This is a genomic window from Streptomyces sp. Ru73 (assembly GCF_002920575.1).
Taxonomy (GTDB): Bacteria; Actinomycetota; Actinomycetes; order Streptomycetales; family Streptomycetaceae; genus Streptomyces.
Genome location: NZ_PQSQ01000013.1, coordinates 1 through 113,586 on the forward strand (window position 1 = coordinate 1; position 113,586 = coordinate 113,586).

A 113,586-nucleotide genomic window follows, 5' to 3' on the forward strand; every position below is an offset into this window, starting at 1 on the left:
CGCCGGTCGCGGGGCCGGGGGGCGCGCAGCGGCCCTCGGGGAAGGCGGTGGGCGCTTTCCGGGCGGCCGGGGGAGGGGCGGAAGAGGCGGGGCGGCGCGTCGCCGTCGCTCCGGGGCTGTGCGGGGCGTCCGCGCGGCCCTTCGGGGTGCGGCCGGCGTGGCCCCTTCGTATGGCGTCCCGGTGGTCGCCGTCCTCGTGCTGTGCGTCCGTCCGCCCCGGAAGGGACGAGTGGTCGCGGGCGTGCGGAGCGGGGGAAGCGGCCGGCCTGCTGTCGTTCTGCCGGGCGGTGCCCGGACGGGACGACGCGGCCTCGAGGGCCGGTACGGCCAGCGCGACCGCGAGGGCGGCGGTGGTGAGCAGCGCGGACGGTATCTGCCTCATGTGCTCACCCTGGGGCGGGGGGCGGCCGCCTGCCCGCCGGGTTACGTCATCCGGTGACGGCAGCGGTGTTCCTGCAGCCTGGGCTTGTGAGGCAGGTCACAAAGGTGGCGGGAAATAACCGGGGACTCGGTCCCCGTTACACCTGGCGTCCGTGCGAAACGGGGAGCCGCTCCCCGCTTTCACGCTTCACGGGCCTGCACACCGCGCAGTACTCGTACGACGCCGAACGCCGCACCCGGAAGGAGTGAGCCGACATGACCAGCACCCGCACCGCCGCCACGGAGTCCCGGCCCCGTATGCGGGCCGACGCGCAGCGCAACCGGGAGCGCATCGTGGCGGCCGCTCGCGAGATCATGGTCGAGCACGGGGCCGACGTCCCGCTCGACGAGGTCGCCCGCCGGGCCGGCGTCGGCAACGCCACCCTCTACCGGCACTTCCCGGACCGTACCGACCTGATCCACCACGTCACGCTCTCCGTCATGGACCGCACGGCGGACCGTGCCGAGCGCGCGCTGGAGGCGGAGGACGACGCGTTCCGGGCGCTGCGGGTCTTCGTGGGCGCAGCCGTCGAGGAGCGCATCGGCGCGCTCTGTTCGCTCCTCTCCGACACCGTCGACAAGGACCACCCCGACCTGCTCGCCGCGCGGGACCGCCTGGACCGGGCCATCGAGGCCCTCATGGGCGCCGCGCGCGAGAGCGGCCAGCTGCGCACCGACATCGCCGTCGGTGACCTGATGGTCGCGATCACCCAGCTCACGCGGCCACTGCCCGGATGGGAGTGCTCCGGCGCCCGGTCCGGAGGCCGCTGCCCCGACTTCGACACCTTCGTGCACCGCCACCTCCAGCTCTTCCTGGACGGCCTGATGGCTCCCGCCCGGTCCGAACTGCCGGGCGCGGCGGTCACGCTGGACGACCTCCGCCAACGATGACGCCGGCCGTCCCCGCCCGGCCGGGCCGGCCGGCGCCGGTCCGCGACCGGTAGCAGTCCCCTTCCCGCAACCGCCGCAGCCGCCGTCCCTGACGGCCGGCGCGGCTCCGACTTCGCACTGCCCGCACCACGCAACGCCCTTACTCAGCAAAGCCGTTACTCAGCAACGTCTTCACGCGTCGTCGCACGTCCCATTCGCTCTTTTTCGCACCCTAGGTGGACCCACCCATGTCCGAAACCGTCCAGAACGTGGACCCCAGGCGCTGGAAAGCGCTCATCTTCATAGCCCTCGCCCAGCTCATGGTCGTGCTCGACGCGACGATCGTGAACATCGCGCTGCCCTCCGCCCAGGCGGACCTCGGGATCTCCGACGGCAACCGGCAGTGGGTCATCACCGCGTACGCCCTCGCCTTCGGCGGACTCCTGCTCTTCGGCGGCCGCGTCGCCGACCTGTGGGGCCGCCGGCGCACCTTCGTGACCGGACTGGCCGGCTTCGCCCTCGCCTCCGCGCTCGGCGGCGCGGCGGGCAGTACCGGCATGCTGCTCGGCGCCCGCGCGCTGCAGGGCGTCTTCGGCGCGCTGCTGGCACCGGCCGCGCTGTCGCTGCTCGCGGTGACCTTCACCGAGGCGCGCGAGCGGGCCAAGGCGTTCGGCATCTTCGGTGCCATCGCGGGCGGTGGCGGCGCCGTCGGGCTGATCCTCGGCGGCGTGCTGACCGAGTACATGGACTGGCGCTGGACCTTCTTCGTGAACATCCCCTTCGCCGTGATCGCGGCGACCGGCGCGCTGCTGGTCATCCGCGAGCCCGCCGAGGGCCGCAACCGCTCCCGGCTCGACGTCCCCGGTGTCCTCCTGGCCACGGCCGGGCTGGTCTCGCTGGTCTACGGGTTCACCCGGGCCGAGTCCGACGGCTGGAGCGCGGGCGCGACCATCGGCCTCTTCGTGGCGGCCGGCGTGCTGCTGGTGACCTTCGTGGCCGTGGAGTCCCGGGTCAAGGCGCCGCTGCTGCCGCTGCGGGTGGTCACCGACCGCAACCGCGGAGGCGTCTACGCCTCGCTCGGCCTCGCCGTGATCGGCATGTTCGGTCTGTTCCTCTTCCTGACCTACTACTTGCAGATCGTGAAGGGGTACACGCCGGTCACGACCGGTCTGGCCTTCCTCCCGATGATCGCGGGCATGATCACCGGCTCGACGCAGATCGGCGCCCGGCTGATGACCCGGGTCCGGCCGCGGCTGCTGATGGCGCCCGGCTTCCTGCTCGCGGGCGTCGCCATGCTGTCGCTCACCCGGATCGGCCTGGACAGCTCCTACCCGGCGCTGATCCTGCCCTCGTTCCTGCTGCTGGGCCTCGGTATGGGCACGGCCTTCATGCCGGCCATGTCGCTCGCCACGCACGGCGTGCAGCCGCGGGACGCCGGTGTGGCCTCCGCGATGGTCAACACCTCGCAGCAGGTGGGCGGCGCGATCGGCACGGCCCTGCTGAACACGATCGCGGCCGGCGCGACCACGGCGTACGCGACGGCGCACGCGGCCGGTGCGCGCTCTGCCGACGTCCTGAAGCTGCAGTCGATGGTGCACGGCTACACGACCGCCATCTGGTGGGCGGCGGGCATCCTGTTCCTCGCCTCGGCGATCGCCTTCGTCTTCGTCAACACCGGGCGGCCGGGCGCGAGTACGCCCGTCGCGCGCTCGGCGGACGGCGAGGAAGCTGCCGAGGACGTGCCGGTACCGGTGCTGGCCCACTGAGGCGGCCATGACGACGAAGGGGCGCCCCTCGGGGCGCCCCTTTCGCATGCCCACGGGGGCGGTGCGGCGGATTCAGCGCAGCCAGGGCAGGTCGGCGCCCTCGGGCTGGAGCCCGTCCGCCACCGAGCGGCAGATGGTGGCCAGTTGGCGTACCTGCTCCGGGGAGAGCCGGTCGAAGAGCGCGGCCCGTACGGTCGCGACATGGCCGGGAGCGGCCTCCTGGAGGACCTTCAGGCCCTCGTCCGTGAGCACGGCGTTCTGGCCCCGCTTGTCCGAGGGGCAGTCCTCCCGGCGGACCCAGCCGTTCTTCTCCAGGCGCGCGATGGCGTGCGAGAGGCGGGACCGGGTGATCTTGGCGTTCTGGGCCAGTTCGGTCATCCGCAGCCGCCGTCTCGGCGCCTGCGAGAGCTGGACCAGCAGGCCGTAGTAGACGTGCGGCAGGCCGGCGTCACGCTGCAGCTGACGGTCGAGATGATCTTCCAGGAGGGTGGTGGCGTGCAGGTAGGACTGCCAGGCGTACTGCTCCTCGTCGCTGAGCCAGCGCGGCTCGTCGGCCATGTCGTTGCTCATACCATCCACTGTCTCATTGGTCAGCGGGTTCTTGAAGATTTAACTAGGGGATCAGTCCTCCGGGGGAATGAGGCGCACTGCCTGGTCCGCCGCGCGCAGCGCCTCGGGGCGGCCGGTCGCGGCGGCCACGTCGAGCGCGGTGTCGGTCAGCTTGATGGCGTGTTCGTCACCGTGCGCGGCCGCCCGCTCGAAGGCGTCGGCCAGCGCGTCGGCCGAGGGAGCAGCCGGGACGGCCACCTCCCTGTGGCCGTCCGCAGCACCTGGCGCGGCCGGCTGCGGGCGTTCCGGGTGGCGGGGAGCGTAGGCCGCCGTGACCGCCGCGCTCGCGGCCCAGGCGGCGTGCAGGCTCGGCACCCACAGGTGTTCGGGCAGCACGGGCAGCGTCCGCAGGACGGCGTTGGGGGCGGTCGCCGCGTGCACCAGCATGACCGGCTCGGCGGCCGCGTCGACCGCGTACCGGGCCGTGGCCGCCGCCACGACCTCCGCGAGCAGCGCCCGGGCGTCCGCGGGCCCGGCGGCGGGCCGCAGCGCCGCCGCAGCACCCGGCCAGCCCGGTGTCCGCGCCAGCTGGGCCAGCCGCTGCCGGATGCCGCCCTCCTGCTCCGGTACCGGCGGTACGTCCCACAGCGCGGCCTCCGGGCCGTCCTGCCCCGCGGGCGGCGGTACTTCGCCCAGCGGCAGGTGGCGCGCCGCCCAGTACCCCAGCGCGTGCGCCAGCTCCGCCACGCGCGGCTCCTCCTCGCCGTCCTCGGTCAGCGTGCGGACGGCGTGCCCGACCCGGATGACCGGGTGCGTGGCGGCGCCCGCGATGCCCGGGAGCAGCCGCGGCCACCACTCGGCCAGCACCTCGCGCCACGGGCGGTCGGCGAGCTGCCGCGCCATGAAGGCGGTCCAGTCGGTGACCCGGCGCGGGTCGCCGAGCGCCTCCCGCCAGTTCGCCTCCGTGACGGCGGTGTCGGCGGGCGGGCGGTCCTCCAGCTTGGTCTCGTAGTGGTCGAGCCAGCGGTGCACGGAGGCGGCCCGGCCGTGCCGGACCAGCGCCTCGACCGCCATCGGGCCGTGGTTGCTGAGGTAGCCGTGGAACTCCGGGCCGCGTGCGTGCAGCCGCTCCAGGGCCTCGTCGAGAGTGCCGCTCGTGGTGTCCATGGACCGAGGCTAGGGACGCGGGGGAGCGGGCGTATCGGACCACGGACCCGATGCCCCTCGAACGGCCGCCCTACGGCGGTGGGCCTACGGCGGCAGGTCTACGGCGGCGGGCCTACGGCCGTGGCGGATGGTGGTGGCCGGGAGGTCGCGGCCGGTGGTGGCCGCTGGGGCGCGGCCGGGCGCGGCACGAGGAATAGCCGTACGCCCGTCCTTCGTTGGGCAGGCATACGACGTCCTACGGGCCCCGCGCACCGGGGTCCTACAGGGGCCGCACGCCCAGGGCCTACGGGGCGCGCGCAGCCGCGTCCTACCGGGCTCCGCGCCTCGGGCCCCTCATCCACCGCACATCGACGCCCCAGGAGGCGCAGCGATGCCGCTCACCGTGGAAGAACGTGACCAGCTGCTGGCCGGGCCGCACGTCGCCGTGCTGGCCGTGAACGCGGGGGACGACCGCGCTCCGCTGGCCGTCCCCGTCTGGTACAGCTACCGCCCCGGCGGCGACTTCCTGGTCTTCACCGGCCGGGCGTCCCGCAAGGCGCGGCTCATCGAGGCGGCCGGCCGGCTCTCGCTGGCCGTGCAGCGCACCGAGCCCACGTACCGGTACGTGACGGCGGAGGGGCCGGCCCGGCTGACGGCGGTCACGGCCGAGGAGGTCCAGGAGGTGGCCGGGCGGTACGTGGCTCCGGAGGGGGTCGAGGCGTACGTCCGGCAGGCGCTCTCCGAGGGCCCCGAGATGGTCGCCGTACGGATGACTCCGGAACGCTGGTTCGCGGCGGACGCCGGAACGGCCTGAGCCCCCGCCGACCGGCCGGAAAAGGCGACAAGAGGTGTCGTGTATCGGCGTCATGGTGGTGCCATGACGGACACGACGCATGAGGCGCAGCGCGCGCGGCACAAGAAGGCGGTCGGCTGGTCGGCGTTCGCGGCGGCGGAGCCCGCCTTCGCGGCACGGGTGGAGCGGCGGTTCGGCGCGTACGGGCACCACGTGCTCGCGACGCTGCGGGCGGACGGGTCGCCGCGGCTGAGCGGCCTGGAGGCCGACTTCCGCGACGGTGAGCTGTGGCTCGGCATGATGCCGGGCTCCCGGAAGGCGCTGGACCTGCGGCGCGACCCGCGGTTCGCGCTGCACGCCAACCCGGGGCCCGGCACGGACATGCCGGACGGCGACGTGCGGGTCGCGGGCCGGGCCGTGGAGGTCACGGACCCGGAGGTGCTCGGGTGGTACGCGGACGGGGCGGCGACGCCGCTCCCGTTCCACCTGTTCCGGGCGGAGCTGACGGAGGTCGTGCGGACGCACGTCGAGGACCCGCACATCGTGCTGGAGACCTGGCGCCCCGGTGCCGGGCTGCGCACCCTCCGGCGCGGCAACGACGACGCGCCGGCGACCGTCGACTGAGACGCGCCGGATGCCGCTCCCCGGGAGTGCGGCGACCAGCGGCTCCACAGGAGCGGTGGCCGGCGGCTCTACAGGAGCGGCGTCCGAGCGGCTCCCGTAGAAGCGCCTCGCCCCGCCGGTCCGAGGGCCGGCGGGGCGAGGCGTTCAGGAGAGCGGCGGGCTACCGTCGTGCGCCCGGAGCTGGGTGGGTGCGGAAGAGGTAGAGGGAGACCACGAACATGATCGCCCCGAAGAGGGCGCCGTAGCCCGTCGCCTTCAGGGCCGTCGACGTCGCCGCCAGGTTGTACAGGAAGCCCATCGAGGCGCCGAAGAGCGCGCCGTACGCCAGGGCGCGGACCTCGGTGATCATGCGGTCCTGGGCGTGCATCAGGGCGAGCCCAAGCACCACCGTCACCGCCATGGCGATCAGGCCCAGCACGAACGCGTGGATGCTGGAGGACCCCGTGCTGTGGTCGAGCAGTCCGGCGTAGATGCCGTAGGCGATGCCGCCCACGACGGGGACGCCGGTCGAGAGTGCCACGTGGTGACGGCGCGGGACGGCGGCCGTGGTGGCTGTCGTGCGGGTGCGAGCGTGCGTCTGCATGACGGCTCCTTCCTCTCGCCCTCCCTCCAGGCGACACCCAGGCGTGTCAGCCGTCAACTGGATCAGCGGGAGCCGTGCGCGACCGCCCTGCCCCGCACATGCGGCGGGGCGCTCCTCGACGCCCGCCGGGCCGTCGCTCAGCACCCGCCGGGCCGCCCCTCAGCGCCCGCCGAGCTCCTTCTCGTACCAGGCGACGTCCCAGTAGCGGCCGAATTTGCGGCCCACCTCCGCGTACGTGCCGACGTGCCGGAAGCCGAAGCGGGCGTGCAGCGCCACCGAGCCGGGATTGGGCAGCGCGATGCCCGCGTACGCGCGGTGCACGTCCTCGCCCTCCAGCGCCTCGAACAGCGCCTTGTAGAGCAGCGTGCCGACGCCGCGGCCGGTCGCCTCGGGGGCGAGGTAGACCGTGACCTCGACGGAGGTGCGGTAGGCGGGCTTGGGGCGGAAGGGACTGGTGGTCGCGTACCCGAGGAGCCGGCCGTGCGGCGCCGCCGCGGCCTCGCGGGCAACCAGGAGGCGGTGCGGACCGTCTTCAGGGTGGGAGAGCAGCCACGGACGGCGCTCTTCGGGGGTGAACGGCTCGGTGTCGAATGTGATCGCTGTCTCACGGATGTAGTGGTTGTAAAGATCCGTGAGCGCCGTCAGATCGGCCTCCGTGCCCGGTCTGACCTGCACTTCCCCACGCTCTGACATGCCGCGGCCTCCTCACGTGGGCACGCAGGGTACTGCATGATCAGAAAAACGAGGGGTCGTCGTGGGAATTCTGTCCGGTTTCCAGCCGTTGTTTCCATCAGACGGGGGCACCCGGCCCAGCAGACAGCAGGGATCAGGTGTCCCGGCCGCCACCATCCCGCGACCGACTCATCGCTAAGGGAGCACACGCATGGCAACCCGTGCCGTCGCCCGTCGTCAGCCCGCCACCAGTGGCGCTGACGGGGCCAACAGTGTTCGCGCCGTAGGCGGGGAGATCGCCGACCGCGACCTGGTCGGCATGTACCTCGACGAGATCGCGCGCACGCCCCTGCTCGACGCGGCCAAGGAAGTCGAGCTGTCGCAGACCATCGAGGCGGGTGTCTATGCCCGGCAGATCCTGGACGGCGAGGTGACGGACGGCAATGCCGCCGGTGCGACGCCCGAGGAGCTGCAGGCGCTGGTCGACGAGGCCGAGAAGGCGAAGGACATCTTCATCCGTTCCAACCTCCGCCTGGTCGTAGCGGTCGCCCGCCGCTACCCCCGCAGCGGCCTGCCGCTGCTGGACCTGATCCAGGAGGGGAACGCCGGCCTGGTCCGCGCGGTCGAGAAGTTCGACTACGCCAAGGGCTTCAAGTTCTCCACGTATGCCACGTGGTGGATCCGCCAGGCGATCACGCGTTCCATCGCCGACCAGTCCCGCACGATCCGGCTGCCCGTCCATCTGGTCGAGGAGCTGGGCCGGATCCGTCGCGTGCAGCGCGAGTTCAACCGCGAGCACGGCCGCGACCCGGAGCACGCCGAGATCGCCGCCGAGCTGGGCGCCAAGCCCGAGCGGATCAGCGACGTCCTGGACTGGGCCCGCGACCCGGTCAGCCTGAACATGTCCGTGGACGACGAGGGCGAGACGCAGTTCGGCGACCTGCTGGAGGACACCTCGGCCGCGTCGCCCGAGCAGTCCGTGCTCACGCTGCTGCGCAGCGAGGAGCTGGAGGACCTGATCGACCGCCTCGACGGCCGCACCGCCTCGATCATCAAGGCGCGGTACGGCATAGAGGACGGCCGCGAGCGGACCCTGACCGAGGTCGGCAAGCAGCACGGTCTGACCCGTGAGCGGATCCGCCAGATAGAGAAGCACGCGCTGCTGGAGCTGAAGCGCATGGCGCACGACACCGGCTTCGACGCCGCGGCGTAAGCCTTCTCCTCCCCGCGGGACCCCGGAAGGGGCCCGCCCCATCGGGACCCCGTCACGGAGGTCCCCCCGGTACGAGCCCCGGCGCCCTCCCCCGAGCGCCGGGGCTCTTTGCTGTCCGCGCGCCCGGGACCGGAGGGCCGCCGCCAGCTGCGTCATGCCCGTTTGTGTCTGTCTGCTGCCCGAGTCTGTTTACTTCGCGGAAATCCGGGCGTAGCCTGCTGGTGAAACCACACGTTCGGGCATCGTACGGACAGGAACGGAACGGACCCAGGTCGCATGTACGCAGCGGAACGCCAGCAGGAGATCCTGCGCCTCGCCCGGGACAGCGGGCGGGTCGACGTCCTCTCCCTCGCCGAGGAATTCCAGGTCACCGCCGAGACCGTGCGGCGCGACCTGAAGGCGCTGGACCGCGCCGGGCTGGTCCGCCGGGTGCACGGCGGCGCGATACCGGCGGGCCGGCTGGACTTCGAGCCGGACCTCGCCGAGCGGGACACCGTCGCCGCCGACGAGAAGGACCGCATCGCGCGGGCCGCGCTCGCCGAGCTGCCCGACGACGGCAGCGTCATCCTGGACGCGGGTACCACAGCGGCCCGGCTGGCCGGTGAGTTCCCGCTGGAGTCCGACGTCACCGTCGTCACCCACGGCCTGCCCGTCGCCGCCCGCCTGGCCGACCACCCGGGCCTCACGCTGCACCTGGTCGGCGGCCGTATCCGGCACCGTACGCGGGCCGCCGTCGACGACTGGGCGCTGCGCGCCTACCGCGAGATCAACGCCGACGTCCTCTTCCTCGCGACGAACGGCTTCTCGCTGGAAGGCGGCCTGACCACCCCCGACCTCGCCGAGGCCGCCGTCAAGCGCGCGATCATCGCCGCGGCCCGCCGGGTCGTGCTGATCGCCGACTCGTCCAAGTTCGGACAGCAGCACTTCGCCCGCTTCGGCGACCTCTCCGACGTCGACGTCCTGATCACCGACACCGGGCTCAGCCCCGAGAACGCCCTCGCCATCGAGCGCGCGGGCACGGAAGTAGTACGCGCATGATCCTCACCGTCACCCCCAACCCCAGCCTGGACCGTACGTACGAGGTGCCGGCGCTGGAGCGCGGCGCCGTGCTGCGGGCCGGCGCCGACCGGGTCGACCCCGGCGGCAAGGGCGTCAACGTCTCCCGTGCGGTCGCGGCCGCCGGGCACGAGACGCTCGCCGTGCTGCCGGTCGGCGGCCCGGCCGGCCAGGCGCTCGCCGACCTGCTGGTGGCCGAGGGGATAGAGGTCGCGCCGGTGCCGGTCGCCGGGGCCACCCGATCCAACATCGCGGTCGCCGAGCCCGACGGCACCCTCACCAAGATCAACGCGGCCGGCCCCGAGCTGTCGGCGGCCGAGTCCGAAGCGCTGCTGGAGACCGTGCGGGAGCGCTCGGCGGGCGCCGCCTGGATCGCCTGCTGCGGCAGCCTGCCGCGCGGGCTGGCCCCCGAGTGGTACGCCGACCTGGTCGCCCGCGCGCACCGCGCCGGCGCCCGGATCGCGCTGGACACCTCGGGCCCGTCGCTGACCGCCGCCCTGCGCGAGCGCCCCGACGTGGTCAAGCCCAACGCCGAGGAACTGGCCCAGGCCGTCGGCCGCCCGCTCGCCACCATCGGCGACGCGGTCAAGGCGGCGGAGGAGCTGCGCGCGATGGGCGCCGAGGCGGTGCTCGCGTCGCTCGGCGCCGACGGGCAGCTGCTGGTCGACGCCACCGGCGCGTACTACGGCACCGCCCAGGTGGACGTGGTCCGCAGCAACGTCGGTGCCGGGGACGCGTCGCTGGCCGGGTTCCTCGCGGCCGGCGGTACGGGGACGCGTGCGCTGGCCGAGGCGGTGGCGCACGGCGCGGCCGCCGTGCAGCTGCCGGGCAGTGTCATGCCGTCGCCCGGCGACCTGCGGCCGTCGGACGTGACGGTGACCGACGTGGTCCCGCTGGACCGCCCCTTGACGGAGGCCGTGACATGAACGGTTCGCTACGCCGGCATCGCCCGGCAGACGTTCGTCCTCAAGCGCCGGCCGGGCTGGTCGCCCGGACGGGCCGGGAATACAGAGGGAGCCCGCGATGAGTGAGCTGATCACCGCGGACCTGGTCGACCTCGACCTGTCCGCCGACACCAAGGACGCGGCCGCCAGGTCGCTGGCCGAACGGATGGTGGCGGCAGGCCGCGTCACCGACCTGGAAGGGTTCCTCGCGGACGTCGCCGCGCGCGAGGCCCAGATGCCGACCGGGCTGGACGGCGGCATCGGCATTCCGCACTGCCGGAGCGCCCATGTCACCGAGCCGACGCTGGCCTTCGGGCGCAGCGCCGCCGGCATCGACTTCGGCGCGGCGGACGGCCCGGCCGACCTGATCTTCCTGATAGCCGCCCCGGCCGGCGGCGACGCCGACCACCTGTCGATCCTCTCGACGCTGGCCCGGCACCTGATGGACGAGGAGTTCACCGGGGCGCTGCGGTCGGCGGACGACCCGGAGCGGGCCGCCGCGCTGGTACGGGGCGACGCACCGGCGGAGGCGGCCGAAACCTCCGGGTCCTCCGAGCCTTCCGAGGTCGCGGCGGCCGACGAGCCCGCGGCGGCCGCGGAACCCGCGTCCGTACAGCCTGACGAGGCGCCGGCCGAGGCAGCGCAGCCCGCGGCCCCGGCGGACGAGCCCGCAGCGGACGCGGCCCCCTTCCGCATCGTCGCCGTCACCTCCTGTCCCACCGGCATCGCGCACACCTACATGGCCGCCGAGTCGCTGGCGAAGGCGGGCGAGGCGGCCGGCGTGGAGCTGGTCGTCGAGACGCAGGGGTCGGCCGGGTTCACCCGTCTCGACCCGGCGGTGATCGCGGCGGCGGACGGCGTGATCTTCGCGCACGACGTGGAGGTGCGCGACCGGGACCGGTTCGCCGGCAAGCCGGTCGTCGACGTCGGCGTGAAGGCCGGCATCAACCGCCCCGCCGAACTGATCACCGAGGTACGGGAGAAGGCCGCGCGCGGCGAGGTCGGTACGCCGGCCGCGCGCCCCGACGCGCCCATGGACCGCGACGCCGAGGAGCACGACGGCTTCGCCACCCGGCTGCGCAAGTGGCTGATGACCGGCGTCAGTTACATGGTGCCGTTCGTCGCCGCCGGTGGTCTGCTGATGGCCCTCGCGTTCGCCATCGGCGGCTACACGATCAACAAGGCGCCGTCCGTCGCCGAGCACTTCGTCTGGACGGACACCAGCAGCTGGGCCGCGCTGCTCTTCCAGATCGGCAATGTGGCCTTCACCTTCCTCGTGCCGGTGCTGGCCGGGTTCATCGCGTACGGCATGGCCGACCGGCCGGGCCTGGTACCGGGGTTCGTCGGCGGCTCGATCGCGCTGACGATCAACGCGGGCTTCCTCGGCGGCCTGATCGCCGGTCTGCTCGCGGGCGCCGTGGTGATGGCGATCCAGCGGGTGCGGGTGCCGGCGCCGCTGCGCGGCATCATGCCGGTGGTGGTGATCCCGCTGATCTCCTCGGCGGTGGTCGGGTTCCTGATGTTCCTGGTCATCGGCAAGCCGATCGCCGCGCTGCAGAAGGCGCTGACCGACTGGCTGTCCGGCCTGACCGGCGCCAACGCCGTCATCCTGGGCGTCGTCCTCGGCCTGATGATGTGCTTCGACCTGGGCGGCCCGCTGAACAAGGTCGCGTACGCCTTCGCGGTCGGCGGCCTGGCCAACCCCAACGACGGCAGCCTGAAGGTGATGGCGGCGACGATGGCGGCCGGCATGGTCCCGCCGCTGGCCATGGCGCTGGCGACGACCGTGCGCGGCAAGCTGTTCACCAAGGCCGAGCGGGAGAACGGCAAGGCGGCCTGGGTGCTGGGCGTTTCGTTCATCACCGAGGGCGCGATCCCGTTCGCGGCCGGCGACCCGCTGCGCGTCATCCCCGCCTCGATGGCGGGCGGCGCGGTGACCGGCGCGCTGTCCATGGCCTTCGGCTGCACGCTGCGCGCCCCGCACGGCGGTGTCTTCGTGGTCCCGCTGATCGGCCAGCCGCTGCTGTACCTGGTGGCGATCGCCGCCGGCGTGGTCGTCAGCACCGCCCTGGTGGTGGTCCTGAAGGGGATGCGGAAGACCGGTGCCGAGCAGGCGGCCCCGGCCGCCGAGGACGCGGAGCCGTCCGCCGAAGAGAGCCGCAAGGAGCCGGTCGCGGCCTGACCCGGCCGTGACCCCGGGCGGTCCGTCGATCCCGTCGGCGCGTCACCGCCCCCGAAAGCACACCACCCCGCTGCCAGTGCCCGGCAGCGGGGTGGTGGTGTGTCGGGGGGAGCGTCAGGCGGCGCTGCCGGCCTTCCACTGGTCCCACGACATGTTCCAGCCGTTGAGGCCGTTGTCCGGCTTGATCGTCTGGTCCTTGGAGTTCTTCACGACGACCACGTCACCGATGAGCGAGTTGTCGAAGAACCACTTGCCGGGGGTGTCGCCGTTGGCGCCCTTGACGTCCCGCAGGCCGACGCAGCCGTGGCTGGTGCCCGCCTGGCCGAAGATCGAGGGCGAGCCCCAGTAGTTGCCGTGGATGAACGTGCCGGACGCGGACAGCCGCATGGCGTGCGGCACGTCCTTGATGTCGTACTCGCCCTTGCCGTCCTTGCCGGTGAAGCCGACCGTGGAGCCGTCCATCCGGGTCTCCTTGAACTTCTCCGAGATCACCATCTGACCGTTGTAGGTCGGGTGCTCGGGGCTGCCGCCGGAGATCGGGATCTTCTTGAGGGTCTTGCCGTCCCGCACGACCGTCATGGTCTGGGTGTTCATGTCGACGGTGGAGACCTGCGAGCGGCCGACGGTGAAGGTGACGGTCTTGTCCTGGACGCCGGTGACGCCGTTGGCGCCCTCCACGCCGTCCAGGTCGATCTTCATCGTGACCTTGGAGCCGGCCTTCCAGTAGTCCTGCGGGCGGAAGTCCAGGCGCTGGTTGCCGAACCAGTGGCCGACGACCTCCTGGCCGCTGCTGGACGTCACCGTGATGTGCGACTGCACGGCCTTCTGGTTGGTGATGGCCTTGTCGAAGTTGAACGAGACCGGCATGCCCACGCCGACGGTCTTGCCGTTGTCCGGGGTGAAGGTGCCGATGAAGCTGTTCGCGGGCGAGACCGTGGTGAACGTGGAGTTCTCGGTCGCGGCGCGGCCCTCGGAGTCCTTGGCCTTGGCGGCGAGCTGGTACTTCGTACCGCGCTCCAGCTGCGCGTCCGGCTTCCAGCTGGTGCCGTCGGCGGATATGGAACCCGCGATCTTCTCGTTGGTGTCCGTCCGGGTGAGCGTCACCTCGGTCAGCTTGCCGCCGCTGACCTTGACGTTGGTGCCGTTGATGCTGGCACCGTTCGAGCCGTCCTTCGCCGAGACCTTGATCTTGGCGTTCGAGGCGTCCTTGGCGGCCGCGGCGTCGGCCCCGGCCTGGCCGTCCTTGTTCCCGGCACCCGAGGCGTCACCGCCGCAGGCGGTCATGGCCAGTGCGCCGGCCGCGAGCAGTGCGGCCGCCGCGAGGCCGCGCCGCAGCGAGCGCGCCGAGCGCGAATTGCGGGGCTGTGCGGGCGCGGCGTTGTCCGGCGTTGTCACGAGCTGCTCCAGGCAAGAGTATTGGTCCACTGTTTCTTAAACAGCGACTGTGAGCCGATTTGGTTGCAGCTCTCCATATCTTGTGACCGATGTCACACGTGTGGGGGAAGCGGCTGGTCGGACGGGCCGGCCAGCCACTCGCGGAGCTGCGTTCCGTGTTCGTCCAGCCGTGGCGGCGCGACCGGTTCGGCGACCGGCGTACGCGAGAACCGCAGCGGACTGCGCACCTGGGGTACCCGCCCCGCGCCGACCGGAACGACGGGATCCAGCCCCAGCCGTGTCGCGAACTCGATGGCCTCGCCCAGGGTGTTGACGGGCCCGCACGGCACGGATACGGCGCTCAGCCGCTCGGTCCAGCCCCGCGGGGTGTCGGCGGCGAGCCGTGCCTCCAGCTCCTTCACCAGCTCCGTGCGGTGCGTGACGCGGCCGGGGTTGGTCGCGAAGCGTCGGTCGTCGGCCAGTTCGGGCGCGCCGAGCGCCGTGGCCAGCGCCCGGAACTGCCGGTCGTTGCCGACCGCCACCGCCAGCAGCCCGTCGCGGCAGGCCAGCGTCTCGTACGGGGCGATGCTCGGGTGCCGGTTGCCCATCGGGCCCGGGTCGCGGCCGGTGGCCAGATGCCCGGTCGCCTGGTTGACCAGCGAACCCAGCAGCGAGGACAGCAGGTTCACCTCGACGTGCTGGCCCTCGCCCGTACGGTCCCGGTGGCGCAGCGCCGCCAGGATCGCGGTCGTGGCGTCCTTGGCGGTCAGCACGTCGACCAGCGCCACGCCTGCCTTCAGGGGCGGCCCGCCGGGCTCGCCGGTGATGCTCATCAGCCCGCCGACCGCCTGCACCACGAAGTCGTACCCCGGCAGGCGGGCGCCCTCGCCCGAACCGAAGCCGGTGACCGAGCAGTAGACCAGGCCGGGGTTGGCGGCGAGGGAGGACGCCGGGTCCAGGCCGTACTTGGCGAGCGCGCCGGGCCGGAAGTTCTCGATCAGGACGTCCGCCCTGGCCGCCAGCTCGCGCGCGGCCTCCGCGTCGTCCGGCGCCGACAGGTCAAGGGCGAGGCCCTGCTTGGAGCGGTTGGCGGCGTCGAAGTACGCGGCCGTGCCGTCGGCCGCGAACGGCGGGCCCCAGGAGCGGGTGTCGTCCCCGGCGCCGGGCCGTTCCACCTTGACCACCCGTGCGCCCAGGTCGGCCAGGGTCGCGGCGGCCAGCGGCCCCGCCAGCACCCGGCTGAAATCGGCGACGAGCACCCCGTCGAGCGGCTTCGGCTGGTCCGTACACTCCACGCGCACTCCTCCGTCGGGCGGTCCGGTTGTCCGGTGATCACGTTGTCGGGCGGTCCGGTCGTCCGGCGTGCGTACCGGATCGGCCGGTTGTCGTATCGGGTGAGCGGTGCGCCGCCATGCTGGCGGACGATCTTCGCCGGGCGGAACCCGCCGATGCGTCCAACCCGCCCCGCCCGACCGCGCCGTGCAGGAGTGGTGGGGACGTACCGGTGAACGGGGCGGAATGCGGGGCGCCACGCCGCGGGCCGCCGGATTCTTACGGACGCGGCGCGGAACTGTGGCGCGATTCTTGCGGTGCGTCCGGCGTTTCTTGTGGGGCTCGCACCTGATGCGGTGGGATGAGGGATGGTTGCGGCGTGATGCGGGAAGAACCCTGAGTGATGCGGGAAGGTCCGGTAGTGATGGGAGATGCATCACTTCGGGGCCTAAGTCCTATAAAAACCTGTCATAAGTACCGAGGTGTGGTGTTCACTGATCCGCGTCAGCCGCCGGTGCCGACCGCGCCGGCGTCGCGCCACGCCCGTACGCCATGGAGGATCGGATGCTCCCCTCCGTCTCGACCCTGCAGCAGATCGGCCTGGCCGTCCTGCTGCTCGCGACGCTCGCCTGGGTCATCGGGCTGGTCCGCACCGTACGCAGGGACCGCCCCGCACCCCAGCCGCCGGGCGCCGCGCCACGGCTGCTGAAGGCCGTGCCGCGGCAGGTCGTCCCGCCGTCGGAGAGCGTCGAGCTGACCGCGGCCGAGCGCGAGGCGTTCGCCGGACTGGTACGCGAGCTGACCCGCGGTCACTGACCGCGGCGACCTGAAACGCCGTCACCGGGGGGGCCACGCGTCCACGCGGTTCCGCCCCGGTGAGAACCCGTCAGCCGACCGGGCCGAGCTTGAGCAGCGCGAGCGAGGCCAGCATCTGGACCGCCACGGCGGCCACGGCGCGCGGCGTCGGCAGATGGTGCTGGCCCCGGATGAGCAGCACGGCAAGCACGCAGCCGAAGCCCCAGGTCGTCAGCGACACCGCCTGCGCGACGGGATGGTGCTCGGGCAGTACGAACGCCAGCGCCAGCCGCGGCAGATCCGTCACCCAGAACACCACGACGAAGAGACTGACGGTCGGCCGGAGCCGGCCGCTGCCGCCGAGCGTCCGGGCCATGGCGTGCGTCACCAGCCCCAGCCCGAGGCTCGCCACCAGGGCGCCGCCCTCGGTCATCCCGGCGATCTGCCACGCCACCTCGCGCGGCCCGGTCTCCCACTGGGACCGGAACGCCTTCGACGCCAGCAGCCCGAGCCCGCCGCCCAGGAGCGTCAGCAGCACGGCGGCGCTGCACGCCCCGCGGTCGCGCGCCTCGTCCAGCACCTCCACCGGGCGGTACCACAGCCCGATGATCAGCCGGTGCCACCACAGCCGGCGCCGCGCGGCGGCGGGCTGTGCTGCGGGGGGCGGCTGGACGAGCGTGGGCGGAGGTATGGGCATACGGCCGTTTCTACCACCGGGTTACGCACGGCGGCGCGGCGGGCGCCCGGGCGTCGCGCCCTCGGTTTCTGAGGCGGTATCAGGCCCCTTGCGCGGCCCGGTGCTACGGCTCCGGCGTCCCGTACAGGCCGGTGTACGAGGGGAAGACGCCGCCCGGCCCGGCCACGTCCTCCGCCGCCAGCATCGCCTTCACGACGGCGCGGGTCAGCGCGTCGGCGCCGGCCGCCAGGATCTCGTTGACCGCACCGGCGTCCGCGTGCACGGCGAACGCCGGGTCCGGTTCCGCGCTCTCCGGCGCCGCCGGCCGGTCGCCGGTGGCCAGCGCGAAGACCGTGTCGCCGTCCGAGAGCAGGTGGACCGGGCGCACCGCGCGGGCCAGCCCGTCGTGCGCGGCGCCCGCCAGCTTCTGTGCCTGGGCACGGGTGAGGGCCGCGTCCGTGGCGACGACGGCGAGGGTGGTGTTCAGGGGCGGCCGGACGGACGCGGCCGAGCGGGCCGCCGATTCCGCGCGGGCCGCGGCCAGCCGCCGCACCGCCGCTGAGTGCACCTCGGGCGCCGGCGGCCGCGCCGAGCCCTGGAACAGCCGCCCGTACAGCAGCCCGGTCACCGGATCCACCGGCGAGCCCGCCGCGTTGACCACCGCGAGCACCGCGACCGTCACGCCCGAGGCCAGTACGACGCTGGCCGTGCCGACGCCGCCCTTCAGGCCGCCGGCCACCGCTCCCGTACCGGCGCCCACGTTGCCCTGCGGCACCGCGGCGCCCGGTGCGGTGCGGTCCGCGGCCTCGACGGCGGCCCGGCCGAGCGCCGCGTCGGGGCGGGCCCGCCAGTCGCCGCCCCGCCCCAGGTCGAAGAGGGCGGCGGCCGGCACCACCGGCACCACCTGGGCCGGGTCGGGGCCGACCTGGAAGCCGCGGCCCTGGTCCTCCAGCCAGCCCGCCACGCCGGACGCCGCGTCCAGCCCGAAGGCGCTGCCGCCGGTCAGTACGACGGCGTCCACGCGCTGCACGAGGTTGCGCGGGTCCAGCGCGTCCGTCTCCCGGGTGCCGGGACCGCCGCCCCGGACGTCGACGGCGGCGACCGCGCCGCCCTCGGGAGCGAGGACGACGGTCGTGCCGGTGAGCTGCCCGTCCCCGGTGCGCTGCGCGTGCCCGACCCGGAGGCCGGGCACGTCCGTCAGCGCGTCGAGGGGGCCGTGCGGGGTGAGGGACTGCTCGGTGCGTACGTCGGCCATGCCTCCTGCGTACCACGGGGCGGCGCGCGGTGGGGGGACGTACGGAGCGGTCTCAGTGGCCCGACGGGCCCATCACGATGACCGGGTGCTTGGCCGGGTCCAGGGTGCGCAGCAGCGTGCGCATCACGTCGGCCTTGAGGCTGACGCAGCCCTGGGTCGGGCCGTCGTGGTCGACGTGCAGCCAGACGCCGCCGCCCTTGGCCGCGCCCTCGGGACGCCGCGGGTCCAGCGGCGAGGAGCCCGGTACGCGGTTGTAGTCGATCGCGATGACGTAGTCGAAGGCGCCGGCCAGCGGCTCGCCCTCCACGCCCGATCCGTTGGCCACGAAGGAGGAGTTGTGGTCGTACGGCAGCTTGGTGCCGCGCGGCGCGGCGAACTTGCCGCCCGCGGCGCTCAGCGTGAAGACGCCCTCGGGGGAGCGCAGGTCGCCGTAGCGGTGGTCCTTCGTCCAGCCCTTGGCGGCGTTGTGCGCGGGCCACGCCTTGCCCGCGTGCCACTTCTCGGAGTCCTTGGCGCGGGTGTAGAGCGTGACGGTGGAGTCGTGGGAGTCGACGCCCTCGCCCGTGACCACCAGGACCTGCCGGGACTTGGCCGGAATGCGGTCCCGCGTCGCCGCGTCGAGCCCCGGGATGTTGCCCGGCTCGGAACGGACGGGGGAACCCTGCCGCAGGCCGGTGGGCCGCTGCTTCGACGACGCGGCGGTGGGGCTGTCCTGTGCCGTGACGGCGGTGCCGCCGGAGCGGTGGTCGTCCCCGGAGGCGGGCCAGGCGCACAGCGCGGCGCCCACCAGCACCACCACGGCCGCACCCCCTGTGACCTTGCCGCGTCGGGACAGGCGTATTCGCTCACTGGGCTGGGCGTGCCGGCCTGCCATGGTGTGACAACTCCTCGCGCGACGGCGCTTCGTGGGCATAAAAGGGGGCAATACCTACCCTACCCTCCGCGGGGTGCGTTCAGTCCCCCCGGGCCCTGCTTGCGCTCCTTCCGCACATCATGCCGTGCGGCGAACGGTGCCCCTGCGGAACAGCCGTCTCCCCGGCGTGCGGTGGACAGTTGGCGCGCGTACTGTACGGCGGCCGCGGCGGCCGGTGCCGCCCGGACACCGGTGGATGGCCGGATCCGGCTCCCGGCCCGCGCCCGATTCCGGCGGCGGGTGAGCTTCGGGCGGGCTGGGGCACCATGGAGTGGGGGCAGTGCGCGGAGGAGCAGCAGGAGCGAGGGTCATGCCCGAGGAGCAGAAGGAAGCAGCGCGGCCGGCGGGCCGTGCCCCGGCGGCGCGCGCGGACAGAGCGGGCCGCCGGGACATAGGAGGCCGCCCCGACCTCGACCGGCTGCTGCGCCGCTTCTACACCGAGGCCTTCGCCGACCCGCTGATCGGCCCGTTCTTCACCGACATCGCGGGCACCGACCTGGACGCCCACCTGCCCGCGATCACCGACTTCTGGGAGCGGGCACTCTTCCGCACCGCCGACTACGGCCGCGACGCCTTCGCCGTGCACGCCGGGCTGCACCGCGCCCGCCCGCTGACCGCCGCGCACTTCGGCCGCTGGGTCCAGCTCTGGCGGGCCACCGTGGACGGGCTGCACGCCGGACCGCGTGCCGAGCGCGCCAAGAACCAGGGCGAGCGGGTGGCGGTATCGATGCTGCGCCGCCTGTACGGGCGGACCGCGGACACCGGCGGCGGCCCCGGCGGCTTCATACCGCTGGCCGCCCTCCGGCTGCACGCCTCCGGCCGGGGCGTACCGGAGGCCGCCGCTCCGTGACGGCGGCGGCGTGTGCCCCGTTGAGCTCCCCTGGCCGGACGCCCCTGCCCGGTAGCGCTCCCGCGGCCGGCCGCGCCTGCCGCTAGCCCGCCCCGCCCGCGCCCCGCGGCGTCGTCCGCTCCGCCGGGACCGACTCCACGATCGAGGGGAAGGCGGGCGTCGACAGCACCCGGGTCAGCCGGAAGTCGGCGGCCGAGAGCAGCGTGGCGTACTCCTCCGCCGTCCGCTCCCTGCCCTCGGTGACCGCCATCATCGCCACGTCCATCGCCTTGCCGTAGTGCGGCGCGTTGCCCGGCGGCAGCACGGCGTCCACGAGCAGCAGCCGCCCGTGCGCCGGCACCGCGTCCCGCACCCGCCGCAGGATGTCCACGCAGGCGGCGTCCGGCCAGTCGTGCAGCACGTGCTTGAGCACGTACACATCCCCGCCCGCCGGCACGGACGTGAAGAAGTCGCCCGCCTCGGCACGCCAGCGGCCCGTCAGCCCCGGCACGTCCAGCAGGTGCCGGGCGATGGCCGGCTCCTGGTCGTACAGCACGCCGGTGAGCGAGGGGTGCAGCTCCAGCACGGCGCGCAGCAGCCCGCCGCGGCCGCCGCCGACGTCGACCACCGTGCTGCCCTCGGGGAACGGATAGCTCTCCGCGACCAGACCGTCCACCGGCCCGGACAGCGACGCCATCCCCGTGTCGAACAGCTCGCGCGTCCCGGGATCGGCGGCCAGCACCTCGAAGAGCGGCGCCCCGAAGATCCGGTCGAACGACGGCCCCGCGGTCCGCACGGTCTCCGCCAGCGCCGCCGAGGACCGCCGGAACGTCTCGTCGGTCAGCATCAGCACCGCGTCCCGCAGCGAGTGCGGCTCGTCGGAGCAGAGCGGCCGCGCGCCCGGCGTCAGCTGGAAGGTCCCGGTCGCGTCCTCGCGGAAGATGTCCCGGGTGGCGAGATAGCGCAGCAGGCGCCGCAGGTGGGGTGCGTGCGTGCCGGTGGCCTCGGCGAGCTGCTCGGCCGTACGCGGCCCCGCGGCGAGGTGGTCGGCGATGCGGTACTCCACCGCGGTGCGCAGCGCGGCGGAGAACAGGTGCCCCAGCGCGTGCTCCACCAGAAAGGCGACCGGGTCCTCCGGCCCCCGGCCGTCGGCGGGCCGGTGCGCCGGGCGGCCGGCGAGGGGGGCCGCGGGCGGGATCGTGGGCCGCTCCGTGGACCGGCCGGCTGATGAGGTGGTCAACGTCCGCCTCCCGTCACTCACATGAACCGGACTGAGTCGTCCCGTACCGAGGGTCCACCGTGGCAGCGCCCGGCCCGCCTGTCACCGGCGCACCCCGGACACCCGCGAACTCCGGCCACCACAACGGCAATGCCGCCCTTCCCCGGCGGCCCCGGCCGGCCGTCGGCGGACGTGCCGCGTCCTCTGTGCCGGTACGGGCCTTCCGTGATCGAATACGGCACATGAGCGATCGCGCGCGAGAGATGGTCCTGGCCCCGCTCGACGCCCGCATGGCGGACCTCGAAGCCCTCTACGAAGACCTCCACCGGCACCCCGAACTGTCCTTCCAGGAGACCCGCACCGCCGCCGAGGTCGCGCGGCGTCTGGAGGCCGACGGCTTCGACGTGCTCACCGGCATCGGCCGCACCGGCGTGGTGGGCGTGCTGCGCAACGGCGAAGGACCGACCGTCCTGCTCCGCGCCGACATGGACGCGCTGCCCGTCACCGAGCAGTCGGGTCTGCCGTACGCCTCCGCCAGCCCCGGCGTCATGCACGCCTGCGGCCACGACGTCCACGTGACCTGCCTGATCGGCGCCGCGGGACTGCTCGCCGCCGGGCGGGACCACTGGTCCGGCACCCTCGTCGCGCTCTTCCAGCCCGCCGAGGAGGACGGCGGCGGCGCCCAGAAGATGATCGACGACGGCCTCTACACCAAGGTCCCGGTGCCGGACGTGGTCTACGCCCAGCACGTCGCGCCGCTCGGCGCCGGCCTGATCGCGTACCACGACGGCGCCTGCATGGCCGCCGCCGACAGCCTGCGCATCACCTTCCACGGCACCGGCGGCCACGGCTCCCGGCCCGAGACCACCGTCGACCCGATCGTGATGGCCGCCTCCTTCGTGCAGCGCGTGCAGTCCGTCGTCGCCCGCGAGACCGCGCCCAAGGACCAGGCCGTCGTCACCATCGGCTCGTTCCACGCGGGCGACGCCCCGAACGTCATCCCCGACCACGCCACCGTCCAGCTGAGCATCCGCACCTTCGACGAGGAGGTGCGCGCCCGGGTGCTGGCCGCCGTCGACCGCATCGCCCGCGCCGAGGCCGCCGCGTCCGGCGCGGCACGCGCCCCCGAGACGGAGACCCTCGCCACCTTCCCCGTCACCCGCAACGACTCCGCCGCGCTGCGCGAGGTCAACGCCGCGTTCGCCGGGCTCTTCGGCGACCAGGCACTGTTCCCGTACGACCCGGCCTCCGGCAGCGAGGACGCGGGCCTGCTCGCGACCGCGGCGGGTGCCCCGCTGTACTACTGGTGGCTCGGCGGCTGGGACCCGGCCGCCTTCCGTACGGCACTGGAGGCCGGCCGGATCTCCCAGGACATCCCCTCCAACCACTCCGCGCGCTTCGCGCCCGTCCAGCAGCCGACCCTGACGATGGGCACGCGCGCGCTGGTCGCGGCGGCCCTCACCCGGCTCGGGAAGGACGGGGCGGGAGCCTGAGGCCGGGCCCCGCCGGAGCCCGGGCCGGAGTTTCGGCGGCGGCGTTGACCTTGTCCTCGGGGCAAGCCCCAGCCTCGGTCGTGGAAGGCGGCCGCGGCGCGGTCCGGCTCTGCTGAGCCGGACGGCCGTGGGCCGGCGGGCGCGGTGTACCGGGAGGTGAGGACGGGTGGGGGAGAACGGTCTGCTGACGATCGGTGCCTTCGCCCGTGCCTCCCGGCTGTCCCCGAAGGCACTGCGGCTCTACGACGAACTGGGCCTGCTGCGCCCGGCCCGCGTCGACCCGCGGAGCGGCTACCGCTTCTACGCCAGGGACCAGCTCGAACGGGCCCGGCTCGTCGCCTGGCTGCGCCGCCTGGGCATGCCCCTGGCCCGCATCCGGACGGTGTGCGACCTGGCCCCCGCCGAGGCCGCCGCGGAGATCGCGGCGTACTGGGCGGGCGTCGAGGCGGACACCGCGGCCCGCCGGGACCTGGCCGCCTTCCTCATCGACCAGCTGCGAGGAGAGGACCCGGCCATGACCCACGAAACGATCAGCGGCATCCGCTACGCCGCCCTGTCGGACACCGGCCTGGTGCGCGAGGGCAACCAGGACACCGCGTACGCGGACAGCCGGCTGCTCGCCGTCGCCGACGGCTTCGGCGCGGACGGTGCCGCGGCCGGCAGCGCCGCGATAGAGGCGCTGCGCGCCCTGGAACAGACCCCCGCCCCGCTGCCCGGCGACATCCTCAACACCCTGAGCGAGGCCGTCGGGCGCGCCAACCGCGCCGTCGCGGAACGCGGCGCGGGCGAGGACAGCGGCACCACCCTCACCGCGATGCTGTGGACCGGCTCCCGGCTGGCGCTGGTGCACGTCGGCGACTCCCGCGCGTATCTGCTCCGCGACGGCGGCTTCTTCCGCATCACCCACGACCACACCCTCGTGCAGTCCCTCGTCGACGAGGGCCGCATCACCCCCGAGGAGGCGTCGGCGCACCCGCAGCGGGCACTGCTGCTGCGGGCGCTGGACGGCCGCGACGGCGAGGGCTCGGTGCCGGACCTGACGCTCCACGACGCCCGGCCCGGCGACCGCTACCTGCTCTGCTCCGACGGCCTGTACGGCGTGGTCCGGGACGCGGACCTGCGCCGCGTCCTGACCACCGGCAGCACCCCCGAACAGGCCGTACGCGAGCTGATCGCCCTCGCCCACGAGGCCGGCGCCCCGGACAACGTCAGCTGCGTCGTCGCGGACACGGTCCCGGCCGCCCGGCCGGACTCACCGGCGGGCGCGGTCCGGCCGGGGCGGTGAGCCGAGGCGGGGCCCGCCCGAGGGGACGGTCGGGCCGGCCCGTGCGGTGGGCTCCCGGGTGCGGCCGGGCCGGGCCGTGAGCCGGAGCGGACGAGGCCCGTGAACCGCCTCAGGCCAGGCCCTTGAGCATGCCGTGCCAGTAGAACTGCGGGAGCCCGTACCGCTTGAGGAACCACATGTCCGTCCGCTCCTTCGCCGTGTCCACGAAGGGCACCGAAGGAGCGGGCTTCAGCTCGTAGTCGAACTCCGCCAGCAGCATCTTGTGGCGCGCGGTGACCAGCGGGCAGGACGTGTACCCGTCGTACCGGGCCCGTGGCGGCCGGCCGCGCAGCGAGTCCCGGAGGTTGGCGACCAGCACCGGGGCCTGCTTGCGTACCGCCGCGCCGGTCTTGGACGTCGGGAGGTTCGCCACGTCCCCGAGCGCGAATATCTCCGGATGGTCCGGGTGCTGGAGCGTCGCCGGGTCGGCCTTCACATAGCCGAAGGGCGAGTCCGGGTCGGCCAGCGGCCCGCCGGCTATCCACTCGGGGGCCGCCTGCGGGGGCACGGCGTGCAGCAGGTCGTAGGAGAGCGTCTCCTTGTCGCCGGTCGCGTGGTTCACGATCACCGCCTCGCGGTTCGCGCCGTCCACGGAGACCATCTCCGACCGCAGTCGCACCTCGATGCCGTACCGCAGTGCCACGTCCTCCAGGACCCGGCCGAACTCCGGCACCTTGAACATGGCCGTCTCGGGCAGCACGAGGACGACCCGTATGCGGTCCAGCACGCCACGCTTGCGCCAGTGGTCGGCGGCCAGGTACGCGATCTTCTGCGGCGCGCCCCCGCACTTCACCGGCCCCGCCGGCATCGTGAACAGCGCCGTGCCGCTCTTCATGCCGCGGATCAGCTCCCAGGTCAGCGGCGCCAGCTCGGGCAGGTAGTTGCTGGTCACGCCGTTGTGGCCGAGGGCCTGCGCGAGGCCGGGCACGCCGTCGGGGTCCAGCCGCAGCCCGGGCGCGAGCACCAGCCGGTCGTACGAGACGGTCCGGCCCGACGCGGTACCGACCGTGCGGCCGGCCGGGTCGACGGACACCGCGGCCTCCCGCAGCCAGTGCACGCCGGCCGGCATCACCTCGGCCTCGGTGCGTAACGAGGCCCGCAGCGGGGCCTGGCCGCCGCCGACCAGCGTCCACAGCGGCTGGTACCAGTGCGTGCCGGAGGGCTCCAGCACCGCCACGTCCGGCGCCCCGGCCCGCCGCAGCCGCGCGGCCACGGTGATCCCGGCGGTACCGCCCCCGACGATGACGATGCCGTGATGCTCCCGAGCCCGGTCCCCGGACGACGCCACCGGCCGCCCGCCCGGGCCGGGACTCCCTGCCGAGGCGGGCTTGTCGGTCGGTGAGGGCTTCCCGGCCGGGGCAGGGTTGTCGGTTGGTGAGGGCCTTCCGGCCGGGGTGGGGCTTCCGGCCGGGGACGGCTTCCCGGATGTGGTCGGGCTCCCGGTCGGGGACGACGGCTTCTCGGACGGGTCGTGGGGTGAGGTGGACATGCGTGCCTCCAGGGGCGAGGGAACGGTGCGTCCGTCGGACCCGGGTCCGGCCCGGCTCCGGCGGGTTGCCCACAGACTTCCAGGACCGGCCCGCCCGGACGAGGCCGCACCAGGCCGACCCGCGACGGTCACGCGGAGGGTGTGGCGAGCCCGGGTCGGGCCGGGGCCCGGGCCGAGGGCGGGGACGGCGCGGCTTCCACGGTCGGCTTGGCGGTCCCGGTCGGCGCTGCCTGCCCGCGCTGCCTGCCCGCGCGCCGCCTGCCCGCCGGAGTGGCATGAGCCCGCTTGCGAGGTCTCCGGGCGACCCGGCTCTGTGCTCGGTGCCCTGGACACGGTCGGCGTAGCGGTTACGGTGTGGGGGCGGGCGAGCGGCCGGCGCCCGGCCGGAGGACCGGAGGACAGCTGCTGAGGGCATCAATCGCGCGTTCAACGAACGTTGATCGGCGAGTTCGATGCTGAGCGCATGTTGCGCCGTGTTCCCTCCGAGCCCGCTGACCCGAGCCTCGTTCCGCACCCGACGCACCCGGCCAAGCCTGCACTGAGCTGGGCCGGAGAGCTGGGCCGCGTCGAGGAGCTGACCCACGATCAGCTGATCGACCGGTCGGCACGGGCAGCCACCGTCCTGGCCCGCTTCGGTATTCGGGCCGGTGACCGGGTGGCCGTCCATCTGCCCCTGGTGCCCGAGTCGGTGATCGCCACGCTCGCCTGCGGCCGTATCGACGCCGTACGCACCACCCTGCCGGTCTCCCTGAGGCCCGCCGAGCTCACCGCCCGGCTGCGGGACTCCGGGGCGAGCGTCGTGATCACCGCCGACGCCGGCTTCTGGGACGGCGCGGTGCGCCCGGTCAAGGCCGCGGTCGACCGGGCCCTGGCCGGCGGCGGCACGGAGGTGCGGACGGTACTCGTCGTGAGCCGCTGCCCCCGCCCGGTCGCCTGGCACCCGGGCCGCGACCACTGGTGGCACGAGTCGCTCGCCGCCGCAGGAGGCGGTCGTACCCTGGAGGGGTGAGTGAGAACGCGGATGCCGCAACCGAGAACGAGGGCCGGCCGAGCCCGGGCGAGAACCGGCCCGGAGCTGCCGCGTTGATCTTCGATGATCCGCTGGACCAGCAGTCGGCCGACGACACGGACCGCGGCTGGGGCGAGCGCCCAGGTCCCGGCAGCAGCAGCGCGGCCGACCTCGCCCGCTTCCTGGACGAAAAGCCGCCCCACCACATCTGACGGCCCCGGCGCCAGCAAGCCCTGCGCTGACAAGCCCTGCGCCGGCAAGCCCGGTGGCCGCGGCACCCCGCTCCGGCGGTCGCCCGACGCCCCGGCTCGACGCCCGTCCGGCGTCCCGCACCGACGGCAGTCCGGCAGTCCGCGCCGACGGGGTCGCGGGGGCCGCGGGGGACCGCTCCCAGGGCGGTCCGTACAGCATCTTTCGCCGCGGCCAGAAGAACCGCTCCCACGGCGGTCCCCGGGACCGCTCCCGCGGTGGTGCTCAGAACCGCTCCCGCGGTGGTCCCGAGCAGCGCGTTCGGCGTGCTCCGGCTTCGGGGAGCCACGCTCGCTGAAGCCCGGGGCACAACGGGTGCGGTGCCCCGGAGAACCGCGGTCGCGGCTGTCCGGGGCACCGCCTTCGCCGCGCGGGGCGGCCGCGTGCGTCAGTCCTGCGACTTCTCCGTGGAGACGGGGGCCGGGATCGTCCCCACGCCGGCGCCCGCGACGGGCTCCTCGCCGGTCCGCTGGCTGACCAGGGCGTCGCGGATCTGCATCAGCAGCTCGACCTCGGTCGGGTCCACCGGACCCTCCTCCACCGGCTTCTTGGCGTCCTGACGCGCCTTCCACTTGTTCATCGGAAGGATCATGAGGAAGTAGACGACCGCTGCGGTGATCAGGAAGGTCAGCGCGGCGCTGAGCACCGAACCCCACAGGATGTAGATCCCGTCGGTGAACTCGCCGGTCTTCTTGTCGACGGGGCAGGTGGTCAGGCAGGTCTTGTAGTGGTCCAGGTTCTGCGACCCGAGCGCACCGACGATCGGGTTGATGACGCCCTTCACCACGGCGTTCACGATGTTGGTGAACGCGGCTCCGACCACGACGGCAACCGCAAGTTCGACCACGTTGCCGCGCATCAGGAATTCCTTGAATCCCTGCAGGACGCCGTTCTTCTCGTCGCTCACCTGACAGCCTCTTTCCACACTTACTACGGACACCGTGCCCGTCCGGGGCAGCGGCGCAACTTACGGCGAGGTGGGGCACAGCTGTCCAAGGGACCGAAAGGGACCGGGGGATGGACGGAGCGTCAGTACGGGTCAGCATGGCGTTACCGCCGTACCGGGTGAAATCGCCACATTGCGACACCGGTGGCTGCCCCACCGTTCGCAACAGTTTCGCGTGCCTCTTGCGTATCGGCCAGTAGAACGGAACGGCCGAAACCGCCCGCGGCGCGTGTTTCACCGGGTGGCGAGGCGATCGCGAGCGCGGCCGCCATGGCCGCCAGGCCAGCGGAAATGGCGTACCAGCGGATCTTCGGCAGGCTTGCGAGCCGGCGTCGCGCGCCGCCGATGCGGAATGGCTCGAAGTGCGGAACTTCACACAACGGGGGTGTCGGCAACGGGAGATTGTTGTATGGGGAGGTAGTCATTTCGGTCACCGCCGGAGAAAGGGGATTTTGCGCCCGGCGTCGGTGCGCCGGGCCGTCGGACGAGACAACCCTGACCGAATCCGGCGGAAGCCGCCGGGGGCTGTGGACAACCGGAGCGGCTACTCGTCGGCTGTGGACATCTCCGTCACCCCTCGGGCGATTCCCGCGGTGCTGTAGGCGGGTAGGCGGTGAGGGCGGGTGGGCACGCCCCGCCCGCCACCCCGCCCGCGTACGCCGCCCCTGCCCGCCGCACGCCCCGTCCGCCGTAAGCCGCCTCGCTCCCCGCCGCGCGCGAGCGTGTTCGCTACGGCAGCTCGATCCCCAGCTCGCGGTCTCCGAGTGCCGCGGCGCAGGCGCAGTCGCGGGCCGTGGTCGCCGGGAGGGCCGCCACCGCGTCGAAGAGGACCTCGCGCAGGCGGCCGATGTTCTCGGCGAAGACCCGCAGCACCTCGTCGTGCGAGACGCCGGCGCCCGCCTCGCTGCCCGCGTCCAGGTCCGTGACCAGGGCCAGCGACGTGTAGCAGAGGCCCAGTTCGCGGGCGAGGACGGCTTCGGGGTGGCCCGTCATGCCGACCACCGACCAGCCCTGCGCGGCGTGCCAGCGGGACTCGGCGCGGGTGGAGAAGCGCGGGCCCTCGACGACCACGAGCGTGCCGCCGTCGACCGGCTCCCAGCCGCGTCCGCGTGCCGCGTCGACGGCGACCCGGCGCCCGGCGGCGCAGTACGGGTCGGCGAAGGCGGTGTGCACCACGGCGGGCATGCTGCCGTCCGGGAGCGGCACCCCGTCGAAGTACGTCTGCGCGCGGGTCTTCGTACGGTCCACGAGCTGGTCCGGTACGAGGAGCGTGCCCGGCCCGTACTCGGGGCGCAGGCCGCCGACCGCGCACGGCCCGAGGACCTGGCGGACGCCGGCCGCGCGCAGCGCCCAGAGGTTGGCGCGGTAGTTGATGCGGTGCGGCGGGAGGTGGTGGCCGCGGCCGTGCCGGGGCAGGAAGGCGACCTGCCGGCCGGCGACCTCCCCGAGGAAGAGCGAGTCGCTGGGCGGTCCGTACGGGGTGTCGACCGTGACCTCGGTCACCGCGTCGAGGAAGGAGTAGAAGCCCGAACCGCCGATTACGCCGATCTCCGCGTCAGCCATGGCGGTCAGATTAGCCCTCGCCCCCGCGCACATGGGGCGCGTCGCGGTGACGAAGTGATGACGGATGACGGGTGACGACGTTCAGGGGGCAGCGGGCGGCCACGGCGCCGGGTGGCGGCGGCCCGGCGAACCGGACGACCTCGGCACCGTTCCCCGCCCGAAACGCACGAGGCCCCGCCGGGCACGGCCGGCGGGGCCTCGTGGAAGTGCGGCTGTCAGGCGGCCGAGCTGCTGCTCGACGCGGTGGTGGAGCTGCTGCTCGACGTGGTCGAGGAGGAGCTCGACGACGTGCTGTCGGAGCCGCTCGACGACGAGGAGGACGAGCTCGACGCGGAGGACGCCGGGCTGCTGCTCGACGAGGAGCCGCGGCTGTCGTTCCGGTAGAAGCCGGAGCCCTTGAAGACGATGCCGACCGCCGAGAAGACCTTCTTCAGGCGCCCCTGGCAGCTGGGGCACTCGGTGAGCGCGTCATCGGTGAACTTCTGCACGGCCTCGAGGCCCTCGCCGCACTCGGTGCACTGGTACTGGTAGGTCGGCACTTGTCTTCCTCCTGGCACTCTCACTCGATGAGTGCTAACGACGATCCATAGTGCAGTATTCCGGCGCGTCAGTCCACTGTGACGGGGGCACGGTGACCGACTCCACGCGCTGCGACCCGTCCGTTGGCCGGCGGAACCAGGCGCCCGCGCAGCGCCGCCAGCACCAGAAAGGCCAGCGCCGTACCGGCCAGCGGCACGAGGAATCCGGCGCTGGGCCCGAAGCGGTCGGCGAGCTGTCCGGCCGTCGTGGCGGCCGCGGCCTGCCCCAGCGCGACGGCGCCGGTCAGCCAGGTGAACGCCTCCGTACGCGCCGAGGCCGGCACCAGGGACTCGACCAGGGTGTAGCCGGTGATCAGGGCCGGGGCGATGCACAGGCCCACCAGGAGGCCGGTCGCGCCCAGCAGGGGCACGGCGGTGAGCGCCCACAGGGGCGTGGTGGCCAGCGCCAGCAGCCCGTAGGCGACCAGCAGCCGGCGGCGCGGACCGGTCTTCCAGGCGATCGCGCCGCACGCGATGCCCGCGGTCATGTTGCCCGCCGCGAAGATCCCGTACAGGACGCCGTTGATGCCCGGCTGCCCGATGGACTCGGTGAACGCCGTCAGCGAGACCTGCATGCCGCCGAAGACCGAACCGATGCCGAGGAACACCGCGATGAGTACCCGGACGCCGGGTACCGAGAGGGCCGAGGCGCGGGTTGTGCCGGCCTGCTTCGTGCGGTGCGCGGTCGGCTGGCTGCGGCGCTGCGCAGCGAAGAGCAGGCCGCCGGCCAGCGTCAGCACGGCCTCGGCGACCAGTCCGGCCGCCGGGTGGACGCCGGTGCACAGGGCCGTGGCCAGCACCGGGCCCACCACGAAGGTGAACTCGTCGGTGACGGACTCGAAGGCCGCGGCGGTGGACATCAGGGGGCTGTCGCTCAGCCGCGCCGCCCACCGGGCGCGCACCATCGGGCCCACCTGGGGCGTCGAGGCGCCCGTGGGCACGGCGACGGCCAGCAGCGCCCACAGGGGCGCGTGCAGCAGGGCCAGGGTGATCAGTGCCGCCACGGAGGCGGCGTGCACGGCCACTCCGGGGAGCAGCACGGCGCGCTGCCCGAAGCGGTCGGCGAGCTTGCCGCTCTGCGGCGCGAACAGCGCCATCGAGACGCCGGTCGCGGCGGAGACGGCGCCCGCGGTGCCGAAAGAGCCGGTGGTGTGCTGGACCAGCAGGACGATGCCGATGGTGAGCATCGCGAAGGGCTGCCGGGCCAGGAAGCCGGGCAGGACGAACGTCCAGGCGCCCGGGGTGCGCAGGAGCTGCCCGTAGCCTGGGCGCCGGCCTGCGGAATTCTTCGCGGAAGCGCTCGTGGCACGCTCCGCCGCGTTCTCGACCGTTTCTGCGTTCTGGACCGTGGGTGCCACGGCCGGGCCTTTCCGCCGCCTGGTGACGCGCCCGTGAGGTCGTCACGGTGAGCGCGCCGAGAGCTGTCCTCTCGCGCTGGACCGAGTGATACCGGGTCCGCACCTGACAGGTGGCTGCGTACGCAGGGGACCGCGGCCGCCGAGCGGTCGCGCCAGCTCTGCATCAGGCAGAGTGGGTGTCGTGCATGTGCTTCTTCATGCTACAGGCGCAAGGGTGTCGCGGCCTGCGATCCGGCCGGTGAGATCTGCGCCACACCTGGGATCGGCAGGGCGCCGTCCGCTCGGAGCCGGCCACCGCCTCCCTCGGGAGGCGACGACTCCGGCACCCGAAGAGGCGCACCCCGTAGCCCCCTGGAGGCGACGACTCCGGCGCCCCGAAGAGGCACCCCCGCAGCTCCGGCGCCCCGGAGAGGCGCGCCCCGCGGCCCCCGGGAGGCGCGCTCACTTCCGGGGTGCCGACGCCCCGCTCGTGCCCAGCCAGCCCGCCAGCTTGCCGCCCTGGGAGACCGCCTGGAGGCGCCGCTCGGCGGCGTCCCGTACCGGGTCGGTGGCGACCACCAGCAGCTCGTCGCCGTGGCGCAGGACGGTCGTGGGGGACGGTACGAAGCTCGTGCCGTCCCGGACGACCAGGGTGACCGCGGCGCCGGCCGGCAGCCGCAGCTCGGCGATCTCCACGCCGTGCATGCGCGACTTGGGACCGATCGCGGTCGACAGCAGGTGGCCGCGCAGCCGCTCCAGGGGTGCCGACTCGATGCCGAGGTCGGCGGCCTCCTCCTTCTCGCCGATCCGCAGCCGCCGGGCGAGCCAGGGCAGCGTGGGGCCCTGCACGAGGGTGTAGACGACCACGAGCACGAAGACGATGTTGAAGACGCGCTCGCTCTCGGGGACCTTGCCCACCATCGGGATCGTCGCCAGCACGATGGGCACGGCGCCGCGCAGCCCCGCCCAGGAGAGCAGCGTCTGCTCGCGCCACGGCATACGGAAGGGCCGCAGGGTGAGCAGTACGGAGAGCGGGCGGGCGATCAGCGTCAGTATCAGGCCGATGACGATCGCCGGGAGGATGTCGTCCCCGAGGTTGTGCGGCGTGACGAGCAGACCGAGCAGGATGAACATGCCGATCTGGCCGAGCCAGCCCAGTCCTTCGGCGAAGCCGCGGGTGGCGGCGGAGTGCGGCAGCTTGGAGTTCCCCAGGACCATCGACGCCAGGTAGACCGCGAGGAAGCCGGAGCCGTGCGCGAGGGCGCCCGCCGCGTACGCGGAGACGGCGATGGCCATGACGGCGATCGGGTACAGGCCGGAGGCCGGGAGGGCCACGTGCCGCATGCCGAAGGCGCCGAGCCAGCCGATGGCCAGGCCGATCACGGCGCCGATGGCCAGCTCGAGGGCTATCTCGCCGACGAGGACGTACCAGTGCTCGACCGGGCCCGCGGTCGAGAAGGCGACGACCAGGATGACCACGGGGGCGTCGTTGAAGCCCGATTCGGCCTCCAGGACGCCCGTGAGGCGGGCCGGCAGCGGCACGCTGCGCAGCACCGAGAAGACCGCCGCGGCGTCGGTGGAGGAGACCACCGCGCCGATGAGGAGCGCCTGCCGCCACTCCAGCCCGACCAGGTAGTGCGCGCCGGCCGCGGTGACCCCCACGCTCACCGCGACTCCGAGGGTGGACAGCAATGCCGCCTGGGGCAAAGCGGGCCGGATCTCTTTCCACTTCGTGCCGAGACCGCCCTCGGCGAGGATCACCACGAGCGCGGCATAGCCGAGGATCTGGGTCAGTTCGGCGTTGTCGAAGCGGACTCCGATCCCGTCGGACCCTATGGCGACGCCGATCCCCAGGTAGACGAGCAGGCTGGGGAGCCCGCTGCGCGAGGAGATCCGTACGGCCGCCACGGCGATGAGCAGTACGAAAGAGCAGACCAGCAGGAGTTCGTTGAGGCGGTCGACAGTCAGGGGCCGGGTCCTTCCTGGCAGATGTCCGGGCGTACGTACCCCGGTGATTTTACTTACTGTATCTAGTTACTGACCCTAACAATTTACCATTGCTTGAATATCGGAGGCGCTGGTGGTGACTCCGCGTAGGGGTCGCCGATCCGGTGCGCCTATGGTTGCTCCAGCACTCCCACCCTGCCCCTCGAAGGACAGAGATGCCCGCCAACAAGTCCGGCCCCGCTCCGAAGAAAAAGGGGCGGCGCGCCCGCCTCGTCGTCATCTTGGTCGTGCTTCTGCTCGTGGCGGGCGTCGGCTACGGGACGTTCTGGGGCGTCAGCACCGTCCGCGCGTCCTACCCGGAGACCACCGGGTCCCTGAAGATGCCGGGCCTGTCCAATCCGGTGGACGTCATGCGGGACGGCAACGGCATCCCGCAGATCTACGCCGACACCGATGAGGACCTCTTCCGCGCCCAGGGCTACGTCCAGGCCCAGGACCGCTTCTGGGAGATGGACGTCCGCCGCCACATGACGGCAGGACGCCTCTCCGAGATGTTCGGCAAGGGCCAGGTGAAGACCGACGCCTTCCTGCGCACCCTCGGATGGCACGAGACGGCGCAGAAGGAGTACGACACCAAGCTGTCGGACAGCACCAAGAAGTACCTCGACGCGTACTCCGCAGGTGTCAACGCCTACCTCAAGGACCACGAGGGCTCGGCGCTGTCCCTGGAGTACGCCGCGCTCGGCCTGCAGAACGACTACAAGCCGGGCAAGTGGACCCCCGCCGACTCGGTGGCCTGGCTCAAGGCCATGGCCTGGGACCTGCGCGGCAACATGCAGGACGAGATCGACCGGTCCCTGATGACGAGCCGCTTCTCCCAGAAGCAGATCGCCGAGCTCTACCCGTCGTACCCGTACGACCGCAACAAGCCCATCGTGCAGGGCGGCGCCGTCGACCCGGCGACCAAGGAGTTCGACCCCGACGGCACCCCGAGCGGCACGCAGGCCGGCAGCGCGGCCGGCGCCGCGCAGTCCCTCCAGAGCCAGCTCTCCTCGCTCTCGGACACCCTCGACAAGGTGCCCGCGCTGCTCGGCCCGAACGGCAACGGCATCGGCTCCAACTCCTGGGTGGTGTCCGGCAAGCACACCACCACCGGCAAGCCGCTGCTGGCCAACGACCCGCACCTGGCGCCCCAGATGCCCTCGCTCTGGTACCAGATGGGCCTGCACTGCCGCACGAAGAGCCCGCAGTGCAACTACGACGTCTCCGGCTTCACCTTCTCCGGGATGCCGGGCGTGGTCATCGGCCACAACCAGGACATCTCCTGGGGCATGACCAACCTCGGGGCCGACGTCACCGACCTGTACCTGGAGAAGGTCAACGAGAACGGCTACCTGTACGACGGCCGTGAGGTGCCCTTCACGACCCGCAAGGAGACCATCAAGGTCGCCGGCGGCTCCAGCCGCACGATCACCGTGCGGTCCACCAACAACGGGCCCGTGGTCTCCGACCGCGACGGCGAGCTGGTCAAGGTCGGCAAGGACGCCCCCGTGGGCAACGCCGCGCCCGACCGCGGCGACGGTTACGCCATCTCCCTGAAGTGGACCGCGCTCAGCCCCGGCCGCTCCATGGATGCCGTGTTCGAGCTGAACCGGGCCTCCGGCTGGGACGAGTTCCGCAAGGCCGCGCGCAACTTCGAGGTGCCGTCGCAGAACCTGATCTACGCCGACACCAAGGGCAACATCGGCTACCAGGCGCCCGGCCGCATCCCCATGCGCGGCAAGGGCGACGGCTCGCTGCCCGCGCCGGGCTGGGACCCCGAGTACCGCTGGACCGGCTACATCCCGCAGTCCGCGCTGCCCTGGGAGCTGAACCCCAAGAGCGGCTACATCGTCACCGCCAACCAGGCCGTGATCGACCAGGACAAGTACCCGTACCTGATCACCAGGGACTGGGGCTACGGCGCGCGCAGCCAGCGGATCGACGACCTGATCAAGTCGAAGATCAAGGACGGCGGCAAGATCTCCATGCACGACATGCAGACCATGCAGCTGGACAACAGCAGCGAGATCGCCGAACTGCTCACGCCCTACCTGCTGAAGCTCGACGTCAAGGACAAGTACGTCCGTGAGGCCCAGCAGCTCCTGGAGGGCTGGAACTACACGCAGGAGTCCGACTCGGCGGCGGCCGCGTACTTCAACGCGGTCTGGCGCAACACGCTCAAGCTCGCGTTCGGCGACAAGATGCCGAAGGAGCTGCGCGTCGAGGGCCAGTGCCTGACGGTCCACCCGGCCGACATGACAGGCCCGGCCGACGACCTGCAGAAGTGGGTCCGTGAGTGCGGCGAGCGCGCCAAGGACTCCGCCCAGCCCGACGGCGGCGACCGCTGGTTCGAGGTCGTGCGGAAGATCCTGAACGACCCGAACAACGACTGGTGGAAGACCGAGGACAAGCCGGGCCGCCCCGGTGACAAGAACCGCGACCAGCTCCTCGCGCACGCCATGCAGGACGCGCGCTACGAGCTGACCGCCAAGCTCGGCAAGAACATCAACACCTGGAGCTGGGGCCGCCTGCACCAGCTGACGCTGAAGAACCAGACGCTCGGCACGGACGGCCCCGGCATGCTCCAGGGCCTGTTCAACCGGGGGCCGTGGAACCTCGGCGGCGGCGAGGCGGCCGTGGACGCCACCGGCTGGAACGCGGCCGGTGGGTACCAGGTCGTCTGGGTGCCGTCGATGCGGATGGTGGTCAACCTCGCGAACCTCGACAAGTCGCGCTGGATCAACCTCACCGGCGCCTCGGGGCACGCGTACAGCGACCACTACGACGACCAGACCGGCAAGTGGGTCAAGGGCGAACTGCTGCCGTGGGCCTTCTCCGACAAGGCCGTCAAGGCCGCGACGAAGGACACGCTGACGCTGTCCCCGTGACGCGCCGCCCGGCCCGATGAGCGGGTACGGACGACGGCCGCCGGGCCGCCCCCGAGAACGCGGGCGGCCCGGCGGCCGTCGTTTCCGGCCGTTTTTCCGCAGGCCGGCGGGCGACGCCCGCTCAGGTCCCGGCGGGCGACGCCGTGAAGCGGTGCACGCCCGACGGAGTGACCGCCGCCTGCACCGGCCGGTCGTGCGCCTCGGCCGGCACCTCCGCCAGCACCTCGTTGTCGTAGAGCAGCACGATCAGCGCGGGCGTGGCACCGGCGCGGTCCAGCCGCGCCAGCACCCGGTCGTAGCTGCCGCCGCCGCGGCCGAGGCGCAGGCCCCGCCGGTCCACCGCCAGGCCCGGCAGGAGGACCGCTCCCGCGCCCGTGACGGCCTCCGGACCGAGCCGGGGCCCCGCGGGCTCCAGCAGCCCCCGTCCGGCCTTCACGAGCCGCTCACGGCCCTCGTACACCGCCCAGTCGAGGTCGTTGTCCGGCAGCAGCACCGGCAGCAGCACGCGGACGCCCGCGGCCCGCAGCCGGTCCAGCAGCGCGCGGGTGGACGGCTCCCGGCCGACGGAGACGTACGCGGCCACCGTTTGGGCGTCCGCCAACTCGCCGAGCTGCAGCGCCCGCTCGGACAGAACCGATCCGGCCGCCGACACGTCATCCAGAGGCAACGTGTTCCTCACCTCGATGAGGTCCTGCCGCAACGCGCGCTTTCTAGCGTCATTCGTGGTCACTGTGCGCCCTTGCTCCACTCTCATGCGCTTTTCACCGGACCATCATGAAGCGTCACAAAGCTCCGGTTATCGTGTGCCGCATGACTGAATCGCGTACTCGGATCCGTAAGGCTGTCATCCCGGCGGCCGGTCTCGGCACCCGCTTCCTGCCCGCCACCAAGGCGACCCCGAAGGAAATGCTGCCGGTCGTCGACAAGCCCGCCATCCAGTACGTGGTGGAGGAGGCCGTCACCGCCGGGCTCTCCGACGTGCTGATGGTCACCGGCCGCAACAAGCGCCCCCTGGAAGACCACTTCGACCGCAACTACGAGCTCGAAGAGGCGCTCAGCCGCAAGGGCGACCGGTCCCGGCTCGCCCGGGTGCAGGAGTCCAGCGACCTGGCGACGATGCACTACGTACGGCAGGGCGACCCCCGCGGCCTGGGCCACGCGGTGCTGTGCGCCGAGCCGCACGTGGGCGACCAGCCCTTCGCCGTCCTCCTGGGCGACGACCTGATCGACCCCCGTGACCCGCTGCTGCAGCGCATGGTGCAGGTCCAGGAGGAGCACGGCGGCTCCGTCATCGCCCTGATGGAGGTCGACCCGGCCCAGATCGGCATGTACGGCTGCGCGGCGGCGACGCCCACCGGCGACGACGACGTCGTGACCGTCTCCGACCTGGTCGAGAAGCCCGACCCGGCCGACGCGCCCAGCAACCTCGCCATCATCGGCCGGTACGTGCTCGACCCCGCCGTCTTCGAGGTGCTGCGCAAGACCGAGCCGGGCCGGGGCAACGAGATCCAGCTGACCGACGCCCTCCAGGTGCTGGCCTCCGACTCCTCGATCGGCGGCCCCGTGCACGGCGTCGTCTTCAAGGGCCGGCGCTATGACACCGGCGACCGTGGCGACTACCTGCGTGCCATTGTCAGACTGGCATGCGAACGTGAGGACCTGGGCCCGGACTTCAGGACCTGGCTGCGCAGTTACGTCACCGAGGAGATGTAGGGCTTTGAGCGGGACCACCGACCGGACCAGCCACCACGACCGCGTCTGGTCGGTGGCCGACCACATCGACGACGTCCTGTCCAAGATCCGCCCGCTGGAGCCGATCGAGCTCCAGCTGCTGGACGCCCAGGGCTGCGTCCTGGTCGAGGACGTCACCGTGCCGGTCGCGCTGCCGCCCTTCGACAACAGCTCCATGGACGGCTACGCCGTGCGCGTCGCCGACGTCGCCGGGGCCACCGAGGAGTACCCGGCGGCGCTCACCGTCATCGGTGACGTCGCGGCCGGCACCGGCGACCTGCCCACCGTCGGGCCCGGCGAGGCGGCCCGCATCATGACCGGCGCCCCGCTGCCCCCGGGGGCCGAGGCCGTCGTCCCCGTGGAGTGGACCGACGGCGGCACCGGAGGCGGCCCCGCCGCCACGATGCGCGCCCACAGCACCGACCCCGCGGGCGCCACCGGCGAGGTCCGCGTGTACCGCCCGGTGGAGGCGCAGGCCCATGTGCGTCTCCGGGGCAGCGACGTCTCGGCCGGCGAGCCCGCGCTCGCCGCCGGCACCGTCCTCGGGCCGCCGCAGATCGCCCTGCTCGCCGCCATCGGCCGCGGCTCCGTCACCGTACGGCCGCGCCCCCGCGTCGTGGTGATGGGCACCGGCAGCGAGCTGGTCCAGCCCGGTGAGCCGCTGGGCCCCGGCCAGATCCATGACTCGAACAGCTTCGCGCTGACCGCCGCCGCCCGGGACGCCGGGGCCATCGCGTACCGGGTCGGCGCGGTCGCCGACGACGCCGACACGCTGCGCGCCGCCATCGAGGACCAGCTCATCCGGGCCGACATCGTCGTCACCAGCGGCGGCGTCAGCGTCGGCGCGTACGACGTGGTCAAGGAGACGCTGTCGGAGCTCTCCGGCGAGGAGGGCAGCGTGGAGTTCCGGCGGCTCGCCATGCAGCCGGGGAAGCCGCAGGGCTTCGGGCTCATCGGGCCCGACCGCACGCCGCTGCTCGCCCTGCCCGGCAACCCCGTCAGCTCCTACGTGTCCTTCGAGCTCTTCGTGCGCCCCGCCATCCGCACCCTGATGGGCCTGCAGGACGTCCACCGCTACACCGAGCGGGTCCGCTGCACGGAGGACATCGCGTCCTCCCCGAAGGGGAAGCGGCAGTTCCTGCGCGGCCGGCACGATCCGGTCTCCGGCACGGTCACCCCGGTCGGCGGCGCCGGCTCGCACCTGATCAAGGCGCTCGCGCACGCCAACTGCCTGATCGCGGTCCCCGAGGACGTCACCGCCGTCGCCGCGGGCGAGGAGGTGGACGTACTGCTGCTCGGGTAGCACCGGCTGCCGGGGTGACGGCCGCCCCCTGCGGGTACGGTGTCGTCGCACAGGCGCGGCACGGTCCGGACCGGGAGAACGATGAGCAGCGGTCAGCAACACCTCACCCACATCGACGCGGCGGGCGCGGCCCGCATGGTCGACGTATCCGAGAAGGACGTCACGGCGCGCACCGCACGCGCCAGCGGCAGGGTCCTCGTCGCACCGCGCGTCATCGAACTGCTGCGCGGCGAGGGCGTCCCCAAGGGTGACGCCCTGGCCACCGCGCGCATCGCCGGGATCATGGGCGCCAAGCGCACCCCCGACCTGATCCCGCTCTGCCACCCGCTGGCCGTCTCCGGCGTGAAGGTGGACCTCTCGGTCGCCGACGACGCCGTCGAGATCCTGGCCACGGTGAAGACCACGGACCGCACGGGCGTGGAGATGGAGGCGCTGACCGCGGTCACGGTCGCCGCGCTGACCGTGATCGACATGGTCAAGGCGGTCGACAAGGGCGCCGTCATCACCGACGTGCGCGTGGAGGAGAAGAGCGGCGGCAAGTCGGGCGACTGGACGCGCGAGGGCGGCGCGGAGACGGGCGCATGAGCGCGCACTCCGTACCGGACGCCCCGGCACGCCCCTACCGCGCCGTGGTCGTGACGGCCTCCAACCGCGCCGCCGCCGGGGTCTACGCCGACAAGGGCGGCCCGCTGATCGCCGAGGCGCTCACCGCGCTGGGCTTCGAGGTCGAGGGGCCGCGCGTGGTCCCGGACGGCGACCCCGTGGAGGCCGCGCTGCGCGAGGCGGTGGCCGGCGGCGCCGACGTGGTGGTCACCACCGGCGGTACGGGCCTCTCGCCGACCGACGCCACCCCCGAGGCCACCCGCCGGGTGCTGGACCACGAGGTGCCGGGCATCGCCGAGGCCATCCGGGCCGAGGGCCTGGCCAAGGTGCCCACGGCGGCCCTCTCGCGGGGCCTGGCGGGCATCGCGGGCCGCACCCTGATCGTGAACCTGCCCGGCTCCACCGGCGGCGTCCGCGACGGCCTCGCCGTACTGGAACGGCTCCTCGTGCACGCCGTCGACCAGTTGCGCGGCGGCGACCACCCGAGACCGGCCGGGAGCACGCACTGAACGCGCCCTGGCCGGTGGAGCTGGCGGACGGCGACACGGCCCTCCGCCCGATAAGGCTGCGTGACCAGCGGGCGTGGCGCGAGGTCAACCGGCGCAACCGCGAGTGGCTCCGCCCGTGGGAGGCCACCATCCCGCCCGCGCCGCCCGGCGCGCCCCCGGTCCAGCGCCCGACCTACCGTCAGATGGTGCGGCACCTGCGCGCCGAGGCGCACGCGGGCCGCATGCTGCCGTTCGTCGTGGAGTACCGGGGCCGGCTCGCGGGGCAGCTGACGGTCGCCGGGATCACCTGGGGATCGATGTGTTCGGGCCATATCGGCTACTGGGTCGACGAGGCCGTCGCGGGGCGCGGCGTCATGCCCACGGCGGTCGCGCTCGCCGTTGACCACTGCTTCCGTACGGTCGGTCTGCACCGCATCGAGGTGTGCATTCGCCCGGAGAACGTGCCCAGCCGCCGGGTGGTGGAAAAGCTCGGCTTTCGCGAGGAGGGGCTGCGGCCGCGCTATCTGCACATCGACGGCGCCTGGCGCGACCACCTGGTTTTCGCGCTGACGGCCGAGGAAGTACCGGGCGGGCTGCTCGCGCGCTGGCACCGGGAGAAGCCGGGCACCTCAGGGACATCCCACAAATAAAAAGTGTGTTCGAATTAATCCATCAATTCGACACATTCGCAGTGCGTTGATCGCAACAATCACAAAAAAAGTTCGAGATATCAGCCAGATCGTGCGACACACCGGCTCAATTGGCGGATGGCCCCGCTCAAACCCCTCTACCGTGTGAGGCGTGAGCAGCAGCGGCCTCATTTACGCAGTCATCGTCGGGGCCTGGGCCGCCTACTTGGTGCCGATGTGGCTCCGTAGGCAGGACGAGCTCAATGAGGCCCGCCCTACGGAGCGCTTCAGCACCGCCATCCGGCTCCTGTCCGGACGGGCGGCGATGGAACGCCGTTACGCCAAGGGGCAGGAAGGGCGCTCGACCGACGATGCGGGCGGAGAACGGGACCCGGACGCACAGGCCGAAGCGGCCGACGTCCGGTCCGCAGGCGTGCCGGCGGACGAGGACCGCCCGCCCGGCGCGCACGCGGCGGACGCCCGCGCCGCCGAGGAGCGCGAGGCTCCGCCCACGGCCGTGCAGCCGCAGGGCCCGGCGCACCCCCGCCCCTCGTCCGCCGAGCGCACCAAGCGGGCCAAGGTGCTCGCGCGCCGCCGCCGCACGATCACGGTGCTCTTCCTCGCCTTCACCCTCGGCGCCGTCGTCGCCGCGGTCGGCGGCATCACGTATCTGTGGGCGCCCGCCGTCCCGGCCGTGCTGCTGAGCGCGTACATCGTGTACCTCCGCGTGCAGGAGCGCCGCCGGTTCGCCTTCACGATGGACCAGCGGCAGGCCGAGGCCGCCGCGCAACGGCTCCGTGAGGGCCGAGCCCGCCCTCGCCGGGCGGGCGCCCATCCGTCCGCGGAGAAGGGGCCCGCCGAGCCGGCCGCCCCCGTGCCTGAGCCGGCGCGCCCCGAGCCCACGCCGAGCGTGGACCGCCGCGTCCGCGCCGAGGGTGCGCGGCAGCACCCCCGGAGCGGCGACGGCGAGGGCTGGGACCCGGTCCCGGTGCCGCTGCCGACGTACGTCACGGCCCCCGTGGCGCCGCGCGCCGCCGGCCATGTCGACCTGGGCGCCGACGACGCCTGGAGCTCGGCCCGCTCCGGCACCGCGGGCGGCACGGCCCCGGCCGCCGGCGCCGGCGCACCGGCCGCTGCCGCCGACGCCGAGCCCCGTCCGGCCACCGGCCGGGACCACCAGGCGGGCGGCCGCCGCGGCCGCACTCCGCTCTTCGACCAGTACGCCGCGCCGGCCGACGAGGGGCTGGACCGGCCGCGGGCGGCGAACGAGTGAGCCGCCATCCCTGACCAGCGCGGGAAGCGATTTCCGAGCACGGCCACAAGGATGCTAGAGTTTCACTCGTCGCAAGGGCCTGTGGCGCAGCTGGTAGCGCACCTCGTTCGCAACGAGGGGGTCAGGGGTTCGAATCCCCTCAGGTCCACCGACACCAGAGCCCCTACCGGGAACACCGGTAGGGGCTCTGGTCGTTCTCGCTCCGATCGTTCAGGAGCTTCGGTCGTTCCCGGAGGGGACCGGCCGGGCCGGAGTGGGACCGGCCCGGGCGGTGGTTCAGGATGCCGCGCGCTGGCGGTGGTTGCCCTTGGTGTTCTGGGCGTGGCGGGCGACGACCGAGGGCGCGGGGGAGAGGTCCAGCTGGCGGACCAGCTGGTGGAAGCAGAGCAGTACGGTCACCGGCGGCAGCCCGGCCACGGTGATGCCGGCCGGCGTCGCCGGGGTGTGGGCGATGCACAGCAGCATGGCGACGGCCGCGAAGAAGATGACGACCAGCCAGGACTGCGCGGTACGGCGGCGGTAGGCGCGGGCCCGGAGGATGGAGAGGGTGGCGGCGATCCAGGGGCCGTAGATGAGCAGCGGCCACAGGTCGGCGATGTGGCGCGGGGCGACGCCGCCGGCCAGCGCGCGGAGCGAGGGGTAGGACGCGAGCGCGCCCAGGATGCTCACTGCGATGACGATCAGGGCGGTCAGCGTCACGGACACCAGGCTCAGCACGCGCTGCCAGGTCCAGGTGGCGACCCAGGTGCGCAGGAGCGAGGTCTTGCGGTGCCGGACCGGCGGCCCGGTCGGCGCTGCCGGTGCGGGCGGCGGGGCCACGACGGGCTGCTCGGCCGTCTCCAGGAGCTGTGCGAGCTCTCCCTCCAGCTCCTCCACGACGGCCGCGTCCCAGCCGTCGGACGTGGTGCCGAGCATCACGTCGTCCCGGAAGAGCGGCATGCCGGTGAGGTCGGGGGCGGAGTCGAGTTCGTCGGTGACCTGGCGCGGCAGCCGGTGCCGGCCGGAGCCGTCCTGGTATCCGGTACCGCTGGGGTAGCCGGTGCCGCCCGGATGTCCGGTACCGCCCTGGTATCCGGTGCCGTCCGGGAACGCGGGGCTGTCCGGGTAGCCGGAACCGCTCGGGTGGGGGACCTGCGGGGTGTCGTACACGTCGGCTCTCGTGAAGTTCGATGGGGACCGGGACCGAGGCGGGGCCGGTGCCGGCCGCGGGGCGGCCGGGGACCGGGAGGCGGGGGCTAGCGTCTGACGCGCCCCGCGCGGTCCAGCGGACCCAGCGCGGCTTCGATCCCGTCCAGGTCCGACAGCAGCATCTCCAGCAGGTCGCCGGTGTGCTCCAGCCGCACGCGCTGCCCGGCGCGCTCCAGGTGCACGTCCGGGCGGCCGGTGCCGGCGGGCCCGGCGACCGCCGCACTCAGGTGCCAGCCACCGAGCTGCCGCATGGGCGGAATGCTTGTCTCAGGCATACTCCGTCAACGAAGAAAAGAGCGCAGGGAAACGTGGCATCCGGGTAATTCGGGTTTTATTTTCCGGCCGTCGGGAATGCCGACAGGCTGATGTTTTTCTGCAATAGAAATCCCTTGAGTAAATATGTTGAGCGGGTCCGTGCGGTGCCGGCGGGGGGCGGGGTGCGGGCCCGGGCCCCCTGTGCGGCCCGGCCAAGCGGCCTCGTCCGGGGCGCCGGCCCGACCTGAGCCGCGCGGGGTGCCGGGCGCGGCCGGTCGTCGCGGGCGGGCCGGCGGAGGTTTCGGCGGACGTTTCGTGAGCGGGTCGAGATGCCCTGGCCAGAGGTTTATGCCGCCGTCCGGTGGCCGCGCCGGCGCGGTGATAAACGGAAAAGCGACGGATGTGCCGGGCCGGGCGGGCCGAAGGGAATTTCCTTTCCGGGTGGCGGTACGGAATGCCGGCGGGCGGCAATCGGCCATCCCGTGCGCACCGGCCCGTTCTCCTTCCACACCCGTCCCGGTGCCGAGGCTCGACCCCTGTCCGTCCCCGGTCTCACCTCATGTGCACGCCGTGCCGGGAGAGGTACCGCAGCGGATTGACATCACTGCCGTACCCGCGTGCCTTGCGCACCTCGAAGTGCAGGTGCGGCCCCGTGGCCCGGCCGGTGGCGCCGCTGGAGCCCAGCCGGGAACCGGCGCCGACCTTGTGGCCCGGCCTCACCCCGATCCGGGAGAGGTGGCCGTACACGACGTAGTGACCGTCCCGCATGCGCACGGTCACCGCCTTCCCGTAGGCGCCGGAGCGGCGCGCCAGCACCACGGTGCCGGGGCCCACCGAGCGCACCCGGGTGCCGGTGGGCACGGCGAAGTCCACGCCCGTGTGGTGGCCGGCGGCCCAGTCGCCGCTGACCCCGTAGGACGAGGAGATGGAGTACGGCGCGGTGATCGGCCGGGCGTACCCGCCGGCGGCTTCGGCTGCCTCGGCCGAGCCGTGAGGGACCGTCAGCACCAGGGCCGAGGCGACGGCGGCGGGCACCGCGCCGAACAGAGTCAGTTCCTTGAGCGCTGTCATAGGGGCGACCCCACCGCTTCTGACGGTCCGTCGCAATGCGGAAACCCGCCGCACGGGTTAATGGCGTGGACCAATCGGTACGGCGGTCCACCGTCCGTACGACGGGCGCGCCGTGCATAACCGGGCTCGCCCACCGGGCAGGGTGGAGGCAGGGCCGTACTCGCCGGGTCTCCCGCACTCCCCACCGGAGCCGCCGCATGCACGACGACCGCAGCATCGTGGAACACCGCCTCCGCCGCGTACTAGAAGAACGCGTCAGGCCCGCTCTCTACAGCGCCGCCGTGCCGCTGACCGTGGGCCGCTGGGACGCGCCGGGCGAGCCGGTGCCGGTCGCGGAGGGGCTGGCGGCGCCGTACGCACCGGCGGCGGCCGGCGACGCCTGGGGGCCGGCGTGGGGCACCAGCTGGTTCCGGCTCACCGGGCGGGTGCCGGAGGAGTGGGCGGGCCGCACCGTGGAGGCCGTACTGGACCTCGGCTTCGACCGGAACATGCCCGGCTTCCAGTGCGAGGGCCTGGCCTACCGCGCGGACGGCGAGGCGGTGAAGGCGCTCAACCCGCGCAACGCCTGGGTGCGGATCGGCGACCGGGTGGCGGGCGGCGAGGAGGTCGAGCTGTACGTCGAGGCCGCCGCCAACCCGGTGCTCAACGTGCAGCGGCCCACCTACGAGGGCGACCGGCTCACCTCGGGCGACACCCCGCTCTACCGGCTGAACCGTCTGGACCTGGCCGTCTTCGAGCCGGCCGTGTGGGAGTTGATCCAGGACCTGGAGGTGCTGGGCGGGCTGATGGAGCAGCTCCCGGTGGACGACGCGCGCCGGCACGAGATCCTGCGCGCCCTCGAACGGGCCATGGACGCCCTCGACATCGACGATGTGGCGGGCACGGCCGGGCAGGCCCGCGCCGAGCTGGCGCCCGCGCTCGCCGCGCCGGCCCACGCCTCGGCACACCGGCTCAGCGCCGTCGGCCACGCCCACATCGACTCCGCCTGGCTGTGGCCGCTGCGCGAGACCGTCCGCAAGGTCGCCCGCACCTGCGCCAACATGACGGCCCTCATGGACGACCACCCCGACTTCGTCTTCGCCATGTCCCAGGCCCAGCAGCTGGCCTGGATCAAGGAACACCGGCCCGAGGTCTTCGCGCGGGTCAAGGAGAAGATCGCGGCCGGGCAGTTCGTGCCGGTCGGCGGGATGTGGGTCGAGTCGGACACCAACATGGTCGGCGGGGAGGCCATGGCCCGGCAGTTCCTCTACGGGAAGCGCTTCTTCCTGGAGGAGTTCGGGATCGAGACCGAGGAGGTCTGGCTGCCGGACTCCTTCGGGTACACCGCGGCCATGCCGCAGCTGGTGAAGCTGGCGGGCGCGAAGTGGTTCCTCACCCAGAAGATCTCCTGGAGCCAGACCAACGCCTTCCCGCACCACACCTTCTGGTGGGAGGGCATCGACGGCACGCGCGTCTTCACCCACTTCCCGCCCGTGGACACCTACAACTCCGACCTGAGCGGCCGGGAGCTGGCGCACGCGGCACGCAACTACCGCGAGAAGGGCCGCGGCACCCGCTCCCTCGTCCCCTTCGGGCACGGCGACGGCGGAGGGGGCGCGACGCGCGAGATGCTGGCGCGCGCGGCCCGCGTGCGCGACCTGGAAGGCTCGCCCCGCGTCGAGATCGAGCGCCCCGCCGCCTTCTTCACCAAGGCGCACGAGGAGTACGCGGACGCCGCGCCCGTATGGGTCGGTGAGCTGTACCTGGAACTGCACCGCGGCACCTACACCTCGCAGGCCAAGACCAAGCAGGGCAACCGCTTCAGCGAGTCGCTGCTGCGGGAGGCGGAGCTGTGGGCGGCGACCGCCGCGGTCCGCGTGCCGGGGTACGCCTATCCGTACGACGCGCTGGAGCGGCTGTGGAAGACGGTCCTGCTCCACCAGTTCCACGACATCCTGCCCGGCTCCTCGATCGCCTGGGTGCACCGCGAGGCGCGGGAGACGTACGCCCGGGTCCACGCCGAGCTGCGGGACATCGCCGACGCCGCGCAGCGGGCGCTGGCCGGGCCGGGCGAGACGGAGATCGTCTTCAACGCGGCGCCGCACGCCCGGCACGGCGTACCGGCCGGCGGCGCGGCCCGCGCGGCCGGCACCGGGGACGCGCCGGTCGCCGTCGCCGAACGGCCCGGCGGCGGCTGGACGCTCACCAACGGCCTGCTGCGCGCCGAGGTCGACGGCCGCGGGCTGCTGGTCTCCGTGTACGACCTGCGGGCCCGCCGCGAGACCCTGGCGCCGGGCGGCGCAGGGAACCTCCTCCAGCTCCACCCCGACCTGCCCAACTTCTGGGACGCCTGGGACCTGGACGCCTTCTACCGGCACCGCGTCACCGACCTGACCGGCGCCGAGGAGCTGCGGCTCACCGCCGACGGGCCGGAAGCGGCCACCGTCGAGGTACGCCGCGCCTTTGGGGACTCCACGGTCGTCCAGACCCTCACCCTCCGGGCCGGTGCCGCCGTCCTGGACCTGACCGCCGACGTCGACTGGCACGAGCGCGAGAAGATCCTGAAGGCGGCCTTCCCGCTGGACGTGAAGGCCGACCGGTCGGCGGCCGAGACCCAGTTCGGCCACGTCCACCGGCCGACCCACACCAACACCTCCTGGGAGGCGGCCAAGTTCGAGATCTGCGCGCACCGCTGGCTCCGGGTCGAGGAGCCCGGCTGGGGCACCGCGCTGGTCAACGACTCCACGTACGGGCACGACGTCACCCGCGACGTGCGCGCCGACGGCGGCCAGACCACGACCGTCCGGCTGTCGCTGCTGCGTGCCCCGCGCTACCCGGACCCCGAGACCGACCAGGGCCGGCACCGGCTGCGGTACGCGCTGGCGCCCGGCGCGGGGACGCTGGACGCGGTGCGCGAGGGGCACTGGATCAACCTTCCGGAGCGCACGGTGACGGGGTCACGGGCGGTCGCGCCGCTGGTCGCCGTGGACGACGACGCGGTGGTCGTCGAGGCGGTCAAGCTCGCCGAGGACCGCAGCGGCGACGTCGTGGTGCGGCTGTACGAAGCGGCCGGCGGGCGGGCCCGTGCCACGCTCGCCGCGGGCTTCCCCGTGACCGCGGCGCACGCCACCGACCTGCTGGAACGGCCGCTCGCCGATGCGCCGTCGTACGCGCTGACGGACGACGGGCGGGTGGCGCTCGCGCTGCGGCCGTTCCAGATCCTCACGCTGCGGCTCGCACGGGACGCCTAGGCTCGGCGGACCCGGCGCAGGCCCACGTACTCCAGCTCCGCGAAGACCGCGACGATCACCGCGCCCGCGCCGAGGAACAGCCGGCCGAACCCGGTCAGCGGGACGAGGTCCGTGCAGGCGAGGACGGCGAACGCGGCGCCGCACACGGCGTTCAGCGCGATCGCCGCGCCCACGAGACGCAGCGGCAGCACCGGCATCCGGGCCAGCAGCCAGAACGCCACGGCGCCGGCCACCATGCCGCAGCCCGAGACCACCGCCAGCGCGCGCGGCAGGCCCAGCGGGGTGGCGGTCAGCGCGCTCTCCACCAGCATCAGCACCGCGAACGCGGCCGTGCTGACGCTGTCGGTCCGCAGCACCGTCCGCAGCAGCCGGGACGCGTCACGGGTGGCGCTGCCGCCCAGGGCGGTGCGGGGCGAGGTCGAGGTGGTCATGCGGGCCTCCTTGGCCTACGGCGGTGCGTACGGGCGGTCCGTACGCACCGCACCGTCGCAAGGCACGAGGAGCACGGGCAATGACCTCCGAGGTCATGGACGCCACGACGGGCCCGGCTAGGCTCACCGGTATGACCGCCCAACTCGCCGACGCCGCAAGCCCGTACGCGTCGGACGGCCCGCCCGCCGACCGGCCTCGCGTCGGCACGATGCTGCGCGACTGGCGGCGCCGCCGCCGGCTCAGCCAGCTCGAACTGGCCCTGCGCGCCGGGAGTTCCGCGCGCCACCTGTCCTGCGTGGAGACCGGCCGGGCCCGCCCCAGCCGCGCCATGGTGCTGCGCCTCGCCGACCACCTCGACGTCCCGCTGCGGGAGCGCAACGGGCTGCTGCTGGCGGCCGGTTACGCGCCCGCCTACCGGGAGAGCGCGCTGGACGAGGAGGGCATGCGGTCCGTGCGCGGCGCCCTGGACATGATGCTGGCCTCCCACCTGCCCTACCCGGCCGTGGTCGTCGACCGCGGCTGGAACGTCGTCGCCGGCAACCCCGCCATGGGCGTCCTGCTCGACGGCGCGCCCCCGGGGCTGCTCGCACCCCCGGCCAACGTGGCCCGCCTCGCGCTGCACCCCGAAGGGCTCGCGGCCCGCTGCACCAACCTGCCCGAGGTGCGCGCCCACTTCCTGGAGCGGCTGCACCGCCAGGCCGAGGCCACCGGTGACCCGGGCCTGCGCGCGCTGTACGAGGAGGTGCGCGCCTACGGCCCTCCGGGGGCGGCGGCCGGGCCCGCCCACGGGGACGGCGAACCGCGGCCCCCGGAGGCCGTCGTCCCGCTGCGCTTCATGAGCCCGCACGGCGAGCTGGCCCTGTTCAGCACGATGGCCGTCATCGGCGCGCCCAACGACGTCACCCTCTCCGAACTCGCCATCGAGCTCTTCTTCCCGCTCGACGACCGGACGGCGGAGGTGCTGCGCTCCCTGGACGCGTCCGCAGCCGCCTCCTAGGGGCGCTCGCCCGGCAGGCCCTCAGCCGAGCGCCGCCGCCCGCGCGGGACCGCCGTCCGCGATCCGTTCCACCGCGCGCACCACACGCGCGGCGCCGTCCTCGGCGGCCAGCCGCCCTGCGGCCTCCCGGGCCCGTCCGCGCAGCCCGGCGTCGCGCACCGCCGTGCCGACGGCGGCCGCCAGCCGGTCCACGGCGTCCGGCCCGGCCAGCCGCGCGAAGGGCACGGGCGCCGTGGCCGCACCGAGGGCGGTGAGCCGGGCGGCCCAGAACGGCTGGTCGGCGGTGACCGGCACGGGCACGGTGGGCACGCCCGCGCGCAGCCCGGCCGCCGTGGTACCGGCCCCGCAGTGGTGGACCACCGCGGCCGTGCGCGGGAAGAGCAGTGCGTGCGGCAGTTCGCCCACGGAGAGGACGTCGTCCGCCGCCCCGTCCGCCACCAGCCCCGCCCAGCCCGCCTGGAGGATGCCGCGCACCCCGGCCCGGCGCAGCGCCCGTACGGTCACCTCGGCCAGCCGGGCGCCCTCCCCGGAGGCCATGCTGCCGAAGCCCACGAAGACCGGCGGCGGCCCTGCCGCGAGGAAGTCCTCGACCGCGGCCGGCAGGCCCTCCTCCGGCGCCCGGTACGGCCACCAGGTGCCGGTCACCTCCAGACCCGCCCGCCAGTCGTCGGGCCGGGGCACCAGCACGGGGGAGACGCCGTACAGCACCGGCCACCCGGCCCGCTCGCCGCGGCGGCGCACCGCGGCGGCGGAGGCGGGCGGCAGGCCGAGCCGGGCGCGGAGGGCGCGGACGGGACCGGCGTAGAGACGGTCGACGACCTTCAGGGCGGCCGCGCCCGCCAGCCGGTTGCCCCACGGGCCCAGCGACCGTCCGCCCCCGAGGGGCGGCGGGAACGCACGGGTGGGGTGCGCCGGCTGGAGGGACACGCCGAGGCTCGGGGTGCCGGCGGCCTCGGCGAGCTGCCGGCCGAGCGGTGCCGTGGTCGCGGAGAGCAGCATCAGGTCGGCGCCGGGGGCCGCGGCGTCCGCGAGGCCGTCCCCCAGCTCTTCGAGGAAGGCCGCCGCGCGGGCCATCAGGGCGCGCTTGCCGGGAGCCGCCCCGGAGTCTCCCCCTGGCACGGCCGTGCGCGGGTCGGAAGGCAGCGGGCGGTGCTCCAGCCCGGCCGCCCGTACGGCGTCCGCGTACGCCTCGTGCGTGGCGAGCGCCACCTCGTGCCCGGCGGCCCGCAGCCGCGCGCCGAGCCCGGTGTACGGGACCACGTCCCCGCGCGAACCCGCCGCCGTGATGAGGATCCGCATCACGCCTCCCCCTCGCCGGCCGGGCCCGCGCCCTGCTCAGCGCCCCGGTGCGCCGCGTTGGCCCGTACGGCGGCCAGCAGGTACCCGGCGAGCCCCGGCCGCTGTTCGGACGGCGGGACGGTGAGCGCGAAGGCACGCGGATCGGCGGCGAAGTCCGCCGCGATCCGGCAGTGCATGTCCGGCGGGCAGGGCGTGAACCAGCGGATGAGGTGCTGCCGGTGCTCCTCGGCGACCGCCACGGCCCGCTCGCCGCCCGGCGGTTCGCCCGCGTCGAAGGCCGCCAGCAGCCGGCCCCGCCACTCGGCCGCCTCGGCCATCAGCCGCGCCCAGTCCTCCTTGCTGTGCGCGGCCGCGCTGGCCATGGCGTGCCGGTGCCCCTCGCTGTCCTGCCACTTCAGGTCGGCCTCGGTGGCGTAGGTGAGGTCGAAGGAGACCTCGCCGAACACCGCGAACCGCTCCTCCGGGGTCAGCCGTACGCCGGTCTCCTGGACCTCCAGAGCCCGTTCGGCGATCCCCGCCAGCCGCCGCAGCTCGGCGATCTGCTCGGTGAGCTGCCGGTGCCGGGCCAGCAGCCGCTCGCGCGCGTGGTCCTCGGGCCCGGCGAGGATCGCGCGGATCTCCTCCAGCGGGAAGCCGAGCTCCCGGTAGAAGAGGATCTGCTGCAGCCGGGCCAGGTCGGCGTCGCCGTAGAGCCGGTAGCCGGCCGGGCTGCGCTCGCTGGGCGAGAGCAGCCCGGTCCGGTCGTAGTGGTGCAGCGTCCGTATGGTCACGCCCGCGAAACCGGACACCTGCCCTACCGAATAGCTCATGAGCCGCCGCCTTCCGTTCCTCGTCCGCCGGCCACAGCCTGGAGCCTGACGTGGCGTGAGGGTCAAGCGGTACCGGGGCAGGCCCTCAGGCGCGGGGGAACCGGCCCTCCAGCACCGCGGCGAACAGCGCCTCCACGTCCTCGCGGTCCAGGCCCGCCGTACGGGCCCGGTCCAGCCAGTCCGCCAGCTCGGCCCGGAGCACCGCGTCGCCCTCGGACTCCGGCCGGGCGAGCGTGCGGCTCACGAACGTGCCCAGGCCGGGCCGGGGTTCGACCAGGCCCTCGCGCTCCAGCTCCCGGTACGCCTTGAGCGTGGTGTTCGGGTTGACCTTCGTGGCGGCGGCCACCTGCGCTGCCGTCGGGAGCCGGTCGCCCTCCACCAGCGTGCCCAGCCGCAGCGCCTGCCGGACCTGCTGGACGATCTGGAGGTAGGTGGCGACGCCGCTGCGCTTGTCGATGCGGAACTCGACCATGGTCAGCGCCTTTCCGCTCGGGGCGCGCGGTGGCCGTTCAGAGCGGCCGCCGGCGTGTCCACAGCACCGTGAAGGCCACGACCAGGGCGGTGAGCACCAGGAGGAGCGCCGAGCCGCGCCACTGCATGCCCGCCATCTGGTCGAGGTCGAAGTACTCGACGATCTTATGCACGACGCCCTTGTCGGCCAGGCACACGGCCTCCTTCTTGGCGTCGACGCAGGTGCCCCAGCCCAGCAGCCGGCCGTCGGAGGTGCCCAGCCACTGGTCGTAGTTGATCGCGGTGTCCGGGATGTGCGGGAAGTCGCGGGTGGCCGGGCCGGTGGCGGTGCGCGGGTCGGTCAGCCGGACCCGGATCCAGTCCCACACGACCGAGGTGCCGAAGGCGCCGACGAACGTGAGCACCATCGCGGGGACCACGCGCCGTACGAGCATGCCCACGGCGATGCCGAGGGCGGTGAGGAACAGCGCCATGGCGACCGGGACCGGGCCCGTGATGTCGAAGATCGTCCCGCCGAGCCAGTCGCCGTAGTTCACGAGCCGGTTCGCCGGCGACCACAGCGCGGTGAAGGCGAGGGAGATGAGGGTGGTGCTGACGAGGACGGCCAGCAGGGGCAGCAGGACGGTCGCGGCGATCCAGCGGGTCCGCGCGACGGACTGCGTGGTGGCCAGCCGTACGGTGCCGTGCTCCTGCTCGCCCGCGATCAGCGGGGCGCCGAGGAAGATGCCGAGGATGCCGGGCAGCCCGGACAGCGCGTAGAGGCGGTCGAACACCGGCTTGTACGCCTCGTCGAACTTCTCGGCGTAGCGGGTGTCGTTGCCGTACCGCGTGACGAAGTCCACCACGCCGGCACGCTGGTAGAGGCAGTAGCCGCACACCACCACGGTGAGCGCGGCCAGCAGCAGGAACGCCGTGCGGTTGCGGCGCCAGACCAGCCAGGGCAGGCCGTGCAGCGGGCCGCCGCGACCGGCCGGAGCGGCGGTGTCCGCGGTCTTGTTCTTACCGGTCAGCGTGGTCATGCCGCCTCCAGGCGGGTCTCGGGCCGGGCGGCGGCGGTGAGCAGGGGCGGGGCCTCGGGGGAGCGGAGGTAGCCGAGCAGGACCTCCTCCAGGCCGGGCGAGGCGGTCTCCCACGGGCCGTCGGGCACTCCGGCGCCCGGCGCGTCCCCGCGGACGAGGGCGGTGAACTGGCGGCCCGTGACGCGGCTCTCCACGACCGTGCAGGCCGCGGCCAGCGCGCGGGGCACGGCGCCGTCCTCCGTCGCGCCCGTGACCAGGGCGTGCGCGGGCAGCAGCGCGTCGGTGTCACCGGCCATCCGGAGCCGGCCGCCGGCCAGCACCAGCAGGAAGTCGCACATGTCCTCCAGCTCGGGGAGGACGTGGGAGGCCATGATCACGGTCGTGCCGTGCTCGGCGGCCTCGGCCATCAGCAGGCCGGACAGCTCGTGCCGGGCGAGCGGGTCGAGGTCGGCCATCGGCTCGTCGAGCAGCAGCAGCCGGGGCCGCTTCCCGAAGGCCAGCGCGAACGCGACCCGGGTGTGCTGGCCGCCGGACAGCGTGCCGACCTTGGCGGTCAGCGGGATGTCGCCGGAGCGCACGATCCGCTCGGCGGCGGCCTGGTCCCAGCCGGGGTTCAGCTCGCGGCCCAGCCGCAGGGTGTCGGCCACCGAGAACCGCTTGTACAGCGGCTTGTCCTGGGCCAGGAAGGCGAACCGGGACAGCACGGCGGGGTCGGTGACCGGCACGCCGAACAGCTCCAGCGTCCCGGCGGACGGCCGGACCAGGCGGGTGGCGGTGCCGAGGAACGTGCTCTTGCCCGCGCCGTTCGGCCCCACCAGCGCGCAGATCCGGCCGGCCGGGACCCGGAAGGAGACGTCCTGCAGTGCCCATCCCCGCCGGTACTTCTTGCCCAGCCCGCGTGCCTCGACCGCCCAGCCACCGGACCCGTCGTCGCCCCGCTCTGTCGGGTCGCTCATCCGCCGGCCCCCCTTCCCTACTTCCACTAGTTCATTAGTGGAATGAGTATGGGAAGCGACCCGGGCCGCTGTCAATCCAGGTCCTGGCGGTGCCGGGTCGCCGCGGGTCAGGGCAGCAGGAGCTTCCCCAGGTGCCGGCTGTCGTCGTAGTGCCGGTACGTCCCGAACTTCTCCACCGGGACGTAGCCGCTGGACGCGTACAGCTCCAGCGCCTCGGGCTGCTCGGTGCCCGTCTCCAGCACCATGCGGGTGCGCCCCGCCGCCCGCGCGTCCTCCTCCAGTGCCGCCAGGATGCGCCGCGCCAGCCCCCGCCGGCGCGCCTCGGCCGTCACGAACATCCGCTTGAGCTCGGCGTCGCCGTCCGCGTACCCCTCGTCGTCGGCGTCCTGGGCGCGCCAGCCGCCGGTGGCCACCGGCCGGCCGTCCTCGTAGGCGAGGAGGTAGATCCCGTTCGGCGGTACGAACATCTCCGGGTCGAGCGGCGTCAGGTCGGGTTCGCCGTAGCGCACCACGTACTCCTGCTGCACGAGCTCGTCGAGTTTCACGGCGTCGGGATGGTCATAACGAACCGGACGAATCTCCATTCCGGGAATCGTACGGGCGTCCGAAGGGTGGGGCGAGCGTGTTTCCCGGGTCGGCTATCGTGCCCGGATGCTCACCGTGACCACAGCAAACGTCAATGGCCTGCGGGCCGCCTCGAAGAAGGGCTTCGTGCCGTGGCTGGCGGAGACCGCCGCCGACGTGATCTGCCTGCAGGAAGTGCGTGCCGAACTCGACCAGCTGCCGGCGGGGGTGCGGGCGCCCGAGGGCTGGTTCGCCACGTACTGCCCGGCCGCTGCCAAGGGGCGGGCCGGGGTGGCGCTGCTGACCCGCCGGGAGCCGGACCGGGTGCAGGTGGGCTTCGGTTCCGAGGAGTTCGACACCAGCGGCCGCTACGTGGAGGCCGACCTGCCGGGCGTCACGGTCGCCAGCCTCTACCTGCCCTCCGGCGAGGTCGGCACGGAGCGGCAGGACGAGAAGGAACGCTTCATGGCGGAGTTCCTGCCGTACCTGGTGGAGCTGAAGGCCAGGGCGGCGGCGGACGGCCGCGAGGTCGTGGTCTGCGGTGACTGGAACATCGCCCACCAGGAGGCCGACCTGAAGAACTGGAAGGCCAACCAGAAGAAGGCCGGCTTCCTCCCCGAGGAGCGCGCCTGGCTCAGCCGCGTCCTGGACGAGGCCGGCTACCGGGACGTCGTCCGCGCCCTGCACCCGGACGTCGCGGGCCCGTACTCCTGGTGGTCCTACCGCGGCAAGGCCTTCGACAACGACGCGGGCTGGCGCATCGACTACCAGATCGCCACGCCGGGGCTCGCGGACCGCGCGCTGAAGGCGTACGTGGAGCGGGCCGCCTCGTACGACCAGCGGTGGTCCGACCACGCTCCGGTCACGGCGGTCTACGACCTCTGAGGCGTCCCGGGCGGCCGTCCCGGAGGGGCCGGCCGGCGTTCACCCGCGTGTCCGAGTGCGGCACTCCAGCGCGCCGTTTCTTTCACCCGGACATGCGTGTTAGTCGGCATATCTCCTGTTTTCATGCTTTGTTGCGTTTTGTCGACATGCATGCCGCGCGCCGGTTCCGGGCGCGGCGATCCAGGAGAGGAAACGCACCATGCCCTACAGGATCAAGGCCGTATCCGGCGCGCTGGCCGGCGCGGCGCTGCTGCTGAGCCAGGCGGGGACCGCGTCGGCTGTCCCCGCCGAGCGGCCGGCGGCTCCGGCGAAGGGAGACTTCCGCATCGCCAGCACGGCGGACGGCCGCTGCCTGGCCCCCCGTGCCGTCAAGGACGTGCTCGACCTGTCGCTCATCACCTGTGGCAGCCAGGGCGCGACCGACGTGTTCGGCCTGCGGCCGCACGCCGAGCGCTTCCAGCTGCGCAGCGAGGCGAAGAAGGGCTGCCTCGGCACCGACCAGGCCCGCAAGCTGATGTTCCCGTCCTGCTCCGCGAAGCACCTGACGGACTGGACGTTCGTCCGGCACGGCGCGGGCTACCAGATCCGCAGAACCGGCATGGACCCCAGTCGCAGCCAGTTGCGCGCCCCGGTCCGGCCCGACTGCCTCACCGAGGTCCTCGACCGTCTGAAGGGCGACCGCGTCACCCTGAAGCCCTGCTCGGACCGGAACGCCCGGCAGGTCTGGAAGCTGAACCCGGTCCGGCAGGCGGCCTCGCCGAAGCCGGACCCGGCGCAGCAGCCGGCCGGCAAGCCCGAGCCCACCAAGCCCGAGGGCACGAAGCCGGACGCGGCCAAGCCGCAGCCGGCGAAGCCCGGGACGGGCCAGCACCAGGCCACCAAGCCGGCCACCGGCCAGCACCAGGCCGCCGACCCGGCCAAGCCGGCCGCCGGCCAGCACCAGACGGCGCCGCAGCAGAACGGCCAGCACCCGGCCGGCCCGCAGCAGAGCGGCCAGCACCAGACGGCCCAGCACCCGTCCGGTCCGCACCAGGCCGTGCAGCCGGCCCGCCCGGCGGGCGCGTGACCCGTCCCGCGGTGAACTGAGCCCGTCTCCGGCAGCGTGCCGGAGGCGGGCTCAGTCGTTCCCGGTGGCCCCGCCGTCCCGGTCGTCGCCGGTGCCGCGGGTGCCGTCAGCGGCGTCGGCGTCCGGCGCGGCCGGTGCCGGGCCGCCCGCCCAGGAGGCCAGCTCGGCGCCGATGGCCCGGTCCATGGCCATGGACAGCTCGGCGTCCACGATGCTCTTGGACAGCGGGCGGAGCTTGTCGATGGTCTGCGCGAGCCTGGCCAGCTCGTCGGGGCCGAGGGTGGCGCCGGACTCCACGCGGGCCAGCACGTCGCCCAGCACGTGCGTGCGGATGACCGTGAGGAACAGCTGGGCGAGCGCGTCGGCGTGCGCGCGCACCTGCCGCCCGGCGTCCAGCACGGCGGCCAGTGGTACGCCCTCGGCGACCAGGTCCGTGGAGGCGTCCAGCAGCCGCCGGCTGATGTGCACGAACTCGTCGCCGTCGACGGCGAGGTAGCCGATGTCCAGCGACGTGGCGAGGTTGTCGGCCGTCACGTGGTCCTGGAAGTGGTCGGCCAGCTCCTCCGGGGTGAGCCGGACGGGGGTCTCCTCCGAGAAGGGCGCGACCAGCGAGGAGCTGTCCAGGCCGAGCAGTTCGCCGACGTCCCGGCCGCTCTCGAAGGCGGTGAGCAGCTGGGCGATGCCGCCGAGGTTGTGGCCGCGCTCCAGCAGGGCCGCGATGGTCCGCAGCCGGGCGAGGTGGTGCTCGTTGTACCAGGCGATCCGGCCCTCGCGGCGGGGCGGCGGGATGAGCTTGCGCTCGCGGTAGAAGCGCAGCGTGCGGACCGTGATGCCGGCTTCCGCCGCCAGTTCGGACATGCGGAACTCGCGTTCCTCGGGGCCGTCCTCGGTGCCTGTGTTCGCTGCCACGGCTTCACCCTATGTCGGGCGCCCGGCCGGGCCGGCAGGTGCAACCGCCGGTAACTTCCTCTCGTTCAACCCCTACCGCTCAGTACGTGCCTGCCCTACTCTCCGACTGTGCCAGTGATTACTGGCGCGGTCGGCGCGGACGACGGTACGGACACAGGAGGCGCGGCATGGCCGAGCGCGAGCACGAGCACGTACGGGTGGCGGTGATCGGATCGGGGTTCGGCGGCCTGGGGGCCGCCGTCCGGCTGCGCCGCCAGGGGATCACCGACTTCGTCGTCCTGGAGCGGGCCGGCTCGGTGGGCGGCACCTGGCGCGACAACAGCTACCCGGGCTGCGCCTGTGACGTGCCCTCCCACCTGTACTCCTTCTCCTTCGCGCCCAACCCCGAGTGGCCGCGGAACTTCTCCGGGCAGCCGCACATCCGGGCGTACCTGGAGCAGGTCACCGACACCTTCGGGCTCCGGCCGCACCTGCGCTTCAACGCCGAGGTGAAGAGCGCGCGGTGGAACACCGGGGAGCTGTACTGGGAGATCGAGACGGCGCAGGGCACGCTCACCGCCGACATGGTCGTGTCGGCCACCGGACCGCTCTCCGACCCGCAGGTCCCCGACGTGCCCGGGCTGGACTCCTTCGAGGGCAAGGTCTTCCACTCGGCGCGCTGGGACCACGACTACGACCTGCGCGGCAAGCGGGTCGCGATGATCGGCACGGGCGCCTCGGCGATCCAGATCGTGCCGGCGATCCAGCCGGCCGTCGACAGGCTCACCGTCTTCCAGCGGACGCCCCCGTGGGTCATGCCGCGCGCCGACCGGAAGATCACCCGCGCCGAGCACTGGCTGCACACCAAGGTGCCCGCCACCCGGGCACTCCGCCGCCAGCTGCTGTGGGGCATCCGCGAGCTCCAGGTCTCCGCCTTCACCAAGCGGCCCAAGGAGTTGGGCCTGGTCCAGGCGCTGGCCAAGGCGCACATGCACCGGGCGGTCAAGGACCCCGTGCTGCGCGCCAAGCTCACCCCCGACTACACCATCGGCTGCAAGCGCATCCTGCTGTCCAACAGCTACTACCCGGCGCTCGCGCAGCCCAATGCGGACGTCGTGGCCTCCGGCCTGAAGGAGGTGCGGGGCAACACCCTGGTCGCCGCCGACGGCACCGAGACCGAGGCCGACGCGATCATCTTCGGCACCGGCTTCCACGTCACCGACATGCCCATCGCCGAGCGGGTGACCGGCGCCAACGGCACGACGCTGGCGGAGGAGTGGAAGGACGGCATGGAGGCGCTGCGCGGCAGCAGCGCGGCCGGCTTCCCCAACTTCCTCATGATCATCGGGCCCAACACCGGGCTCGGCAACAGCTCGATGATCCTCATGATCGAGGCCCAGCTGAACTACATGACCGACTACCTGCGCCAGCTCGACCTGCTCGGCGACCGGGTCGCACTGGACGCCCGCCCGTCCGCTGTGCACGCCTGGTCCGCCGCCATCCAGCAGCGCATGGAGCGCACCGTGTGGAGCACCGGCGGCTGCGACAGCTGGTACCTGGACGCCAACGGCCGCAATACCACGGTCTGGCCCGGTACCACCTCGGAGTTCCGCAAGGTGACCCGCCAGGTCGACCTCGCCGAGTACGAAGTGCTGCGTGCGCCCGTGCGCGAGGGGTCCGAGAACGCCGACAAGACCATGGAGGCCGCCGCATGAGCCGCCCGCCGTACGTCACCACCGGGCGCTACGCGCCGCCCGCGCCCCGCCGCGAGCTGACCGCCACCTCCGCCGACGGCTCCCGGCTGCACGTCGAGGTGCACGGCCCCGAGGACGGACCCGCTGTCGTCCTCGCGCACGGCTGGACCTGTTCCACGGCCTTCTGGGCCCCGGTCGTCCGCGAGCTGGCCACCGACCACAAGGTCGTCGTCTACGACCAGCGCGGCCACGGCCGCAGCCCGGCGGCGGGCCCCGGCGGCTACAGCACCGATGCGCTCGCCGACGACCTCGAAGCGGTGCTGGCCACCGCGCTGGAGCCGACCGAGAGAGCCGTACTCGCCGGGCACTCCATGGGCGGCATGACCGCCATGGCCGCGGCGCGCCGCCTCGGCATGCGCGAGCGCGCCGCCGCCGTCCTGCTGTGCAGCACCGGCGCCGCCGACCTCGCGGCCGAGGCCATGGTCATCCCGCTGCGCTCGCCCGCCGCGCGTCGCTTCGCGCACCGCGCGGTCCTCGGCTCGCGCGCCCCGCTGGGCCCCGTCACGCCGCCGGGAAAGCGGGTCCTGAAGTACGCCACGATGGGCCCGGCCGCCACCCCCGAGCAGGTCGAGGCGTGCGCCCGCATCGTGCACGCCTGCCCGACCGGGGTGCGTGCCCAGTGGGGCAAGGTGCTCGCGGCCCTGGAGCTGACCGGCGAGGTGGCCCGGCTGGAGGTGCCCACCGCGATCATCGCGGGCACCGCCGACCGGCTCACCCCGATCGTGCTCGCCCGCCGGCTGGCCTCCGTACTGCCCCACTGCCTGGGCCTGACCGAGCTGCCGGGCCTGGGCCACATGACGCCCATCGAGGCGCCGGACGCGGTCGCCGACCGCATTCGCGAACTGGTCAGCGACCACCTGACCGCGGCCGCGCCCGAATCGGCCGCGGTCGCCACCCAGCAGAAGGACACGGCGCGGCGCGCCCGGAAGGCGAAGGAGAAGTCGGCATGAGCGGACGCAGGACCCTGGAGGGACAGGTCATCGTCGTCACCGGCGCGGCGCGCGGCGTCGGTGAACTGCTGGCGCGCAAGCTCTCGGCGCGCGGCGCCAAGCTCGCGCTGGTCGGCCTGGAGCCGGACGAGCTGAAGAAGGTCGCCGCCTCCCTGCACGGCGAGGCGGCCCACTGGCACGCCGACGTCACCGACCACGAGGCGCTCGCCCAGGTCGCGCAGGAGGTGAAGGCCCGCTTCGGCAAGGTCGACGCGGTGGTGGCCAACGCGGGCGTCGCCACCGGCGGCCCGTTCGTCGACTCCGACCCGGTCGCCTGGCGCCGGGTCATCGAGGTCAACCTCATCGGCGGCGCCGTCACCGGCCGGGCCTTCCTGCCCGTGCTGATGGAGTCGCGCGGCTACTTCCTGCAGATCGCCTCGCTCGCCGCGATCACCCCGGCGCCGATGATGACCGCGTACTGCGCGTCCAAGTCGGGCGTCGAGGCGTTCGCGCACAGCCTGCGGGCCGAGGTCGGCCACAAGGGCGTACGCGTCGGCGTGGGCTACCTGAGCTGGACCGACACCGACATGGTGCGCGGCGCCGACCAGGACGACGTGATGCGCGAGCTGCGCCAGCGGCTGCCCTGGCCGGCGAACAAGACCTACCCGCTCGGCCCGGCCGTCGACCGGCTGGTGGCGGGCATCGAGCGCCGCTCCCCGCACGTCTACGGCCAGTGGTGGCTCCGCGGCATGCAGGGCATACGCGGCTACCTGCCCGGGATCATCGGGACCATCGGACAGCGCGAGATCAAGCGCTTCGGCGACCGGCTGGAGGGCATGAAGATCGGCCTGGTGGGGGCCGGTGGCGCGGCGGACGAGAGCGCCCGGTCGCAGCGGTAGCGCACGGAGCGTAATGTCCGAAATGACACTTACGTTCCCAATGTGGCACCCTGGGGTGAGTTCAGTCTCACCCCACGGGAGTACACGTCATGGGCCTCATAGACCAGTTCCGGGCCAAGCAGCGGGAGCTCGACGAGCGGGCACGTGCGGCGGGCGAGGAGAAGGCGCCGGAACGGCCTCCTGAGGCGGCGTCCCGGCCGCGCTCCGCAGCCGAGGAGGGCATGGACGCCTGAGAGGAGGCCGCCGTCGCGCGGATGAGGGGCGCACCCGGCGCGGGTGCGCCCTCATCGGCTGCCCTCGTCCACTGTTCCTCTCGCGCTGCCCCTCAGCCGTTGTTCCGCGGCGGCAGCGGGGGCCGCGAGTTGTCGGGGACGTTCGCCAGCCCCGGCGGCTCCGTCGCCGGGTGCCGCTCCAGCAGCTCCAGCGCCGTCCGGACGGCCACGCCCAGCTGCGGATTGCGGCCCTCGGCCCACTGCAGCGGCGAGCGCAGCGCCTGGATGTCGGCCTCCACGCCGTGGTTCTCCACGTTCCAGCCGTACGCGTCGAACCACGCGGCGTTCATCGGGACGGTGATGGTCGTGCCGTCGCCGAGGCGGTGCCGGCCGGTCATCCCGACCACGCCGCCCCACGTGCGCAGGCCGACCACAGGGCCGATGCCCTGGAGCTTGAAGGCCGCGATGATCATGTCGCCGTCGGAGGAGGTCATCTCGTCCGCGACCGCCACGACCGGACCGCGCGGCGCGTTGGACACGTACGTCACCGGCTGCGCGTCCCGGGTCAGGTCCCAGCCCACGATCGTGCGGGTGAGCTTCTCCATGACCAGCTCGGAGATGTTGCCGCCGGCGTTGCCCCGGACGTCCACGATCAGCGCGGGCCGGGACACCTCCATCCGCAGGTCGCGGTTGAACTGCGCCCAGCCGGAGCCGCCCATGTCGGGGATGTGCAGATAACCGCACCTGCCGCCGCTCAGCTCGCGGACCACCTCGCGGCGCTTGGCCACCCAGTCCTGGTACCGCAGCGGCCGCTCGTCGATCAGCGGCACGATGGCCACCCGGCGGGGCCGCCCGTCGTCGTCCGGCGAGGTGAAGGTGAGCTCGACGGTGGTGCCGCCGGCCGCTGCCAGCAGCGGGAACGGCCCGGCGACCGGGTCCACCGGGCGGCCGTCGACGTGCGTGAGCGCCGCGCCCTCGCGGATGCCCGTGCCGGCCAGCGGCGAGCGGGCCTTGGAGTCGGAGGAGTCGCCGGGCAGGATGCGCTTGAGGATCCAGCGGCCCTCCCGGCACACGAAGTTCGCGCCGAGCAGGCCGATGGCGCGCTGGTAGTGCGGCGGGCCCTCGTTGCGCCGGGCGCCGGTGACGTACGCGTGCGAGGTGCCCAGCTCGCCCAGCACCTCGCGCAGCAGGTCGGCGAACTCGTCGGGGGAGGCGACCCGTTCGACCAGCGGGCGGTACTGGTCCAGCACGCCGTCCCAGTCGATGCCGCACATGCCCGGGTCCCAGAAGTAGGCGCGGACGATCCGGCCCGCCTCGTCGAACGCCTGCCGCCACTCCGCCGCCGGGTCCACGTCGTGCAGGATGCGCCGCAGGTCGAGGAAGACCGTGGAGTCGGCGTCCGGGGTCTCCAGCGCGGGCACCGACCGCAGGTCGCCCTCGTCGTTGACGACCAGGCGGGTGCCGTCGCCGCTGAGCGCGTAGCTGTCCAGCGAGCTGGTCAGCTCCGTGCGCTTGGCCTTGACCAGGTCGAAGTGTTCCAGCGTCGGCTGGCCCGAAGTGTTGTCGGGGTTGGCGAAGGTCTCGCCCAGCGCGCCGGAGATCGGCCAGCGCAGCCAGACCAGCCCGCCGCCGGCCACCGGCGCGAGCGAGGAGTACTTCGAGGCCGCGACCGGGAACGGCGTCACCCGGCTGGCCAGCCCCTCCACCTCCACCAGCACCATGCCCTCGGCCGCCGTGTCCACCGGGTCCAGGCCGCCCGCGGCCGGCCGGCCCTCGGGCGAGAGCGCGAAGGGGGAGGGCGTGGCGGAGTTCAGCGGGACCAGGTACGGACGGCAGCCCAGCGGGAAGGACAGGTCGCCGGTGTGCACGTCGTAGACCGGGTCGAAGCCGCGCCAGGACAGGAACGCCAGGTAACGGCCGTCCCGGGTGAAGACCGGCTGCTCGTCCTCGAAGCGCCCGTTGGTGACGTCCACGACCAGCCCGTCGCCCAGCTTGGCGATCTTGATCTTGCGCAGCGACCGGCCGATGCCCGGGTGCGACCAGGTGAGCCACTTGGAGTCCGGCGCGAACGCCAGGTCGCGCACCGGGCCGTTGTCCGAGCGCACCAGCTCGGTGACCTCGCCCTCGCCGTCCTCGGAGGCGTCCACCAGGAGCAGCCGCCCGTCGTTGGCGGCCACCGCCAGCCGCTCGCCGTCCGGGGACGACACCAGCTCGTGCACCCGGCCCAGCTGACCGGCGGCGAGCCGGCGCGGCTCACCGGGCCCGGACGCCTTGGGCAGGTCGGCGATCTCGATGGCGTCCTCGCCCACCACGTCCGTGATGTACGCGATCCGGCCGGTGTCGCCCAGCATCTCCGGCAGCCGGACCCGCACGCCCGGGATGTCGTGGATGGTGCGCGCCGGGCCGTCGCGGTGCGTGAGCCAGTACAGGCTGCCGCGCACCCCGACCGCGCTGGCCCGGCCCGTGGTGTCCACCGCGAGGGAGGTGACGTTGGCGGCGGCGGGCACCTGGTGCGTACGGCGGCCGGTGCGCGGCCCGCCGAGCCGGACCGGCAGCTTGCGCGGCTTCGCGTCCGGGCTCAGGTCGTCCACCAGCCACAGCTCGCCCGCGCACTGGTAGACGATGCGCTCGCCGTCGGTGGCGGCGTGCCGGGCGTAGAAGTCCGCGTGATCGGTGTGGCGGCGCAGGTCGGTGCCGTCGGGGAGGCAGGAGTAGACGTTGCCGACGCCCTCGTGGTCGGAGAGGAAGGCGATGCGGCCGCCGACGAACATCGGCGAGTCCAGATGGCCGTCGATCTCCGGCACCAGCTGCGTGCCGTGCAGCCACAGCCGTCCGGTCGCGCCGCCGCGGTACCGCTTCCACGACGCGGGCTCGTGCGGCGGGGTGCCGCTGAGCAGGAGTGTCTTGTGCTCGCCCGCGAGGTCGGCGACCGCGATGTTCGACACCGGGCCCCAGGGCAGCCGGCCGCCGGGGCTGCCGTCCGTCGGCAGCTTGTACGCCCACGAGTAGTACGAGAAGGGCTGGCCGTGCGAGGACACCGCGAGGATCTCGCCGTCCGGGGTCCAGCCGCACACCCGGGCGTCCACGCTTCCCCAGTACGTCAGCCGGCGGGCCGGGCCCCCCTCGGCCGGCACCAGGTGGACCTCCGGGTCCAGGCTGCGCCACGTCGTGTAGGCGATCTCGCTGCCGTCGGGGGAGAAGCGCGGATGGCTCACGCGGGTGCGGTCCACGGTCAGCCGCCAGGCGCGGGGCGGCTCGGCGTCCTCGGGGACCACCGGGGCCACCCACAGGTCGTCCTCGGCCGCGAAGCACACCTGGTCCCCGTGGATGTGGGGGAAGCGCAGGTAGGAGCCGCCGGTGGAGCCCCCGTCCGGCTTGACCGGCCGCAGCCGGCCACGGGGTCTGGGGGCCGCGGACTGCGTCTCCGAGGCGGGCTCGACGGCCTCCTGGGCCTCCTGTGCGTCGCTCACCCGTACATCGTTTCGGCCCTGCGAGGCCGCGGCAACTCGACTTGCACAACTCACCCCAAGAGGTGAGGCCGTGCCGGGCGCTGCCTCGGGGCCGGTCCCTGCGGTCTGCCGTCGGATGTCCATGGCGCTCACACCGCCGTGCGCTCGCGGGCGGACTCGCCCTCTTCCAGGAGCCGCGCCGCCATGGCGTCCAGCGCCCGGTCCAGGCCGGCCCGGTCCTCGGGGTCGGTCAGGTCCCAGTCCTCCAGGCGGTCGGCCAGCCACTGCCGCCAGGCCGTGCCCAGCCGGTCGATCTCCGCCCGCCCGGCCAGGGTGAGCGCCAGCGCGTCGCCGTCCCGGGTGAGGAGGCCGGCCGCCACCGTGTGGTCGAACACCGGGTCCAGCACGTCCGGCGGCATCCGGTGCGCCGCCGCCACCGCGTCCAGCGAGGCACCGCCGCGCAGCTTCGCGCGCCAGTGCACCTGGCCCAGCGCCCACGCCTGCGCCGGGCTCAGCGTGCTCCCGGACTCGGCGAGCAGCCGCCGGCTGACCGGGCGCTCCTTCGCGGTGCGCATGACCGCGGCCACCGCCCGCTCCAGCTGCCGGTCCCGGTCAGCGGTGTCCGGCGCGGCGAAGCCGTCGCCCAGGTCGCCCGCCGCGGCCCGCGCGCTGTCCCGCAGCGGCACCTCCTTGAGGAACCACGCGACCACGAAGCCGAGCAGCGCGATCGGCACCACCCACTGGAAGACGTAGCCGACGGTCTCGGCGTACGCGTCGATCACCGGGCGGGCCTGCGCGGCGGGCAGCGCGTGCAGGCCCTGCGGGCTCTGCACGGCCTCGGGCGGCACGCCGGGCACCTTGGCCAGCGCCTCCTTCAGGTTCGGCTCCAGCTGCCCGCTGTAGAGCGTCCCGAAGATCGCGGTGCCGAAGGAGGAGCCGAGCGTGCGGAAGAAGGTCACGCCCGAGGTCGCCGAGCCCAGCTCGTGGTACGAGACGGTGTTCTGCACCGCGATGGTCAGCACCTGCATCGCCAGCCCGATGCCGAGGCCGAGCACGAACATGTACAGCGACTCCAGCCACACGCCGGTGTCCCTGCCCATCGTCGACATCAGGTACAGCCCGAGCGCCATCACGCCGGTGCCCGCGACCGGGAAGAGCCGGTACCGCCCGGTCCGGCTGACGACCACGCCGGACAGCATCGAGGTGGCCAGCAGGCCGATCACCATCGGCAGCGTCCGCACGCCGGACATGGTGGCCGAGACCCCGTCCACGTACTGCAGGTACGTCGGCAGGTACGTCATCGCGCCGAGCATCGCGAAGCCGACGATGAAGGAGAGCACCGAGCAGACCGTGAAGACCGGATTGCGGAAGAGGTGCATCGGGAGCATCGGCTCCCTGGCCCGCAGCTCCACGAAGACGAACGCGGCCAGCAGCACCACCGAGCCCGCGAACAGCCCGATGATCGTGCCCGAGCCCCAGGCGTACTCGGTGCCGCCCCACTCCAGGCCCAGCACCAGCCCGGCGGAGCCGAGCGCCACCAGCACGATGCCCGCGTAGTCGATCATCGGCCGGACCGCCGACCGCACGACGGGGACGGTCCTGGCCGCCATCACGACCATCACGACGGCGATCGGGACGTTGACGTAGAAGCACCACCGCCACGACGCGTGGTCGGTGAACAGCCCGCCGAGCGTCGGGCCCACGACGGTGGTGACGCCGAAGACGGCACCCAGCGCGCCCTGGTACTTGCCGCGCTCCCGGAGCGGGATGACGTCGGCGATGAGGGCCATGGCCGTGACCATCAGCCCGCCGCCGCCCACGCCCTGGACGGCGCGGGCCGCCACCAGCATCCCCATGCTGCCCGCGAGCCCGGCCAGCACCGAGCCGCCGACGAACACCACGGCGCTCAGCTGGAACACGATCTTGCGCCCGAAGAGGTCACCGAACTTGCCGACCAGCACCGTGGCGACCGTCTCGGCCAGCAGGTAGGCGGTCACCACCCACGCCATGTGCCCGCCGCCGCCCAGGTCGGCGACGATCGTGGGCAGCGCGGTGGAGACGATCGTCTGGTCCAGCGCGGCGAGCAGCATGCCGAGCACGATCGTGACGAAGACGAGGTTCGTGCGGCGGCGGCTGAGCACGGGCGGCGCGGACCGGGCCTCCGCCGCGGTGGTGGCCGATGTCATACGGCAGACCTCCGGACGAGCGACTGGGAGGGCGCGGGTTCCCCTCAGCTTCACCGATAACCACCGCATTGCCATCTTTTGCACGCGCCCGGGCGGGCGTCCGGCGTACCGGCCGGGCGCCCGCGTCACGGTCCCGCATCATGGGCGCTCTTGCACATCATTTGCAGTACGACCACCATGGGTGGGTTACCGGCCACGAGCGGAGAAATCAGCCATGCATGTCCCCGACGGATTCATCAACGCCCCGGTCTCGGTGGCGACCGGTGTGGTGGCCGCGGCCGCCGTCGCGGTCAGCCTGCGCGGCGCCCGCCGCGAACTGGGCGGTGACGGCCTCGGCGGCGAGCGCACCGCGCCGCTCGCCGGACTGGTCGCCGCGTTCATCTTCGCCGTGCAGATGCTGAACTTCCCCGTCGCCGCCGGCACCAGCGGCCACCTCCTCGGCGGGGCCCTGGCGGCGATACTCGTCGGGCCCTGCACGGCCGTCCTCTGCGTCTCCGTCGTCCTCCTCATGCAGGGCGTCCTCTTCGCCGACGGCGGCCTCACCGCGCTCGGCGTCAACATCACCGACATGGCGGTGACCACCACCGTCGTCGCGTACCTGATCTTCCGCGGCCTGGTGAAGGTGCTGCCGCGCAAGCGCCGCTCCGTCACGATCGCGAGCTTCGTCTCCGCGCTGGTCTCCGTCCCCGCGGCCGCCCTGGTCTTCACCCTGATCTACGCGCTCGGCGGCACCGCCGACGTCTCCACCGGCAAGGTGCTGACCGCCATGGTCGGCGTGCACGTCCTCATCGGCATCGGCGAGGCCGCCATCACCGCCCTCACCGTCGGCGCGGTCATCGCCGTACGGCCCGACCTGGTCCACGGCGCCCGCGGCCTCAGCAAGCCGCTGGAGCTGAAGGTCGCCCCCGTCGCCGCCCCCGCGGCACCCGGCGCGCCGCGCCCCGAGCCGGCCGCCGCCCCCGCCGCCGTGTCCGAGGCCGCCCCCGCGTCCGCCCCCGCCGCCGTGTCCGAGGCCGCCCCCGCGTCCGCCCCCGCCGCCACCGCGGACACGACCGAGCCGCAGGCCCCGGCGCCGGCGCCCGCGCACCGCTCCACCAAGCGCGTCTGGCTCGCCGGCGTCGCCGCGGCCCTGGTCTGCGCCGGCGGCATCAGCTACTACGCCTCCGCCAGCCCCGACGGCCTGGAGAAGGTCGCCCACGACCAGGGCATCGACAAGCAGGAGAAGGACCACGCCGCCAAGGACTCGCCGCTCGCCGACTACAGCGTCAAGGACATCGCGAACGCCCGGCTCTCCGGCGGCCTGGCCGGCGTGATCGGCGTCGGCGCGACCCTGGCCGTCGGCACCGGCGTCTTCGTCGTCGTACGCCGCCGCAACGGCGCGGCGGAGACGGCCCGTACCGACGAGCGCACCGCCGAGCGGGTCTGACATGGGCGCGGGCCACTCCCACAAGCTCTACCGACACGGGCACTCGCCCGTGCACGCGCTCCCCGCGCACTGCAAGATCGCGGCCGTCTTCGCCTTCGTGCTGATCGTCGTGTCCACCCCGCGCGAGGCCGTCTGGGCCTTCGCGCTGTACGCGCTGCTCCTCGCGGCCGTCACGGCGGCGGCCCGCCTGCCGGCCGGGTTCGTCCTCAAGCGCCTGTTCATCGAGGTGCCGTTCGTGGCGTTCGCGCTCCTGATGCCGTTCGTCGCCGAGGGGCCGCGGGTGCACGTCCTCGGCATGTCGCTCAGCGAGTCCGGCCTGTGGGGCGCCTGGAACATCCTCGCCAAGGGCACCCTCGGCGTGGCGGCCTCCGTGATCCTCGCCTCCACCACCGAACTCCGCGCGCTGCTCCTCGGCCTCCAGCGCCTGAAGATGCCGCCGCTGCTGGTCCAGATCGCGTCGTTCATGATCCGCTACGGCGACGTGATCACCGACGAGATGCGCCGGATGCGCATCGCCCGCGTCTCGCGCGGCTTCGAAGCCCGCGGCGTACGCCACTGGGGAGTGCTCGCCAAGTCCGCCGGCGCGCTCTTCATCCGCTCCTACGAGCGCGGCGAGCGGGTGCACCTCGCCATGGTCAGCCGCGGCTACGCCGGTTCCATGCCGGTCACCGACGAGGTGACCGCCGACCGTGCCCAGTGGCGGACCGCCGCCGTACTCCCCTCCGCCGCCCTCCTCGTCTGCCTGCTGGGATGGACGCTATGACCCCGATGGACGCCATGAGCCCGCACGACACCGCCCCCGCCCCCTCGCTGGAGGTCTCCGGCCTCGCGTACGCCTACCCCGACGGCCACCAGGCGCTCTTCGGCGTCGACCTGACCGTGGCACGCGGCGAGCGGGTGGCCCTGCTCGGCCCGAACGGCGCCGGCAAGACCACCCTCGTCCTGCACCTCAACGGCATCCTCGAAGCAGGTGCCGGCTCCGTCTCCGTCGCCGGCCTCCCCGTGGCCAAGCGCAACCTCGCCGAGATCCGCCGCCGCGTCGGCATCGTCTTCCAGGACCCCGACGACCAGCTCTTCATGCCCACCGTCCGGGAGGACGTCGCGTTCGGCCCGGCCGCCGCCGGGCTCCGCGGCGCGGAACTGGACGAACGGGTCACCGAGGCGCTGGACCGCGTCGGCATGGCCGGCTTCGCCGACCGCCCGCCGCACCACCTCTCGTTCGGCCAGCGGCGCCGGGTCGCGGTCGCCACGGTCCTCGCGATGCGCCCGGAGATCCTCGTACTGGACGAGCCGTCCTCCAACCTCGACCCGGCCTCCCGGCGCGAACTCGCCGACGTGCTGCGCTCCCTGGACGTCACCGTCCTGATGGTCACCCACGACCTGCCGTACGCGCTGGAGCTGTGCCCCCGCTCCGTCGTCCTCTCCGGCGGGGTCATCGCCGCCGACGGCCGGACCCAGGACCTGCTCTGCGACGCCGACCTGATGGCGGCCCACCGTCTCGAACTGCCCTTCGGTTTCGACCCCCGTTCGGTGACCGCACCCGTGTGACGGTTCCCGGAATGCGCTGTGACCCTCCCCACGGGCAGCGGGTTCCTGGTCATCAGCACTGATCGGCACGTTGCACCATGGATGGGTCACAAACGCGACGGACAGTGGGAAGCAGGAACCAGTGGTGGACGTCCACGGCACGGTCGAGGCCGGCTACGAGCCGGTCCGCGATGCCTTCGCGGCGAACTTCGCGCGGCGCGGCGAGCGGGGGGCGGCGGTCGCCGCCTACCGGCACGGGCGCAAGGTCGTCGACCTCTGGGCGGGGGTCCGCGACGCGGACTCCGTGACCGACGACGGCAGCCCGGCGGACGCCGGCGCGGCCCGCCCCGCGCCCTGGGAAGAAGGCACCGCGCAGATCGTCCGGTCCGCGACCAAGGGCGTCGCGGCCGTCGTGCCGCTCTTGCTCCACCAGCGCGGCCAGCTCGACCTGGACGCGCCGGTCGGCACGTACTGGCCCGAGTACAAGGCGGCGGGCAAGGAACGCACCCTCGTCCGCCACCTGCTCTCGCACCGCGCGGGAGTACCGGTACTGGACACCCCGCTCACCCCCGCCGAGGCCGTCGACGGCGTCAGCGGCCCGGCCGCGGTGGCCGCGCAGGCACCGGCCTGGGAGCCCGGCACCGACCACGGCTACCACGCCCAGACGTACAGCTGGCTCCTCTCGGAGCTGGTGCTGCGGGTCACCGGCCGCACGATCGGCACGTTCGTCGCCGAGGAGATAGCCGGGCCGCTCGGCCTCGACCTGTGGATCGGCCTCCCCGCGGAGGAGGCGGCCGGCGGCCGGGCCGGACGGCTCGCCGAGATCACCCCGCCGCCGGCCCCCGAGGGCGCCGGCCTGCGCGTCCGGCCCAAGAAGGCGGTGGCCGACGCGTACGACGACCCGGACTCGCTCACCCGCCGGGCCTTCGCGGCGATCACCCCGCACGCCGACGAGAACGACCCGGCCTTCCGCGCTGCCGAGCTGCCCGGCTCCAACGGCATCGCGACGGCCCGCTCGCTGGCCCGCCTCTACGCGGCCCTCATCGGCCCGGTCGACGGCCACCCGCGCCTCTTCGCGCCCGCGACGCTGACGCTGGCCCGCACCGAGGAGTCCGCAGGCCCGGACCGCACGCTCATCGCCGCGTCCCGCTTCGGCCTCGGCTACATGCTGCACGGCCCCACGGCCCCGCTGCTCGCGCCCGGCTCCTTCGGCCACCCCGGCCGCGGCGGCGCCCTCGCCTTCGCCGACCCCGAATCGGGTGTCTCCTTCGGCTACGTCACCAACGGCATGCAGAAGAACGTCACGGCCGACCCGCGCGCCCAGGCCCTGGTACGGGCGCTCCGCTCGGCGCTCTGAGGCCACCGGCCGCCGCCTCGCGTGCGGCGCCGGCTAGCTCGTGTGCAGCATCAGCCCGATGCCGACGACCATCAGCCCGGCCGCCGCGATCCGCGGCGCACCGAAGCGCTCCTTCAGGAAGATCGTGCCGATCGCGGCGCCGACGATGATCGAGGACTCGCGGAGCGCCGCGATGGGCGCGAGCGGCGCGCGGGTCTGGGCCCACAGGACCAGGCCGTACGCGAAGACCGACAGCACGCCGCCCAGCAGCCCGCGCGCGGCGAACGGGCGGAGCTCGGTGAACAGCGCCCGGCGCCGGGTGGCCAGCGCGTACGCCGGGATCGCGAGGCCCTCCAGGAGCATCAGCCAGCCGATGTAGCCCAGCGGCGTGCCGGACGCGCGCACGCCGACCCCGTCGACCGTCGTGTACGAGGCGATGGCCAGGCCCGTGGCGACCGCCGCGATGATCGCGGGCCAGTGCGGCCGGGTGCCGGAGCCGCGGATGCCCCACAGCGCGACGCCGAGCAGCCCGGCGGAGGCCAGGGCGACGCCCGCCAGCGCCCAGGCGTCGGGCAGTTCGCCGACGAAGACCGCGGCGAGGACGGTGACCACGAGCGGCGCCGTGCCGCGCGCGATCGGGTACATCTGCCCGAAGTCGCCGAGCCGGAAGGACCGCATGAGCAGCGCCTGGTAGACGACGTGCAGGAGCGCGGAGGCCAGGAGGAGCGGCCAGGCGCCGGCCGCCGGCAGCGGCGAGACCCCGGCGAGCACCGCGCCGCAGACGGCGCCGCCGGAGCCGACGAGGGTGAAGGCCAGCAGCTGATCCTTGATGCCGTGGGCGATCGCGTTCCAGGCGGCGTGGGTGACGGCGGCGGTCAGGACCGCGGCGACGACGAGCGGCGTCACGGGGTGCGCTCGCGGACGTCCACGACGCGGCCGCCGGCGTACTCGATCAGCGACTTGGGGTCGAGCGGGAAGACGGTGTGCGGGGTGCCCGCAGCGGCCCAGACCGTGCCGTGCGCGAGCAGCCCCCGGTCGGCGAGGACGGTGGTGCGGGTGCGGTGCCCGAAGGGCGGTACGCCGCCGATCGCGTACCCGGTGGTCTCGCGCACGACCGCCGCGTCCGCGCGGCCGACGTGCTGCGCACCCAGCTCGGCCCGTACCTTCTCGACGTCCACCCGCGACGCCCCGTCCATCAGCACGAGGACCGGCACCCCGTCCGCCGCGAAGACCAGCGACTTGACGATCTCGCCGGGCTCGCAGCCGACGGCGGCGGCGGCCTGCGCCGCGGTGCGGGTCGCGTCGGGGAAGCGGCGTACCGGGACGTCGAGGCCCAGTTCGCGCAGCGCCGCGGCGAACAGGGGGTGAGCGTCGGCTGAAGTACTCATGGCCCGCACGCTAGCGAAAGCTGTACGGGCCATGCGACCGGGAAAAGGGGGCGGTCCGGGATGTGGACCGCCCCCTTCCGGGAGGTGCTGCGAGCGGGCCGCCGATCAGCCCTGGTTGAGGATGGCGCGGACGACCGGGCCCGCGTTGTCGCCGCCGTGGCCGCTGGCCGGGACGACGGCGGCGGCCGCGAGGTCGCCGTTGTACGCGGTGAACCAGGCGTTCGGCTTCTTCTGGTTGTCGACCTCGGCCGAGCCGGTCTTGGCGCCGATGTCACCGCTGAGCCCGGACATCGCCTTGGCGCCGGTGCCGGAGGTGGCGGTCAGCTTCATCAGGTACTTCAGCGCGGACGCGGTGTCCGGCTTCATGTTCCGGGAGGCCTTGGCCAGCGACCGGTGGTCGAGGTCGGGGGAGACCAGGTACGGCTGGTGGAAGCTGCCGGACTGGACGGTCGCCGCGATGGAGGCGACGTTCAGCGGGTTCATCCGCACCCCGCCCTGGCCGATGAGCGAGGCGGCCATCTGCGCGTCGCTCTGCACCGGGACGCTGCCGTCGAAGCTGGGGATGCCGGTGCTCCAGGTCTGGCCGAGGCCGAAGACGTCCCGCGCCTGCTTGGTCAGGTCGTCGTCGTGCAGCTTCTCGGCCTGCGAGATGAAGGCGTTGTTGCAGGAGGCGGCGAAGCTCTGCGCGAAGGTGCCGTTCTTGATCTCGGACTTGTTGAGGTTCTGGAACTTCCAGCCGCCGTACGTCACGTACTTCGGGCACGGGTGCTTCTTGTTCGGCGAGGTCAGTCCCTTGTCGATGAGCATCGAGGAGGTGACGACCTTCATCGTCGAACCCGGCGCGAGCGAGCCCTGGGTGGCGACGTTGAAGCCCTTGGCGGGCGAGTTGGCGATGGCCAGGATCTCGCCGGTGCTGGGCTTGACCGCGACCGCAGACGCCTTGCTCTTGGTGGCGACCGCCTTCTGCGCCGCGGCCTGCATCGAGGCGTCCAGCGTGGTCTTCAGCGTCCCGGGGGTGCCCTTGGAGAGCACCTTCAGGGTCTGGTCCGGCTTCTGGGTGGCCTTGTTGCCGCTCTTGGCGCGCTGGATGAAGAACTCCACGCCCGGGGTGCCGCCGGCCTTGTCGCCGTACCGGTCCCGCAGGCTGTCCAGGATGTCGGCCAGCTCCGGGTTGCTCGCCTTGGTGATCTCCTTGCCGTTGCGGTCCACGGCCTTGATCGGCGGGGCCTCGCTCTCGCCGGTGCGCAGCGTGTCGCCCTCGCCCAGCCCGGGGTGGACCACGGTGGGCTTCCAGTCGATCACCGGCTCGCCGGTGCTCCTGTCCCGCTCGACGGTGAGGGAGGTGCTGTAGGAGACGGCGGCGCGCTGTCCCTTGTAACTGATCCGGCCGGAGACCTGGTACGGCACCCGGTCACCCTTGCGGGGACCCGGGGTGAGCTTCACGTTCTCCAGATGGGCCTGGCGGGACACCCCGGTGAGCGCGGTCGCCGCCGCCTTGGTGTCGTCGGTGAGCTTCGCGGCCTTCGCCACGTCGCCCGACTGCCAGGCGTCCAGGAAGCCGGTGGCGGCGGTCTTCACCTCACTCGCCGACAGCGGACCGGTCTTCACCGACGGCTTGCCGTCGCCCGGCTTGCCGTCCGCCGTCATGACCTCCTGCGGGGAGTCGCCATCGGAACTTCCCATCAGGGTGTACCCGCCGACGCCTCCCGCGACGAGGGCGATCGCCCCGCCGATCAGCCCGTACCTCACCTCGCGGCGCATGACTTACCGTTCCCCTCCCGAAGAAGCCTGGACCGTCCTTGGGACACGACACAAGAACGTGCAGCGCACTCTATGGGACACGCGGTATTGGAGTGACCTCCGCACATCTCGTTACCGCATCGGTACGGTGACGCACAGTCGATTCAGCGGTCACGGAAAAGTCACAACCGAACCCCGCGCCTCCGCCCGGCACCCCCGTACCCAGGCACCCTGCGCCGTCCGCCCCCGGCGCGCCCCCCGCGCACTCCAGTAGCCCTGCGTACACGTGCGGCGCCCGGATGACCTCTCTCACACGCACCGGGACACCACCCGGACCCGTTACCCGCGCGGCCCCGTCCGGTACGACGCCCACGGGCCGCCCTCCGCGGCGCCCTCAGGGTGACCGGCCGGGCTCGTACCGCACGGCGAGCAGGGCCACGTCGTCGTCGTTGTCCGGCGGGCGCGCCCGGGCCAGCAGCTGGTCCACGAACGCCTCCAGGGGACGGCGGGCCAGGGAAGCGGCATGCCGGCGCAGCCGCTCCAGGCCGTCGTCCAGGGAGTGGCTCGGGGACTCGACCAGCCCGTCGGTGTAGAGCAGGAGGGTCGCCCCGGGCGGCAGCTCCGCCGTCGCGTCGGGGCGCACCTGATCGTGCTCGACGCCCAGCAGGACCCCGTGTCCTCCGGTCAGGTAGTGGGCCAGGCCCTCGGGGGTGACCACCAGCGGAGGCGGATGGCCCGCGTTGGTCCAGGACACCTCGCACCGGCCGGCGGCGGTGGCCGTCATGCGGGCGAAGACCAGCGTCGCCATGGAGACCTCCGCGATGTCCTGCGTCGCCTGGTCGAGCCATTCCACGACCTTGCTCGGCGGCTTCCGCTGGGACAGCGCGTACGCGCGCAGCATGTTGCGCAGCTGGGCCATGCCGGCCGCCGCGTCCAGGTCGTGGCCGACGACGTCGCCGATGGCGAGCGCCGTGGCCCCGTCCAGCAGCGTGAACGCGTCGTACCAGTCGCCGCCGACCTGGGAGGCGTCCGGCGCGGGCAGGTAGCGGGCGCACAGGCTGCGCCCCGGCGTGCGCGGCAGCGTCGGCAGCAGGTGGCGCTGCATGGTCTCGGCGACCTTGCGCTGGCGCTGGTAGAGGCGGGCGTTCTCCAGGGCGAGGCTGGCCCGGCGGGCGATGTCCTCCAGCAGGGCGGCGTCGGCCGCGGTGAACCGCTCGGGCTGCTTCGCGCGGCCGAGGGTGAGGGCGCCCAGCACGTCGTGCAGGCTGCGCAGCGGGACCATGATCGCCGAGTGCATGCCGGTCGCCTCGAACAGGCGCCGCTGCTCCACCGCGATGCCGGAGTCGGGCGGCCCCTGGTACGTCTCGGGCCCGGCGAAGGACGAGGCGACGCCGCGCAGGGCGCGGGACAGCGGCATCGGGGACTCCTGCGGCACCGGCGGCATGGGCCCCTGGAGGTCCTCCCGGGGCACCACGGTGCCGTCCTGGGCGTGCGCGACGGCGAAGCGCCGCACTTCGTCCCGCTCGCTGATCAGGTCGATGACGGCCCAGTCGGCGAGCCGGGGCACCACCAGGCCGATCAGGCGGCGCAGCGCCTCATGGATGTCCAGGGTGGAGGTGAGCAGGGTGGTCGTCTCGGCGAGCAGCGCGAGCCGTTCCAGCTCGGTCAGGCGCCCGCCGGCCGGGCGCCGCTGGGCGGGCCGCAGGGAGCGCCCGGCCGGGTGGAAGAGGACCAGCGTGGCCGACGGGCGGATGCCGATGTCGCAGGGCGTGACCAGCCAGGACACCGGCAGCAGCGTGCCGTCGCCGCGCTCGAACCACTCACCGTCCCCCTGCTCCGTGTGCCCGCCGAGGATGCTCTCCCGCAGCCGGCACTGGGCCCGCGACACCGGCTCGCCGCAGTAGCTGCGGTGCAGCAGGTCGTGGGCGTCCTGGCCGAGCAGACCGGCGGCGGAACGCGCCAGGAGCTCTTCGCCGCGCGTGTTGACGGCCACGATGGCCCCGCCCTCGTCCGCCAGGTACGCACCGGCGCCGAGGGCCTCCAGAGCCCTGGCCACCGCTTCCCGAGAGCCGTCGGAGCCCGCCATGGTCAGCCTCCCGTCACCGGAGAAATGCCTCGGCCACCCCCGTTTGCTGGATGCCCCCTGACGCCCGCCTGATGCCCCCGCCGGGAAGACGTCAGCCCCTCACCCGCCTACACCCACGTGTCCAGCCACATCCGTCCCTGCCAGGCGCTCTTCGGGATCGGGAGGCCGGTGTAGACGGGGTAGAAGTAGATGAAGTTCCAGACGATGAGGAGGACGAGGATGCCGGCCGTGACGATGCCGGCGGCCCGGCGGCGTTCGCCGGTGAGGAGGGTGCGGGGTTCGGCGGCGGGTTCGGCGGGGCGGCCGATGACGGCACCGAGCATCATGGCCAGGGCCAGGCAGAGGAACGGCACGAAGACCACCGCGTAGAAGAGGAAGATCGTGCGCTCCTGGTAGAGGAACCAGGGGAGGTAGCCGGCGGCGACGCCGCAGGCGATCGCGCCGGCCCGCCAGTCGCGCCTGAACAGCCAGCGGTAGAGGACGTACAGCAGAGCGAAGCAGGCGGCCCACCACAGCAGCGGGGTGCCGAGCGCCAGGACCTCGCGGGCGCAGCCCCCGGCAGCCGTGCAGCCGTCCTGGCCGGCCTTGGGGTCCTCGTAGAAGTAGGAGACCGGACGGCCCAGGACCAGCCAGCTCCAGGGGTTGGACTGGTAGGTGTGGGTGGACGTCAGGTGGGTGTGGAACTCGTACACCTCGTGCTGGTAGTGCCAGAGGCTGCGCAGCCAGTCGGGCAGCCAGGTCCAGCCGCCGGTCCGGCCCTCGGGGCTGGTGGCCCAGTCGCGGTAGTAGCCGCCCTTGGTGGCCAGCCAGCCGGTCCAGGACGCGAGGTAGGCGGCCGCCGCGAGGACGACCGTGGAGAAGAAGGCCGGTACGGCGTCGCGGCGGAGGGCGGAGCGGTACGGGTGCCGGGCACCCGCCGTGCGGCGGGCACCGGCGTCCCAGAGGACCGACATCAGCGCGAAGGCGGCGAGGAAGTACAGGCCGTTCCACTTGGTGGCGCAGGAGAGGCCGAGGCAGAGCCCGGCGGCCAGCCGCCAGGGCCGCCACCCGAGGCCCAGCCGGTCGCCCACCCGGTCGTCGGGGCGCGCCCGCCCGTCCTCGCCGACGGGCAGCGCGGCGGCGAGCCGGGCGCGGGTACGGTCCCGGTCCACGAGGAGGCAGCCGAAGGCGGCCACGACCCAGAACATGACGATGAGGTCGAGCAGCGCGGTGCGGCTCATGACGAAGTGCAGCCCGTCCACAGCGAGGAGCAGCCCGGCCAGGCAGCCGAGGGCCGTGGAACGCAGCAGGCGGCGGCCGATGCGGCAGATCATCAGCACCGAGAGGGTGCCGAGCAGGGCCGTCATGAAGCGCCAGCCGAAGGGGTTCATGCCGAACGCCCACTCGCCCAGCGCGATCATCCACTTCCCCAGCGGCGGATGCACGACGTAGGAGTGCTCGGGGCTGAGCAGGATCCGGGACGGATGGCCGACCAGCGCGTCGTTGGCGTCCTTGGCCCAGGTCCCCTCGTAGCCGTACTGCAGCAGGGACCAGGCGTCCTTCGGGTAGTACGTCTCGTCGAATATCACCTTGTCCGGGCTGCCCAGCCGCCAGAAGCGCAGGACACCGGCGAGCAGCGCGACGAGCAGCGGCAGGCCCCACGCGGCCAGGCGCGCCAGGTGCGGGGCGGCCTGGGGAGCGGGGAAGGGTGCGAGCAGCCGGGTGCGCACGTCCCGCTCCGCGGGCGCGGTGTAGCCGAAGCGGCGCAGCCGCCGCAGCCACGCGGTCGGCGCCGGGGTGCCGCCGCGGTGCGCCCGCACGGCGGCCGCCGGGGCCCCGCGGTGGTCGTCGGCGCGCCGGTCGTTGGTCGCGGTGTCACTCGTCACCGGGCCATCGTAGGGAAGCGGCCTGTGAGAGGCCCGTCTCTCCGGCCGCTCGCCCCGCGCGGCGGGAAGGAGGCCGGCGCGCCTGAAAGGATGGGGCCGTGACTGGAACGCTCGTACTCGCAGGGACCCCCATCGGCGACACCGAGGACGCCCCGCCGCGGCTGGCCGCCGAGCTGCAGGCCGCCGACGTGATCGCGGCCGAGGACACCCGCCGGCTGCGCCGGCTGACGACCGCGCTGGGGGTGCACACCACGGGGCGGGTGGTCTCGTACTTCGAGGGGAACGAGTCGGCGCGCACCCCGGAGCTGGCCGAGGCGCTCGAAGGCGGTGCGCGGGTGCTGCTGGTCACCGACGCGGGCATGCCCTCCGTCTCCGACCCCGGCTACCGGCTGGTGGCGGCGGCCGTCGAGCGCGGCGTGAAGGTGACGGCCGTGCCGGGCCCGTCGGCCGTGCTCACCGCGCTCGCGGTGTCCGGGCTGCCGGTGGACCGCTTCTGCTTCGAGGGCTTCCTGCCGCGGAAGGCGGGGGAGCGGACCGGCCGGCTGAAGGAGGTCGCCGCCGAGCGCCGCACACTCGTGTACTTCGAGGCGCCGCACCGGCTGGCCGACGCGCTCGCCGCCATGGCGGAGGTCTTCGGCCCCGAGCGCCGCGGCGCCGTCTGCCGCGAGCTGACCAAGACCTACGAAGAGGTGCGCCGCGGGCCGCTCGGCGAGCTGGCGGAGTGGGCCGCCGACGGCGTGCGCGGCGAGATCACCATCGTTGTCGAGGGAGCACCCGAGCCGGGGCCGGGCGATCTGGGGCCGGAGGAGCTGGTGCGCCGGGTGCGGGTCCGTGAGGAGGCCGGCGAGCGGCGCAAGGAGGCCATCGCGGGCGTCGCGGCCGAGGCGGGAGTACCCAAGAGGGACGTCTTCGACGCGGTCGTGGCGGCAAAGAACGCGGCGCGTAATGATTCTCGTACGAGTAAATGACAACCCGGAAAGGTAAAGCCGAGGTCGGCTCGGTGTGGGCTTTTGTCTTGGCCCGCTCAAATCTGGGCCAATAGGGAGAACCTTTGCTGCATCGCAGCTCGGAAAGGCGTCCACTGGGAGGTGGGACGTTCGTCCCCGAGAGCTTGTCCGGCGGACAAGAGGAGCTGCGATGACTGAATCTGTGGGAACCACGAACGGGACTCCGCACACGACCGGTACCGGACCTGCCGCACACGAGGCCTACTCCTTCGCCTGCATGAAGTGCGGGCACGGCTGGGAGCAGTCCTACGACATCGAGCACCACGTGGACGTGTCCGGTGAGCCCCGCGTCGTGTACTACGCCGACGGCGTGCGCGTCCCGTCACCACTGACCAGGCCCACCTGCCTCCAGTGCGGCGGACACATAGTCCGCATCATGCGGGCCGGTCAGGTTTCCATGGTCTCGGCCGCCGCCGAGCGGCTCTACTCACCGCGCAGGCCGCAGCCGACGACCGGCCCGGCCGGCGACGCCGGCGACTCCGGCGGCCGGGCCGACGGCGCGCCGCACCGCAGCGGCCACCACTGGCACCTGTCGGACCTGCTGCACCCCTTCCAGCACCACCGCAGGTGAACGAGCGGGCGGCCGTCGCGGGGCGCCCGTCAGAGGGCGTGCGCCGCCTCCCTCGTAGGATCGCGGCATGAGCTCCAAGGACGCACCGCCGCCGCTGCCCGAACCGCTCGGGGTCTCCGTGGCGGACTCGCACACCCACCTGGACATGCAGTCGGGCACGGTCGAGGAGGCACTGACCAAGGCCGCGTCCGTCGGCGTGACGACGGTGGTACAGGTGGGCTGCGACGTGAACGGCTCGCGCTGGGCCGCGGAGACCGCCGCCGCGTACGACGCGGTGCACGCAGCGGTGGCGCTGCATCCGAACGAGGCGCCCCGCATCGTCCTCGGCGACCCCGACGGCTGGAGCCGTCAGGGAGCGCGGGAGCCCGGCGGCGACGCGGCGCTGGACGAGGCGCTCGCGGAGATCGACGCGCTCGCCGCGCTGCCGCACGTCCGCGGCGTCGGCGAGACCGGCCTGGACCACTTCCGCACCGGCCCGGAGGGCATGGCCGCGCAGGAGCGGTCCTTCCGCGCGCACATCGAGATCGCCAAGCGGCACGGCAAGGCGCTGGTCATCCACGACCGCGAGGCCCACGACGACGTGCTGCGGGTGCTGCGCGAGGAGGGCGCGCCCGAGCGGACCGTCTTCCACTGCTACTCCGGCGACGCGGAGATGGCGAAGGTGTGCGCCGAGGCGGGCTACTTCATGTCCTTCGCCGGCAACGTCACCTTCAAGAACGCCCAGCCGCTGCGGGACGCGCTCGCCGTCGCCCCGCCGGAGCTGGTGCTGGTGGAGACCGACGCGCCGTTCCTCACGCCCGCGCCGTACCGCGGTCGGCCTAACGCGCCGTACCTCATTCCGGTCACGCTCCGGGCCATGGCCGAGGTGAAGGGCATGGACGTGGACGCGCTGGCCACGGCCGTCGCGGCCAACACGGCGCGGGCTTTCGACTACTGACCCCTTTTCCGCGGTCACGTACCGTATCCGTACGACTTTGGTGAGTGATCGGCTCTCCGCTACATTCCGGCCCGTCAACCGGTCCTGGGCACGTGGAGCGTCGTGAGTCATTCGCAGCGATACGGATACGCCCCGGCGTACGCGCCTCCGCAGGCGTACGGCCGGCCGGAGGAGCCCGCGACCCAGGAGTACGGGCCGTACGGGCCCCTCGAAGAGGCGCAGGTGTACGACACGTACGCCGCGGCCCGCGCGGCCCGGTCGTACGACGGCTACGACGCCTACGGGGCCCACGACGCGTACGAGGCCCACCCGCCGCAGTCGCACATCCCGCAGGCGTACGTCCCGCAGCCGTACGCACCGGACCCGTACCCGCCGCAGCCCCGCGTCCCCGAGCCGCCGGAGCCGGTGCTGAGCGAGCCGCCGGCGTACGAGGCGGAGCCGGCGGACCCCGGCCCGGGCTCGGCCGGCCGCCGGCAGGACAGCAGGGCCGGAGGACGGGCCGCCGCCCGGCGCGCGGCCCGCCGCAAGCGGTTCGTCGAGCGCCCCGAAGGGCTGCGCAAGCTGGTCCCGCAGGCGCTGGTCGTGGCGTTCCTCGCGGGCGGCACCACCGCCTTCGTCGCACACGACAAGGCGGTCCGGCTCACCGTGGACGGCGACCCGCGGCTGCTGCACACCTTCGCCGGGGACGTCGGCGACCTGCTCGCGGCCGAGGGCGTGCCGGTCGGCCCGCACGACATCGTCGCGCCCGGCGAGGACGCCGCGCTGGCCAGCGGCGACGAGGTCGCCGTGCGCTACGGGCGGCCCGTCGTCCTCACCCTGGACGGGCACCGCCGCACCGTGTGGACCACCGCCCGCACCGTCGAGGGCGCGCTGCGCCAGCTGGGCGTGCGGGCCGAGGGCGCCTACCTCTCCGCCTCGCGCTCGCTGCCCATCGCCCGGCACGGCATCGAGCTGGCCGTCCGCACCGAGCGCACGGTGACCTTCATGGCCGACGGGCACGCCCGCACCGTCCGCACCAACGCCGCCACCGTGCGCGCCGCGCTCGACCGGGCCGGCATCGCGCTGCGCGGCCAGGACACCACCTCCGTACCGCTGGACAGCTTCCCGCGCGAGGGCCAGACCGTCTCCGTGCTGCGCGTCACCGGCACCCGCGAGGTCCGCGACGAGCCGATCGCCTACGAGACGCGGCGCATCGCCGATCCCACGCTCATGAAGGGCACCGAGTCGGTGGTCCAGCCCGGCCGGCCGGGCATGCGCCGGGTCACCTACCAGCTGCGCACCGTCAACGGCGTACGGCAGCGGCCGCGGCTGCTGCGCCAGGAGGTGCTGCGCGTCTCGCGCCCCGAGGTGGTGCACGTGGGCACCGCTCCCGTGCCCGCCGGCGTGGCCGGCGCCGACCACCTGAACTGGCGGGGCCTCGCCCAGTGCGAGACGGGCGGCCGGGCCGACGCGGTCGATCCCACGGGCACGTACGGCGGGCTGTACCAGTTCGACCGGGCCACCTGGCACTCGCTCGGCGGGTCCGGCGCCCCGCAGGACGCGCCCCCCGAGGAGCAGACCTACCGGGCCAAGAAGCTGTACGTCAGCCGGGGGGCGAGCCCGTGGCCGGTGTGCGGCCGTAAGCTTCACCAGTGACCAACAGCAGCACCGATGAGCCCGGCCCGCTCCTGGGCCCCGCCGACATCCGCGAACTGGCCGCGACGCTGGGCGTCCGCCCGACCAAGCAGAAGGGCCAGAACTTCGTCATCGACGCCAACACCGTCCGCCGGATCGTGCGGACGGCGGAAGTGCGCCCCGACGACGTGGTCGTCGAGGTCGGGCCCGGCCTCGGCTCACTGACCCTGGCGCTGCTGGAGACCGCGGACCGGGTCACCGCCGTGGAGATCGACGACCTGCTGGCCGCCGCGCTGCCCGCGACGGTCGAGGCCCGGCTGCCGGAGCGCGCCGGCCGCTTCGCGCTGGTCCACTCCGACGCGATGAAGGTCACCGAGCTGCCGGGCCCGCCGCCCACCGCGCTCGTCGCCAACCTCCCGTACAACGTCGCGGTCCCTGTCCTCCTGCACATGCTGGCCACGTTCCCGACCATCGAGCGCACCCTCGTCATGGTCCAGGCCGAGGTCGCCGACCGGCTCGCGGCCCGCCCCGGCAACAAGGTCTACGGCGTCCCGTCGGTCAAGGCGAACTGGTACGCCGAGGTCAAGCGGGCCGGCGCCATCGGCCGCAACGTCTTCTGGCCCGCGCCCAACGTCGACTCCGGACTGGTCTCCCTCGTCCGCCGCGACAAGCCGCTGGAGACCACCGCCAGCCGGGACGAGGTCTTCGCCGCCGTGGACGCGGCCTTCGCGCAGCGCCGTAAGACGCTGCGCTCCGCGCTCGCCGGCTGGGCCGGTTCGGCCGCCGCGGCCGAGGCCGCGCTGGTCGCCGCCGGCGTCTCGCCGCAGGCCCGCGGCGAGTCCCTGACCGTCGAAGAGTTCGCCCGCATCGCCGAGCACAAGGAAGCCGCAGCCCAGTGACCGCGCCCCGCACCGCCACCGACACCGCCGCCGTCACCGTCCGCGTCCCCGCCAAGGTCAACGTCCAGCTGGCCGTCGGCGCCGCGCGCCCCGACGGCTTCCACGACCTGGCCAACGTCTTCCTCGCGGTCGGCCTGTACGACGAGGTCACCGCGGCCCCCGCCGACACCCTGACGCTCACCTGCGAGGGGCCGGACGCGGACCAGGTGCCGCTGGACCGCACCAACCTCGCCGCGCGCGCCGCCGAGCTGCTGGCCGCCCGGCACGGCATCGAGCCCCGCGTCCATCTGCACATCGCCAAGGACATCCCGGTCGCCGGCGGCATGGCGGGCGGCAGCGCGGACGGCGCGGGCGCGCTGCTCGCCTGCGACGCCCTGTGGGGGACCGGCGCGAGCCGCGAAGAGCTGCTGGAGATCTGCGCCGAGCTGGGCAGCGACGTGCCGTTCAGCCTGGTCGGCGGGGCCGCGCTGGGCACCGGACGGGGCGAGCAGCTGACGCCGCTGGAGACCGGCGGCACCTTCCACTGGGTCTTCGCCGCCGCGGACGGCGGGCTGTCCACGCCCGCGGTCTACCGCGAGTTCGACCGGCTCACCGAGGGCACCGGCGTACCGGCGCCCGAGGCGTCGCCCGCCCTGCTGGACGCGCTGCGCACGGGCGACACGGCCGCGCTGGCCAAGTCCGTCGCCAACGACCTGCAGCCGGCGGCCCTCTCGCTCTTCCCCTCGCTCGCCACGACCCTGGAGGCGGGCACCCGGGCCGGCGCGCTGGCCGCCCTGGTCTCCGGCTCCGGGCCGACCACGGCCTTCCTCGCCGCTGACCGGGCGGGCGCCGACCGGGTCGCCGAAGCCCTGCTGGCCTCCGGCACCTGCCGCTCGGCCCGGGTCGCGGCCGGCCCGGCACCGGGCGCCACGGTCATCGGCTGAGCGCGTACGGCGGGCCGGAAGCGGACGTCCGGCCCGCCGCTAGGCGGTACCGGCAGGCCCGGTCAGCCCGCCGCGCGGGCGAGGAGCTCGGCGGTGCCGCGGCCGGCCCGGAGCACGTCCTCGTCGGCGGTGCCGACGCAGCGGTTCCGCGCGGGGTCGTACGCGGTCATGATCACCCCGGCGTGGTCGGCGGCGGACTCGGCGAGCGTCACCGGCAGCTCCCGCGCACGCAGCGCGTCCGCCAGGTCGCGGGAGTGCTGCGCGGGCACCACGGGGTCCGTGCTGCCGTGCGCCAGGAGGACGGGAGCGGCCGGTACCGCGCCCGCCGCGATCCGCTCCAGCGCGGGGGCCCCGCCGAACCGGTCCGGTATGTCGAACCGGCCCGCGATGCCGACCACGGCCGACGGCCGCCACCCGCCGACGGCGTCCGGGTCCAGCACGGCGCCCACCGCGGACGTCGCGCCGGTCGACCAGCCGGCCAGCACCGTCCGCTCCGGGTCGGCGCCGTGCCGGGCCGCCTGCTCCCGGACGTACGCCAGGGACTCCAGCAGGTGCGCACGGCCCCGGTCCTCGGCGTCCGGGCGCCAGTCCGGGACGAACACCACGGCACCCAGCGCGGCGGCCGCGCGGGCCAGCGGCGCCAGCACGTCCCGCTCGTCCGGGCCGATGCCGTGCCAGAGCAGGACGGCCGGGGGCGGCACGGCCGCTGCGGCCGGCCGGTACACGTCCAGGAGTTTGCCGCCCGGCCCGTAGGGCAGCCCGGCTTCGACGTCCACTTCGAGATCGACTGTCATGGCGGCGACGCTAGCAAGGCCGCAGGCCGCGGCCCCCGGGCGGTCAGGAGCCGGCGCCGGCCGGTGCGCCGCGGACCGCCCGGCGGCGGGCACATGCGTACGGCCGCTCAGACCGTCGGGTGCCGTCGTGCGGTACCACCGCGGACGTGATGCGGGTGTGACCGGCGTGCCGGACTAGGCTGGAAGGCCGACCGATGCGAAGCGCAGGAGTGAGATGGCCGCGAACCTCGTCAATCTGGAAGCCGTCAGCAAGGCGTACGCGCTGCGCACGCTGCTGGACGGCATCTCCCTCGGCGTCAACGAGGGCGACCGGATCGGCGTCGTCGGCCGCAACGGTGACGGCAAGACGACCCTGATCCGCATCCTCGCCAAGCTGGAGCCCGCGGACGGCGGCCGGGTCACGCACGCCGGCGACCTGCGCCTGGGCGTGCTCACCCAGCACGACTCGCTCGACCCCGAGGCGACCGTCCGGCACGAGGTGATCGGCGACCTCGCCGACCACGAGTGGGCCGGCAACGCCAAGATCCGCGACGTGCTGACCGGCCTCTTCGGCGGCCTGGACCTGCCGGGCTTCCCGCAGGGCCTGGACACCGTCATCGGCCCGCTCTCCGGCGGCGAGCGGCGCCGCATCGCGCTCGCGAAGCTGCTGATCGCCGAGCAGGACCTGATCGTCCTCGACGAGCCCACCAACCACCTGGACGTGGAGGGCATCTCCTGGCTGGCCCGGCACCTGCGGGAGCGGCGCTCGGCCCTCGTCGTCGTCACCCACGACCGGTGGTTCCTGGACCAGGTCTGCACCCGCATGTGGGACGTGCAGCGCGGCGACGTGCACGAGTACGAGGGCGGCTACAGCGACTACGTGTTCGCGCGCGCCGAGCGGGAGCGCATCGCCGCCTCCGAGGAGGCCAAGCGGCAGAACCTCATGCGGAAGGAGCTGGCCTGGCTGCGGCGCGGCGCCCCGGCCCGGACGAGCAAGCCGCGCTTCCGCATCGAGGCCGCCAACGAGCTGATCGCTGACGTGCCGCCGCCCCGCGACAACGCCGAGCTGATGAAGTTCGCCAGCTCCCGGCTGGGCAAGACGGTCTTCGACCTGGAGGACGTGACCGTACAGGCCGGGCCGAAGGTGCTGCTGAAGCACCTCACCTGGCAGCTCGGCCCCGGCGACCGGATCGGCCTGGTCGGCGTCAACGGCGCGGGCAAGACCTCGCTGCTGCGGGCGCTGGCCGACGCGGCGCGCACCCAGGGCGAGGCACAGCCCGAGGCCGGGAAGATCGTCGTCGGGAAGACCGTGAAGCTGGCCTATCTCTCCCAGGAGGTCGCCGAACTGGACCCGACGTGGCGGGTGCTGGAGGCCGTGCAGCGGGTGCGCGAGCGGGTGGACCTCGGCAAGGGCCGGGAGATGACCGCGGGCCAGCTGTGCGAGAAGTTCGGCTTCACGAAGGAGAAGCAGTGGACGCCGGTCGGCGACCTCTCCGGCGGTGAGCGGCGGCGGCTGCAGATCCTGCGGCTGCTGATGGACGAGCCGAACGTGCTCTTCCTGGACGAGCCCACCAACGACCTGGACATCGAGACGCTGACGCAGCTGGAGGACCTGCTCGACGGCTGGCCCGGCTCGCTCATCGTGATCAGCCACGACCGGTACTTCATCGAGCGGACCACCGACCGGGTCTTCGCGCTGCTGGGCGATGGGGCGCTGCGGATGCTGCCGCGCGGCGTGGACGAGTACATCGAGCGGCGCGAGCGGATGGCGCAGGCCGCTGCCCCGGCGCCGGCGGCCGCCGCGCCCAAGCAGAAGTCCGCCGCCGTGGACCGGGCGACGCAGAAGGAGCTGCAGAAGATCGAGCGGCAGCTGGACAAGATCGGTACGAAGGAGGCGAAGCTGCACGCGCAGATCGCCGAGAACGCCACCGACTTCGCCAAGGTCGCCGAACTGGACGCGCAGTTGCGGGAGCTGACGGGCGAGAAGGACGAGCTGGAGATGCGCTGGCTGGAGCTGGCCGAGGACGCCTGACCGCGACCGGCCTCCGCGCGGCCCCCGTACGGCGTGCGGAGACCGCGTAACGGCCGCGTCGCAGGTGTGTCCCGGGCCGGTCTCGCCCTTGTGGAGGGCGTGCACCGGCCCGGTGTGATGTGGGTGCCGAGTGATAAAAAGAACCCCCGCTCACATACCGTTGATTGCTGAGACTCATGTCCGATTCGCTCCTTCCCGGGGGGATGTACCGCCCGGGATCGCGGGGGAGGCCGGTCGGGCGCATGAGCCAGTGTGAAGAGGGATCTTCCCGATGACGCAGCCGCCGCAGCCGCCACCACCGCCCGGTCAGCCGCCGTCCGGCGGTTTCGGCGCACCCCAGAACCCGTCGTACGGCTACCCGCAGCAGCCCGGCCAGCAGCAGCCGCCGCAGCCGCCGAACCAGCCGCCGCAGCCCCCGGCCCAGCCGCCCCAGGCCCCGCCGCAGCCGCCGCAGGCTCCGGGGCAGCCGCCGCAGGCTCCGCCCCAGGCACCGCCGCAAGCACCGGGACAGCCGCCCCAGGCGCCCCCGCCCGGTCCGTACGGCGCGCAGCCCGGATACGGCTACCCGGCCCAGGGCCCCGGCTACGGCTACCCGCAGCAGCCCGGTCAGCCCGGCCAGCCCGGCGCCCCCGGCCCGTACGGCAACGCCTACGCGCCCACCACGCAGTACCCCGGCCCCGGCATGCCCCCGCAGGGCGGCGGCGACCAGAAGCGCACCCGCATGATGATCATCGTGGCGGCCGTGGTCGCGGTCGCGCTGATCATCGGCGGCGGCGTGTGGTTCGCCAGCAGCGGCGGTGACGAGCCCGGCCCCGACGGCAAGGGCTCCAGCCAGGGCGGCACCGGCGGCAAGGGCACGGACGGCCCGGTCGCGCTCAAGGGCGGCAAGGTCGCGCTGAACCCGGAGACCAAGCCCGCCAGCTCCACCGGCAAGCTGCTCTTCAACGTCCCGTTGCCCTCCCCGGAGAAGTCCGTGGTGGGCCTCAACGGCGCCTGGGCGACGGCCACGACGTACGCCAAGGTCAGCAAGGCCGAGATCGTCGGCTACGACCTGGACGCGAAGAAGCCGAAGTACAAGCTCCCGATGGACGGCATCATCTGCGGCGCCTCGCAGTACGCCACCGAGGAGGGCAAGGCCGCCGTCGTCTTCGAGGCCGGTCCGCGCAAGGGCGAGAACGAGCGGGAGCCCTGCAGCCGGATCGCGCTGCTGGACATCGATTCCGGCAAGTTCGACTGGCAGAAGACGATGCCCGGCGGCTCGCAGGCCTCCAGCCTCGGCATGGGCGTCACCTTCAGCCAGGGCGCGGTCGTCGCCTCCTGGCCGGGCAACGGCGAGGCCGCGTACGACATCTCCGGCAAGGAGCTGTGGCACAAGCGCGACAACGGCAACGACGCCTCGATGCAGTGCCTGGACCGGGGTATCGGCGGCGGCAAGAAGCTGGTCGCGATCCTGCGCTGCGGTGAGTACGGCTCGCAGACCACGCAGGTCCAGGAGATCGACCCGGCCACCGGCAAGCCGAAGTGGACGTACGACGCGCCCAAGGGTGTGCAGAGCGCCGAGGTGGTCTCCACCAACGGCCCGGTCGTCATCGGCATCGCCGCGGGCGAGGCCAGTATCACGGACATGGTCGTCATCGACGACTCCGGCAAGCAGCAGGCACAGATCTCGCTGCAGGACGACAAGTACAAGCCCAACTGCGGCATCAGCGGCGGCGTGGAGCGGTGCTTCACCGCGACCGCGGACGACAAGTACCTCTACATGCCGTCCAAGTCGCACGACGCGGTCGGCGGCGACTCCTTCTCCGAGCAGAACGAGATCGTGGCCTTCGACCTGAAGACCGGCTCCGCCACCTGGAAGGCGTCCTCGGAGGTCGACCAGGAGATCGTGCCGATCCGCATGGCCGGCGACAAGCTCATCGCCTACCAGGACGGTTACAGCGAGAAGGGCGGCCAGGTCGTCAGCATCGACCCGGCCGCGCAGGGCAAGAAGACGGTCTTCCTCAACCTCCCGAAGGAGACCGCCGACGCGGCCCGCAGCCTGCGCCCGGGCATGACCCGTGCGGTGTACGAGCACGGCCGGCTGTTCCTGAACCAGGACATCATGTCCGGCACGAAGTACGGCCTGGACGACGACAAGTACCTGGGCCTGGCGTTCGGCAGCTGAGGAACCCGCAGGCCCAGCGGCCCGGTCCGGCGGCCCCGTCCTACGAACCGTAGGGCGGGGCCGCCGTCGTACCGGGGGTAGCGGGGGGCACCGGCGCACGACGGCGGACGGTCCGTCGGGTGGCCGTCACGGGACCGGCAGCCACCGGAAGGAAATGATCGGCGACGGGCGGCATGTGGCCCAGAATGGCCGGGATTTCAGCATTCCGACGGGCTTCTGCCCGGTAGGGGGCGCACGATGTCGAACAAGCGTGTAGCTTCCGGATGCAAAGGGGCCCGGCGAAGGGCCGGGGGGCTGGGATCGCCGGGGAATGGGGGGTGGCTGAATGGGCGTGCGGCTCATGGTGGTCGACGACCACCGCCTGCTCGCCGAGGCACTCGCCTCGGCACTGAAGTTGCGCGGGCACAGGGTGCTCGCGGCGGCCGCGCCGAGTGCCGGGGCGGCGGATCTGGTGGTGAGCAGAGCGCCGGAGGTGTGCCTCCTGGGGACGGCCGCGCCCGCCGAGCCGGGGGTCTTCGACCCGGTGGTACGGATCAAGAAGGAGCGGCCCCAGGTGGCCGTCGTGGTGCTCGGCCCGGTGCCCAACCCGCGCGGCATCGCCGCCGCCTTCGCGGCCGGCGCTTCCGGCTACGTCCGCCACGACGAGCGGATCGAGGGCGTGGAACGCGCGATGATGAAGGCGAGGGCGGGGGAGGCGGCGATCGCGCCGGCGCTGCTCCAGCAGTCCTTCGAGGAGCTGCTGCATCCAGCGGCGCAGCCCGACGACGAGGGCGCCCGGCTGCTGCAGATGCTGACCCCGCGCGAGGTGGAGGTCCTGGTCCGGGTCGCCGAGGGCGAGGACACCCGGCTGATCGCGGCCGGCATGGGCATCGCGCCGAGCACGGCACGTACGCACGTGCAGCGGGTGCTGATGAAGCTGGGGGTCGGATCGCGGCTGGAGGCGGCGGCGCTGGCGGCCCGTACGGGGCTGCTGGACCGGGCCGCGGTCAGCAACGCGAACGCGGCGGGGCCCCAGCAGGCCCCGCCGCAGTGACCGCGCGGTGCGTCAGTCCTTGGTGCCGTCGGTGCCGTCGGACGGGGCGCCGGTCTCCTCGGGGGCCGGTGCCTCGGCGGGGCGCAGCTTCATCCACAGCAGGAAGAGCAGGCCGAGGACCAGCATGCCGAGGCCGGTCCAGAGGTTGATGTTGATGTCCTGGGCCTTCTTCAGGTCCGCGTCGGACGCGGTGAAGCCGGCGATCGTGACGATCACGCCGTAGACGACGAACAGTCCGCCGATGATGCGGCGCACGTCGAAGAGCCGGGCCGCCGTCGCGGACCTGCGCTCCAGCTCCTCGACCTCGTTCTGGTAGTCACTCATGGTCTGTGCTCCTTGGGGCCTCAGAAGGAGAAGGGGATGTAGCAGAGCGCGGCGAGGACGACCGCGCCCCAGCCCAGCAGGGCGGGCTTGCGGTACCAGGCGTCGTCGCCCTCGGCGGGCAGCTCCTCCATGCCGGGCGAGCGGGTGCCGTAGACCAGGCCGGCCAGCGACTCGGCGGGCTTGGGCTTGGTGACCAGGGTGATCACGAACATCACGGCCGCGCCGACGACGAACGCCACGATCGAGGAGACGAAGTTGGCGCCCTGGTCGGAGGGGATCGCGATGATGCCCTGCTTGTAGAACCAGAAGTAGTTGACCATCGCGGCGACGGTGCCGGAGAGCAGGCCCCAGAAGCCGGCGGCCGCGCTGGTGCGCTTCCAGAACATGCCGATGATGAAGACCACGAACAGCGGGACGTTGAAGAACGAGAACAGCGTCTGCAGGTAGTTCATGATGTTGCTGAAGCTGGACGCGATGAACGCGGTGCCCATGCCGATCAGCACGCCGACGGCCGTGACCACCCGGCCGGTCTTCAGGTAGTACGCGTCCTCGCGGCCCTTCTTCAGGTACGCGGCCCAGATGTCGTTGGTGAAGACCGTGTTGAAGGAGGAGACGTTCGCGGCCATGCCGGCCATGAACGCGGCGAGCAGACCGGTGACCGCGATGCCCAGCACGCCGTTCGGCAGCAGGTCCCGCATCAGGACCGGGATGGCGTCGTTGTACTGCAGGCCGTCCTTGGTCTTGCCCAGCGAGGGCTCCATGACCAGCGCGATCAGGCCCGGCACCACCACGACCATCGGGATGAAGATCTTGGGGAAGGCGGCGATCAGCGGGGTGCGCTTGGCGGCGGAGAGGTTCTTCGCGGACAGTGCGCGCTGCACCTCGGCGAAGTTGGTGGTCCAGTAGCCGAAGCTCATCACGAAGCCGAGGCCGAGCACGATGGTCAGCCAGTTGGCGCCGAGCGGGTTGGACTCGCCGATGCCGGTGCCGCCCCAGGCGGTGAGGAAGTCACCGCCGTGCGACGTGGTGAGGCTGTCGGTGATGCCGTCCCAGCCGCCGACGCGCTTGAGGCCGACGATGGTCAGCGGGATCAGCGCGGCGAGGATGACGAAGAACTGCAGCACCTCGTTGTAGATCGCGGAGGACAGGCCGCCGATGGTGATGTACGCGAGGACGAAGAAGCCGGCGACGACGATCGCCACCCACTCCGGCCAGCCCAGCAGCGCCTCCAGCACGATCGCCATCGCGTAGAGGTTCACGCCCGCGATCAGCACGGAGGAGACCGCGAAGATGATCGAGGAGAGCAGGTGCGAGGACGGCCCGAAGCGGTGCAGCAGGAACTCCGGCACGGAGCGGACCTTCGAGCCGTAGTAGAACGGCATCATCACCAGGCCGAGGAAGACCATGGCGGGGATGGCGCCGATCCAGTACCAGTGCACGGTGTACGCGCCGTACTGCGCGCCGTTGGCGGCCATGCCGAGGATCTCGGTGGCGCCGAGGTTGGCGGCGACGAACGCGAGCCCTGTCACCCAGGCGGGCAGCGACCGGCCGGACAGGAAGAAGTCCAGGCTGGTCTTCACGCTGCGTTTGGCGGCGAAGCCGATGCCCAGGACGACGGCGAAGTAGATCGCCAGGATGGTGTAGTCGAGCCCGTTCGTCGGGAGGCGTAGCCCTTCGGCCAACGTGATCATGGGTGCTCCGGGGGTCTGGGGGCAGCGCCCCCAGGAACTGCGGTGATGCGGGGCGCCCTTGCCGTGAACGCTCAGAAAGCTACGCTCGGCTCCTCGGAAACTGAACAGTTTTGTTTGATTTGTTTGTTGGATCGTGATCGAGTCATGCGCTCAAGTGACGCTGCGTACCCGGCGCGAGGCGGACCGTTCCCGCGTTGACGGAACTGTTGACTCGTGGTTCATTATGTTTGTTTGTGTTTGGTCGTCGGCTGGCGAGGAGCATCGGTGAAGAAGACGTCCACACGGCTCGCGGACGGCCGGGAGCTCATCTACTACGACTCCCGGGACGACGCCGTGCGCGGTGCCGTCGACGAGCGCCCCCTCCCGCAGGTCACCACCGCCTCCGAGATCCGCCACGACCGCCTCCTCGGCGACTCCGTGGCCATCGCCTCGCACCGCCAGGGCCGCACCTACCACCCGCCGGCCGACGAGTGCCCGCTGTGCCCCTCGCGTGAGGGCCGGCTCTCCGAGATCCCCGAGGCCGACTACGACGTCGTCGTCTTCGAGAACCGCTTCCCCTCGCTCGCCGGCGGTACCGGCCGCTGCGAGGTCGTCTGCTTCACCTCCGACCACCACGCCTCCTTCGCCGACCTCACCGAGGAGCAGGCCGCGCTGGTCCTGGACGCCTGGACCGACCGCACCGCCGAGCTCTCGCAGCTCCCGGACGTCGAGCAGGTCTTCTGCTTCGAGAACCGCGGCGCCGAGATCGGCGTGACCCTCGGCCACCCGCACGGCCAGATCTACGCCTACCCCTTCGTCACGCCCCGCACCGAGCGGATGCTCGCCTCGGCCGGCGCGCACCGCGAGCGGACGGGCGGCCGCAACCTCTTCGACGACGTGGTCGCCGACGAGCTGGCCGACGGCCGCCGCGTCGTCCTGGAGGGCGAGCACTGGGTCGCCTTCGTGCCGTACGCCGCGCACTGGCCGTACGAGGTGCACCTCTACCCCCGGCGCCGGGTGCCCGACCTGCTCGCCCTGGACGAGGACGCGCGCACAGAGTTCCCACAGCTGTATCTGGAACTGTTGCGGAGGTTCGACCGGATCTTCGGGGAAGGGGAGCCGCCGACGCCGTACATCGCCGCGTGGCACCAGGCGCCGGTGCGCGCCCCGCACCGCGACGGCTTCGCGCTCCATCTGGAGCTCTTCACCATCCGACGCACTCCCGGCAAGCTGAAGTTTCTCGCGGGTTCCGAATCCGGCATGAATGTGTTCATCAACGATGTGCCGCCGGAAGCCGCGGCGCAGCGACTGCGAGAGGTAGCGAGCGCGTGAGCAAGAAGTACCTGGTCACCGGCGGTGCGGGATACGTCGGCAGCGTCGTGGCGGCACACCTGCTGGAGGCCGGCCACGAGGTCGTCGTCCTGGACGACCTGTCCACCGGCCACCGCGAGGGCGTCCCCGCGGGCGCGGAGTTCATCGAGGGCCGGGTCCAGGACTCGGCCAAGTGGCTGGACCGCTCCTTCGACGGCGTGCTGCACTTCGCCGCGTTCTCGCAGGTCGGCGAGTCCGTCGTGGACCCCGAGAAGTACTGGCGCAACAACGTCGGCGGCACCATGGACCTGCTCGCCGCGATGCGCGTCGCGGGCGTGCGCCTGCTGGTGTTCTCCTCCACGGCCGCGACCTACGGCGAGCCCGTGAACACCCCCATCACGGAGACCGACCCCACCGCGCCCACCTCCCCGTACGGCGCGTCGAAGCTGGCCGTCGACCACATGATCAGCGGCGAGTGCGCGGCGCACGGCCTGGCCGCGGTGTCGCTGCGGTACTTCAACGTGGCCGGCGCGTACGGCGACTGCGGCGAGCGGCACGACCCCGAGTCCCACCTCATCCCGCTCGTCCTCCAGGTCGCCCAGGGCCGCCGCGAGCACATCTCCGTCTTCGGCGACGACTACCCGACGCCGGACGGCACCTGCGTCCGCGACTACATCCACGTCGCCGACCTCGCCGACGCGCACCTGCTCGCCCTCGACGCGGCGGTGGCCGGCGAGCACCTGATCTGCAACCTCGGCAACGGCAACGGCTTCTCCGTCCGCGAGGTCATCGAGACCGTCCGCAAGGTCACCGGCCACCCGATCCCCGAGGTCGTGGCCCCCCGCCGGGGCGGCGACCCGGCCGTCCTGGTCGCCTCGGCACGGACGGCCACCGACCGCCTCGGCTGGCAGCCGAAGCGCGCGGACCTGGCGGGCATCGTCGCCGACGCGTGGGCGTTCGCCCAGAAGATCCAGCAGCAGTAGGACGAAGGAGTCCGGGTGACAGACACGCAGCACGGCGCCGCCCGCACGGAGGCCGCCTTCCGCGAGGTGTACGGAAACGCCCCCGCGGGGGTGTGGGCCGCGCCGGGCCGGGTCAACCTCATCGGTGAACACACCGATTACAACGACGGCTTCGTGATGCCGCTGGCCCTGCCGCACACCACGACCGCCGCCGCAGCACCCCGCACCGACGGCGTGCTGCGCCTGCACTCCGGCAACGTCCGGGGCGGCATCGTGGAGCTGTGCACCGAGGCGCTGCGCCCGGCCTCCGACGGCGGCTGGGCCGCGTACCCGGCCGGTGTGCTGTGGGCGATGCGCGAGGCCGGGCTGCCCGTCGGCGGCGCCGACCTGCACTTCGACTCCGTCGTGCCCACCGGCGCCGGGCTCTCCTCCTCCGCCGCGCTGGAGGTCGCCACGGCGCTCGCGCTGAACGACCTGTACGGCCTGGGCCTGGACGGCCAGGAGCTGGCCCGGCTCGCCCAGCGCGCGGAGAACGCCTTCGTCGGCGTGCCCTGCGGAATCATGGACCAGACCGCTTCGGCCTGCTGTACCGAGGGCCACGCCCTGCTGCTGGACACCCGCGACCTCGGCCGCCGGCAGGTCCCCTTCGACCTCGCGGCGGCCGGACTCCGGCTCCTCGTCGTCGACACCCGCGTTCAGCACGAGCTGGGTGACGGCGCGTACGCCGAACGCCGGGCCGGCTGCGAGCGGGCCGCCCGGGCACTCGGTGTACGCGCGCTGCGCGACGTGGCGTACGAAGATCTCGCGCAGACGCTGGAGTCGCTGGCGGACGAGGCGGCCGTGCGGCCCCTGGTGCGGCACATCGTGACCGAGAACCGCCGGGTGGAGGACGTCATGGCGCGCCTCGACGCGGGCGATCCACGCGGCATCGGCCCGCTGCTGACCGCCGGGCACGCCTCGCTCCGCGACGACTTCGCGGTCTCCTGCGCCGAGCTGGACCTCGTGGTCGAGGCGGCGAACGAGGCCGGTGCGCTGGGCGCGCGGATGACCGGCGGCGGCTTCGGCGGGTCGGCGATCGTGCTGGTGGAGGAGGGGGCGGCGGACGCCGTCGGCAAGGCCGTCACCGAGGCGTTCGCGGCGGCCGGGTACGCCGCGCCGCGGATCTTCCCCGCCGTGCCGAGCGCCGGGGCCCGGCGGCTGGCGTGACGGAAGCGGCGGCGGGGGCACGCGGGCCCGGCACCGCACATCCGGAACCCGCTGTCAGCCGGTCCCGGCGACTGGCCGAGAGACCCGCCGGCGTCCGGCGGTAACCGGTCGGAATGAGCCGATCACCGGCTACTGGCGCCTCGTGGTGAGCCCGCTGCCTCACCCTGAACACATGGGTCGGGCAGTTTTGCCAATCGGCTTCCGTTGCCGGACCCCGTACGTACGCTGAACAGAGCACCGGTGGGGGCCGGTGCCGATCAGGGGGCGAGCTGGGCCCTCCCCGCCGAAGCGGCGCGGGGAGGCAGGGTACGGCGTCCGGGGCGGGACAGCAGCGCAGCACGGCGGCGGCCGTGCCGCTGCGGTGTTCCCCGTCCCCGGGCGCACGTACCGTTCCTGCCCGTTCCCCGAGACAGGGGGTCCTCAGTGCAACGCATCCGGGTCTTGGTGGTCGACGACCACCGCATCTTTGCCGAGTCCCTGGCGGCGGCGCTCGCGGCCGAACAGGACGTGGACGTGGCGGCGGCCGGGAGCGGACCGGCGGCCCTGCGCAGTCTGGAGCGGGCGGCCTCCGAGGGCCGGCGCTTCGACGTCATGCTCGTCGACGCCGACCTCGGCGCGGCCGTCGCGCCGCTCGCGGCCGTCCCCATGCGGCCGCAGGTCCCGCGGGACGGCGCGGCCGACGGCGCGCCCGTCGACGGCATCTCGCTGGTCACCTCGGTCCGCACCACCCACCCGATGGTCCGTGCCGTGGTGCTCGCGGAGAAGGACGACCCGCGCAGGGCCGCGGCAGCCCTCCAGGCGGGGGCCGGCGGCTGGGTCGCCAAGGACTGCTCGCTCTCCCGCCTGCTGGCCGTGATCCGCGGCGTGCTGCGGGACGAGACGCACCTCCCGCCCGCGCTCCTGACCGGGGTGCTGCGGGAGCTGACGGCGGCGCGCAAGCACCGCACCGAGAGCGAGCGGCTGGTGGAGTCGCTCACCCCGCGCGAGCGCGAGGTGCTGCGCTGCATGGTCGCGGGGCTCGGCCGCAAGGCGGTCGCCGAGCGGCTGTTCCTCTCCCCGCACACGGTCCGTACGCACATGCAGAACGTCCTGGGCAAGCTCGGCGTGCACTCCACGCTCGCGGCGGTGGCACTGGCGCGCCGGGCCGGGGTGGGGCCGGTCGAGCTGGAGCCGCCGCCGTCGTCGTCCCCGGCGGCGCAGCCGGTGCCGACGGCGTCGGTCTCGGTGCCGTGACGCCCCCGGCGGCCGCCGGGGGCCGGGATGCGCCCCGTACGGCGGCCGGCGGCCGGTGCGGCCCGGCCGCCGGCAGACCCTGACCGTCCCGCCGTCCGGGGCTGCGGTCCGGGGCCGGGCTCTCAGGAGCCGCCCCGCGGGCCGGCGTCCGTCAGGACGGCCACGCCGCGGGCGGGCAGGGTGAGCCGCTCCACGGCTGCGGTCAGCGGGGCGGCCGGTGCCAGCGCGTCGGCCATCGGCTCCGGCAGCGCCACCTCGGCCGGCTCCTGCCCGTGGTTGAGCAGGAAGAGGTACCGCCCGCCGGCCCCGGAGCGCACGGTGGCCTGCACCCCGTACGGCAGCCCCGGCAGTACGGGCGTCACGCCCGCGGCCTTGCGCACGTCGTCCATCAGGGACCGCATCAGACCGGGGTCGGGGCGGGTGCCGACGTACCAGGCGGTGCCCCGGCCGTGGGCGTGGCGGGTGATCGCGGGCCGCAGCGCCGGGTCCTCGCCGACGAAGTCCACGACCGAGCCGGCGCCTTCGAGGACGATGTCCTCGGCCCACAGGTCGGCCCGGCCCGAGTACCGTCCGCGCAGCAGCAGCCGGACGCCCTCGTCCAGCGGCCGGAACTCCTCCACCCGCAGGCCCAGCAGTTCGCGCAGCGGCGCCGGGTAGCCGCCGGGGTGCACCCGGTCGTGCGCGTCGACGATGCCGGAGAAGAACGACACCAGCAGGTGCCCGCCGCCGTGCACGTACGCGGTCAGCCGCTCGGCGTCCTCGGCGCGCAGCAGGTAGAGGTTGGGCACGACGACCAGGCGGTAGCCGGACAGGTCCCGGTCGGGGGGTACGACGTCGCAGGCGACGCCCGCCTCGAACAGCGGGCGGTAGTGCGCGAGCGCCCGCTCGGGCGCCGTGAGGGCCGTGGAGGGGCGGGAGTCCAGCTCCAGCGCGCGCCGGCTGTCCCAGTCGGCGAGCAGCGCGACCTGCGCCTCGGAGCGGGTGCCCTCGATGCCCGGTACGGCGGCCAGCTCCCGCCCCAGTTCGGTGACCTCGCGGAAGATCCGGGTGTCGGTGCCGCCGTGCGGGACCATCGCGGAGTGGAACTTCTCGGCGCCGCCGAGCGACTGCCGCCACTGGAAGAAGAGCACCGCGTCGGCGCCCTGGGCGACCGCCTGCCAGCTCCACAGCCGCATCGCGCCGGGCGGCTTGGGGCCGTTGCGGGGGCGCCAGTTGACGGCGCTGGGCGCCTGTTCCAGGAGCAGCCAGGGCTGTCCGTGGCGGGCCGAGCGCATCAGGTCGAAGTTGTAGGCGGCGCGGACGTGGTCGTCGGGGACGTAGGGGTCCTGGTAGAAGTCCAGCGCCATGACGTCCATGTCGCGGGCCCAGGCGAACGCGTCGACGGGCTTGTGGTCCGGCATCAGGTTGGTGGTGACCGGCACGTCCGGGGTGACGCGGGTGAGCACCTCCTTCTCGGCGAGGTAGCAGGCGCGCAGTGCGTCGTCGCTGAAGCGCAGGTAGTCCAGCTGCTGCGCGGGGTTGGCCGAGGTGGGCGCGGCGCGCGGCGGCAGTACCTCCTCGAAGTCGCCGTAGCCCTGCGACCAGAAGGCGGTGGACCAGGCGTCGTTGAGCGCGTCGACCGTGCCGTAGCGCTCGCGCAGCCAGCGGCGGAAGTCGCGGGCCGAGACGTCGCAGTAGCACTGCCGGGTGTGGCAGCCGTACTCGTTGCCGACGTGCCACAGGGCGAGCGCCGGGTGGCCGGCGTAGCGGTGGGCGAGGCGGTCGACGAGGCGGACGGCGTGCTCGCGGTAGACCGGGCTGGAGGGGCAGTAGTGCTGGCGGGCGCCCGGCCAGCGCCGGGTGCCGTCGGCGTCCTCGGGCAGGATCTCGGGGTGGCGGTGGGCGAGCCAGGGCGGTGGTGAGGCGGTCATGGTGGCCAGGCACACCGCGATGCCGGCCTGGCCGAGGCCGTCCATGACGCGGTCGAACCAGCCGAAGTCGTACGTGCCGGGCCGGGGCTCGACCCCGGCCCAGGAGAAGATCCCGGCGGTCACCATCGTGACGTGCGCCTGCTTCATGAGGACGAGGTCCTCGGCCCGTACGTCCTCGGGCCACTGCTCGGGGTTGTAGTCCCCGCCGAACCGGATTGCCATCGCGCGGTCCCCCCTGGGGGCTTGTCGGGTCGCGTGGTCGCTGCGGTACTGCTGGACGAGTGCTGGCCGTGGCTGGTCAGGAGGAGTTCTTCAGGACGCTCCAGCCGCCGTCGACGACGAGGCTCGCGCCGGTGACGAAGGAGGCGTCGGAGGAGAGCAGGAAGGCGATCGTGGCGGCGACCTCCTCGGGGCGGCCGAGCCGGGCCGCTGCGGTCTCGGCGGCCGTGGCACGGCGGTCCTCCTCGGAGATGCCTTCCCAGGCGGCGGTGAGGACGGGGCCCGGCAGGACGGAGTTCACCCGCACGTCCGGCCCGTACTCCACGGCCAGCTGGCGGGCGAGGCCGGTCAGGCCCGCCTTGGAGGCGGCGTACGCGGGCCGGCCCGGCAGCCCGACCAGCGCGTGCACGGAGGAGGTCAGCACCACCGCGCCCTGCCGCGCCCGCAGGTCCTCCAGCGCGGCGCGCACGCCGAGGAACGCGCCGGTGAGGTTGACCGCGAGCTGGTGGTCCCAGTCGGCGCGCGGGGTGCGGTCGGCGGGCGCGACGTACCGGGTGAAGGCGTTGGAGACCAGGCCGTCCACCGGCCCGTAGCGGCCCCGGGCCGCGGCCACGGCACGTTCCCAGGCGGCCTCGTCGGTGACGTCGCAGTGCTCGTAGGAGGCGGTGCCGCCGGCGGCGCGGATGCGGCGCGCGGTGCGCTCGCCGCGCTCGTCGTCGATGTCGAGCAGGAGGACCCGGGCCCCCTCGGCGGCCAGCCGGTCGGCGGTGGCGGCCCCGATGCCGGACGCTGCGCCGGTGACGAGGTGGGTACGGCCGGAGAACCGCGCCGCTGCGGTCGGCGCATCGCGCTGCTGGCTCATGGCCGCGATCCAAGTAGATGGACCCGGTGCCCGGCAAGGGGGCGCCCCGTGCGGGGCGCTCAGCCCGGAATGTTGTCGAACGGGGCCGTCAGCTGCCGCAGCAGTCCGGCCAGTTCGGCGCGCTCCGCGCGGGACAGCTCAGCGAGGATCGCGCGTTCCTGCGTGAGCAGCCCGGCGAGGGACTGGTCGGCGCGGTCGCGCCCTTCCGCGGTGAGCCGGACGAGGACGCCGCGCCGGTCGCTGGGGTCGGGCAGCCGCTCGACGAGTCCCTTTTTGGCGAGCCGGTCGATACGGTTGGTCATGGTGCCGGAGGTGACCAGGGTCTGGGTGAGCAGCTGGCCGGGGGAGAGCTGGTACGGCGAGCCCGCGCGGCGCAGCGCGGTCAGCACGTCGAATTCCCAGGGTTCGAGGCCGACCTCGGAGAAGGCCAGCCGCCGCGCGCGGTCGAGATGCCGGGCGAGCCGGCTGACGCGGCTGAGCACCTCGAGTGGTTCCACATCGAGGTCGGGGCGCTCGCGGCGCCATGCAGCGACCAGTCGGTCGACCTCGTCCTCCATGACGATCAGTGTAGTGGTTGTGTCGACGTGAAGTCTCTTGACGTCAAGATATATTTTCCTGGACGATTGGGCAGCGTCGGCAGCAGTTCTCGCTCACCGGCACCGGCCCGTACAGCAGAGGGGTTCGACCATGCCCGACACGCACGTTGCGCCGACCTGGGACCCACAGCAGTACCTCCATCACGCGACCCACCGCACCCGCCCCTTCCTCGACCTGCTCGCGCGCATCCCCGAGCTGCCCGCCGCGCGCGGGCCCCGCATCGCCGACCTGGGCTGCGGCCCCGGCAACGTCACGGCCCTGATATCCGACCGCTGGCCCGACGCGCACATCACCGGCTTCGACAACTCCGCCGACATGCTGGCGAAGGCCCGCACCTACGCCGGCCCCACGCCCGGCGGCGGCCTGCTGGACTTCGCCCCCGCCGACGCCGCCACCTGGGTCCCGGACGAACCCTTCGACCTCATCGTCTCCAACGCGGCACTGCAATGGGTACCGGGCCACGCCGACTCCTTCGGGCCCTGGATCGACTCCCTCGCCCCCGGCGGCACCCTCGCCTTCCAGGTGCCGGGCAACTTCACCTCGCCCAGCCACGCCCTCCTCGGGGAGCTGTGCGACAGCCCACGCTGGCGCGCCCGCCTCGGTGCTCACGGACGGCGTTTCGTGCACGTCCTGGAGCCGGAGGAGTACCTGAAGCGGCTGATCGACCTCGGCTGCGCGGCCGACGCCTGGGAGACCACGTACGTGCAGGTCCTGCGGGGCGAGGACCCGGTGCTGGACTGGGTGAAGGGGACCGCGCTGCGGCCCGTCCTCACCGCGCTCGCGGACGACCCGGAGGCCTGCGAGGAATTCCTCGACCAGTATCGCGACCTGCTGCGCAAGGCGTATCCGGCGGGGCCGCACGGCACCGTCTTCCCCTTCCGGCGGATCTTCGCCGTGGCGCGCAAGGAGGTCTGAGCGGATGATCACCGGCCTCGACCACGTCCAGCTCGCGGCACCACCCGGCTCGGAGGGCGCCCTGACCGCGTTCTACGAGGGCGTTCTGGGGATGACCCGGGTGCCCAAGCCGCCGGCCCTCGCCGGCCGCGGTGGCGTGTGGTTCGAGGCCGGTACGGTCCGTCTCCACCTCGGCATCGACAGAGACTTCCGGCCCTCGGCCAAGGCGCACCCCGGCGTACTCGTCACGGGCATCGACGCCTTCGCCGCCCGGCTCGCGGACCGTGGCGCGGACGTCACCTGGGACGATGCGCTGCCGGGCCACCGTCGCTTCTACGCCCACGACCCCGTCGGCAACCGGCTGGAGTTCCTCGAACGTACGTGCTGATCAGGGTGCTCGGAATCCCTCTGCGCCGCTCACTCTTTCGGGTGAACTTTGGGGCGCGTGTGGCCCATGGTCACGCCTTCCGGTGACCTATCAGCCGCGGCTTCGGCTCCAGCCCGTCCAGCCCGTGCCAGGCGAGGTTCACCAGATGGGCCGCCACTTCCGCTTTCTTCGGCTTGCGGACGTCCAGCCACCACTGGCCCGTCAGCGCGACCATCCCGACCAGCGCCTGCGCGTACAGCGGCGCCAGCTTCGGGTCGAAGCCCCGCGCCTTGAACTCCAGGCCCAGGATGTCCTCGACCTGCGTCGCGATGTCACTGATCAGCGAGGCGAACGTGCCCGTCGACTGCGCGACGGGGGAGTCCCGCACCAAAATGCGGAAGCCGTCGGTGTAGGACTCGATGTAGTCCAGCAGCGCGAACGCCGCCTGCTCCAGCAGCTCGCGCGGGTGCCCAGCGGTCAGGGCACCCGTCACCATGTCCAGCAGCCGCCGCATCTCGCGGTCCACGACGACCGCGTACAGCCCTTCCTTGCCGCCGAAGTGCTCGTACACCACCGGCTTGGACACCCCGGCCTTCGCCGCGATCTCCTCCACCGACGTGCCCTCGAAGCCACGCTCGGCGAACACCGTGCGACCGATGTCCAGCAGCTGCTCCCGGCGCTCCTTGCCCGTCATGCGGACCCGGCGCGCGCGCCGCGCGCCCGCGCCGGACGACGCCTTGTCCTTGCTGTCACTCACGCTGCTGCCATCGATCGCCACCCGACAATCATGCCTCCCCCGGCTACGGCCGGGCGGCGCCCCCCGCCGCGGCCTTGTCCGTGCGGCGCGAGTCCAGCCGCGAGGCGTTCGGCCACCGCACGTCGTACGCCCAGCCCAGCTTCTCGAACCAGCTGATCAGCCGGGCGCTGGAGTCCAGCTGCCCCTTCAGCACGCCGTGCCGCGCGCACGTCGGGTCGGCGTGGTGCAGGTTGTGCCAGGACTCGCCGCAGGAGAGCACGGCCAGCCACCAGACGTTGCCGGAGCGGTCCCGGGACTTGAAGGGGCGCTTGCCCACCGCGTGGCAGATGGAGTTGATCGACCACGTGACGTGGTGCAGCAGCGCGACCCGGACCAGCGAGCCCCAGAAGAACGCGGTGAACGCGCCCCACCACGACATGGTCACCAGCCCGCCGATCAGCGGCGGCACCAGCAGCGAGACGGTCGTCCACAGCACGAACTGCCGGGAGATCGCGCGGATCGCCGGGTCCTTGATCAGGTCGGGCGCGTACTTGTGCTGCGGCGTCTGCTCCTCGTCGAACATCCACGCCATGTGCGCCCACCACAGGCCCTTCATCAGGGCCGGCACGGTCTCGCCGTAACGCCACGGAGAGTGCGGGTCACCCTCCGCGTCGGAGAACTTGTGGTGCTTGCGGTGATCCGCCACCCACCGCACCAGCGGACCCTCCACCGCGAGCGACCCCATGATCGCCAGCGCGATGCGCAGTGGCCGCTTCGCCTTGAACGACCCGTGCGTGAAGTAGCGGTGGAAGCCGATCGTGATGCCGTGGCAGCCGATGAAATACATCGCCACCAGCAGCCCCAGATCGAGCCAGCTCACCCCCCAGCCCCAGGCCAGTGGCACCGCGGCCACCAGCGCCAGGAACGGCACGGTGATGAACAGCAGGAGCGTGATCTGCTCCACCGACCGGCGCTGCTCGCCGCCCAGCGTCGCGGACGGCGCGGGAGTACCGGCGGACTTGACGGTTTTCTCGACGACTTCGGGGCCAGCGGTCATGTGTGTCCCTCGCTGGGGTCGGGGGCAGGGCTACGGTTCCGTAACCTACGGTCTCGTAAGTATGGCAGTGCCGCCACACCGTACAAGGGTGTGACCGGCCCGACAGCCCCTCTCACAGAGCGGACAGTGTGACCGCCCGAAAAGCGGAGATCTATTCTTGAGGCGTCGGACAGCGCGGTCCGCAACCCGCCACCAGGGAGTGTCCACAAGACACCCACCAGCCCAGACGTGCTCAATCACTGCAAGGAGCCGCACCTGTGAGCAGTGCCGACATCTCTCCCGACGCCGCCCAGCGGACCCCGCACCCCGAGGCCCCCGACACGGCAGAAGCCGGCAACGGCGCCCTGCGCGCCGACATCCGCCGCCTCGGTGACCTGCTCGGCGAGACCCTCGTACGCCAGGAGGGTCCGGAACTCCTCGATCTGGTGGAACGCGTACGCGCATTGACGCGCACCGACGGTGAAGCCGCCGCCGAGCTCCTCGGCGACACCGACCTGATCACCGCCACCAAGCTCGTACGGGCCTTCTCCACCTACTTCCACCTCGCGAACGTCACCGAGCAGGTCCACCGCGGCCGCGAGCTGCGCGCCAAGCGCGCCGCCGAGGGCGGCATCCTCGCCCGCACCGCCGACATGCTGAAGGACGCCGACCCCGAGCACCTCCGCGAGACCGCGGCCCACCTCGCCGTGCGGCCCGTCTTCACCGCCCACCCCACCGAGGCCGCCCGGCGCTCCGTCCTCACCAAGCTCCGCAAGGTCGCCGAACTGCTGGAGACCACCGACGCCGGCGACCGCCGCCGCGCCGACCTCCGCCTCGCCGAGAACATCGACCTGATCTGGCAGACCGACGAGCTGCGCGTGGCGCGCCCGGAGCCCACCGACGAGGCCCGGAACGCCATCTACTACCTCGACGAGCTCGGCCGCGGCGCCGTCGGCGACGTCCTCGAAGACCTCGCCGCCGAGCTGGAGCGGGCCGGCGTCCAGCTCCCCGCCGGCACCCGCCCCCTCACCTTCGGCACCTGGATCGGCGGCGACCGCGACGGCAACCCCAACGTCACCCCCCAGGTGACCTGGGACGTCCTCATCCTCCAGCACGAGCACGGCATCACCGACGCGCTGGAGCACGTCGACGAGCTCCGCGGCGCCCTGTCCAACTCCATCCGCAACTGCGGCGCCACCGAAGAGCTCCTGTCGTCGTTGCAGCGCGACCTGGAGCTGCTCCCCGAGATCAGCCCCCGCTACAAGCGGCTGAACGCCGAGGAGCCCTACCGCCTCAAGGCCACCTGCATCCGCCAGAAGCTCGTCAACACCCGCGAACGCCTGGCCAACGACACCCCGCACGTCGCCGGCCGCGACTACCTCGGCACCCGCGAGCTGATCGACGACCTCACCCTGCTGCAGACCTCGCTCCGCGAGCACCGCGGCGGCCTCGTCGCCGACGGCCGTCTGGAGCGCACGATCCGCACCATCGCCGCGTTCGGCCTCCAGCTCGCCACCATGGACGTCCGCGAACACGCCGACGCCCACCACCACGCCCTCGGCCAGCTCTTCGACCGGCTCGGCGAGGAGTCCTGGCGCTACGTCGACATGCCGCGCGACTACCGCCGCAAGCTCCTGGCCAAGGAACTGCGCTCGCGCCGCCCCCTGGCCCCCAGCCCCGCCCCCCTGGACGAGGCCGGCGCCAAGACCCTCGGCGTCTTCGAGACCATCCGCAAGGCCAAGGACACCTTCGGCCCCGAGGTCGTCGAGTCCTACATCATCTCCATGTGCCAGGGCTCCGACGACGTCTTCGCCGCCACCGTCCTCGCCCGCGAGGCCGGCCTCATCGACCTGCACGCAGGCTGGGCCAAGATCGGTATCGTCCCCCTCCTGGAGACCACCGACGAGCTGAAGATCGCCGACAAGCTCCTCGACGAAATGCTCTCCGACCCCTCCTACCGACGCCTCGTCGCCCTCCGCGACGACGTCCAGGAGGTCATGCTCGGCTACTCCGACTCCTCCAAGTTCGGCGGCATCACCACCTCCCAGTGGGAGATCCACCGCGCCCAGCGACTCCTCCGCGACGTCGCCCACCGGCACGGCGTACGGCTGCGCCTCTTCCACGGCCGCGGCGGCACCGTCGGCCGCGGCGGCGGCCCCTCCCACGACGCGATCCTCGCCCAGCCCTACGGCACCCTCGAAGGCGAGATCAAGGTCACCGAACAGGGCGAGGTCATCTCCGACAAGTACCTCGTACCGTCCCTGGCCCGCGAAAACCTGGAACTGACCGTCGCGGCCACCCTGCAGGCATCGGCCCTGCACACCGCGCCGCGCCAGTCCGACGAGGCGCTGGCCCGCTGGGACGCCACGATGGAGACCGTCTCCGACGCCGCGCACGCCGCGTACCGCAAGCTCGTCGAGGACCCGGACCTGCCGACGTACTTCCTCGCCTCGACCCCCGTCGACCAGCTCGCCGACCTGCACCTGGGCTCGCGGCCCTCCCGCCGCCCCGGCTCGGGCGTCTCCCTCGACGGCCTCCGCGCCATCCCGTGGGTCTTCGGCTGGACCCAGTCCCGCCAGATCGTCCCCGGCTGGTTCGGCGTCGGCACCGGCCTCAAGGCCGCCCGCGAAGCCGGCTCGGAAGCCGTCCTCGCCGAGATGCACGAGCACTGGCACTTCTTCCGCAACTTCCTGTCCAACGTCGAGATGACGCTGGCCAAGACCGATCTGCGGATCGCCCGCCACTACGTCGACACCCTCGTCCCCGACGAACTCAAGCACGTCTTCGACGTCATCAAGGCCGAACACGAGCTGACCGTCCAGGAAGTCCTCCGGGTCACCGGCGAGAACGAACTGCTGGAGGCCAACCCGGTCCTCCAGCAGACCTTCCGCATCCGCGACGCCTACCTGGACCCGCTCTCCTACCTCCAGGTCTCCCTGCTCGCCCGCCAGCGCGAGGCCGCCAAGCGCGGCGAGGAGTCCGACCCGGTACTGGCCCGGGCACTGCTGCTCACCGTCAACGGCGTGGCCGCGGGCCTGCGCAACACCGGCTGACCCGCCGGACGGAGCGGCCGGTCACCGCACGGTGACCGGCCGCCCCCCCCGCACGGGGTGCCGTCAAACCCCGGACGAGCCGGGTCACAGCGTGAAGAACGCCGCCACCAGCAGCGCGACCCCCGTCAGACCGACGGCCCACGCCGTCCGCCGCATCCGCAGACCCCCCGCCACCACCAGCGAAGCCAGCAGCAGCGCACCGCCCAGCGGCGCCCACGCGTACAGAATGCCGCCGGGCCCCGTACGCACCGCCCGGTCCGTGCCCGGCTCCACCGTCACCTGCACCTGCCGGCCCTTCTCCTGGGACCCGGCCGTCTTCGCCAGCACCACCTTCGCCCGCCGCTGCCCGTCCCCGCCCGTCGGCACATAAGGACCCCAGCAGCGGTCGTCGTCGCACGCCGCGACCGTCATCGTGCCGCGCTCCTTCGCCCGCACGAGCATCGCGTACTGCGCTGACCCCCACGACGTCCACGCACCGGCCACCAGAATCAGCAGCGCGAGCAGCGCCATCAGCGCATTCTTCAGCACGAGCAGCAGCCCGAAGGCGCTCTCACCCGCCCGCCGCGTCCGGCTGCGCTTCTTTGTCCCCGTCGTACCTGTCCTGGACATGGCGGTGATCCTTGGCCATGCGAGCACACGCGGTCAACTCGATCAGACCGCTTCGTCAGCCGACGTCCCGCCCTGTCCCCGTCAGGAGTTGTAAGCCGATTGCGCCCGTTCCAACCCCTCTGTGACCAGCGCCTCCACCGCATCCGCCGCCCGGTCCACGAAGTAGTCCAGCTCCTTGCGCTCCGCCGACGAGAAGTCCTTCAGTACGAAGTCCGCCACCTGCATCCGCCCCGGCGGCCGCCCGATACCGAACCGCACCCGGTGGTACTCCGCACCCAGCGACTTCGTCATCGACTTCAGCCCGTTGTGCCCGTTGTCCCCACCGCCCAGCTTCAGCCGCAGCGCCCCGTAATCGATGTCCAGCTCGTCATGGACCGCCACGATCCGCTCCACCGGCACCTTGTAGAAGTCCCGCAACGCCGTCACCGGACCACCCGACAGGTTCATGTACGACGACGGCTTCGCCACCACCACCCGCCGGCTCCCGGGCCCCGGCGGACCGACCCGCCCCTCGACCACCTGCGCCCGCGCCTTGTGCGCCTTGAACCGGCCACCCATCCGCTCCGCCAGCAGATCGGCCACCATGAACCCCACGTTGTGGCGGTTGCCGGCGTACTCAGGACCCGGATTCCCCAGACCCACCACCAGCCACGGACCCGCCGCGCCCTCACTCACAGCTGCTCTCCTGTACGTAGAAAAACCGCCGCCCCGCTCGCAACGAACGGGACGGCGGCGGAAGAACCGGTGACGACGGCCGGCGAACGGCCACCGTCAGAGGCGTTCCGAGGCTTTAGGCCTCGGCGCCCTCCTCGGCCTCGCCCTCGCCCTCGGCAGGGGCCTCGGCCTGCGCGGCCACGACCTGCAGCACGATCGCGTCCTCCTCGACACCGAGGGAGACGCCGGCCGGCAGCTTGATGTCCTTCGCCAGCACCGACTGACCGGCGTCCAGACCCGCGATGTCGGCGGTGACCGACTCGGGGATGTGGGTCGCCTCGGCCTCGACCGGCAGCGCGTTCAGCACGTGCTCCAGCAGGTTGCCGCCCGGGGCCAGCTCACCCTCGGTGTGGATCGGCAGCTCGACGGCCACCTTCTCACCACGGCGGACCAGCAGCAGGTCCACGTGGTTGATGATGCCCATGCGGAGCGTGGCACGCTGCACGTCCTTGGGGATCACCAGCTCTTGCTTGCCCTCGATGTCCAGGCTGATCAGAACGTTGGAGTTCTTCAGCGCCATCAGGGTGTCGTGGTGCGGCAGGGCCACGTGACGCGGCTCCGAACCGTGACCGTAAACCACCGCGGGAACCTTGTCCTCGCGACGCAGACGGCGGGCGCTGCCCTTGCCGAACTCCGTACGCAGCTCGGCGGAAATCTTCACCTCGGCCATAACGCACTCCTCGTAGTACTTCTCACGGATCTGACGACCGTCACCCGGCCCACGACAGACCTGCTACGAAGAGCGCGTCGATAACGGAGCGCCGTACACGAGTACGGCCTCCCTCGCCGAGCAACTCCACGAGTCTACCCGGCGGGGAGGCCGCCCCGAAAATCGATCTCTATCGAGAGACCGGGGTCACTGCTCCTCGAACAGGCTCGTCACCGAACCGTCCTCGAAGACCTCCTGGATCGCCCGCGCGATCGTCGGCGCCATCGACAGCACCGTGATCTTGTCGAGCTCCAGCTCACCCGGCGTCGGCAGGGTGTTGGTGAACACGAACTCGCTCACCTTCGAGTTCTTCAGGCGGTCCGCCGCCGGACCCGACAGAATGCCGTGCGTCGCCGTCACGATCACATCCGCCGCACCATTCGCGAACAGCGCGTCCGCAGCCGCACAGATCGTGCCGCCGGTGTCCACCATGTCGTCGACCAGGACACACACCCGGTCCTTCACGTCACCCACGACCTCATGGACCGTGACCTGGTTCGCCACGTCCTTGTCACGCCGCTTGTGCACGATCGCCAGCGGCGCGTCCAGCCGGTCGCACCACCGGTCCGCCACCCGCACACGGCCCGCGTCCGGGGACACCACCGTCAGCTTGTTCCGGTCCACCTTCGCGCCCACGTAGTCCGCCAGCACCGGCAGCGCGAACAGGTGGTCCACCGGACCGTCGAAGAAGCCCTGGATCTGATCCGTGTGCAGGTCCACCGTGACGATGCGGTCCGCACCCGCCGTCTTCAGCAGGTCCGCCACCAGACGCGCCGAGATGGGCTCACGGCCGCGGTGCTTCTTGTCCTGACGGGCGTAACCGTACGACGGAATGACCACCGTGATGCTCCGCGCGGAAGCCCGCTTCAGAGCATCAATCATGATCAGCTGCTCCATGATCCACTTATTGATGGGAGCCGTGTGGCTCTGCATCAAAAAGCAGTCCGCGCCACGCGCCGACTCCTGATAGCGGACGTAGATCTCACCGTTCGCGAAGTCGAACGCCTTCGTCGGGACCAGGCCGACACCCAGCTGGTGAGCAACCTCCTCCGCCAGCTCGGGGTGGGCGCGGCCGGAGAAGAGCATCAGCTTCTTCTCGCCGGTCGTCTTGATCCCGGTCACAGCAAATCTCCTTGCCAAGCTGTCAAACATGAGGGCGCCGGGGGAGCGCCGTCCACGTTGCGTGCGCTTATCACGGTACGCCCCGCACGGCGCACCCGTTGCCCGGTCACTGCTCGCCCTTGCTCTCCTGACGAGCAGCCGAAGCGGCCTGCGCGGCGGCGCTCCCGGGTCGCTTGCGGGCGACCCAGCCCTCGATGTTCCGCTGCTGACCACGCGCGACAGCCAGCGAACCCGGGGGCACATCCTTGGTGATCACGGAGCCCGCCGCGGTGTACGCGCCGTCCCCGATCGTGACAGGAGCCACAAACATGTTGTCCGACCCCGTCTTGCAGTGAGAACCCACCGTCGTGTGGTGCTTCGCCTCACCGTCGTAGTTCACGAAGACGCTCGCCGCACCGATGTTGGTGTACTCACCAATGGTCGCATCCCCGACATACGACAGATGCGGCACCTTCGTACCCTCACCGATCTTCGCGTTCTTCATCTCCACATACGTGCCGGCCTTCGCCTTCAGACCCAGCTCCGTACCCGGCCGCAGATACGCGTACGGACCCACACTCGCCCCCGGCCCGACCTTCGCACCGTCCGCCACCGTGAAGGACACGACCGCCCCCTCACCGACCGACGTGTCCGCCAGCCGCGAATGCGGACCCACCTCGGCGAACGACGCCACATGCGTACTGCCGAGCAGCTGCGTACCAGGATGGACGACCGCGTCCGGCTCGAACGTCACCGTCACATCCACCCACGTCGACGCCGGATCCACCACCGTCACACCGCTCAGCATCGCCGCTTCCAGCAACCGCTCGTTCAGCAGCCGGCGCGCCTCCGCCAGCTGCACACGGTTGTTGATCCCCAGGATCTCCCGGTGATCCGGCGCCACCGCCGCACCCACCCGGTGCCCGGCCTCCCGCACGATCCCCAGCACGTCCGTGAGGTACTCCTCACCCTGGCTGTTGTCCGTCCGCACCTTGCCCAGCGCCTCGATCAGCAGCCGCGCGTCGAACGCGAACACGCCACTGTTGATCTCCCGGATCGCCCGCTGCGCGTCGCTCGCGTCCTTGTGCTCCACGATCGCGGTGACGGCCCCCGTGGCCTCGTCCCGCACGATCCGGCCGTACCCGGTCGCATCCGGCACCTCGGCGGACAGCACCGTCACGGCGTTGCCGTCCGCGGCGTGCGTCTCGGCCAGCGCCTTCAGCGTCTCCCCCGTCAGCAGCGGCGTGTCACCGCACACGACCACCACGGTCCCGTCCAGCTCCACGCCCGGCGCGCCGGCCTCACCGGAACCGCCGGAGGTCAGCTCCTCCAGCCCCATCCGGACGGCATGGCCCGTGCCGTTCTGCTCGTGCTGCACCGCGGTGCGGACGCTCGCGTCGATCTCGGCGAGGTGCGCGGTGACCTGCTCGCGGGCGTGGCCCACGACCACCACGAGGTGCTCGGGGTCCAGCTCACGGGAGGCGGCGACGACATGGCCGACGAGGGAGCGGCCGCAGATCGCGTGCAGGACCTTGGGGGTCGCCGACTTCATGCGGGTGCCCTCACCCGCTGCGAGAACGACGACGGCTGCCGGGCGGTTGGCGCTCACGGGGATGCCCTTCGGCTTCTTGGCTACTTCGGGTGGTGGACACCCGAAGGATACCGGTGCGTATTGCAGCCGAAACGCGGACGGGTCCCGACGATGCCGTCAGGACCCGAACTGAGCATTGCTCCCCTGCCAGGACTCGAACCCGGACATAAGGCACCAAAAGCCTCAGTGCTGCCAATTACACCACAGGGGATGGCAAACGGGGTTAAACCGGACAACCCCCCCGGTTGGTCCCGTTCAGCACCCAACACTATGCCGTACCACCAGCCTTCAATGCGACGGTACAGATCGGCGCCCTTCCTCACCCGTACCACGAGGCAGCCGCGGTAGTCGTCACCGGTGTTCTTCCGGACCGTCTTCGGGTTGTGCTTCTTCAGGGTGGTCTTGCCGAAGGCGGAGGTGTCGACGCCGGCCAGGTCGGCCCAATAGAGGCCCCGCGCCGATGAGGAGCAGTTCGCGATCGCTCAGCTTGCCGACCTCGTCCCGGGCGGCGGCCTTCGTCTTCTGCCGCTCCGCGTCGCGCACGGTGAGCTCGTGCTCCCAGCGCTTCTGTGAGGCGATCCTGGCCTGCTCGCCGGGTGCGCGCCGATCCGGCTTCGGCAGGTCCCGGACCCACAGCGAGATCGAACTCGTCGAGACGCCGAGCTCCAGCTGGATCTGGTCGTAGGTCATGCCCGGAAGGCGGAGCTCGCGGGCCTTCGCGCGGAGGTCGTCCTTGGCGTTGGGGCGCTTGGTCCATTCCGGGGGCGGCTCGCCCTGGAGTGCGCGGTTCAGCAGGTCGTTGTTGTGGATTTTGAGGCGGTCGCGGATCCGGCGGCGACTGAGGCCGGCGCGGCGGAGCGTCACCGCTTCGTCGCGCAGGGACTCGAAGTCCGGGTAGGTGTTCGTCACAGTGCAAAGCGTCCGCGGCCGGCGGGCAGGCGTGCCGGAAATGCCGGGTGATTCGTCGCTTCGGGGGAAACTCGCAGGTACTGGTCCGTAACGGACGGGTCGCATGGTCGTCGTCGTGGCCGGAAAACGGTGGCGGGCGCCCGTAGGGTGGGCGGTATGACCGCGACGGGGGTAAGGGACGCCGGAGGCGTCAGGGGCGAGCCGAGGAGCGGGCCGTGGTGGTGGGAGCGCCGCCGCAGTGCCGTGCTGGACGTGTTCCTGGCGGTTGCCTCGGCGGTGGAGTGTGTTTTCGAGGGGGTGCAGTTCGCGCACGAGTCCCGGGTGCCGGTGGCGGTCGGGGTGGTGCTCGGGCTGCTGGTGGGCCCGGTGCTGCTGGTGCGGCGCAAGTGGCCGATTGTCGTCGTTCTGGTGGCGATCGCGGTGTCGCCGGCGGAGCTGGGCGCGCTGCTGACGGTGGTGGGGCTGTACACGCTGGCGGCGTCGGACGTGCCGCGCCGGTTCACGGTGCTGCTGGCGGGGATGTCCGTCGTGGGCACGCTGATCATCACGGCCCTGAAGATGCAGCAGGACGTGGCGAGCCAGGAGGACTTCGATCCGCCGTGGTGGTTCGTGCCGCTGGTGTCGGTGGCGCTGGGGCTGGCGCTGACGGCGCCGCCGGTGCTGCTGGGGCTGTACGTGGGGGCGCGGCGCCGGCTGGTGGAGAGTCTGCGGGAGCGTGCCGACGGTCTGGAGCGGGAGCTGATGCTGCTCGCGGAGCGCGCGGAGGAGCGTGCGGAGTGGGCGCGTAATGAGGAGCGGACGCGGATCGCGCGGGAGATGCACGACGTGGTGGCGCACCGGGTGAGTCTGATGGTGGTGCATGCGGCGGCGTTGCAGGCGGTGGCGTTGAAGGATCCGGAGAAGGCGTCGCGGAACGCGGGCCTGGTGGGGGACATGGGCCGGCAGGCGTTGATGGAGTTGCGGGAGATGCTGGGGGTGCTGCGTACGGGGGAGGGCGCGGCGGCGTCGGCGCGGGTGTCGGACGAGCCGGAGCGGCTGGTGGCGGTGGCGTCGAAGGTGTCGCGGGGGCCGTCGGGGCCGGAGGCCGGTACGGGTTCGGCGGCCGGTGCCGGGGCCGGTGCGGACGGTGCGGCCGCGGCGGGTGCGCCGGGTGCGGTGCGGGCCGCCGCGGTGGTGGCCGAGGGTGAGGGGGAGGGGCCTTCGCTGTCGGAGGTGGCGGCGCTGGTCGAGCAGTCGCGGGCGGCGGGCACGGTGGTGGAGCTGTCGGTCGAGGGGGACGCGGGCGCTTATGGGCCGGGGGTGGAGCAGACGGTGTTCCGGGTGGTGCAGGAGGCGCTGACGAACGTGCACAAGCATGCGCCGGGGGCGAAGGTGCGGGTGCGGCTGGCGCATCGGGACGGGGAGGTCGCGGTGCAGGTGGAGAACGGTCCGTCGGAGCGCGGGGCTGCGGATGCGGGGCTGCCGAGCGGGGGGAACGGTCTGGTGGGGATGCGGGAGCGGGTGACCGGGCTGGGCGGGGTGTTCGTCTCGGGTCCGACGGAGGCGGGGGGCTTCCGGGTGTCGGCGGTGCTGCCGGGCGGGGAGCGGTAGCCGGGGCGGTGGCCTGGAGCGGCGGGCGGGGCCGGCCCCGCCCGCCGGGATCACCGGCCC

At 73.1% G+C, this 113,586-nt stretch carries 99 protein-coding genes, 2 tRNA genes and 2 pseudogenes; 51 read left to right on the forward strand and 52 right to left on the reverse strand.

What is annotated here, in order from left to right; genetic code table 11:
- Nucleotides 1–382: pseudogene (locus C3486_RS37180) on the reverse strand (hypothetical protein); the annotation flags it as partial.
- Nucleotides 383–636: 254 nt separating this feature from the next.
- Here C3486_RS37180 and C3486_RS08575 point away from each other — a divergent pair.
- On the forward strand, nt 637–1,311 hold the full coding sequence (locus tag C3486_RS08575) for a TetR/AcrR family transcriptional regulator (RefSeq protein ID WP_103831991.1): 675 nt from the start codon (nt 637–639) through the stop codon (nt 1,309–1,311).
- 227 nt (nt 1,312–1,538) lie between these two features.
- A complete protein-coding gene (locus C3486_RS08580) occupies nt 1,539–3,056 on the forward strand; it encodes an MFS transporter (RefSeq protein WP_103831992.1) in 1,518 nt (505 codons plus the stop codon).
- Between the two features lie 72 nt (nt 3,057–3,128).
- Here C3486_RS08580 and C3486_RS08585 read toward each other — a convergent pair whose 3' ends face one another.
- Both C3486_RS08585 and C3486_RS08590 read right to left on the reverse strand, forming a co-directional pair.
- Nucleotides 3,129–3,626: a MarR family winged helix-turn-helix transcriptional regulator gene (locus C3486_RS08585; RefSeq protein WP_103831993.1), complete on the reverse strand. Its 498-nt coding sequence runs from the start codon at nt 3,624–3,626 to the stop codon at nt 3,129–3,131.
- A 51-nt stretch (nt 3,627–3,677) separates the two neighbouring features.
- The gene (locus C3486_RS08590) at nt 3,678–4,772 is read right to left on the reverse strand and encodes a questin oxidase family protein (RefSeq protein WP_103831994.1); all 1,095 of its coding nucleotides are present in this window, start codon (nt 4,770–4,772) and stop codon (nt 3,678–3,680) included.
- Between the two features lie 370 nt (nt 4,773–5,142).
- Here C3486_RS08590 and C3486_RS08595 point away from each other — a divergent pair, with 370 nt between their 5' ends.
- Entirely contained in the window at nt 5,143–5,565 is a 423-nt protein-coding gene (locus C3486_RS08595; RefSeq protein WP_103831995.1) for a pyridoxamine 5'-phosphate oxidase family protein, read from the forward strand.
- Between the two features lie 63 nt (nt 5,566–5,628).
- A complete protein-coding gene (locus C3486_RS08600; RefSeq protein WP_103831996.1) occupies nt 5,629–6,168 on the forward strand; it encodes a pyridoxamine 5'-phosphate oxidase family protein in 540 nt (179 codons plus the stop codon).
- 160 nt (nt 6,169–6,328) lie between these two features.
- Here the strand turns inward: C3486_RS08600 and C3486_RS08605 are convergent, their stop codons facing one another.
- The gene (locus tag C3486_RS08605) at nt 6,329–6,751 is read right to left on the reverse strand and encodes a hypothetical protein (protein ID WP_103831997.1); all 423 of its coding nucleotides are present in this window, start codon (nt 6,749–6,751) and stop codon (nt 6,329–6,331) included.
- 159 nt (nt 6,752–6,910) lie between these two features.
- The gene (locus C3486_RS08610; RefSeq protein WP_103831998.1) at nt 6,911–7,444 is read right to left on the reverse strand and encodes a GNAT family N-acetyltransferase; all 534 of its coding nucleotides are present in this window, start codon (nt 7,442–7,444) and stop codon (nt 6,911–6,913) included.
- Nucleotides 7,445–7,634: 190 nt separating this feature from the next.
- Between C3486_RS08610 and C3486_RS08615 the strand changes: the two genes are divergently transcribed.
- The 4 genes from C3486_RS08615 (at nt 7,635) to C3486_RS08630 (ending at nt 12,818) form a co-directional block, all read left to right on the forward strand.
- Nucleotides 7,635–8,636 carry an RNA polymerase sigma factor RpoD/SigA gene (locus tag C3486_RS08615; RefSeq protein ID WP_103831999.1) on the forward strand — a complete coding sequence of 334 codons (1,002 nt, stop codon included), beginning with the start codon at nt 7,635–7,637 and terminating at the stop codon, nt 8,634–8,636.
- 276 nt (nt 8,637–8,912) lie between these two features.
- Nucleotides 8,913–9,674, forward strand: a complete 762-nt coding sequence (locus C3486_RS08620) for a DeoR/GlpR family DNA-binding transcription regulator (protein ID WP_103832000.1) — start codon at nt 8,913–8,915, stop codon at nt 9,672–9,674.
- Nucleotides 9,671–10,618: a 1-phosphofructokinase gene (pfkB, locus tag C3486_RS08625; RefSeq protein ID WP_103832001.1), complete on the forward strand. Its 948-nt coding sequence runs from the start codon at nt 9,671–9,673 to the stop codon at nt 10,616–10,618. The genes C3486_RS08620 and pfkB overlap by 4 nt, the downstream gene beginning before the upstream one ends.
- A 97-nt stretch (nt 10,619–10,715) precedes the next feature.
- Nucleotides 10,716–12,818 carry a fructose-specific PTS transporter subunit EIIC gene (locus tag C3486_RS08630; RefSeq protein ID WP_103832002.1) on the forward strand — a complete coding sequence of 701 codons (2,103 nt, stop codon included), beginning with the start codon at nt 10,716–10,718 and terminating at the stop codon, nt 12,816–12,818.
- Between the two features lie 114 nt (nt 12,819–12,932).
- Here C3486_RS08630 and C3486_RS08635 read toward each other — a convergent pair whose 3' ends face one another.
- Together C3486_RS08635 and C3486_RS08640 are read right to left on the reverse strand one after the other, a co-directional pair.
- On the reverse strand, nt 12,933–14,213 hold the full coding sequence (locus C3486_RS08635) for an Ig-like domain-containing protein (protein ID WP_374936843.1): 1,281 nt from the start codon (nt 14,211–14,213) through the stop codon (nt 12,933–12,935).
- A 92-nt stretch (nt 14,214–14,305) separates the two neighbouring features.
- Nucleotides 14,306–15,493, reverse strand: a complete 1,188-nt coding sequence (locus C3486_RS08640; protein ID WP_181138484.1) for a CoA transferase — start codon at nt 15,491–15,493, stop codon at nt 14,306–14,308.
- Nucleotides 15,494–16,028: 535 nt separating this feature from the next.
- Here C3486_RS08640 and C3486_RS08645 point away from each other — a divergent pair.
- Nucleotides 16,029–16,280: a hypothetical protein gene (locus tag C3486_RS08645; protein ID WP_103832004.1), complete on the forward strand. Its 252-nt coding sequence runs from the start codon at nt 16,029–16,031 to the stop codon at nt 16,278–16,280.
- 70 nt (nt 16,281–16,350) lie between these two features.
- Here C3486_RS08645 and C3486_RS08650 read toward each other — a convergent pair whose 3' ends face one another.
- The 3 genes from C3486_RS08650 to C3486_RS08660 form a co-directional block, all read right to left on the reverse strand.
- Complete coding sequence (locus C3486_RS08650) at nt 16,351–16,956, reverse strand: YIP1 family protein (RefSeq protein WP_103832005.1); 606 nt, start codon at nt 16,954–16,956, stop codon at nt 16,351–16,353.
- Between the two features lie 103 nt (nt 16,957–17,059).
- The gene (locus tag C3486_RS08655; protein WP_103832006.1) at nt 17,060–18,190 is read right to left on the reverse strand and encodes a P1 family peptidase; all 1,131 of its coding nucleotides are present in this window, start codon (nt 18,188–18,190) and stop codon (nt 17,060–17,062) included.
- Nucleotides 18,191–18,242: 52 nt separating this feature from the next.
- Nucleotides 18,243–19,064 carry a hypothetical protein gene (locus C3486_RS08660; protein ID WP_103832007.1) on the reverse strand — a complete coding sequence of 274 codons (822 nt, stop codon included), beginning with the start codon at nt 19,062–19,064 and terminating at the stop codon, nt 18,243–18,245.
- A gap of 349 nt (nt 19,065–19,413) precedes the next feature.
- On the opposite strand from C3486_RS08660, the gene C3486_RS08665 reads away from it, so the two are divergent.
- Nucleotides 19,414–19,953, forward strand: a complete 540-nt coding sequence (locus C3486_RS08665) for a group III truncated hemoglobin (protein ID WP_258052668.1) — start codon at nt 19,414–19,416, stop codon at nt 19,951–19,953.
- Between the two features lie 82 nt (nt 19,954–20,035).
- On the opposite strand, the gene C3486_RS08670 is transcribed toward C3486_RS08665, so the two are convergent.
- Entirely contained in the window at nt 20,036–21,172 is a 1,137-nt protein-coding gene (locus C3486_RS08670; protein WP_258052669.1) for an acetylserotonin O-methyltransferase, read from the reverse strand.
- Nucleotides 21,173–21,393: 221 nt separating this feature from the next.
- Between C3486_RS08670 and C3486_RS08675 the strand changes: the two genes are divergently transcribed.
- Complete coding sequence (locus C3486_RS08675; protein WP_103832008.1) at nt 21,394–22,644, forward strand: amidohydrolase; 1,251 nt, start codon at nt 21,394–21,396, stop codon at nt 22,642–22,644.
- 166 nt (nt 22,645–22,810) lie between these two features.
- A complete protein-coding gene (locus tag C3486_RS08680) occupies nt 22,811–23,929 on the forward strand; it encodes a MerR family transcriptional regulator (protein ID WP_258052670.1) in 1,119 nt (372 codons plus the stop codon).
- Nucleotides 23,930–24,038: 109 nt separating this feature from the next.
- Here C3486_RS08680 and C3486_RS08685 read toward each other — a convergent pair whose 3' ends face one another.
- Nucleotides 24,039–25,256, reverse strand: a complete 1,218-nt coding sequence (locus C3486_RS08685; RefSeq protein WP_103832009.1) for an FAD/NAD(P)-binding oxidoreductase — start codon at nt 25,254–25,256, stop codon at nt 24,039–24,041.
- Nucleotides 25,257–25,920: 664 nt separating this feature from the next.
- Between C3486_RS08685 and C3486_RS08690 the strand changes: the two genes are divergently transcribed.
- Both C3486_RS08690 and C3486_RS08695 read left to right on the forward strand, forming a co-directional pair.
- Nucleotides 25,921–26,466, forward strand: a complete 546-nt coding sequence (locus C3486_RS08690; protein WP_103832010.1) for an AMP-binding protein — start codon at nt 25,921–25,923, stop codon at nt 26,464–26,466.
- Complete coding sequence (locus C3486_RS08695) at nt 26,463–26,678, forward strand: hypothetical protein (protein ID WP_103832011.1); 216 nt, start codon at nt 26,463–26,465, stop codon at nt 26,676–26,678. Before C3486_RS08690 ends, C3486_RS08695 begins: the two co-directional genes overlap by 4 nt.
- A gap of 425 nt (nt 26,679–27,103) precedes the next feature.
- Here the strand turns inward: C3486_RS08695 and C3486_RS08700 are convergent, their stop codons facing one another.
- The 6 genes from C3486_RS08700 to C3486_RS08720 form a co-directional block, all read right to left on the reverse strand.
- Nucleotides 27,104–27,574 (reverse strand): MscL family protein, encoded by a 471-nt coding sequence (locus C3486_RS08700; RefSeq protein ID WP_258052673.1) that lies wholly within the window; start codon nt 27,572–27,574, stop codon nt 27,104–27,106.
- A gap of 191 nt (nt 27,575–27,765) precedes the next feature.
- Nucleotides 27,766–28,095, reverse strand: coding sequence for a hypothetical protein (locus tag C3486_RS36910; protein WP_146074978.1), 330 nt, complete (start codon nt 28,093–28,095; stop codon nt 27,766–27,768).
- Nucleotides 28,096–28,390: 295 nt separating this feature from the next.
- Entirely contained in the window at nt 28,391–29,224 is an 834-nt protein-coding gene (locus C3486_RS08705) for an S-methyl-5'-thioadenosine phosphorylase (protein WP_103832013.1), read from the reverse strand.
- A 215-nt stretch (nt 29,225–29,439) separates the two neighbouring features.
- A complete protein-coding gene (locus C3486_RS08710; protein ID WP_103832014.1) occupies nt 29,440–29,763 on the reverse strand; it encodes an FmdB family zinc ribbon protein in 324 nt (107 codons plus the stop codon).
- A gap of 68 nt (nt 29,764–29,831) precedes the next feature.
- Nucleotides 29,832–31,052 carry an MFS transporter gene (locus C3486_RS08715; protein WP_258052674.1) on the reverse strand — a complete coding sequence of 407 codons (1,221 nt, stop codon included), beginning with the start codon at nt 31,050–31,052 and terminating at the stop codon, nt 29,832–29,834.
- Between the two features lie 549 nt (nt 31,053–31,601).
- Nucleotides 31,602–33,107, reverse strand: a complete 1,506-nt coding sequence (locus C3486_RS08720; protein ID WP_181138491.1) for a potassium/proton antiporter — start codon at nt 33,105–33,107, stop codon at nt 31,602–31,604.
- Between the two features lie 194 nt (nt 33,108–33,301).
- Here C3486_RS08720 and C3486_RS08725 point away from each other — a divergent pair, with 194 nt between their 5' ends.
- Nucleotides 33,302–36,016 carry a penicillin acylase family protein gene (locus C3486_RS08725; protein ID WP_103832017.1) on the forward strand — a complete coding sequence of 905 codons (2,715 nt, stop codon included), beginning with the start codon at nt 33,302–33,304 and terminating at the stop codon, nt 36,014–36,016.
- A gap of 121 nt (nt 36,017–36,137) precedes the next feature.
- Here C3486_RS08725 and C3486_RS08730 read toward each other — a convergent pair whose 3' ends face one another.
- Nucleotides 36,138–36,770 carry a 5-formyltetrahydrofolate cyclo-ligase gene (locus C3486_RS08730; protein ID WP_103832018.1) on the reverse strand — a complete coding sequence of 211 codons (633 nt, stop codon included), beginning with the start codon at nt 36,768–36,770 and terminating at the stop codon, nt 36,138–36,140.
- A gap of 56 nt (nt 36,771–36,826) precedes the next feature.
- On the opposite strand from C3486_RS08730, the gene galU reads away from it, so the two are divergent.
- The 7 genes from galU to C3486_RS08765 all read left to right on the forward strand — a co-directional run bounded on the left by galU (nt 36,827) and on the right by C3486_RS08765 (nt 42,191).
- Nucleotides 36,827–37,729 (forward strand): UTP--glucose-1-phosphate uridylyltransferase GalU, encoded by a 903-nt coding sequence (gene galU / locus C3486_RS08735; protein ID WP_103832019.1) that lies wholly within the window; start codon nt 36,827–36,829, stop codon nt 37,727–37,729.
- 4 nt (nt 37,730–37,733) lie between these two features.
- The gene (gene glp, locus C3486_RS08740) at nt 37,734–39,050 is read left to right on the forward strand and encodes a gephyrin-like molybdotransferase Glp (protein WP_103832020.1); all 1,317 of its coding nucleotides are present in this window, start codon (nt 37,734–37,736) and stop codon (nt 39,048–39,050) included.
- A gap of 81 nt (nt 39,051–39,131) precedes the next feature.
- Nucleotides 39,132–39,635 (forward strand): cyclic pyranopterin monophosphate synthase MoaC, encoded by a 504-nt coding sequence (moaC, locus tag C3486_RS08745; RefSeq protein ID WP_103832021.1) that lies wholly within the window; start codon nt 39,132–39,134, stop codon nt 39,633–39,635.
- Nucleotides 39,632–40,162: a molybdenum cofactor biosynthesis protein B gene (locus C3486_RS08750; protein WP_103832022.1), complete on the forward strand. Its 531-nt coding sequence runs from the start codon at nt 39,632–39,634 to the stop codon at nt 40,160–40,162. The genes moaC and C3486_RS08750 overlap by 4 nt, the downstream gene beginning before the upstream one ends.
- Nucleotides 40,159–40,791: a GNAT family N-acetyltransferase gene (locus tag C3486_RS08755; protein ID WP_103832023.1), complete on the forward strand. Its 633-nt coding sequence runs from the start codon at nt 40,159–40,161 to the stop codon at nt 40,789–40,791. Before C3486_RS08750 ends, C3486_RS08755 begins: the two co-directional genes overlap by 4 nt.
- A 151-nt stretch (nt 40,792–40,942) precedes the next feature.
- Nucleotides 40,943–42,043, forward strand: coding sequence for a gephyrin-like molybdotransferase receptor GlpR (glpR, locus tag C3486_RS08760; RefSeq protein WP_103832024.1), 1,101 nt, complete (start codon nt 40,943–40,945; stop codon nt 42,041–42,043).
- A 75-nt stretch (nt 42,044–42,118) separates the two neighbouring features.
- Nucleotides 42,119–42,191 (forward strand) — tRNA-Ala (locus C3486_RS08765).
- A 128-nt stretch (nt 42,192–42,319) separates the two neighbouring features.
- Here the strand turns inward: C3486_RS08765 and C3486_RS08770 are convergent.
- From C3486_RS08770 to C3486_RS08780, 3 genes are all read right to left on the reverse strand, one after another.
- Entirely contained in the window at nt 42,320–43,192 is an 873-nt protein-coding gene (locus C3486_RS08770; RefSeq protein ID WP_258052672.1) for a DUF2637 domain-containing protein, read from the reverse strand.
- An 86-nt stretch (nt 43,193–43,278) separates the two neighbouring features.
- A complete protein-coding gene (locus C3486_RS08775) occupies nt 43,279–43,482 on the reverse strand; it encodes a hypothetical protein (protein ID WP_103832025.1) in 204 nt (67 codons plus the stop codon).
- Between the two features lie 556 nt (nt 43,483–44,038).
- Nucleotides 44,039–44,557 carry a M23 family metallopeptidase gene (locus tag C3486_RS08780; RefSeq protein WP_103832026.1) on the reverse strand — a complete coding sequence of 173 codons (519 nt, stop codon included), beginning with the start codon at nt 44,555–44,557 and terminating at the stop codon, nt 44,039–44,041.
- Between the two features lie 197 nt (nt 44,558–44,754).
- On the opposite strand from C3486_RS08780, the gene C3486_RS08785 reads away from it, so the two are divergent.
- Nucleotides 44,755–47,787, forward strand: coding sequence for a glycoside hydrolase family 38 C-terminal domain-containing protein (locus C3486_RS08785; protein ID WP_103832027.1), 3,033 nt, complete (start codon nt 44,755–44,757; stop codon nt 47,785–47,787).
- Here C3486_RS08785 and C3486_RS08790 read toward each other — a convergent pair.
- Nucleotides 47,784–48,218, reverse strand: a complete 435-nt coding sequence (locus C3486_RS08790; protein WP_103832028.1) for a hypothetical protein — start codon at nt 48,216–48,218, stop codon at nt 47,784–47,786. The genes C3486_RS08785 and C3486_RS08790 overlap by 4 nt on opposite strands.
- A gap of 131 nt (nt 48,219–48,349) precedes the next feature.
- Here C3486_RS08790 and C3486_RS08795 point away from each other — a divergent pair, with 131 nt between their 5' ends.
- On the forward strand, nt 48,350–49,216 hold the full coding sequence (locus tag C3486_RS08795) for a helix-turn-helix transcriptional regulator (protein ID WP_219822206.1): 867 nt from the start codon (nt 48,350–48,352) through the stop codon (nt 49,214–49,216).
- Between the two features lie 21 nt (nt 49,217–49,237).
- Here the strand turns inward: C3486_RS08795 and C3486_RS08800 are convergent, their stop codons facing one another.
- The 6 genes from C3486_RS08800 to C3486_RS08825 form a co-directional block, all read right to left on the reverse strand.
- On the reverse strand, nt 49,238–50,515 hold the full coding sequence (locus C3486_RS08800; RefSeq protein WP_103832030.1) for a glycosyltransferase: 1,278 nt from the start codon (nt 50,513–50,515) through the stop codon (nt 49,238–49,240).
- Entirely contained in the window at nt 50,515–51,324 is an 810-nt protein-coding gene (locus C3486_RS08805) for a MerR family transcriptional regulator (protein WP_103832031.1), read from the reverse strand. Before C3486_RS08805 ends, C3486_RS08800 begins: the two co-directional genes overlap by 1 nt.
- A gap of 85 nt (nt 51,325–51,409) precedes the next feature.
- Nucleotides 51,410–51,796, reverse strand: coding sequence for a GntR family transcriptional regulator (locus C3486_RS08810; RefSeq protein WP_103832032.1), 387 nt, complete (start codon nt 51,794–51,796; stop codon nt 51,410–51,412).
- A 37-nt stretch (nt 51,797–51,833) separates the two neighbouring features.
- Entirely contained in the window at nt 51,834–52,814 is a 981-nt protein-coding gene (locus C3486_RS08815) for an ABC transporter permease subunit (protein ID WP_103832033.1), read from the reverse strand.
- On the reverse strand, nt 52,811–53,770 hold the full coding sequence (locus C3486_RS08820; protein WP_103832034.1) for an ABC transporter ATP-binding protein: 960 nt from the start codon (nt 53,768–53,770) through the stop codon (nt 52,811–52,813). Before C3486_RS08820 ends, C3486_RS08815 begins: the two co-directional genes overlap by 4 nt.
- Nucleotides 53,771–53,877: 107 nt before the next feature.
- Nucleotides 53,878–54,354: a GNAT family N-acetyltransferase gene (locus tag C3486_RS08825; protein ID WP_103832035.1), complete on the reverse strand. Its 477-nt coding sequence runs from the start codon at nt 54,352–54,354 to the stop codon at nt 53,878–53,880.
- Nucleotides 54,355–54,421: 67 nt separating this feature from the next.
- On the opposite strand from C3486_RS08825, the gene C3486_RS08830 reads away from it, so the two are divergent.
- Both C3486_RS08830 and C3486_RS08835 read left to right on the forward strand, forming a co-directional pair.
- The gene (locus C3486_RS08830) at nt 54,422–55,219 is read left to right on the forward strand and encodes an exodeoxyribonuclease III (protein WP_103832036.1); all 798 of its coding nucleotides are present in this window, start codon (nt 54,422–54,424) and stop codon (nt 55,217–55,219) included.
- Nucleotides 55,220–55,418: 199 nt separating this feature from the next.
- Nucleotides 55,419–56,285 carry a hypothetical protein gene (locus C3486_RS08835; protein ID WP_103832037.1) on the forward strand — a complete coding sequence of 289 codons (867 nt, stop codon included), beginning with the start codon at nt 55,419–55,421 and terminating at the stop codon, nt 56,283–56,285.
- 51 nt (nt 56,286–56,336) lie between these two features.
- On the opposite strand, the gene C3486_RS08840 is transcribed toward C3486_RS08835, so the two are convergent.
- Entirely contained in the window at nt 56,337–57,194 is an 858-nt protein-coding gene (locus tag C3486_RS08840) for a MerR family transcriptional regulator (protein ID WP_374936844.1), read from the reverse strand.
- Nucleotides 57,195–57,361: 167 nt separating this feature from the next.
- On the opposite strand from C3486_RS08840, the gene C3486_RS08845 reads away from it, so the two are divergent.
- The 4 genes from C3486_RS08845 to C3486_RS37185 all read left to right on the forward strand — a co-directional run bounded on the left by C3486_RS08845 (nt 57,362) and on the right by C3486_RS37185 (nt 60,988).
- Nucleotides 57,362–58,888, forward strand: coding sequence for an NAD(P)/FAD-dependent oxidoreductase (locus C3486_RS08845; RefSeq protein WP_103832038.1), 1,527 nt, complete (start codon nt 57,362–57,364; stop codon nt 58,886–58,888).
- Nucleotides 58,885–59,877, forward strand: coding sequence for an alpha/beta fold hydrolase (locus C3486_RS08850; protein ID WP_103832039.1), 993 nt, complete (start codon nt 58,885–58,887; stop codon nt 59,875–59,877). Before C3486_RS08845 ends, C3486_RS08850 begins: the two co-directional genes overlap by 4 nt.
- The gene (locus tag C3486_RS08855; protein WP_103832040.1) at nt 59,874–60,755 is read left to right on the forward strand and encodes an SDR family oxidoreductase; all 882 of its coding nucleotides are present in this window, start codon (nt 59,874–59,876) and stop codon (nt 60,753–60,755) included. Before C3486_RS08850 ends, C3486_RS08855 begins: the two co-directional genes overlap by 4 nt.
- A gap of 89 nt (nt 60,756–60,844) precedes the next feature.
- On the forward strand, nt 60,845–60,988 hold the full coding sequence (locus C3486_RS37185) for a hypothetical protein (protein WP_181138486.1): 144 nt from the start codon (nt 60,845–60,847) through the stop codon (nt 60,986–60,988).
- A gap of 92 nt (nt 60,989–61,080) precedes the next feature.
- Here the strand turns inward: C3486_RS37185 and C3486_RS08860 are convergent, their stop codons facing one another.
- Both C3486_RS08860 and C3486_RS08865 read right to left on the reverse strand, forming a co-directional pair.
- Nucleotides 61,081–64,356: a S41 family peptidase gene (locus tag C3486_RS08860; protein WP_103832087.1), complete on the reverse strand. Its 3,276-nt coding sequence runs from the start codon at nt 64,354–64,356 to the stop codon at nt 61,081–61,083.
- A 209-nt stretch (nt 64,357–64,565) separates the two neighbouring features.
- On the reverse strand, nt 64,566–66,602 hold the full coding sequence (locus tag C3486_RS08865) for an MDR family MFS transporter (protein ID WP_103832041.1): 2,037 nt from the start codon (nt 66,600–66,602) through the stop codon (nt 64,566–64,568).
- A 214-nt stretch (nt 66,603–66,816) separates the two neighbouring features.
- On the opposite strand from C3486_RS08865, the gene C3486_RS08870 reads away from it, so the two are divergent.
- From C3486_RS08870 to C3486_RS08885, 4 genes are all read left to right on the forward strand, one after another.
- The gene (locus C3486_RS08870; RefSeq protein ID WP_103832042.1) at nt 66,817–68,028 is read left to right on the forward strand and encodes an energy-coupling factor ABC transporter permease; all 1,212 of its coding nucleotides are present in this window, start codon (nt 66,817–66,819) and stop codon (nt 68,026–68,028) included.
- A 1-nt stretch (nt 68,029) separates the two neighbouring features.
- A complete protein-coding gene (gene cbiQ, locus C3486_RS08875; RefSeq protein ID WP_103832043.1) occupies nt 68,030–68,791 on the forward strand; it encodes a cobalt ECF transporter T component CbiQ in 762 nt (253 codons plus the stop codon).
- A complete protein-coding gene (locus C3486_RS08880; RefSeq protein WP_374936845.1) occupies nt 68,788–69,576 on the forward strand; it encodes an energy-coupling factor ABC transporter ATP-binding protein in 789 nt (262 codons plus the stop codon). Before cbiQ ends, C3486_RS08880 begins: the two co-directional genes overlap by 4 nt.
- A 121-nt stretch (nt 69,577–69,697) precedes the next feature.
- Entirely contained in the window at nt 69,698–70,912 is a 1,215-nt protein-coding gene (locus tag C3486_RS08885) for a serine hydrolase domain-containing protein (protein ID WP_181138488.1), read from the forward strand.
- A 33-nt stretch (nt 70,913–70,945) separates the two neighbouring features.
- On the opposite strand, the gene C3486_RS08890 is transcribed toward C3486_RS08885, so the two are convergent.
- The 5 genes from C3486_RS08890 to C3486_RS08910 form a co-directional block, all read right to left on the reverse strand.
- Nucleotides 70,946–71,797 carry an EamA family transporter gene (locus C3486_RS08890; protein WP_103832045.1) on the reverse strand — a complete coding sequence of 284 codons (852 nt, stop codon included), beginning with the start codon at nt 71,795–71,797 and terminating at the stop codon, nt 70,946–70,948.
- On the reverse strand, nt 71,794–72,279 hold the full coding sequence (locus C3486_RS08895) for a YbaK/EbsC family protein (protein ID WP_103832046.1): 486 nt from the start codon (nt 72,277–72,279) through the stop codon (nt 71,794–71,796). Before C3486_RS08895 ends, C3486_RS08890 begins: the two co-directional genes overlap by 4 nt.
- 105 nt (nt 72,280–72,384) lie before the next feature.
- A complete protein-coding gene (locus C3486_RS08900) occupies nt 72,385–74,040 on the reverse strand; it encodes a penicillin-binding transpeptidase domain-containing protein (RefSeq protein ID WP_103832047.1) in 1,656 nt (551 codons plus the stop codon).
- Between the two features lie 373 nt (nt 74,041–74,413).
- A complete protein-coding gene (locus C3486_RS08905) occupies nt 74,414–76,105 on the reverse strand; it encodes a SpoIIE family protein phosphatase (protein WP_103832048.1) in 1,692 nt (563 codons plus the stop codon).
- Nucleotides 76,106–76,212: 107 nt separating this feature from the next.
- Nucleotides 76,213–77,970 carry a dolichyl-phosphate-mannose--protein mannosyltransferase gene (locus tag C3486_RS08910; RefSeq protein ID WP_103832049.1) on the reverse strand — a complete coding sequence of 586 codons (1,758 nt, stop codon included), beginning with the start codon at nt 77,968–77,970 and terminating at the stop codon, nt 76,213–76,215.
- Nucleotides 77,971–78,068: 98 nt separating this feature from the next.
- On the opposite strand from C3486_RS08910, the gene rsmI reads away from it, so the two are divergent.
- The 6 genes from rsmI (at nt 78,069) to C3486_RS08940 (ending at nt 83,921) form a co-directional block, all read left to right on the forward strand.
- Nucleotides 78,069–78,938: a 16S rRNA (cytidine(1402)-2'-O)-methyltransferase gene (gene rsmI / locus C3486_RS08915; protein ID WP_103832050.1), complete on the forward strand. Its 870-nt coding sequence runs from the start codon at nt 78,069–78,071 to the stop codon at nt 78,936–78,938.
- A 169-nt stretch (nt 78,939–79,107) separates the two neighbouring features.
- Complete coding sequence (locus C3486_RS08920; protein WP_103832051.1) at nt 79,108–79,548, forward strand: hypothetical protein; 441 nt, start codon at nt 79,108–79,110, stop codon at nt 79,546–79,548.
- A 67-nt stretch (nt 79,549–79,615) separates the two neighbouring features.
- Nucleotides 79,616–80,485, forward strand: a complete 870-nt coding sequence (locus C3486_RS08925) for a TatD family hydrolase (RefSeq protein WP_103832052.1) — start codon at nt 79,616–79,618, stop codon at nt 80,483–80,485.
- Nucleotides 80,486–80,587: 102 nt separating this feature from the next.
- Complete coding sequence (locus tag C3486_RS08930) at nt 80,588–82,120, forward strand: resuscitation-promoting factor (protein ID WP_103832053.1); 1,533 nt, start codon at nt 80,588–80,590, stop codon at nt 82,118–82,120.
- Entirely contained in the window at nt 82,117–82,998 is an 882-nt protein-coding gene (rsmA, locus tag C3486_RS08935; RefSeq protein ID WP_103832054.1) for a 16S rRNA (adenine(1518)-N(6)/adenine(1519)-N(6))-dimethyltransferase RsmA, read from the forward strand. Before C3486_RS08930 ends, rsmA begins: the two co-directional genes overlap by 4 nt.
- The gene (locus C3486_RS08940; protein ID WP_103832055.1) at nt 82,995–83,921 is read left to right on the forward strand and encodes a 4-(cytidine 5'-diphospho)-2-C-methyl-D-erythritol kinase; all 927 of its coding nucleotides are present in this window, start codon (nt 82,995–82,997) and stop codon (nt 83,919–83,921) included. Before rsmA ends, C3486_RS08940 begins: the two co-directional genes overlap by 4 nt.
- Before the next feature lie 62 nt (nt 83,922–83,983).
- On the opposite strand, the gene C3486_RS08945 is transcribed toward C3486_RS08940, so the two are convergent.
- Nucleotides 83,984–84,715, reverse strand: coding sequence for an alpha/beta hydrolase (locus C3486_RS08945; protein ID WP_103832056.1), 732 nt, complete (start codon nt 84,713–84,715; stop codon nt 83,984–83,986).
- A gap of 214 nt (nt 84,716–84,929) precedes the next feature.
- Between C3486_RS08945 and C3486_RS08950 the strand changes: the two genes are divergently transcribed.
- The 3 genes from C3486_RS08950 (at nt 84,930) to C3486_RS08960 (ending at nt 89,923) form a co-directional block, all read left to right on the forward strand.
- Nucleotides 84,930–86,726 (forward strand): ABC-F family ATP-binding cassette domain-containing protein, encoded by a 1,797-nt coding sequence (locus C3486_RS08950; RefSeq protein ID WP_103832057.1) that lies wholly within the window; start codon nt 84,930–84,932, stop codon nt 86,724–86,726.
- Nucleotides 86,727–86,997: 271 nt separating this feature from the next.
- Nucleotides 86,998–88,890 (forward strand): PQQ-binding-like beta-propeller repeat protein, encoded by a 1,893-nt coding sequence (locus C3486_RS08955; protein WP_103832058.1) that lies wholly within the window; start codon nt 86,998–87,000, stop codon nt 88,888–88,890.
- A 325-nt stretch (nt 88,891–89,215) separates the two neighbouring features.
- Complete coding sequence (locus C3486_RS08960; RefSeq protein WP_103832059.1) at nt 89,216–89,923, forward strand: LuxR C-terminal-related transcriptional regulator; 708 nt, start codon at nt 89,216–89,218, stop codon at nt 89,921–89,923.
- 12 nt (nt 89,924–89,935) lie between these two features.
- Here C3486_RS08960 and C3486_RS08965 read toward each other — a convergent pair whose 3' ends face one another.
- Together C3486_RS08965 and C3486_RS08970 are read right to left on the reverse strand one after the other, a co-directional pair.
- Nucleotides 89,936–90,247: a hypothetical protein gene (locus tag C3486_RS08965; protein WP_103832060.1), complete on the reverse strand. Its 312-nt coding sequence runs from the start codon at nt 90,245–90,247 to the stop codon at nt 89,936–89,938.
- A gap of 20 nt (nt 90,248–90,267) precedes the next feature.
- The gene (locus C3486_RS08970; RefSeq protein WP_103832061.1) at nt 90,268–91,938 is read right to left on the reverse strand and encodes a sodium:solute symporter family protein; all 1,671 of its coding nucleotides are present in this window, start codon (nt 91,936–91,938) and stop codon (nt 90,268–90,270) included.
- Nucleotides 91,939–92,202: 264 nt separating this feature from the next.
- Here C3486_RS08970 and galT point away from each other — a divergent pair, with 264 nt between their 5' ends.
- From galT to C3486_RS08990, 4 genes are all read left to right on the forward strand, one after another.
- On the forward strand, nt 92,203–93,249 hold the full coding sequence (gene galT / locus C3486_RS08975; RefSeq protein ID WP_103832062.1) for a galactose-1-phosphate uridylyltransferase: 1,047 nt from the start codon (nt 92,203–92,205) through the stop codon (nt 93,247–93,249).
- Nucleotides 93,246–94,211, forward strand: coding sequence for a UDP-glucose 4-epimerase GalE (galE, locus tag C3486_RS08980; protein ID WP_103832063.1), 966 nt, complete (start codon nt 93,246–93,248; stop codon nt 94,209–94,211). Before galT ends, galE begins: the two co-directional genes overlap by 4 nt.
- Nucleotides 94,212–94,226: 15 nt before the next feature.
- The gene (gene galK / locus C3486_RS08985; RefSeq protein ID WP_103832064.1) at nt 94,227–95,396 is read left to right on the forward strand and encodes a galactokinase; all 1,170 of its coding nucleotides are present in this window, start codon (nt 94,227–94,229) and stop codon (nt 95,394–95,396) included.
- A gap of 423 nt (nt 95,397–95,819) precedes the next feature.
- A complete protein-coding gene (locus C3486_RS08990; protein ID WP_103832065.1) occupies nt 95,820–96,629 on the forward strand; it encodes a response regulator transcription factor in 810 nt (269 codons plus the stop codon).
- Nucleotides 96,630–96,751: 122 nt separating this feature from the next.
- Here C3486_RS08990 and C3486_RS08995 read toward each other — a convergent pair whose 3' ends face one another.
- The 3 genes from C3486_RS08995 to tamR form a co-directional block, all read right to left on the reverse strand.
- On the reverse strand, nt 96,752–98,761 hold the full coding sequence (locus tag C3486_RS08995; RefSeq protein ID WP_103832066.1) for a beta-galactosidase: 2,010 nt from the start codon (nt 98,759–98,761) through the stop codon (nt 96,752–96,754).
- A gap of 76 nt (nt 98,762–98,837) precedes the next feature.
- Nucleotides 98,838–99,620, reverse strand: a complete 783-nt coding sequence (locus C3486_RS09000; protein ID WP_103832067.1) for an SDR family NAD(P)-dependent oxidoreductase — start codon at nt 99,618–99,620, stop codon at nt 98,838–98,840.
- Between the two features lie 59 nt (nt 99,621–99,679).
- Nucleotides 99,680–100,177, reverse strand: a complete 498-nt coding sequence (tamR, locus tag C3486_RS09005; protein WP_103832068.1) for a MarR family transcriptional regulator TamR — start codon at nt 100,175–100,177, stop codon at nt 99,680–99,682.
- Between the two features lie 130 nt (nt 100,178–100,307).
- On the opposite strand from tamR, the gene C3486_RS09010 reads away from it, so the two are divergent.
- Entirely contained in the window at nt 100,308–101,132 is an 825-nt protein-coding gene (locus C3486_RS09010) for a trans-aconitate 2-methyltransferase (RefSeq protein ID WP_103832069.1), read from the forward strand.
- Between the two features lie 4 nt (nt 101,133–101,136).
- Nucleotides 101,137–101,499 carry a VOC family protein gene (locus C3486_RS09015; RefSeq protein ID WP_103832070.1) on the forward strand — a complete coding sequence of 121 codons (363 nt, stop codon included), beginning with the start codon at nt 101,137–101,139 and terminating at the stop codon, nt 101,497–101,499.
- A gap of 70 nt (nt 101,500–101,569) precedes the next feature.
- On the opposite strand, the gene C3486_RS09020 is transcribed toward C3486_RS09015, so the two are convergent.
- Nucleotides 101,570–102,256: a TetR/AcrR family transcriptional regulator gene (locus tag C3486_RS09020; RefSeq protein WP_181138489.1), complete on the reverse strand. Its 687-nt coding sequence runs from the start codon at nt 102,254–102,256 to the stop codon at nt 101,570–101,572.
- Nucleotides 102,257–102,278: 22 nt separating this feature from the next.
- Nucleotides 102,279–103,271 carry a fatty acid desaturase gene (locus C3486_RS09025; protein WP_103832071.1) on the reverse strand — a complete coding sequence of 331 codons (993 nt, stop codon included), beginning with the start codon at nt 103,269–103,271 and terminating at the stop codon, nt 102,279–102,281.
- Between the two features lie 344 nt (nt 103,272–103,615).
- Here C3486_RS09025 and ppc point away from each other — a divergent pair, with 344 nt between their 5' ends.
- Nucleotides 103,616–106,303: a phosphoenolpyruvate carboxylase gene (gene ppc / locus C3486_RS09030; protein WP_103832090.1), complete on the forward strand. Its 2,688-nt coding sequence runs from the start codon at nt 103,616–103,618 to the stop codon at nt 106,301–106,303.
- A gap of 84 nt (nt 106,304–106,387) precedes the next feature.
- Here ppc and C3486_RS09035 read toward each other — a convergent pair whose 3' ends face one another.
- From C3486_RS09035 to C3486_RS09065, 7 genes and pseudogenes are all read right to left on the reverse strand, one after another.
- Nucleotides 106,388–106,912, reverse strand: a complete 525-nt coding sequence (locus C3486_RS09035; RefSeq protein ID WP_103832072.1) for a hypothetical protein — start codon at nt 106,910–106,912, stop codon at nt 106,388–106,390.
- Between the two features lie 81 nt (nt 106,913–106,993).
- Nucleotides 106,994–107,587: an aminoacyl-tRNA hydrolase gene (pth, locus tag C3486_RS09040; RefSeq protein WP_103832073.1), complete on the reverse strand. Its 594-nt coding sequence runs from the start codon at nt 107,585–107,587 to the stop codon at nt 106,994–106,996.
- A 115-nt stretch (nt 107,588–107,702) separates the two neighbouring features.
- Complete coding sequence (locus tag C3486_RS09045; RefSeq protein ID WP_103832074.1) at nt 107,703–108,296, reverse strand: 50S ribosomal protein L25/general stress protein Ctc; 594 nt, start codon at nt 108,294–108,296, stop codon at nt 107,703–107,705.
- A 186-nt stretch (nt 108,297–108,482) separates the two neighbouring features.
- Nucleotides 108,483–109,457, reverse strand: a complete 975-nt coding sequence (locus C3486_RS09050) for a ribose-phosphate diphosphokinase (RefSeq protein WP_103832075.1) — start codon at nt 109,455–109,457, stop codon at nt 108,483–108,485.
- 106 nt (nt 109,458–109,563) lie between these two features.
- A complete protein-coding gene (glmU, locus tag C3486_RS09055) occupies nt 109,564–111,045 on the reverse strand; it encodes a bifunctional UDP-N-acetylglucosamine diphosphorylase/glucosamine-1-phosphate N-acetyltransferase GlmU (protein ID WP_103832076.1) in 1,482 nt (493 codons plus the stop codon).
- A 121-nt stretch (nt 111,046–111,166) separates the two neighbouring features.
- Nucleotides 111,167–111,238: transfer RNA gene (locus tag C3486_RS09060), tRNA-Gln, on the reverse strand.
- Between the two features lie 34 nt (nt 111,239–111,272).
- Nucleotides 111,273–111,936: pseudogene (locus C3486_RS09065) on the reverse strand (hypothetical protein); the annotation flags it as partial.
- Between the two features lie 156 nt (nt 111,937–112,092).
- Between C3486_RS09065 and C3486_RS09070 the strand changes: the two are divergent.
- Nucleotides 112,093–113,526, forward strand: a complete 1,434-nt coding sequence (locus C3486_RS09070) for a sensor histidine kinase (protein ID WP_103832077.1) — start codon at nt 112,093–112,095, stop codon at nt 113,524–113,526.
- Nucleotides 113,527–113,586 lie beyond the last annotated feature (60 nt).

Bases quoted from the DNA above. Each gene is read 5' to 3' on its own strand.
- C3486_RS08575 (WP_103831991.1), top strand. From the start codon at position 637: ATGACCAGCACCCGCACCGCCGCCACGGAGTCCCGGCCCCGTATGCGG.
- C3486_RS08580 (WP_103831992.1), top strand. From the start codon at position 1,539: ATGTCCGAAACCGTCCAGAACGTGGACCCCAGGCGCTGGAAAGCGCTC.
- C3486_RS08585 (WP_103831993.1), bottom strand. From the start codon at position 3,626: ATGAGCAACGACATGGCCGACGAGCCGCGCTGGCTCAGCGACGAGGAG.
- C3486_RS08590 (WP_103831994.1), bottom strand. From the start codon at position 4,772: ATGGACACCACGAGCGGCACTCTCGACGAGGCCCTGGAGCGGCTGCAC.
- C3486_RS08595 (WP_103831995.1), top strand. From the start codon at position 5,143: ATGCCGCTCACCGTGGAAGAACGTGACCAGCTGCTGGCCGGGCCGCAC.
- C3486_RS08600 (WP_103831996.1), top strand. From the start codon at position 5,629: ATGACGGACACGACGCATGAGGCGCAGCGCGCGCGGCACAAGAAGGCG.
- C3486_RS08605 (WP_103831997.1), bottom strand. From the start codon at position 6,751: ATGCAGACGCACGCTCGCACCCGCACGACAGCCACCACGGCCGCCGTC.
- C3486_RS08610 (WP_103831998.1), bottom strand. From the start codon at position 7,444: ATGTCAGAGCGTGGGGAAGTGCAGGTCAGACCGGGCACGGAGGCCGAT.
- C3486_RS08615 (WP_103831999.1), top strand. From the start codon at position 7,635: ATGGCAACCCGTGCCGTCGCCCGTCGTCAGCCCGCCACCAGTGGCGCT.
- C3486_RS08620 (WP_103832000.1), top strand. From the start codon at position 8,913: ATGTACGCAGCGGAACGCCAGCAGGAGATCCTGCGCCTCGCCCGGGAC.
- pfkB (WP_103832001.1), top strand. From the start codon at position 9,671: ATGATCCTCACCGTCACCCCCAACCCCAGCCTGGACCGTACGTACGAG.
- C3486_RS08630 (WP_103832002.1), top strand. From the start codon at position 10,716: ATGAGTGAGCTGATCACCGCGGACCTGGTCGACCTCGACCTGTCCGCC.
- C3486_RS08645 (WP_103832004.1), top strand. From the start codon at position 16,029: ATGCTCCCCTCCGTCTCGACCCTGCAGCAGATCGGCCTGGCCGTCCTG.
- C3486_RS08650 (WP_103832005.1), bottom strand. From the start codon at position 16,956: ATGCCCATACCTCCGCCCACGCTCGTCCAGCCGCCCCCCGCAGCACAG.
- C3486_RS08655 (WP_103832006.1), bottom strand. From the start codon at position 18,190: ATGGCCGACGTACGCACCGAGCAGTCCCTCACCCCGCACGGCCCCCTC.
- C3486_RS08660 (WP_103832007.1), bottom strand. From the start codon at position 19,064: ATGGCAGGCCGGCACGCCCAGCCCAGTGAGCGAATACGCCTGTCCCGA.
- C3486_RS08665 (WP_258052668.1), top strand. From the start codon at position 19,414: ATGCCCGAGGAGCAGAAGGAAGCAGCGCGGCCGGCGGGCCGTGCCCCG.
- C3486_RS08675 (WP_103832008.1), top strand. From the start codon at position 21,394: ATGAGCGATCGCGCGCGAGAGATGGTCCTGGCCCCGCTCGACGCCCGC.
- C3486_RS08690 (WP_103832010.1), top strand. From the start codon at position 25,921: ATGTTGCGCCGTGTTCCCTCCGAGCCCGCTGACCCGAGCCTCGTTCCG.
- C3486_RS08700 (WP_258052673.1), bottom strand. From the start codon at position 27,574: ATGCGCGGCAACGTGGTCGAACTTGCGGTTGCCGTCGTGGTCGGAGCC.
- C3486_RS08705 (WP_103832013.1), bottom strand. From the start codon at position 29,224: ATGGCTGACGCGGAGATCGGCGTAATCGGCGGTTCGGGCTTCTACTCC.
- C3486_RS08725 (WP_103832017.1), top strand. From the start codon at position 33,302: ATGCCCGCCAACAAGTCCGGCCCCGCTCCGAAGAAAAAGGGGCGGCGC.
- C3486_RS08730 (WP_103832018.1), bottom strand. From the start codon at position 36,770: ATGAGAGTGGAGCAAGGGCGCACAGTGACCACGAATGACGCTAGAAAG.
- galU (WP_103832019.1), top strand. From the start codon at position 36,827: ATGACTGAATCGCGTACTCGGATCCGTAAGGCTGTCATCCCGGCGGCC.
- moaC (WP_103832021.1), top strand. From the start codon at position 39,132: ATGAGCAGCGGTCAGCAACACCTCACCCACATCGACGCGGCGGGCGCG.
- C3486_RS08750 (WP_103832022.1), top strand. From the start codon at position 39,632: ATGAGCGCGCACTCCGTACCGGACGCCCCGGCACGCCCCTACCGCGCC.
- C3486_RS08775 (WP_103832025.1), bottom strand. From the start codon at position 43,482: ATGCGGCAGCTCGGTGGCTGGCACCTGAGTGCGGCGGTCGCCGGGCCC.
- C3486_RS08780 (WP_103832026.1), bottom strand. From the start codon at position 44,557: ATGACAGCGCTCAAGGAACTGACTCTGTTCGGCGCGGTGCCCGCCGCC.
- C3486_RS08785 (WP_103832027.1), top strand. From the start codon at position 44,755: ATGCACGACGACCGCAGCATCGTGGAACACCGCCTCCGCCGCGTACTA.
- C3486_RS08790 (WP_103832028.1), bottom strand. From the start codon at position 48,218: ATGACCACCTCGACCTCGCCCCGCACCGCCCTGGGCGGCAGCGCCACC.
- C3486_RS08795 (WP_219822206.1), top strand. From the start codon at position 48,350: ATGACCGCCCAACTCGCCGACGCCGCAAGCCCGTACGCGTCGGACGGC.
- C3486_RS08800 (WP_103832030.1), bottom strand. From the start codon at position 50,515: ATGCGGATCCTCATCACGGCGGCGGGTTCGCGCGGGGACGTGGTCCCG.
- C3486_RS08805 (WP_103832031.1), bottom strand. From the start codon at position 51,324: ATGAGCTATTCGGTAGGGCAGGTGTCCGGTTTCGCGGGCGTGACCATA.
- C3486_RS08810 (WP_103832032.1), bottom strand. From the start codon at position 51,796: ATGGTCGAGTTCCGCATCGACAAGCGCAGCGGCGTCGCCACCTACCTC.
- C3486_RS08815 (WP_103832033.1), bottom strand. From the start codon at position 52,814: ATGACCACGCTGACCGGTAAGAACAAGACCGCGGACACCGCCGCTCCG.
- C3486_RS08820 (WP_103832034.1), bottom strand. From the start codon at position 53,770: ATGAGCGACCCGACAGAGCGGGGCGACGACGGGTCCGGTGGCTGGGCG.
- C3486_RS08825 (WP_103832035.1), bottom strand. From the start codon at position 54,354: ATGGAGATTCGTCCGGTTCGTTATGACCATCCCGACGCCGTGAAACTC.
- C3486_RS08830 (WP_103832036.1), top strand. From the start codon at position 54,422: ATGCTCACCGTGACCACAGCAAACGTCAATGGCCTGCGGGCCGCCTCG.
- C3486_RS08835 (WP_103832037.1), top strand. From the start codon at position 55,419: ATGCCCTACAGGATCAAGGCCGTATCCGGCGCGCTGGCCGGCGCGGCG.
- C3486_RS08845 (WP_103832038.1), top strand. From the start codon at position 57,362: ATGGCCGAGCGCGAGCACGAGCACGTACGGGTGGCGGTGATCGGATCG.
- C3486_RS08850 (WP_103832039.1), top strand. From the start codon at position 58,885: ATGAGCCGCCCGCCGTACGTCACCACCGGGCGCTACGCGCCGCCCGCG.
- C3486_RS08855 (WP_103832040.1), top strand. From the start codon at position 59,874: ATGAGCGGACGCAGGACCCTGGAGGGACAGGTCATCGTCGTCACCGGC.
- C3486_RS37185 (WP_181138486.1), top strand. From the start codon at position 60,845: ATGGGCCTCATAGACCAGTTCCGGGCCAAGCAGCGGGAGCTCGACGAG.
- C3486_RS08865 (WP_103832041.1), bottom strand. From the start codon at position 66,602: ATGACATCGGCCACCACCGCGGCGGAGGCCCGGTCCGCGCCGCCCGTG.
- C3486_RS08870 (WP_103832042.1), top strand. From the start codon at position 66,817: ATGCATGTCCCCGACGGATTCATCAACGCCCCGGTCTCGGTGGCGACC.
- cbiQ (WP_103832043.1), top strand. From the start codon at position 68,030: ATGGGCGCGGGCCACTCCCACAAGCTCTACCGACACGGGCACTCGCCC.
- C3486_RS08880 (WP_374936845.1), top strand. From the start codon at position 68,788: ATGACCCCGATGGACGCCATGAGCCCGCACGACACCGCCCCCGCCCCC.
- C3486_RS08895 (WP_103832046.1), bottom strand. From the start codon at position 72,279: ATGAGTACTTCAGCCGACGCTCACCCCCTGTTCGCCGCGGCGCTGCGC.
- C3486_RS08900 (WP_103832047.1), bottom strand. From the start codon at position 74,040: ATGCGCCGCGAGGTGAGGTACGGGCTGATCGGCGGGGCGATCGCCCTC.
- C3486_RS08905 (WP_103832048.1), bottom strand. From the start codon at position 76,105: ATGGCGGGCTCCGACGGCTCTCGGGAAGCGGTGGCCAGGGCTCTGGAG.
- C3486_RS08920 (WP_103832051.1), top strand. From the start codon at position 79,108: ATGACTGAATCTGTGGGAACCACGAACGGGACTCCGCACACGACCGGT.
- C3486_RS08925 (WP_103832052.1), top strand. From the start codon at position 79,616: ATGAGCTCCAAGGACGCACCGCCGCCGCTGCCCGAACCGCTCGGGGTC.
- C3486_RS08945 (WP_103832056.1), bottom strand. From the start codon at position 84,715: ATGACAGTCGATCTCGAAGTGGACGTCGAAGCCGGGCTGCCCTACGGG.
- C3486_RS08950 (WP_103832057.1), top strand. From the start codon at position 84,930: ATGGCCGCGAACCTCGTCAATCTGGAAGCCGTCAGCAAGGCGTACGCG.
- C3486_RS08955 (WP_103832058.1), top strand. From the start codon at position 86,998: ATGACGCAGCCGCCGCAGCCGCCACCACCGCCCGGTCAGCCGCCGTCC.
- C3486_RS08960 (WP_103832059.1), top strand. From the start codon at position 89,216: ATGGGCGTGCGGCTCATGGTGGTCGACGACCACCGCCTGCTCGCCGAG.
- C3486_RS08965 (WP_103832060.1), bottom strand. From the start codon at position 90,247: ATGAGTGACTACCAGAACGAGGTCGAGGAGCTGGAGCGCAGGTCCGCG.
- C3486_RS08970 (WP_103832061.1), bottom strand. From the start codon at position 91,938: ATGATCACGTTGGCCGAAGGGCTACGCCTCCCGACGAACGGGCTCGAC.
- C3486_RS08995 (WP_103832066.1), bottom strand. From the start codon at position 98,761: ATGGCAATCCGGTTCGGCGGGGACTACAACCCCGAGCAGTGGCCCGAG.
- C3486_RS09000 (WP_103832067.1), bottom strand. From the start codon at position 99,620: ATGAGCCAGCAGCGCGATGCGCCGACCGCAGCGGCGCGGTTCTCCGGC.
- tamR (WP_103832068.1), bottom strand. From the start codon at position 100,177: ATGGAGGACGAGGTCGACCGACTGGTCGCTGCATGGCGCCGCGAGCGC.
- C3486_RS09010 (WP_103832069.1), top strand. From the start codon at position 100,308: ATGCCCGACACGCACGTTGCGCCGACCTGGGACCCACAGCAGTACCTC.
- C3486_RS09015 (WP_103832070.1), top strand. From the start codon at position 101,137: ATGATCACCGGCCTCGACCACGTCCAGCTCGCGGCACCACCCGGCTCG.
- C3486_RS09025 (WP_103832071.1), bottom strand. From the start codon at position 103,271: ATGACCGCTGGCCCCGAAGTCGTCGAGAAAACCGTCAAGTCCGCCGGT.
- C3486_RS09035 (WP_103832072.1), bottom strand. From the start codon at position 106,912: ATGTCCAGGACAGGTACGACGGGGACAAAGAAGCGCAGCCGGACGCGG.
- C3486_RS09045 (WP_103832074.1), bottom strand. From the start codon at position 108,296: ATGGCCGAGGTGAAGATTTCCGCCGAGCTGCGTACGGAGTTCGGCAAG.
- C3486_RS09070 (WP_103832077.1), top strand. From the start codon at position 112,093: ATGACCGCGACGGGGGTAAGGGACGCCGGAGGCGTCAGGGGCGAGCCG.